Annotated in this window: 88 protein-coding genes and 1 tRNA gene (1 of these 89 running past the window's edge); 62 read left to right on the forward strand and 27 right to left on the reverse strand. The window is 33.2% G+C overall.

The annotated features are described in order from the left end of the window. On the forward strand, nt 1–381 hold the 3' portion of the coding sequence (pdxT, locus tag ETU10_RS07120) for a pyridoxal 5'-phosphate synthase glutaminase subunit PdxT (protein WP_146310992.1). 189 nt of this gene lie to the left of the window's left edge; 381 of the gene's 570 nt are visible here — the last part of the coding sequence; its start codon lies beyond the left edge, outside the window; it ends in the stop codon at nt 379–381. Nucleotides 382–450: 69 nt separating this feature from the next. Here the strand turns inward: pdxT and ETU10_RS07125 are convergent, their stop codons facing one another. Together ETU10_RS07125 and msrA are read right to left on the reverse strand one after the other, a co-directional pair. Then, on the reverse strand, nt 451–1,845 hold the full coding sequence (locus ETU10_RS07125) for an NADH-quinone oxidoreductase subunit N (RefSeq protein WP_146310994.1): 1,395 nt from the start codon (nt 1,843–1,845) through the stop codon (nt 451–453). A 102-nt stretch (nt 1,846–1,947) separates the two neighbouring features. Next, a complete protein-coding gene (gene msrA, locus ETU10_RS07130) occupies nt 1,948–2,592 on the reverse strand; it encodes a peptide-methionine (S)-S-oxide reductase MsrA (protein ID WP_185145076.1) in 645 nt (214 codons plus the stop codon). A gap of 300 nt (nt 2,593–2,892) precedes the next feature. Here msrA and ETU10_RS07135 point away from each other — a divergent pair, with 300 nt between their 5' ends. From ETU10_RS07135 to pgi, 6 genes are all read left to right on the forward strand, one after another. Further along, entirely contained in the window at nt 2,893–3,342 is a 450-nt protein-coding gene (locus ETU10_RS07135) for a Fur family transcriptional regulator (protein ID WP_146262595.1), read from the forward strand. Continuing rightward, nucleotides 3,323–4,993, forward strand: a complete 1,671-nt coding sequence (locus tag ETU10_RS07140; protein WP_146310996.1) for an OstA-like protein — start codon at nt 3,323–3,325, stop codon at nt 4,991–4,993. Before ETU10_RS07135 ends, ETU10_RS07140 begins: the two co-directional genes overlap by 20 nt. A gap of 21 nt (nt 4,994–5,014) precedes the next feature. Then, nucleotides 5,015–5,590: a DNA-3-methyladenine glycosylase I gene (locus ETU10_RS07145; protein ID WP_146310998.1), complete on the forward strand. Its 576-nt coding sequence runs from the start codon at nt 5,015–5,017 to the stop codon at nt 5,588–5,590. Nucleotides 5,591–5,906: 316 nt separating this feature from the next. Beyond that, nucleotides 5,907–7,127, forward strand: a complete 1,221-nt coding sequence (hflX, locus tag ETU10_RS07150; RefSeq protein WP_146262598.1) for a GTPase HflX — start codon at nt 5,907–5,909, stop codon at nt 7,125–7,127. A 28-nt stretch (nt 7,128–7,155) separates the two neighbouring features. After that, nucleotides 7,156–7,884, forward strand: coding sequence for a glycoside hydrolase family 25 protein (locus ETU10_RS07155; RefSeq protein WP_221410373.1), 729 nt, complete (start codon nt 7,156–7,158; stop codon nt 7,882–7,884). A gap of 130 nt (nt 7,885–8,014) precedes the next feature. Further along, on the forward strand, nt 8,015–9,667 hold the full coding sequence (pgi, locus tag ETU10_RS07160) for a glucose-6-phosphate isomerase (protein WP_146292843.1): 1,653 nt from the start codon (nt 8,015–8,017) through the stop codon (nt 9,665–9,667). Nucleotides 9,668–10,423: 756 nt separating this feature from the next. On the opposite strand, the gene ETU10_RS11245 is transcribed toward pgi, so the two are convergent. Beyond that, nucleotides 10,424–11,353, reverse strand: a complete 930-nt coding sequence (locus tag ETU10_RS11245) for a S24 family peptidase (RefSeq protein WP_246118438.1) — start codon at nt 11,351–11,353, stop codon at nt 10,424–10,426. A 76-nt stretch (nt 11,354–11,429) separates the two neighbouring features. Here ETU10_RS11245 and ETU10_RS07170 point away from each other — a divergent pair, with 76 nt between their 5' ends. The 18 genes from ETU10_RS07170 (at nt 11,430) to ETU10_RS07255 (ending at nt 20,613) form a co-directional block, all read left to right on the forward strand. After that, complete coding sequence (locus ETU10_RS07170) at nt 11,430–11,633, forward strand: hypothetical protein (RefSeq protein WP_185145077.1); 204 nt, start codon at nt 11,430–11,432, stop codon at nt 11,631–11,633. 93 nt (nt 11,634–11,726) lie between these two features. Further along, a complete protein-coding gene (locus tag ETU10_RS07175) occupies nt 11,727–13,748 on the forward strand; it encodes a hypothetical protein (RefSeq protein WP_146311002.1) in 2,022 nt (673 codons plus the stop codon). 11 nt (nt 13,749–13,759) lie between these two features. Next, the gene (locus tag ETU10_RS07180; protein ID WP_146311004.1) at nt 13,760–14,638 is read left to right on the forward strand and encodes an ATP-binding protein; all 879 of its coding nucleotides are present in this window, start codon (nt 13,760–13,762) and stop codon (nt 14,636–14,638) included. Continuing rightward, on the forward strand, nt 14,638–15,336 hold the full coding sequence (locus ETU10_RS07185) for a hypothetical protein (RefSeq protein ID WP_146311006.1): 699 nt from the start codon (nt 14,638–14,640) through the stop codon (nt 15,334–15,336). The genes ETU10_RS07180 and ETU10_RS07185 overlap by 1 nt, the downstream gene beginning before the upstream one ends. A 4-nt stretch (nt 15,337–15,340) precedes the next feature. Next, the gene (locus tag ETU10_RS07190) at nt 15,341–15,568 is read left to right on the forward strand and encodes a hypothetical protein (RefSeq protein ID WP_146311008.1); all 228 of its coding nucleotides are present in this window, start codon (nt 15,341–15,343) and stop codon (nt 15,566–15,568) included. Next, entirely contained in the window at nt 15,543–16,016 is a 474-nt protein-coding gene (locus ETU10_RS07195; RefSeq protein WP_146311010.1) for a hypothetical protein, read from the forward strand. Before ETU10_RS07190 ends, ETU10_RS07195 begins: the two co-directional genes overlap by 26 nt. Before the next feature lie 68 nt (nt 16,017–16,084). After that, the gene (locus ETU10_RS07200) at nt 16,085–16,333 is read left to right on the forward strand and encodes a hypothetical protein (RefSeq protein WP_146311012.1); all 249 of its coding nucleotides are present in this window, start codon (nt 16,085–16,087) and stop codon (nt 16,331–16,333) included. 19 nt (nt 16,334–16,352) lie between these two features. Beyond that, a complete protein-coding gene (locus tag ETU10_RS07205; protein WP_146311014.1) occupies nt 16,353–17,048 on the forward strand; it encodes a DUF3164 family protein in 696 nt (231 codons plus the stop codon). Then, complete coding sequence (locus tag ETU10_RS07210) at nt 17,038–17,226, forward strand: hypothetical protein (RefSeq protein ID WP_146311016.1); 189 nt, start codon at nt 17,038–17,040, stop codon at nt 17,224–17,226. The genes ETU10_RS07205 and ETU10_RS07210 overlap by 11 nt, the downstream gene beginning before the upstream one ends. 5 nt (nt 17,227–17,231) lie before the next feature. Then, a complete protein-coding gene (locus tag ETU10_RS07215) occupies nt 17,232–17,657 on the forward strand; it encodes a hypothetical protein (protein WP_146311018.1) in 426 nt (141 codons plus the stop codon). Further along, nucleotides 17,654–17,959 carry a DUF4406 domain-containing protein gene (locus tag ETU10_RS07220; protein ID WP_146311020.1) on the forward strand — a complete coding sequence of 102 codons (306 nt, stop codon included), beginning with the start codon at nt 17,654–17,656 and terminating at the stop codon, nt 17,957–17,959. Before ETU10_RS07215 ends, ETU10_RS07220 begins: the two co-directional genes overlap by 4 nt. Next, on the forward strand, nt 17,956–18,318 hold the full coding sequence (locus tag ETU10_RS07225) for a hypothetical protein (RefSeq protein WP_146311022.1): 363 nt from the start codon (nt 17,956–17,958) through the stop codon (nt 18,316–18,318). The genes ETU10_RS07220 and ETU10_RS07225 overlap by 4 nt, the downstream gene beginning before the upstream one ends. A 10-nt stretch (nt 18,319–18,328) precedes the next feature. Continuing rightward, entirely contained in the window at nt 18,329–18,595 is a 267-nt protein-coding gene (locus tag ETU10_RS07230; protein WP_146311024.1) for a nucleoside triphosphate pyrophosphohydrolase family protein, read from the forward strand. A 4-nt stretch (nt 18,596–18,599) separates the two neighbouring features. Further along, entirely contained in the window at nt 18,600–19,028 is a 429-nt protein-coding gene (locus ETU10_RS07235) for a 6TM ABC transporter family protein (RefSeq protein WP_146311026.1), read from the forward strand. Next, entirely contained in the window at nt 18,949–19,317 is a 369-nt protein-coding gene (locus ETU10_RS07240) for a hypothetical protein (RefSeq protein WP_146311028.1), read from the forward strand. Before ETU10_RS07235 ends, ETU10_RS07240 begins: the two co-directional genes overlap by 80 nt. A 236-nt stretch (nt 19,318–19,553) precedes the next feature. Continuing rightward, a complete protein-coding gene (locus ETU10_RS07245) occupies nt 19,554–19,742 on the forward strand; it encodes a hypothetical protein (protein WP_146311030.1) in 189 nt (62 codons plus the stop codon). A 42-nt stretch (nt 19,743–19,784) separates the two neighbouring features. After that, complete coding sequence (locus ETU10_RS07250) at nt 19,785–20,354, forward strand: hypothetical protein (RefSeq protein ID WP_146311032.1); 570 nt, start codon at nt 19,785–19,787, stop codon at nt 20,352–20,354. 43 nt (nt 20,355–20,397) lie between these two features. Then, nucleotides 20,398–20,613 carry a hypothetical protein gene (locus tag ETU10_RS07255; protein ID WP_146311034.1) on the forward strand — a complete coding sequence of 72 codons (216 nt, stop codon included), beginning with the start codon at nt 20,398–20,400 and terminating at the stop codon, nt 20,611–20,613. Nucleotides 20,614–20,619: 6 nt separating this feature from the next. Here the strand turns inward: ETU10_RS07255 and ETU10_RS07260 are convergent, their stop codons facing one another. The 8 genes from ETU10_RS07260 to ETU10_RS07295 all read right to left on the reverse strand — a co-directional run bounded on the left by ETU10_RS07260 (nt 20,620) and on the right by ETU10_RS07295 (nt 26,939). Continuing rightward, complete coding sequence (locus ETU10_RS07260) at nt 20,620–21,141, reverse strand: hypothetical protein (RefSeq protein WP_146261310.1); 522 nt, start codon at nt 21,139–21,141, stop codon at nt 20,620–20,622. 1 nt (nt 21,142) lies between these two features. After that, nucleotides 21,143–21,661 (reverse strand): phage virion morphogenesis protein, encoded by a 519-nt coding sequence (locus tag ETU10_RS07265; RefSeq protein WP_146311036.1) that lies wholly within the window; start codon nt 21,659–21,661, stop codon nt 21,143–21,145. Between the two features lie 87 nt (nt 21,662–21,748). Continuing rightward, a complete protein-coding gene (locus ETU10_RS07270) occupies nt 21,749–22,972 on the reverse strand; it encodes a phage minor head protein (RefSeq protein ID WP_146311038.1) in 1,224 nt (407 codons plus the stop codon). 20 nt (nt 22,973–22,992) lie between these two features. After that, nucleotides 22,993–24,222, reverse strand: coding sequence for a phage portal protein family protein (locus ETU10_RS07275; protein ID WP_146311040.1), 1,230 nt, complete (start codon nt 24,220–24,222; stop codon nt 22,993–22,995). Nucleotide 24,223: 1 nt separating this feature from the next. Continuing rightward, nucleotides 24,224–24,649 (reverse strand): phage protein Gp36 family protein, encoded by a 426-nt coding sequence (locus ETU10_RS07280; protein ID WP_146311042.1) that lies wholly within the window; start codon nt 24,647–24,649, stop codon nt 24,224–24,226. Next, the gene (locus ETU10_RS07285; protein ID WP_146311044.1) at nt 24,646–25,860 is read right to left on the reverse strand and encodes a hypothetical protein; all 1,215 of its coding nucleotides are present in this window, start codon (nt 25,858–25,860) and stop codon (nt 24,646–24,648) included. Before ETU10_RS07285 ends, ETU10_RS07280 begins: the two co-directional genes overlap by 4 nt. Nucleotides 25,861–26,167: 307 nt before the next feature. Next, nucleotides 26,168–26,419, reverse strand: a complete 252-nt coding sequence (locus ETU10_RS07290) for a hypothetical protein (RefSeq protein WP_146311046.1) — start codon at nt 26,417–26,419, stop codon at nt 26,168–26,170. 19 nt (nt 26,420–26,438) lie between these two features. After that, nucleotides 26,439–26,939 (reverse strand): hypothetical protein, encoded by a 501-nt coding sequence (locus tag ETU10_RS07295; protein WP_146311048.1) that lies wholly within the window; start codon nt 26,937–26,939, stop codon nt 26,439–26,441. A 193-nt stretch (nt 26,940–27,132) separates the two neighbouring features. Here ETU10_RS07295 and ETU10_RS07300 point away from each other — a divergent pair, with 193 nt between their 5' ends. From ETU10_RS07300 to ETU10_RS11430, 23 genes are all read left to right on the forward strand, one after another. Beyond that, nucleotides 27,133–28,215: an ATP-dependent Clp protease proteolytic subunit gene (locus ETU10_RS07300; RefSeq protein WP_146311050.1), complete on the forward strand. Its 1,083-nt coding sequence runs from the start codon at nt 27,133–27,135 to the stop codon at nt 28,213–28,215. A gap of 42 nt (nt 28,216–28,257) precedes the next feature. Continuing rightward, a complete protein-coding gene (locus ETU10_RS07305; protein ID WP_146311052.1) occupies nt 28,258–29,253 on the forward strand; it encodes a hypothetical protein in 996 nt (331 codons plus the stop codon). Nucleotides 29,254–29,264: 11 nt separating this feature from the next. After that, nucleotides 29,265–29,675, forward strand: coding sequence for a DUF5675 family protein (locus tag ETU10_RS07310; protein WP_146311054.1), 411 nt, complete (start codon nt 29,265–29,267; stop codon nt 29,673–29,675). Next, nucleotides 29,672–30,136 (forward strand): hypothetical protein, encoded by a 465-nt coding sequence (locus ETU10_RS07315; protein WP_146311057.1) that lies wholly within the window; start codon nt 29,672–29,674, stop codon nt 30,134–30,136. The genes ETU10_RS07310 and ETU10_RS07315 overlap by 4 nt, the downstream gene beginning before the upstream one ends. Beyond that, complete coding sequence (locus ETU10_RS07320) at nt 30,133–30,486, forward strand: hypothetical protein (protein WP_146311059.1); 354 nt, start codon at nt 30,133–30,135, stop codon at nt 30,484–30,486. The genes ETU10_RS07315 and ETU10_RS07320 overlap by 4 nt, the downstream gene beginning before the upstream one ends. 1 nt (nt 30,487) lies before the next feature. After that, nucleotides 30,488–31,726 (forward strand): DUF2586 family protein, encoded by a 1,239-nt coding sequence (locus tag ETU10_RS07325; RefSeq protein WP_146311061.1) that lies wholly within the window; start codon nt 30,488–30,490, stop codon nt 31,724–31,726. Between the two features lie 88 nt (nt 31,727–31,814). After that, nucleotides 31,815–32,171, forward strand: coding sequence for a hypothetical protein (locus ETU10_RS07330; RefSeq protein WP_246118439.1), 357 nt, complete (start codon nt 31,815–31,817; stop codon nt 32,169–32,171). Nucleotides 32,172–32,182: 11 nt separating this feature from the next. Further along, nucleotides 32,183–32,485, forward strand: coding sequence for a hypothetical protein (locus ETU10_RS07335; RefSeq protein ID WP_146261295.1), 303 nt, complete (start codon nt 32,183–32,185; stop codon nt 32,483–32,485). 14 nt (nt 32,486–32,499) lie between these two features. Next, nucleotides 32,500–32,733, forward strand: a complete 234-nt coding sequence (locus tag ETU10_RS07340) for a hypothetical protein (protein ID WP_146261294.1) — start codon at nt 32,500–32,502, stop codon at nt 32,731–32,733. A gap of 9 nt (nt 32,734–32,742) precedes the next feature. Beyond that, a complete protein-coding gene (locus ETU10_RS07345; RefSeq protein ID WP_146311063.1) occupies nt 32,743–34,986 on the forward strand; it encodes a phage tail tape measure protein in 2,244 nt (747 codons plus the stop codon). A 10-nt stretch (nt 34,987–34,996) separates the two neighbouring features. Beyond that, nucleotides 34,997–35,632 carry a DUF6046 domain-containing protein gene (locus tag ETU10_RS07350; RefSeq protein WP_146311065.1) on the forward strand — a complete coding sequence of 212 codons (636 nt, stop codon included), beginning with the start codon at nt 34,997–34,999 and terminating at the stop codon, nt 35,630–35,632. Further along, nucleotides 35,629–36,630 (forward strand): hypothetical protein, encoded by a 1,002-nt coding sequence (locus ETU10_RS07355; RefSeq protein ID WP_146311067.1) that lies wholly within the window; start codon nt 35,629–35,631, stop codon nt 36,628–36,630. Before ETU10_RS07350 ends, ETU10_RS07355 begins: the two co-directional genes overlap by 4 nt. After that, nucleotides 36,627–37,160 carry a hypothetical protein gene (locus tag ETU10_RS07360; protein ID WP_146311069.1) on the forward strand — a complete coding sequence of 178 codons (534 nt, stop codon included), beginning with the start codon at nt 36,627–36,629 and terminating at the stop codon, nt 37,158–37,160. Before ETU10_RS07355 ends, ETU10_RS07360 begins: the two co-directional genes overlap by 4 nt. A 10-nt stretch (nt 37,161–37,170) precedes the next feature. Then, nucleotides 37,171–37,359, forward strand: a complete 189-nt coding sequence (locus ETU10_RS07365; protein WP_146261289.1) for a hypothetical protein — start codon at nt 37,171–37,173, stop codon at nt 37,357–37,359. A 3-nt stretch (nt 37,360–37,362) separates the two neighbouring features. After that, nucleotides 37,363–37,644 carry a hypothetical protein gene (locus ETU10_RS07370; RefSeq protein WP_146261288.1) on the forward strand — a complete coding sequence of 94 codons (282 nt, stop codon included), beginning with the start codon at nt 37,363–37,365 and terminating at the stop codon, nt 37,642–37,644. Next, entirely contained in the window at nt 37,641–37,997 is a 357-nt protein-coding gene (locus ETU10_RS07375) for a hypothetical protein (protein WP_146261287.1), read from the forward strand. The genes ETU10_RS07370 and ETU10_RS07375 overlap by 4 nt, the downstream gene beginning before the upstream one ends. After that, entirely contained in the window at nt 37,975–38,286 is a 312-nt protein-coding gene (locus ETU10_RS07380; protein ID WP_146311071.1) for a hypothetical protein, read from the forward strand. The genes ETU10_RS07375 and ETU10_RS07380 overlap by 23 nt, the downstream gene beginning before the upstream one ends. A 1-nt stretch (nt 38,287) precedes the next feature. After that, nucleotides 38,288–39,151 carry a nucleotidyltransferase gene (locus ETU10_RS07385; RefSeq protein WP_146311073.1) on the forward strand — a complete coding sequence of 288 codons (864 nt, stop codon included), beginning with the start codon at nt 38,288–38,290 and terminating at the stop codon, nt 39,149–39,151. Further along, nucleotides 39,141–39,614 carry a hypothetical protein gene (locus ETU10_RS07390; RefSeq protein ID WP_146311075.1) on the forward strand — a complete coding sequence of 158 codons (474 nt, stop codon included), beginning with the start codon at nt 39,141–39,143 and terminating at the stop codon, nt 39,612–39,614. Before ETU10_RS07385 ends, ETU10_RS07390 begins: the two co-directional genes overlap by 11 nt. Before the next feature lie 2 nt (nt 39,615–39,616). Beyond that, complete coding sequence (locus ETU10_RS07395) at nt 39,617–40,417, forward strand: hypothetical protein (protein ID WP_146311077.1); 801 nt, start codon at nt 39,617–39,619, stop codon at nt 40,415–40,417. A gap of 14 nt (nt 40,418–40,431) precedes the next feature. Then, on the forward strand, nt 40,432–42,246 hold the full coding sequence (locus tag ETU10_RS07400; RefSeq protein WP_146311079.1) for a hypothetical protein: 1,815 nt from the start codon (nt 40,432–40,434) through the stop codon (nt 42,244–42,246). A 141-nt stretch (nt 42,247–42,387) separates the two neighbouring features. Next, entirely contained in the window at nt 42,388–43,239 is an 852-nt protein-coding gene (locus tag ETU10_RS07405) for a DNA adenine methylase (RefSeq protein ID WP_146311081.1), read from the forward strand. 223 nt (nt 43,240–43,462) lie between these two features. Further along, nucleotides 43,463–43,708 (forward strand): DUF2568 domain-containing protein, encoded by a 246-nt coding sequence (locus tag ETU10_RS11430; protein WP_185145078.1) that lies wholly within the window; start codon nt 43,463–43,465, stop codon nt 43,706–43,708. A gap of 6 nt (nt 43,709–43,714) precedes the next feature. Here the strand turns inward: ETU10_RS11430 and ETU10_RS07415 are convergent, their stop codons facing one another. After that, a complete protein-coding gene (locus ETU10_RS07415) occupies nt 43,715–44,413 on the reverse strand; it encodes a hypothetical protein (RefSeq protein ID WP_146311083.1) in 699 nt (232 codons plus the stop codon). 192 nt (nt 44,414–44,605) lie between these two features. Between ETU10_RS07415 and pncB the strand changes: the two genes are divergently transcribed. The 4 genes from pncB (at nt 44,606) to ETU10_RS07435 (ending at nt 50,208) form a co-directional block, all read left to right on the forward strand. After that, entirely contained in the window at nt 44,606–45,766 is a 1,161-nt protein-coding gene (gene pncB / locus ETU10_RS07420; RefSeq protein ID WP_146262602.1) for a nicotinate phosphoribosyltransferase, read from the forward strand. A gap of 290 nt (nt 45,767–46,056) precedes the next feature. Continuing rightward, nucleotides 46,057–47,349, forward strand: a complete 1,293-nt coding sequence (eno, locus tag ETU10_RS07425; protein ID WP_146311085.1) for a phosphopyruvate hydratase — start codon at nt 46,057–46,059, stop codon at nt 47,347–47,349. A gap of 208 nt (nt 47,350–47,557) precedes the next feature. Then, a complete protein-coding gene (locus ETU10_RS07430; protein WP_146262604.1) occupies nt 47,558–48,844 on the forward strand; it encodes a citrate synthase in 1,287 nt (428 codons plus the stop codon). 92 nt (nt 48,845–48,936) lie between these two features. Next, nucleotides 48,937–50,208 (forward strand): DUF2851 family protein, encoded by a 1,272-nt coding sequence (locus ETU10_RS07435; protein ID WP_185145079.1) that lies wholly within the window; start codon nt 48,937–48,939, stop codon nt 50,206–50,208. Nucleotides 50,209–50,225: 17 nt separating this feature from the next. Here ETU10_RS07435 and ETU10_RS07440 read toward each other — a convergent pair whose 3' ends face one another. From ETU10_RS07440 to topA, 8 genes are all read right to left on the reverse strand, one after another. Further along, a complete protein-coding gene (locus ETU10_RS07440) occupies nt 50,226–50,888 on the reverse strand; it encodes a rhomboid family intramembrane serine protease (protein ID WP_146311089.1) in 663 nt (220 codons plus the stop codon). 3 nt (nt 50,889–50,891) lie between these two features. Further along, nucleotides 50,892–51,938 carry an NAD(P)/FAD-dependent oxidoreductase gene (locus ETU10_RS07445; RefSeq protein ID WP_146311091.1) on the reverse strand — a complete coding sequence of 349 codons (1,047 nt, stop codon included), beginning with the start codon at nt 51,936–51,938 and terminating at the stop codon, nt 50,892–50,894. 89 nt (nt 51,939–52,027) lie between these two features. Continuing rightward, complete coding sequence (gene porN / locus ETU10_RS07450) at nt 52,028–52,966, reverse strand: type IX secretion system ring subunit PorN/GldN (protein WP_146262608.1); 939 nt, start codon at nt 52,964–52,966, stop codon at nt 52,028–52,030. Nucleotides 52,967–52,995: 29 nt separating this feature from the next. Continuing rightward, a complete protein-coding gene (porM, locus tag ETU10_RS07455) occupies nt 52,996–54,522 on the reverse strand; it encodes a type IX secretion system motor protein PorM/GldM (protein ID WP_146292862.1) in 1,527 nt (508 codons plus the stop codon). 48 nt (nt 54,523–54,570) lie between these two features. Continuing rightward, entirely contained in the window at nt 54,571–55,233 is a 663-nt protein-coding gene (gene porL, locus ETU10_RS07460) for a type IX secretion system motor protein PorL/GldL (protein ID WP_146262610.1), read from the reverse strand. Nucleotides 55,234–55,267: 34 nt separating this feature from the next. Further along, the gene (gene porK / locus ETU10_RS07465) at nt 55,268–56,671 is read right to left on the reverse strand and encodes a T9SS ring complex lipoprotein PorK/GldK (RefSeq protein ID WP_146262611.1); all 1,404 of its coding nucleotides are present in this window, start codon (nt 56,669–56,671) and stop codon (nt 55,268–55,270) included. 112 nt (nt 56,672–56,783) lie between these two features. Continuing rightward, nucleotides 56,784–57,905: an arginase family protein gene (locus tag ETU10_RS07470; RefSeq protein ID WP_185145081.1), complete on the reverse strand. Its 1,122-nt coding sequence runs from the start codon at nt 57,903–57,905 to the stop codon at nt 56,784–56,786. Then, nucleotides 57,902–60,244: a type I DNA topoisomerase gene (gene topA / locus ETU10_RS07475; RefSeq protein ID WP_146311095.1), complete on the reverse strand. Its 2,343-nt coding sequence runs from the start codon at nt 60,242–60,244 to the stop codon at nt 57,902–57,904. The genes ETU10_RS07470 and topA overlap by 4 nt, the downstream gene beginning before the upstream one ends. A 304-nt stretch (nt 60,245–60,548) precedes the next feature. Here topA and ETU10_RS07480 point away from each other — a divergent pair, with 304 nt between their 5' ends. Continuing rightward, on the forward strand, nt 60,549–61,046 hold the full coding sequence (locus ETU10_RS07480; protein ID WP_146311097.1) for a Dps family protein: 498 nt from the start codon (nt 60,549–60,551) through the stop codon (nt 61,044–61,046). Nucleotides 61,047–61,077: 31 nt separating this feature from the next. Here ETU10_RS07480 and ETU10_RS07485 read toward each other — a convergent pair whose 3' ends face one another. Beyond that, entirely contained in the window at nt 61,078–61,896 is an 819-nt protein-coding gene (locus tag ETU10_RS07485; RefSeq protein WP_146311099.1) for an SDR family oxidoreductase, read from the reverse strand. A gap of 72 nt (nt 61,897–61,968) precedes the next feature. Beyond that, nucleotides 61,969–62,832: an N-acetylglucosamine kinase gene (locus ETU10_RS07490; protein ID WP_146311101.1), complete on the reverse strand. Its 864-nt coding sequence runs from the start codon at nt 62,830–62,832 to the stop codon at nt 61,969–61,971. 455 nt (nt 62,833–63,287) lie between these two features. Here ETU10_RS07490 and rpsA point away from each other — a divergent pair, with 455 nt between their 5' ends. Continuing rightward, on the forward strand, nt 63,288–65,081 hold the full coding sequence (gene rpsA / locus ETU10_RS07495; RefSeq protein ID WP_146311103.1) for a 30S ribosomal protein S1: 1,794 nt from the start codon (nt 63,288–63,290) through the stop codon (nt 65,079–65,081). A gap of 301 nt (nt 65,082–65,382) precedes the next feature. Beyond that, nucleotides 65,383–66,690, forward strand: a complete 1,308-nt coding sequence (locus ETU10_RS07500) for an MFS family transporter (RefSeq protein ID WP_146311105.1) — start codon at nt 65,383–65,385, stop codon at nt 66,688–66,690. A 237-nt stretch (nt 66,691–66,927) separates the two neighbouring features. Here the strand turns inward: ETU10_RS07500 and ETU10_RS07505 are convergent, their stop codons facing one another. Genes ETU10_RS07505 through ETU10_RS07515 form a run of 3 tightly spaced genes read right to left on the reverse strand, consistent with a single transcriptional unit; the run spans nt 66,928 to nt 71,760 of the window. Beyond that, nucleotides 66,928–68,955 carry a transketolase family protein gene (locus tag ETU10_RS07505; protein ID WP_146311107.1) on the reverse strand — a complete coding sequence of 676 codons (2,028 nt, stop codon included), beginning with the start codon at nt 68,953–68,955 and terminating at the stop codon, nt 66,928–66,930. Nucleotides 68,956–68,974: 19 nt separating this feature from the next. Continuing rightward, the gene (locus ETU10_RS07510) at nt 68,975–70,648 is read right to left on the reverse strand and encodes a ribulokinase (protein ID WP_146311109.1); all 1,674 of its coding nucleotides are present in this window, start codon (nt 70,646–70,648) and stop codon (nt 68,975–68,977) included. Nucleotides 70,649–70,662: 14 nt separating this feature from the next. Further along, nucleotides 70,663–71,760, reverse strand: a complete 1,098-nt coding sequence (locus ETU10_RS07515) for an NAD(P)H-dependent glycerol-3-phosphate dehydrogenase (RefSeq protein WP_221410374.1) — start codon at nt 71,758–71,760, stop codon at nt 70,663–70,665. Nucleotides 71,761–72,352: 592 nt separating this feature from the next. Between ETU10_RS07515 and ETU10_RS07520 the strand changes: the two genes are divergently transcribed. From ETU10_RS07520 to ETU10_RS07550, 7 genes are all read left to right on the forward strand, one after another. Further along, nucleotides 72,353–73,927 carry a xylulokinase gene (locus ETU10_RS07520; RefSeq protein WP_146311111.1) on the forward strand — a complete coding sequence of 525 codons (1,575 nt, stop codon included), beginning with the start codon at nt 72,353–72,355 and terminating at the stop codon, nt 73,925–73,927. Nucleotides 73,928–73,949: 22 nt separating this feature from the next. Continuing rightward, a complete protein-coding gene (locus tag ETU10_RS07525; RefSeq protein WP_146311113.1) occupies nt 73,950–75,509 on the forward strand; it encodes a xylulokinase in 1,560 nt (519 codons plus the stop codon). Between the two features lie 26 nt (nt 75,510–75,535). Beyond that, complete coding sequence (locus ETU10_RS07530; RefSeq protein ID WP_146311115.1) at nt 75,536–76,582, forward strand: NAD(P)H-dependent glycerol-3-phosphate dehydrogenase; 1,047 nt, start codon at nt 75,536–75,538, stop codon at nt 76,580–76,582. Between the two features lie 145 nt (nt 76,583–76,727). Beyond that, nucleotides 76,728–76,804 (forward strand) — tRNA-Asn (locus tag ETU10_RS07535). A 132-nt stretch (nt 76,805–76,936) separates the two neighbouring features. Continuing rightward, on the forward strand, nt 76,937–77,827 hold the full coding sequence (locus ETU10_RS07540) for a hypothetical protein (protein WP_146311117.1): 891 nt from the start codon (nt 76,937–76,939) through the stop codon (nt 77,825–77,827). Between the two features lie 139 nt (nt 77,828–77,966). Next, nucleotides 77,967–78,269, forward strand: a complete 303-nt coding sequence (locus tag ETU10_RS07545) for a helix-turn-helix domain-containing protein (RefSeq protein WP_146311119.1) — start codon at nt 77,967–77,969, stop codon at nt 78,267–78,269. Then, a complete protein-coding gene (locus ETU10_RS07550) occupies nt 78,259–79,692 on the forward strand; it encodes a primase-helicase family protein (RefSeq protein WP_146311121.1) in 1,434 nt (477 codons plus the stop codon). The genes ETU10_RS07545 and ETU10_RS07550 overlap by 11 nt, the downstream gene beginning before the upstream one ends. A gap of 117 nt (nt 79,693–79,809) precedes the next feature. On the opposite strand, the gene ETU10_RS07555 is transcribed toward ETU10_RS07550, so the two are convergent. Together ETU10_RS07555 and ETU10_RS07560 are read right to left on the reverse strand one after the other, a co-directional pair. Then, nucleotides 79,810–80,175, reverse strand: a complete 366-nt coding sequence (locus ETU10_RS07555) for a hypothetical protein (protein ID WP_146311123.1) — start codon at nt 80,173–80,175, stop codon at nt 79,810–79,812. Between the two features lie 75 nt (nt 80,176–80,250). After that, nucleotides 80,251–81,105, reverse strand: coding sequence for a tetratricopeptide repeat protein (locus tag ETU10_RS07560; RefSeq protein WP_146311125.1), 855 nt, complete (start codon nt 81,103–81,105; stop codon nt 80,251–80,253). Nucleotides 81,106–81,217 lie beyond the last annotated feature (112 nt).

Below are 81,217 nucleotides of genomic sequence, written 5' to 3' on the forward strand. Positions count from 1 at the left end.
GATTTAAAAGGATTAATTTCCGATGGATTGCCTGCATTTGGCACTTGCGCTGGACTAATTTTACTTGCAAAAAAAATTGAAGAAAATGACAATTCTCATCTTGGTTTAATGGATATTACTGCAAAAAGAAATGCTTATGGAAGACAGCTTGGAAGTTTTTATACAGAATCTGAATTTGAGGGTATCGGTAAAATTCCAATGACTTTTATTAGAGCACCATATATTTCTAAAGTGGGTCCTAAAACAAATATATTATCTGTCGTTAACAATAAAATAGTTGCAGCCAAAGAAGATAATATGCTTGTTACATCTTTTCATCCAGAAATTACTACATCCAATAGTGTTCATAATTATTTCATCCAGAATTTCTGCAAGTCATAAAGATAAACTTTTATAAAGCTAAAAAAGGGAGATTAATAATCTCCCTTTTTTGTATAATAAAATAATTTTTTATTTAATAAAAGCCAAACAAGTAAATACAGGCTGAGGATAAATCCCTAAAACTATTATTAGTATAAAAATTAATATCGCTAATATATTATAGATTAATGGTGGATTTTTAGCATTTATAATTTCATCATGGCTAGGTTTAAAGTACATAGCAATAATTAATTTTAAATAATAGGCTATACTAATTGCAGATCCTAATATCGCGATGATAACTAATAGAGGTTGAGTTTTTATAACCTGATTAAACAACATAAACTTAGCAATAAATCCAGAAGTTAAAGGTATTCCAGCCATTGACAATAAAGAAACAGTTGTAGAGATAGCTAATATAGGCTGTGTTTTTGCCAAGCCATTAAAAGCTTTAATATCTGTGATTCCATTGGTGATTCTTTCAATATAAATTATACTTGCAAATGCTCCTACAGTTGCTAAAGAATATGCCAGTAAATAAAAAGCCAAAGTATAAACTGATTCAATTCCGGTATTAAAATAAATCAATAATAAATAACCCGCATGTGAAATGCTAGAATAAGCCAACATTCTTTTAACATTATTTTGTAATATTCCAACAATATTAGCTGTAAGAAGGGTAATAATTGCTACATAAAAAACAATGTATTGCCATTCATTCAATTGCCCCACAAACACATACTCCATTAATTTAAATAAAGCTACAAAGCCTGAAATTTTAACAACTGATGACATAAAAGCCGTAATCACAGAAGGTGATCCTTCGTAAACATCAGGAGCCCAAAAGTGAAAAGGTGCTACAGAAATTTTAAATAAAAGACCAATTAAAAGTAAAATAATCCCGGTCATGTATATGGATGGATAATCCGTAGTATTGATGCTATATTGCCTAATCACATCTATACTAAATGAATTTGTAACTCCATAAATAAGTGCTATTCCAAATAATAAGAACCCTGTAGCAAACGCCCCTAAAAGGAAGTATTTAACCGAAGCTTCGTTTGAACGAAGATCATGCTTATTACTACCTGCTAATACATATAATGGTATCGATAATATTTCAACTCCTAAAAATAAGGTTATTAAGTTTTGATAAGAGAACAATACGATGCCTCCGCATAAAACAAACATTAGCAAACAATAGATCTCAGATTGATGATGATCAATTAATTTTAAAGCGTAATTTCCAAGCAAAAAGATTAAGATAGTGATAAAAATAGCTATTTGAGTAAAAACTTTGGCAGTTTGATCAAAATTCAACATATGAGAATAGCGTGAAAAAAAAGGATATTCCCCTAAGAAGGTTGCAGCCAAAGCTAATAATAACCCTAAAATAGCAATATGCTGAGAATACTTTCCTGCTTTAAATATGCCTAGATATAAACTTACAATTGCTGACAGGAAAATAATTACAATAACACTCATTATACTTATTTTTAATTTTTCTAAGTCGCCAAAGTTACTATTTTTAAGTCAATTTTGAAAAAAAGTAACTATTATTAATTAAATAATTATTTTAAAAAATTTTCATTTAAATTCAGATTTTATTTTATAATAAAATCTATCTCTAAATTTTTTAACCTTTGGCGATATTACCATAGAGCAATAAGGTTGAGTTGGGTTTTGTTTAAAATAATCTTGATGATAAAGTTCAGCAGGATAAAATTTAGTTAAAGGTTTAATTTCAGTAACATATTTATCTTTCCATAAATCTGTATTTTGAGATTTTAACATAGATTCCTCTGCTAAAATTTTTTGTCCTTGCGAATTGTAGAGTATAATGGATCTGTATTGGGTACCTACATCATTGCCTTGTCTGTTTAATTGAGTTGGATCATGCAAATACCAAAAAGCATCCAACAATTCCGATAGAGAAATTTCTTCCGGATTGTATTCAATTTGGATGACCTCTGCATGCCCTGTTTCACCTGTACAAACTTCTTCGTAACTGGGATTTTCAGTGCTACCACCGGAATATCCACTAGTAACTTTATACACCCCTTTTAACATTTCAAAACAAGGACTTAAGCACCAAAAACATCCTCCACCAATTGTTATATTTTCCATTTTTCCTGATGTATAATCTGAATAGCTTTCTTTTTTTCTCGTAGTTTGACAACTTACTATAAAGAACAAAAAAACACTTACAAAAAAAATAATATACTGTTTCATTTATTCAAATCAATTTCTTATAATCATTGAGAATATTATAATAATTCAGATTTTCTTTAATAACAACATCAAAATAATCAAAAAGTATACTAAAAATTTATATTTATAAAAGAATTAAATTTAAGTTTATACAAAATATTGATTATCAATATTTTAATAGAAATAAAATTGTAGAATTTTTATTAATTATAAATACATGTACTGATTATTTATTATTATAGTTCTATATCTAAATAATATGAGACTAAATAAATATACTAGCTTTATTTTTAATTATATTTGCAATATATAGATCGTAATATGAGTGCAGAAACACTAAATAAGAATATTGAAACTGTAAAAGACGTTTTAAAAAAATATTTAGAAGAACGAGGACATAGAAAAACTCCTGAAAGATTTGCTATTATTGAAGAAATTTATTCTACAGACGAGCATTTTAATATTGACTGGCTTTATATGAAAATGAAGGAGAAGAACTACAGAGTAAGCCGAGCAACTATCTATAATACCATTGAAATTTTGTTGGATGCCAATTTAGTAAGAAAACATCAGTTTGGTGAAGGTCAACAATCTTTATACGAAAAATCTTATTATGCAAAACAACACGATCATATATTATTACTTGATACCGGTGAAGTTATTGAATTTTGTGACCCTAGAATACAGACCATAAAAGATTCATTACAAGAAATATTTAATATAGATATTGAAAGCCATTCCTTATATTTCTATGCAAGAAAAAAAAAATAATATAAAGGTATATTTAACCATCTTTTTCCTATTATTTATATTAGGTTTATATCATACGCAAGTTAATCCACCAGTTCCAATAAAAAATAAAAAACCTACTCCTATCAAATTAATCAATGCTGATTTGGAGGAAGTTAATGAAAAGGTCTTTGACGGAAATATGGTATACTCAGGCAATGTAATTGCTGAACACGAAACTTCTAGTCTAAAAGCTGACTCTATTATATACTTCCAAGATAGAAACTTTATTGAAGCAAGAGGAAATATAAATTTCAAGGATAAAGACACCTATTTGGTATGTAAGCGATTAACCTATGATGCAAATACTAAGACTGCCGTTGCTTATGATGATGTAAAACTAACTTCTCCTGATCAAATTATTGAAACTCAGGAGCTCATCTACGATGCAAACTCAGACGTTGCATATTTTGATAACTGGGGAACCATATATAAAGGAGAAAATATAACTAAAACAAAAATTGGTAAATATTTTGTTAAAGATAAAAGAATTGAACTTGGAGCAAACTCTACATTAGAATCACCAGACTACACCATCTTAGGCACAGATATTAAATATAATACACAAAGTGGTCTTGCTATTTTTAAGAATTTCACAGAAATTATTAATAAAAAAGATCCTACCATTTATATTATTGGCACCCAAGGAACTTACAATACTAAGACAAAAGAATCTTTCCTAAAAAAGGATGGTGTAGTTCATTATCAAGGGAAAATTTTATCTGCCGATGATTTATATTTTAATGAAATCACAGGATATGGAAAAGGAATCAAAAATGTTAAATTAGAAGAACCCAAAGAAAAACGTTATTTAATGGGTGAGTATGGAGAAGTATTCCAATTCAAAGACTCGGCGATAGTTACAGGTAGACCTTATATGGTAAAAGCCTTCACCAAAGACTCTTTGTATATGCACTCAGATACCATAATTGCTATACAGGATAAAAATAAAAAATCTACAATTAGAGGGTACCATAACGGGAGACTATTTAAATCCAATATGTCTGGTAAAAGTGATTCATTGGTCTATCATGAAGGTGCAAGCCGATTGGACTTTTATAAAAAACCTATTTTCTGGGCGACCGGTGGAAGACAATTAATTTCAGATACGCTTTCCGTATACCTAAATCCTCAAACACAAGCCATAGATTCTGTTTATGGAAGAGAAAATGCTTTTGTTATAAGCAAGGTTGATTCATTATCACCGAAATTAGAATTTAACCAAGCTAAAGGAAGGAAATTATATGCATATTTTGAAAATGACAAAATCCACTTCATTGATTTAAAAGGTAATGCTGAATCCATAGCTTACGTAGAGGAAGAATCCAAAAAAACAGGAAAAAAGGAAAGAACTGGAATAGCAATATCTATCTGTGGAATTCTTCAAGGAGAGTTTGTGAATGAAGAACTAGATATTGTTTCTTGTCAACTGGATGCTCAGTCAAAAATTTATCCTGAAAGTAAACTACCTGAAAACCAAAGGTTTCTTCCTCAGTTCAACTGGAGAGGAAAGGAAAGACTTAGGAAATGGAATGATATTTTCCCTGACATTTTTCCTGATCAAGGAATAGATTCAGCTGATAACATAGACGTTTCCATCCAGAAATCAGAGGTAGAGCCTATTTCTAATTAAAATATTTTAACCAATAAAAATATGGCTATTCAGCGTTGTGATTGGGTGGGAAAAGAGGAAATCTATATAAATTATCATGATCTTGAGTGGGGAAAGCCCGTTTATGAGGATTCAACTCTTTTTGAATTCCTAGTATTAGAAGGATTCCAAGCAGGTTTAAGTTGGATTACTATTTTAAAAAAAAGAGAAAATTTCAGAAAAGCCTTTGATAATTTTGACTATACGCTAATATCTAAATACGATCAAAAAAAACTAGATGAATTATTAGTTTGTGATGGTATAATTAGAAATAAGTTAAAAATAAATTCAATAGTTACCAATTCTATTCATTTCATGAATATACAAAAGGAATTTGACAGCTTTTCAAACTACATTTGGTCTTATGTAAATTACCAACCCATAGTAAATGGTTGGGAAAATATAAATGATGTACCTACTTCAATTCCTTTATCTGATCTTATTTCCAAAGATTTAAAACAAAGAGGATTTAAATTTGTAGGAACAACCATCGTTTATTCTTTCTTACAAGCTATTGGCATTGTTAACGATCATCTAAAAAAATGTATTTGTTATAAAAATTTGGCACTTACTAAATAAATTTTTACCTTTGTTTTTTTTAAATAAAAAAATCATTAAACAAAGTAACATTACTTTTTACTACATTTTAGAATCAAATGATTATTTAAACAAATTCCAAATATTAAGTCCTACTAAGATCGTTTTAATTAACTATTCATGATTAGTAAAGCCTTTTACTAATCAATTTTCAAACTTTATATAACTATAAACTAAAATAATATTGGTATTTTAGCTTAGACTAAATTTTAAAAATTTAAATTTAGATCTATAGAATCTATTCATGGTTCTAAATTCAAACTAAATTAATTGAAGCTAAAAAATTATAAGCAAATATATGCTAGAAAAAAAAGAAACCCATTATGAAAAAGCCATCTTGGTTGGATTAATTACCCCTTTGCAAGATGAAGAAAAACTTAAGGAATACATGGATGAGTTGGAATTCTTAGCCAACACAGCCGGTGCTGAAGTATATAAAAGATTTACCCAAAAATTGGAACAACCCAATCCTCGCACCTTTGTAGGTAGTGGGAAAATGGAAGAAATATTAGAATATGCAAATGAGAATGAAATTGATACCATAATTTTTGATGATGAACTCAGCCCATCTCAACTTAAAAATTTGGAAAAAGAATTAGAAAAGAAAATCATAGATCGTACAAATTTAATATTAGATATTTTTGCACAACGTGCCCAAACTTCGTATGCACGGACACAGGTTGAGCTTGCACAATATGAATATTTACTTCCACGCTTAACCCGTATGTGGACACACTTGGAAAGGCAGAAAGGTGGTATTGGTTTAAGAGGTCCGGGAGAAACGGAAATTGAGACCGACCGAAGAATTATTCGAGATCGAATTTCTTTACTAAAAGATAAACTTAAAGTAATTGATAAACAAATGGCAACCCAGAGAAACAATCGGGGCAAACTTGTTCGAGTTGCCTTGGTCGGGTATACCAATGTAGGAAAATCTACTTTGATGAATGTATTAAGTAAATCAGAAGTTTTCGCAGAAAATAAATTATTTGCAACACTTGATACAACTGTTAGAAAAGTAGTTATCGGTAATCTTCCATTTCTTCTTACTGATACGGTAGGATTTATTCGAAAACTACCTACTCAATTGGTGGAATCATTTAAATCTACCTTAGATGAAGTTCGGGAAGCAGATCTCTTGGTTCATGTGGTTGATATTTCACATCCTAGTTTTGAAGACCATATACAATCGGTAAATTCAATTCTTGCAGATATAAATTGTTCCGATAAGCCTATGATTATGCTTTTTAATAAAATAGATAATTTTACTTTTGAAAAAAAGGATGAAGATGATCTTACGCCAATTACACAAAAAAATTATTCCTTGGATGATTGGAAAAAAACCTGGATGGCTAAATCACAACATCCTACCATCTTTATTTCTGCACTAACCAAAGAAAATTATAGTGATATGAAAAAATTAATTTATGAACAAGTAAAAGATATACATACCCAACGTTTCCCTTACAATGACTTTTTATTTGAATACTTCGATGAGGAAGGAAACCATTTAAACTAGATTCTTTTATTATATAAAATTTAAGAATATGAAATTTAAGAACAAGAAAATACTTCTCATCATGGGAAGTATTTTACTTTTATTATTAATAATTTTACTAGCATTATATACCGGTTGCCTTCGGTTTAATTATCCTTCGAAGACTGAATATCCAATTAGAGGTATTGATATTTCTAGACACCAGAATAATATTCAATGGTATCTTATAGATACTACTGAAGTACATTTTGTATATATAAAAGCTACGGAAGGAAGCGATTTTATTGATAGAAAATTTAGTTACAATTGGAAAAAAGCTTGGGAAAGAAATATTCCCGTAGGAGCTTATCACTTTTTTACATTTTGTAAAAGTGGGAATGATCAAGCCAATAATTTTATTAATACAGTCCCTAAGTTAAGCGAGATACTACCTCCTGTAATTGATCTTGAATATGGGGGAAATTGTAAAACCAGTCGCCTTTCTAAGAATGAAATCTTAAAGGAAATTAAAATTTTTGAAGAAAAAATACATAATTATTACGGGAAAAAACCAATTTTATATGTAACTCAAGAATTTTATGAAGATTTTTTAATGGATAAATTTCACGATAATCCATTATGGTATAGAAATATTTATCGCTCACCAAAAATCAAAGGGGACAGAAATTGGTTATTTTGGCAATATAGTAATCGTGGCCACATGAATGGTATTAACACTTACGTAGATTTAAATGTTTTCCATGGGAATAAAAAAGATTTTAAAAGATTATTAAATTAATAATACAACATAAGTATTTGATATTTAATTGTCATATTTAAACAAGTAAATTTATTAATGTATTTATTAATTTTATTAACTTTGATTAAACTTAAAAACAACTTATAAATAATCTAGTTAAAATATTAAAATGGCGCTATCAAAAATTAATCCAAAGGAAACAAAGTCTTGGAAGTTACTTGAAGAACATTATAATAATGTAAAAGATAAACATCTTAGAGATTGGTTTAAAGAAGATCCCAATCGATTTAACAAATTTTCAATACAGCTCGACGATCTATTGTTTGATTATTCAAAAAATAGGATTGAAGAAAAAACCATAGAATTGTTATTGCAATTGGCTGAAGAAACCAATCTTAAAGAAGCTATTGAAAAACAATTTACCGGTGATAAAATTAACGGTACTGAAAATAGAGCTGTTCTGCATACTGCATTAAGAAATAGAGATAACACCCCTATTTTTGTAGATGGTGAAGATGTAATGCCTAAAGTAAATAAGGTATTATCACAAATGGAAAAATTCTCCAATGATATAATTTCTGGAAATTGGAAAGGATACACAGGCAAAGAAATTACAGATGTTGTTAATATCGGTATTGGAGGATCTGATTTAGGGCCTTTAATGGCTGTTGAAGCTTTGAAACATTATAAAACCCGATTAAATATACACTTTGTCTCCAATATTGACGGAACACATATAGCTGAAACATTAAAACCTTTAAATCCTGAAACTACCTTATTCATTGTAGCTTCCAAAACATTCACTACGCAAGAAACCATGATTAATGCACACACCGCACGTGAATGGTTCCTAAAACAAGCAAAATCTGAAGCAGAAATAGCTAAACATTTTGTAGCTCTTTCAACCAATGAAAAAGAAGTTACCAAATTTGGAATAGACAAGAGTAATATGTTCGAATTCTGGGACTGGGTAGGTGGTCGCTATTCTCTATGGTCTGCCATAGGACTTAGTATATGTTTAGGAATAGGTTTTAAACATTATACTGAATTATTAGAGGGCGGACATGAGATTGACTTACATTTCCGTAAAACTGAGTTTAATAAAAATATTCCTGTTATTTTAGCTTTATTAGGTATTTGGTATAATAACTTCTTTAATGCTGAAAGCGTGGCTTTATTGCCTTACGAACAATATTTACACCGTTTTGCTGCCTATTTTCAACAAGGAGATATGGAATCAAACGGTAAATATGTAGACAGAAATGGTAAAAAAGTATCTATACAAACAGGACCTATTATTTGGGGAGAACCTGGTACTAACGGACAGCATGCCTTCTATCAATTAATCCATCAAGGAACTAAGTTAATTCCTTGCGATTTGTTAGTAGGTGCCAATAGCCTAAATAAAGTTTCTAACCAGCATGAAATTTTAGTCTCTAACTTCTTAGCACAAACAGAAGCTTTGGCTTTTGGTAAAACGGAGGAACAAGTGGTTGAAGAGCTTACAAAACAAGGGAAAACTTCAGAAGAAATTGAAGCTTTAAAACCTTACAAAATATTTGAAGGCAATCGTCCTACCAATTCTATTATGTACAATGTATTATCTCCGAAATTGCTTGGAAAATTAATTGCCATGTATGAGCAAAAAATATTTGTACAAGGTGTTATTTGGAATATTTATAGCTTCGATCAATGGGGAGTAGAACTAGGCAAACAGCTGGCAGTAAAAGTTCAACCAGAATTGGCTAATGATGAAGAAATAACTTCTCACGATTCTTCCACCAACGGATTAATCAATGCTTATAAAAAAATGAGAGAATAACTTTCTATTTAATTAGCAAATAAAATGATAATGAAATAAACCGATTTATTAAAATCGGTTTATTTATTTTTAACAATTCTTAAAATATTTATATTTTAATCTATGCAAACCCTATATACGGTTAATTCCATATTAAGATTTATTTTGGAAATATTTTCTTTATACATTTTAATAAAAATCGGATTTATATAGGGGGTAATTCCAAATGTTAAGTAATACTATAAATAAAAAAAGCCTAAAAAAGCCGATAAACAAAAGGATATAGCCAAAAAAGCCGTTTTTTTAATAACAAACGGAATGTTAGTTTTCTATCATTATATTACCATTTTTAGTTCATTTAAACAGGCTATATTTGAGTTATATTAAACATTATTATCATCTGCACACATAGTTACCTTACCATTCTACCATTATATAGTATTTAAACGGCATTCTAGCCGTTTTTTTATATCTAAAACACTCTTAAAAAATCTAAATTTATTAATATAGTTATACCATTAGAAAAACAAACAAAAAACACCTCTTTTTAAGTTGGGTTTGCAGTTGGGTTTGCAGTTGGGTTTGCAAAACAAGGTTTTTTATAACCTATTCACCCCCCCTTAGGGTATTAAAAACGCTTAAAAAGAGGTGTTTTTTACACATTCGACCCCCCATAGGGACAAATAGAATCTAACTACAAATACACTTAATTAATTGATTATTAATAATTTAAATTAAATATAATTAGATTGAAAAAATAAAAACGTGTGTGCGCATTTAATGTAACCGAATACTTGCACGAATAAGTGCTAATGCTCGTATATCTTTAATTAAAATATCCTTGGGTTGATGGTGCTGATTTTGACTTACTAATTTTATGTAATCCTCTCCAAATTCTGATTTTTGAACAAATTTTACTGTAATGTAATCATTCCACTCATCTATTTGTACAGAAAGTAAATACATCTCCCCCCAAAATAACTTATCTAACTCTATTTGTTTATACATGACGATGTCTCCGCTTTTTAATAATGGGTACATGGAATCTCCGGTTACATAGATTGCGCCATCACAGCTGGCTATACCAGGTATTTTAAGAGTATCTACCATAACATGACGCTGGGTTCCTTTAAAAACTTCTACCAGCCCAGCTGTTGCGCTTAAATCATATAAGGGTACTTCCTGTATAACTTTAATAGGGTCTTGTGTCTTTCTATTAAGGTTAATGGGGTTTATTTCTATTCCATTGGTTGGTGTAGTGTTTTCTTTTTTTAGCATCTCCCCCTGACCGGTTAGTAGCCAATCCAGATTAAATTCGGGATAGTTCTCTGCTATTTTAGTTAAGGTTTTATTAGCTAGTTTATATTTTCCTGCTAATACATCATCGAATAAAAGTTGTGGGGAATCTATAGTTTTCCTGAACCTTTCTACACTCAGCCCTGTATGGTCTATAATTTTTTGCAAACGAATAGGGTATGAATCTTTTAACATCTCACCTTTTCCTGTTAAAAGCCATTCTGGATTCATTTCTGGATAAGTTCGTAATATTTTCTCTATTCTATCAGAGCCTATACTATTGTTATCCTTAAGTATTTTATTGAAATAGCTATTAGAAGCCCCTACAGAAAGAGAAAATTTATTTATACTAATACATTTATAATCAATAAAATACTTTATCCTATCAGATAATTTCGTAATATTTTCCATGCATAATTTGCTTTGTTCGTAATATTCTCTATATATTTGTAGTATAAAAAATACACTTAAGGTAATGAGCAAAGATATGAGAAAAAACAAAATTTACAACCAAGAAGCTTTGCAAGAACTGCAAAAAAAATATGGATTTACAAGAGATTACATCATTAAGTCTATCAAAGGAGAAAGAATAGGCACCTATCCATTGCGAATACAGGAAGAGTATAAACAACTGGATGATGCTGCAAAATTAGCTATCAGAAAACAATCAGAAAAACAGCTTAATAATTAATTGATTACGAATGATCTTATCTCAAAATACACTACATAAGATGGGTATATATTGAGAATAAAGGGGTGAAAAAATAAAACAAAATAAAATAAAATGCCTCATTTGTGGAATGACATATTAGTAGTAACTAAAGAGGAACTTGTACCTCAGTTCTGGAATTGTATTCAAAGTTTACAAAGTGAAATTTGGCGTTACAAAGCCAAACCCTATGGTATCAAACAAGTACAGAAAGGAGGGAATGGACGAATGATGTTAATTTCCTTTGAAAGTCTCTCCAATGAAATACAAGAAGCCTTAGGCGATCCTAGAAAAATAACCAATCCCTTAGAATTATACTACCAAACGGATGTGGATGCTGTGACTTATTACAAAGAATTTAAAAGGTTAGGAAAATATTTAGAGCTAAAAGAGCAGGAAAGATATATTACCAATGCCAGTGTATTACAAGCAGTTATACAACTGGAAGCAGAGCGTGCACGTATGCGTAAAAGTTCAAGAGGAGTATTACAAACCCTTTGCACTGATGTCATTAATTTTAATGAAGTATTAAAGAAAAAACATAACTGTGAACACAATTTACCTAGTCACCCGGCACGTTTTAACCAAACTTATAGGCTTTTTAAATCCGATTTAAATTACTTTTCACTAATTAAAGACCCTTACGGAAAAGGAAAACAAAACGCCCGTATTGTTACAGACGAAACTCTTACCATATTAAATGGATTATTTGCCAATGTTAAACATAAACCTACTCCCACAGAGATATATCGTTATTACGATGCTTTTTTAAATGGATATGCAGAAGTATATAATGAGCAAACCGGAGAGTTATATAACCCAAAAGAATTTAAAAAACTATCAGAAAGTACCGTACGACATTATATAACCAAATGGGAGAATAAAATAGGAACCTATCGTAAACGTGCTGGAGATAGGGTGCGACACATGGAGCAAACCAAACCCCATCATCAACTGCAGCAACCCAAATATTCTGGTTCTTTGGTTTCTATTGATGACCGTCAGCCTCCCTTTGCTTATAATGGTAAAAAAAGGGTTTGGTTCTACAATGCGGTGGATTTAGCCAGTGGATGCCTGATTGCGTGGGTATATGGAAAGTCTAAAGAAGGAATTATAATCGAATTTTATCGCCAGTTGGTTCGTAATTGCGCAGAATGGGGTGTTTCTATTCCGGATGGACTGGAGTGCGAATCGAACTTAAATAGTTCTTTTAAAGATACTTTTCTTAAAAAGGGCTATATGTTTCAAAATGTCCGAATAGAACCCAATAATCCTAGAGGAAAAGCAATTGAACGGTATAATGGAGCTTTTCGTTATGAATTAGAAAAACAGCGAGAGGGTTGGATTGCCCGACCTAAAGCAAAATCAGAATCCAACCAGTCAGGAACAGGAAAAGTACTGGAACTCCCTTATGAAAGAATTATTGATGAGTGTCTTGGGGACATTGAAACATGGAATAACATGCCAAGCAAACAGGACTCTACCCTTACTCGTTGGGAGTATTTCCTACAAAATCAAAACCCTGACCTTAAACCCATTAACTGGGCAGGTTTTATGCCTTTCTTGGGATATAAAGAAAAAAGCAGCTGCAGTGCTGGATATATCCGATTACAGGGAAGAAAACGGGCAATCGCTGAGAACGGAGAAATCCTAACCGGAGCAGGACTTATTGAAAAACTAAAACAAATTGAAGGGAAAGAACTAGATATCTATTGGTTAGATGATAATGAAGGCAAGGTATTAAAAGCTTTAGTTTATTATCAAGGAAGATTTATATGCGAAGTCATGCAAATGCCTACCTACAATAAGGCAGTGATTGAACAAACAGATGCCGATTTAGAAGCTAAGAAACTACAAGATAGCTATGTTATGACTGTAGAAAATTTTGGAAAACATCAAGCCAGAGCACTAGCCCCTATCAATATTATAGATAATACACCTAAAACCTTAAATAATAAATTTCAAATCAGAAATAAAACAAGGATTAGACCTTCTACACAAGAAATAAAAATTTTGGAGGATGAAGCAGATGAAGTGGTATATACCCCATCTACCCATTCAACAGTACGAGGCTGGAGGTCTAATTTTCAATCTTAAAAAACAAGGATATGCAGTTAAGTACAGAATTTAAGCAAAAAGTAAGAACCACCCTATTAGCACAACGTGAGAATTATGGGGGGAGTGATAGTGATTATTCTAAAAAACTGGGAATAAATAAATCTATATATAATAGAATAAAAAAAGGAGAAATTGAGCGGGTTTTGTCCGATACATTGTGGATTGCTATTGGTAGAGAACTTAATGTAAAAGTTTATGAGGACAACTGGAAAACGGTAAAAACCTCTGTTTATTCTGAAATAGAAGATAACCTTATTACTTGTAAGGAAACCCAAACCTCTATGATATTAGTGGATTTATGTGGGATTGGAAAAACCTATTGCGCCCGGCATATTGTAAAAAACATGAAAAATGCTTTTTATTTAGATTGCTCCCAAGCTAAAACCAAATCGCAATTTATCCGCTTGTTAGCAAAAACCATCGGTCTGGATAATCAGGGCAAATATGTAGATGTAAAGGCTAACCTTAAATATTACCTGACCACCTTAGAAAAACCCTTAATTGTACTGGATGAAGCCGGGGATTTAGAGTATAAAGCTTTTTTAGAATTAAAAGAATTATGGAATGCTACAATTAAGGCTTGTGCGTGGTACATGATGGGGGCTGATGGTTTAAGGGCTAAAATTAATAGAGGGATTAGTAATAAAAAGGTTGGATTTGCGGAGATATTTAGCCGGTTCTCGGACGAATATGTACAACTTATTCCTAATGGAGTAGATGATAAAAGAGAATATCTGTCTCAATTAATAGGAGATATAGCCTATGCTAATGTACAAGATAAATCTAAAGTAAATAAAATGATTAAGACTTGTTTATCTAAGGAAGCAACCCTTCGACACCTTGAAACATTGATTAAAACAGGGATATAATGGCACGAACAAAAACCCTTCAAAACGTACTATCTACCAAACATCAATACTTCAAATTTGATGGTATTTGGGAAGAAACATTAGGAAAACCTTCCACCAATGGAATTTGGTTAATCTACGGAAAGGAAAAACAGGGAAAAACCAGCTTTGCCCTAAAATTAGCAGAATATCTAAGCAGTTTTAAAAAGGTGTTATATGTGTCAGCAGAAGAAGGTACAGAACTGGAATTTAAAGAAAATATAGCCAGAATGAACCTAGATGTCACTAATAAAAATCTTCATTTTTTAGACTACCTGCCTATAGGGGAGATAGCAAAAGAGGAGAAGACACTCCCAAAAGAAGAAATAGAAGAGGAAGAGATTACCCTAGTAAAAAAGTTAGATAATCGAAAATCGGAAGACATTATTTTTTTAGATAACATGACTATCTATGATGATGAATTAAGCAAAAGTAAACTAAAGGAGCTAATGCGAACTTATCCAAAAAAGCTGTTTATAATTATGAGCCATGAGGAACGTAATATACCTGTTCCTGCGATAGCAAGAACAGCCAGCAAACTAGCCAAAAGAATTATGAGAGTGCAAGGGCTTACTGTAGAAATATCCGGGCGTGGTTCTGCGGGAGGCACTTTAATAATAGATGAAGAAAAAGCCATGATTTACCATGGTTCAGAAATACTAGAATCCAACCAAAAATAAAGATATGACAGTAAAAGAACTAAAAGAATACATAGCCGATTTACCGGATAATATGGATGTCATGATAATGCAAGTTAATGATGATTTTCGATATAATCTATTGCAAAATAGCGAAGTTAAAGAGGTAAATTTTATTGACCCCTCAAATAAAGAGGTTTATGCTTTTGAAGCCTGCTTAATATTATCTGATGAAATAATAGACTCAAATGATTATGACAGCGACCCAAATTAACTTTTGTCGTCTTACTAGGACGACAGAAGAGGAGTACCAAACAATTTTATTTAATAGCGGTTGCTTATTTGCTGAATGGTATTGGACCAATGGGTTGCCCATAAGCTGGAAAGAAAAAGCACAAAGGATGATGCAAACCAAAGAGTATTGGCGATGGTGGGAAACTATGTGGAATATAAAAACACAAGAAGCTTTTGGGTTAGTAGCAATACAAGAAAACGAAAATATCATAAGCCAATTAGAAAAAAAAGCCTTACTGGAGGCTTTTGTAGAAACTCATCAATTAGAAAGATTCAAACATTTATACCCGGATAAATTAACCTTTATGGCAATGGATAAAAAATTAAACCATGGAAAAGTACCTACAAGAACAACCCGAAGAAAATATTGTAAAGAAAGTACAACAACTTTCCAACGAAATAGAAAAGTCAAAGCTAATAATATATAAAGATACTTTAATAGTTGAAAGGGATAAATTATTAAAGGAATTAACCCGAAGAGACGAAAATAAAAATTATGCAGATAGATATACACAACTTAAGAGATTTACTGTCCTATGACAGTGAGGAAGTTCGTTTTTTAACCTTTGATCAAAGGTGCGAAATCCAAAGGAATATATCCAATCTTATTAATAAGAGACCTCTAGAATTCAGTAAAGAATTAGAACAAAAAATTATTGAGAAGCTTGGAGAAATTAGAATTAATGAATGGATACGTCCTTCTTTTCGATACATAGAAGAAAATGGAGAAATCAAAAAAATATAATTAAAAACCTTACCAACCCATGAAACCAGTAGTAGACCTAACCCAACTATCCGAAAAAGAACTAGCAGAGGCTTTAAAAGCTAAAAGAGCGACAAAAGAAGCGGATAGAAAAGCATACAAATCTTTAGTACATGAAACAATACCTTCCATCATTACTAACCTTATTCGTACTTCCTCAGAATTACAAAATTCTAAAACTAAAACTTTTGAAGCTCTAAGAAACCTTATAGAGTTAAAATATAATATATATGGAGTAAAAGATGAACAACAAAGCCACACCTTTACCACAGAAAAAGGCGAAAGTGTTACCATTGGATATAATGTAAATGATAACTGGGATGACACCGTAAATAGTGGCATAGCCAAAATAAATGAATACATAAAATCCTTAGCAGAGAAAGAAGCTGAAGCTGATACCATAACCATTATAAATCAGCTTCTAAAAAGAGATAACAAGGGGAATTTAAAAAGTTCTCGGGTTTTAGAGTTAATCTCTTTAGCTGATAAGCTGAATAATGAAACTTTTGCCGATGGAGTAAAAATCATACAACAGGCTTACAAACCAGAAAGAAGTAGTTTTTTCATAAAAGCAAGTTATATAAATAACCTAGGTAAAAAGATGGACATAGCCTTATCTATTTCTACTGTAGATTTTCCTAAAGAGTTCGATTTAAGTTTTTTATTACCATCAAAAGATATTAACCATGAAAAATAATAACACTTCAACAGGAATAGGATTTCCCGGAACACTAACCATTGTGTTTATAACCTTAAAGTTAACCAAGGTCATTGACTGGTCTTGGTGGTGGGTTTTAGCCCCACTTTGGGGTGGTGTAGCTATAGTGCTAATAATAATTTTGATTGCTATAATAGTTAATAGTTTAACAAAATAACATCCATGAAAACCATAACCACCCAACAAACAAAACAAATATTTGGGCTATTTCCCAAACATTTAAGCCAAAACAAAGAAGAAAGAGCAGACTTTATTTACCATTTTACCGATAAAAGAGTGAGTAGCACCAAAGAATTAACCTATCAGGAAGCAGACAATTTAATCTGCTTCCTAAAAGGTGATTATTCTTACTATGCCAAGTTTGACAATAAAAACCACCAACACGCTAAAATACTATCGCTGTGCTATCAATTAGGCTGGGTTTCTTTTAACAAAAAATCAAACAAAGTATTGGTAAGCTTAAAAACTCTAGGTAAGTGGTTGCATTCCGAAAAAAGCCCGGTAAGAAAACCCTTACAAGAAATGAGTACACAAGAATGCCGTAAAATTATTCATGCACTAGAAAATATCAGAAACAAAACAACATGAAAAAACAAGACACCAAAGTATACATAGCAGGCAAAGTAAGCGGAGAACCTTATGAAGTCTGCAAAGCAAAATTTAACCATAGAGCCGAATTATTACGCGCCCAAGGTTATGAAGTAGTTAACCCTATGGAAATAGTACCCAAAGAAAGCAATTGGCGTGAAGCCATGAATATTTGTATTCGTGCCATTACAGAATGTCAAGCCTACTTTATGTTGGAGGACTGGCGATTAAGTAGGGGCGCAAAAATAGAGCTTAACCTGATGTTAGGCTTAGGATTACAAAGTTTAAACGGTAAGTTATGACAGCCCTAACCACCCTAGCCCCCAAAGAAGTAGTTTTAAAAGTAACCATTTACGATTTAAATCTGTTAGTTTATTTTATAAATAATTTAAATGCTACTATTTGGTCTACTGCAAAAATGGGAGATAAAGCCGCTTTATCCTTAGCCTTTATTCTATCTAAAAAATTAAGAAAAAAACAAATAGACAAAGAACAGGCGATAAATAAAATGTTCAATATAAAACTACTTTACCACGAAGCTTACGCCTTGTATGTTATTCTTCTTAACCAAAAAGATAAAATAGAAATAGAAGCAGACGACTATTTAAGTGAAGTGAAAATACAGCAAATAATAAACGAATTAGATCAAGCATTAAAATAAATAAAGAATCATGAAAAATATTTTTGATGAAATAAGCCAAGAAAGGAATCAACAAAACAAAAAGTGGGGAGAGCAAAATCATAACCCAATAGAATGGATAAGTATACTTACTGAGGAAGTAGGGGAAGTTGCAAAAGAAGCTGTAGATGCTCATTTTTCTCAGGATTTCCACATAAAAACATCCTGTTTAGATAAATACCGTAAAGAATTAATTCAAGTAGCTGCAGTTGTAGTCGCTATGGCTGAGTGCCTAGACAGAAATAAAGATAAATGCTAATGTTATGAAAACAAGAAAAAAATACATGCTTAGCTCTTTAAAATTTCAAGGCTTTGCTTTTTTTGAATATGAAGAAGGCGTTTTATTAAGTACCTCTTTTTCCGAAGATTTTTCCCTAACCGCTCAAGAACGCGCCCTTTTCATCAAAGAAAACTATTGCGTGTTAGAAAAAAACCTATCCAAAATAATACAAAAAATAGGCTTAACCCTAACCGAGGTTCCACCGGCTATAGACTTTAACAGCTTTTGGAACACCTATAACTACAAAGTAGGCTCCAAAATAAAAGCACAGGAAGCATGGGCAAAACTAAAAGAAGAAGAAAAAATCAAAGCCATTCAATACATCCCCGCCAATGAAGAATTTAAAAAAGCTTCCGGGCAAGCGAAACTTTATCCCGAAAGATACATTAAATACAAAGTGTGGGAAAAATAAAAATCAATCAAAAAAAAATACAATCATAAAAAAACAATTTAGCATCCAATCAGAAATAACCAAAGAAGGAATAAAAGTAGATGTTGTTTTAAAAGCATCCGTTTTTGAAATAGCAGATACTATTTTAATGGTTATCCATAAAGAGCCAAAATTTATCAAAGTAATAGAATTAGTACAAATGATTTATAAGACACTGGAAAGCACCAATGGTCTGGATTTAATAGCTCCGGGAGCAAGCGAAGCGACTTTAGAGTCGATGGAGGATGTTATCAAAGAAAGGTTAAATTAAAAAATCCTTTACCTCTTTCAAAAGCAAATCCTGTGTAAAAAATACACAGGATTTTTTATATTTACGGAAATCCTTAATTATGAAATACTCAATAATTGTACATTTAAATTACAAATAACACATTTATTTGGCTCAGATATTAAAAAAACTACAAGATAAAGCTAAATATATTTGCCAATAATGTGAAATAAAAAAATATAATTATTCGATTAATAGATAAAAAGTAAATAATTATTATGGAAATAAGAGTAATGCCTAGGGAAAATATATCATTTATTTATATAGAAATAAGAGATAAAGAAAAGATAATCAATGCTTTAATAGTTTTATTACAACAAAGAGAGGCGGAATACTTGGAAGATACCGAAACCTTACGCCTTATTTTAGAGCTTATAAAGTTGTTGAATCAAGCAAAAACATATTGAATTACTATTTATCTTATTTATATATTTGCAAAAAAAGTAAGAATGAGAACTATTTATATTATTTTATTGACCCTTACCACTATTTTAAGTTGTAATAAAAAGACAGATAAATCTGTAAATGATTCTATGGTTATAGATAGCTTACCAACAGAATTTCAACATTCACAAGAAGCAAAAAAACAAATAGATTCACTAAATAGTTGGCTATATGAAGACGAAGTAGATAAGATGGGAGATAGTATATATTATGCTCAATTAAAATCAGCGGAAAATTTAAACCTAGATTTTCCTTATGAAAATTCTTATGCATCTTTAAGTATCAGAAATAAACAAGGTAAAAATGATGTTATTTTTAGTGTAACTGAAGGACAAATAAAAGGATATGTATATGACGGAGGTACTGCAAGAATTCGTTTTGATAATGAAAAACCTTTCAATATAGGATATGTAGGTTCTTCAGATGGAAGTTCAGAAGTAATATTTTTACAAACACCCAATAAAATAATAGATAAATTAAAGAAATCTAAACGAATGGTTATAGAAGTAGAATTTTATAATAATGGAAATAAACAAATAGAATTTAATACAGAGGGGCTTGTTTGGAAGCATTAACAAACTCCTTGTAAAATAGCTAAAAAACACTTATTTTTGTGTGATGCAGAACCTTATAGAAACCAGACAAAGGCAAGCTACCCGTCGCATGTATGAAGATGTTCAAAAAGAACATGCCCGGTTAATGGCAATTACCGAGCATGGCGTGCAAAAATACCACGATAAATGGATTATCGGAGAATTAGCACATAAATTCTATAAATCCCCGGCTACCATTGAAAAAATTATTTACAACCGAAATAACCTAAATCTATTTTAACTATTTTTAAGGGATAAAGAAATCATTTTCCTTATCCCTTAATTTTTCCACCTCAAAACCTTCAATAATACCTTCTTCCATCACTTTTTGCGCGGAAAAATCCATTAAAGTACACTCATAAACCAGTTGATATAAATTACCACTTCCTCCCGAATCTACGGGGGCTAACCCAATGCGCCGCATAGAGCTATAATTTTTGCCACCCGAACCATGCAGCAAAGCATTCAAACCATCCAATAAATCTAAAAACTCTAAAGCGGTCTCTTGGTTTACTCCCTTAAGGTAGGTGTCTTTAAAAGTCTCATAAAACAAAAAAACATCCATTTGCAAGCTAACATCCTGCACTTTGTCTCCCAGGTCTTTAAATTGTCGCCCCCGAAAAGCTAAAAACACCGCAGGAGTAGGAAAAGGATGTTCCTCTTCCAAAAAATATACCTGGTTATGCCATAAATCTACCCAACGAATAGCTTCCAGTCCGTTGTCTATTTTTTCTGCTATTTCTATATATAAATCTTTCCAATTTTGCATCTTATATCTCTTTAAAACGGGTTATTATTCGGTTTAAAATCCAATCGTCCAATTGAATCATTAAAGTGTCTGAATACCCTATAAATTGCCGTTTCGGCATTTGCACCCTCACGATTTTTTTTTTAGTTAAAGCTAAACCCCTGTACAACTCCTTTTTCGTGCGGTAATACATATACCAAAAGTATTTTCTTGACTTTTTAGTTATGGGTATCATCATAACCCCGCCGTGGTTGTGTATGCTGGCATAGGGCGAAAAAGTGCCATATTTTATTTTTAAATTCCCTCTTTCCAAAATTTGCAGAGAATCTCTTAACTGTCCACTATCCGTTAATATAGCCCCACCCGGTCGCAGGTCGTTGGTTCGGGCTTGCCAGGGTTCAAAAGCAGTACCCGTCCAGCCTTGTTTTTCGAAAGACTCTTTAAAAAAATTCAGCCCGCTAACCGATGCATAGCTTTCCGCTTCTTTCAATAAGCGGGTAACCATGCTTTCTAAGTCCGGTAATTTATTTGTTTCGCTCATATATAATTAAAAATTTGTATCTTTGTGTGGTGATTACGTTCGCGGCGAAATATCCAAGAATTTCTCTCACAAAAGCAGTCTATTTACTTAGGTTGCTTTTTTTCTTTTAATTGCCTTTATTTTTTTGTCTTTCCCTATTAATATTACTTCTTGAATAGTAGGATATAAGTCAGGTTGTCTCAACTTTTCAATTACTGCATTCTCCATTTCTTCTAAGGTATAAGGATGGTCTACCATATCAACAACCACCATCTCGCACCCCTGTTTATTAGCCTTTCTAAAAATATTTTTAAGATTAAACCCTTTAGGGGCTTTCCTTTCTGCTATTTTACCATTAATTTCATATTCAGGATTAGAGATATTTTTTAAATTCACATGTGGGCGAAGCTTCACCTCATAACCTGCTTTTTTTAATACCAGAGCAGCATCTAAATTTTCTTTATAATCTTCCAAATCTGCCCAAATATTAACCTTCACCCCTTTTAGGTTCAAATAAGGTGCATCTAACTTGGCAGTTTCAAAATGCTTATTAAATTCGCCTTCTCCCAGTTCTTTTACTACCTTAAAATAGGTTTGGTTTTTAGAAAATACCACTTCTTCCTTGCCCACATGCCCGTAAAACTCCTTTGGTACGCTGTCATCTTCCCTGCCTTCGTTTACTGTTTCCGCAGTTTGTACTACATAGCAACGACAATTCCAACCATTAGGGGGGTAATACTTGTTCCAAAAAGGATCATTTAACGGACGTATGGTACCATTTAACTTTTGGTGTTCCGGTCGTACCCGGCTATCCCCGGCAGTTTTGTATTTCAAATTCGGAAACAATTCCGCATCCTGTTGAAAATCTTCCCATTGCCGAGCCATAGTAGCTGCTTTTATAGCGGTGTTGTATTCCGTTTCTAGATAATGGCGGTTATATCTTTCGTTAAGTTTTAAAACCAAGTCCATAAATTCCTTTTTAGGGCGTATTTTCCCATCTTCCGTATACAATAGTTGACTGATTTCATAAGCTTGGGCAGCGGTTTTAGCTCCCGAAAAACGATAGATGTTTTGGTGTAAGTGCTGTACGGTTTTATCTCCGGGTAGGTTGTCGCCGGTAAGCTCGTTAAAATCATTTCCCCAGCCTTTGGATGCTCCTTTGCTTAAATCTCCATAGGTTTGTTTTAGCATTTTTACGGACAACTGATTTTTATCTATTTTTCCACTCTCTATATCCTCAGCTAGCTGGCGGATTAATTCTTCATAATCCGATAAATCTACAGCTACTAACTCCAAAGGGCAACAATACTCTTCAGGTAAATAATTAGCCAACAAAGCAGTTAACTTAGTAGCTACTTTTTTTTTTCGGCTTCCGGTTGGGGTTTTACGATCGCGTTTTCTTTCAATCCCAGTAATTTTATTCCCGTTTCTTGCTCTACAAATTCAGGATCCGGCACATAACCTGCCTGGCTTAATTTTACCACTAGGTCAGCAACTCCGTCAGCGGTGCGAACTTCCGAGTTATCCCACTCAAAATAATGATTTTGCAAAGGAGCATAAATCGGCGAAAGATTGATTAAACGCGGACGAATAAAGGAGTTGAAAATATTCTTAAAAAAGATTTTATCCGCATTGTATCGGTCTTCGGCTAAGCGGTATTGGATTTGCGCCGACCCCACAAAGGTTTTTTGGTCAGTAAGCGAGGAACCACCTAAAATACGCTTGGATATCTCGTCATTGGCGCGCTCAATAAAAACATCAAAAGTATCTTTAGAATTTCCCGTGTGGGTACTTCCTACTTCAAACTTTTCATTCCCCCTTCCAATTAAAAATGAATTGCTTTTAAAAGCCATAGCCGAGGAATAGAGTTGTTGCAAACGGCTATTGTCTTCCCTATCGGTAATAATAAATAAAGGAGGCACCCCGTATTTATCAATAAAATCCATCCAAGCACCCCAACCTATTTTTTTTGCTAGTATCATAGGTGCCAATCGCTCTAATATACCTAAGTCTCGGTCTTTACCTATCTGTACATAATAGTTTTTAAAAATCCCTTCCTTATATTGCCAACCATTGGTGGCTCCCGGTTCTTTTAAGATTAACCCCTTGGTAGCATTAAAATGTGATTGGGGTATTTCGGTGGTGGTTGCTAATTCCCCTTCTGCATTGGTTTCGTACAATTCCAGTAAGGTAGTTCCCTGAAATTTTGAAAATAACACCAAACGAATTAATTCTTCGAACCAACTACGTTCCAACAACCAACTCAACTCTTCATTTTCATTTCCCTTATCATCTATGATTTTAAAGGGGCTTCGTTGGCTGTATAAAATACGGCTGTCTATTACCGAAGCTACATGGTTATCCAACAACAAATTATCATACAAAGCAGCCAAAGGAGAGCGGTCCGGGTTTGAATTATCCAAAGCCAGGGCAACCGCTATTTTATAATCGTTAATACTTTTAGCGTGGATGCTTATCTCTTGTGGCACCAAAAGAGAAGACAAATAATTGCTTTTCTTCTCTGCTTGGGCTTGGGGTTGTTGAATGGCTGGGCGTCGGTTATGTCTTCGTTTTTTGCTCATGTTAAATATAAAAATTAGAATTAGACAAATTGCCTATCAGGGTGGTAGACTCTAGGGTATTTCCGTTTTCATCCGTTAGTGGAGGTAAGCCTCCCGGATTAAGTTTGCCTGAATTGATATTTTCCAATTGCTTAATTGCCCATTCGTATTCTTCTTTATAATCCGTGGGTACTTTTCGGGCAGCATTGCGACGAACGATACCATAAAGCACCAATTTAGCCAAAATACTTTTCAGTAGTTCGTTTTGTATAGGTGCTTCCGGGTCAAAAATTTTATCAATATCAAAAACACCGCTTAAATAGGTTTTAATTAACTCGATGCTGGAAGCTTCTATATTGTCTAAAATTGGTTCATAATCGTTTATACTTTCATCAATTAATTTTTCAAAAGCAAAGGTATTCAGGTAATCTCTAGTTAGGTATATCATATTCTTTCGTGCTTGGGTTGGTAACTTCCTTGTAAATAAGCGTTATCGTCACTATCAGAGTTATTGGTTATATATTTAGATAAATATTCAACGGCTTCACTATCTGCGTCGGGGGCATCATCATGTGAAGAATAGCCGGGGCTTATTCCATACAATTGTTGTAAGCCTATTTGGGTGTCATTATGGCTTTGTTTTTTGTCGTTATAATAAATCCGTCCATTTTGGTAACGGGCTTCTAAACGAGCAATGATCTTGGTGTACTTGTGGTTTTTATCATAAACCAAGGTAATAGACAGTTGGTAATTTCCTTCTTCTTTGCAAGCTTCTTTAATGGTTCTTTCTACTTCATCATTCCAAAATTGTGCCTCTGCCCGCCAAATAATTTCAATGCCTTTTGCCTTCATTTCCCTATCAATGGCAATCATATATTTAACCGCTGGCTTCATTTTGGTTTGTTTTACAAAGCTGTCGATGTAGTAAAAATCATTTTTATACAAGCCCCAAATCCGCACCGCATTATAATCGGAAGTTTCATTGCCTGCATAGGCAATATCCCAGTGGGCGCAAATGGCTTTAAAATGGTCGATACGGGGTAGTTTTGCCCATTGTATATATTCAGCTTTAAAAACCTTTCCTCCTCGCAAAACAGCTTTATGGTTGTATTCAGAATCCGCTGAAGTAATACCCATTTTTTTAGCCTTGGCACGGTAATAATCGGCGGTATATTTACCTGCCCAAGTAGGTTTAAAAGTAGTGGAGTCATACGCTTTTACCTCGTGTACCTTCCAGTCGGGGTGTTTTTTGGCTAACTTTTTTAAAAACATTACCGGAGCAAACCAGTTATTGGAAAACAAAAGTCGTTCAGTATCTTCGGGCGAATCCATAGAGGGTAACAATTCTTCCTCTACCCATTCGACCATTTCATCTTGTCGTTTTTCGCTTTTTATCGTTTGGCGGGTTTCTAAGTCGTCCAGATTATAATAGGTAGGACGTTGTGCTCCTACCCGAAGCCCTCGACAACTTTGTCCGAATCCCATAGCTTGCCCAATAAACCCACCTTTGGTTATCCAAAGTTCTTCCTCCCAGCTTCCCAATTTTACCTGCTCGCCAAAATCAGCAATAATTTGAGGGTTGATTTCAAATTCAGCCCGTAAATCTTCTAACAATTGACGGGCTTTTTTTTCATTCACAGCAACCAGCACGAAATACATATTTTCCCCATTCAGCCAAAGCCAAAAAGGAATAAAAATATTATTCCATACCGATTTAGCCAGTCCACGCCCCCATTTACAAAAGCCTACAAAGTTCTTATCTTTTTTAACCAGCTTTGCCCATTGTAAATGAAAATCCGCACAAGGATATTTGGCATAGTGAGGAAAATAACGTTCTACACAATAAAGGATATCTTTCTTCGAACGTTCGATTGCCTCTTTTCTTTCCTTATCGGTTTCAAAAGGATTAATATGTACCGACTGCTTGGAAAGCTCTAGTTTTTTACGGTAACGTTCTAAGGCTTTTTTATCCTCTTTTCTCACTTTCTTTTCTGAATGGTTTTTTAGAAGTTAAAGAATGTTGAATGTGGTTTTTCTGAAAATCATAAAAAAGGTTGTTAATCCACATGGTGCATACCTTGTTTCGCCCATTAGGTACTTGCACCGGATCGCCAATTTTCCATTGCACACCCTGGCGTAGTAAATAGGTTCCTAATTCCATTTGCCAACGTCTTTTGTTTGCACGATTACATAGTAGATTTAAAATAAGTTTAAACATGGTTTAAAAGGTTTTTATATTAGTATTTAATTGAAATAGTGTTTAAGTGTTCCTCTTGAAAGTCTACCGTAGAAGCGAAAATCTTCGGATCGTATTTTTTAAGATTATCAAAAATGTCATTCATTACCTCAATGTATACCGATAAAGAAATCTTATTTTCCTTATCAAAATTGGTGAGGGTTTTATTCCATTTAGATATTTCGTCTGATATGGAAACTGCCTGTCGGCGTAAATCATTAATGTAAGTTTTATTCGGCTCTTCTTTTTCTAATTCACTGGATATATCTCTCTGTACCTGTATGCGGTCTTCTGCCAGAGAGTCTATTATCTGTTGAATATTGGTAAGTCTCTCTGCCTTAGAATTAGCCTTAGTATGTCGTAATCCCTTCCAGTTTCCTTTTTTTATCCACTCGCCAATGGTTTTTTCTGTTACTCCGGAAAGTCCTGCCGTTTCCTTGGCGGTTTTACCTTGGTTTACATAATAATCATAGGCTCGTTTTTTTTCTGCTTCCTTTGCCATACTTGAATTTTACTATTGCAAAGGTCTTTCAATGGTAGTTCATTACCATTTTTCTATTCCAAAACGTCGAAGATTTACGGATAAAACGTCGGAGATTTTCAGACGTTTTGGAATGGCTTTTTTCTATTGCGCTAGCTCTGTCGGAATTTTGCAAAACAAATTTTAATAATCCAAAGCCAGAACTATAATGTAAATGAAAAGTACACTACAGATAACCGCCTCAGTAGAAAAAAGTATCGGACAAATAAGAATAACTGATAGAATTTCAGAATATTCTGACACCAGTTCTTCTTCGGTGGTAAGAAAAATAGTAGAAGACCTAATAAAACAAGGAGTTAAAAAGGCAGAAGTATATATAAACTCACAAGGGGGAAGTACATTCGAAGAGACGGAAATTGAAAACGCCCTAGATCAATTGGAAGAAGTAAACCTTACCGTCGGAGCATTAGCAGCCTCAGCCGCCACTAAATTAGTGGCTAAGTACCCCACTTCTGCCTTTTCAAACTCTCAATTCATGATCCATAAGCCAATGTTAGGCACTTATGGAAATGTAACCCAAATACAAGCGGACTTAAAGCTTCTAATCAATACTACTGCTGACTATAAAAAAGCCTATGCTTCCAAAATGAAAAAAACAGAAGAAGAAATCGAAGCCTTATGGAAAGATGGGGATTATTGGATGACGGCACAGGAGGCTTTAGCTTTAGGATTAATTGACCGTATTATAGAGGAACCCGAAAAAGTCACTGCCGAAAGCCTGGCAATACTTGAAGCATGTGGAGCTCCACACATTCCACATTTAATAAAAGAAAAACCCAATAAAACAACCATGGATAGAAAACAACTCATAGCCTCCTTAGGCTTAGCCACCGATGCTACTGATGCAGAAATTGCAGAAAAAATTGCAGACAACCGTCAAAAAGCAGAGCAGGCAGAGCAGACCAAAGCTCAAGCCGAAGCTCTTAAAAAAACAAATGCAGAAGCCTTAGTAAATCAGGCAATCTTAGACAAGAAAATTACTGCTGAACAAAAAGCAACCTACCAAATCTTAGCAGAAGCCGATTTTAATGCTACCCAGGCAGTTATTAGCAGCTTGCCTACTCCTCAGGCTCTTAGTTCTCAGCTAAACCCACAGCAACAACAAAAAATAAATGCTGCCCGCGCTTCCTGGACGTTGGATGACTATATAGAAAAAGACCCCAAAGCCTTAGCAGAAATGGAAGTAAAAGACCCTCAAAATTTCCTACGACTAAACCAGGAGTATTACGGCTCTTAAAAAAGAAAAACCTTAAAAACCTTAAAAACCTAATAAAAACCCATGAAAAACAAAACCCTAATTTTTAGCCTGGCATTTTTGCTGGTGGCTGTCCTTTTATTCGCTTTACCTTCCCATAAGGAAACAGCTATAACAGCCATGAGTTTACCCTTAGCAGGCAAACAACTAAAAAACGAAGTGGCAGAAAAAGAGCTGATCAAAAAATTCAGACATGAAAACACCTGGTTACAGGAAATAAAATCCAAACAAAATTGGGTTAATAACGATGTTATTAAAGTCCCTAAACAAGGTGCCGCCCCCAATGTTTTAATTAATAATCAGGTGTACCCCATTGTTTCCAACAAAAGAGAAGACGACTATGTGACCCTATCTTTAAATAAATATGAAACCGAAAATACAGAGGTTACCGCAGATGAACTTTATGCTTTGGCTTATGAAAAATTAAGCGATGTACAGGTGCAGCACCGGGAAGAATTGGAAGACAAAACCGCTTCCCATGCCTTGTATTCCATTTCGCCGGATAAAAAAACCTCCCAAACGCCTATTTTAGAAACTACCGGAGATGCAGACGAAAACGGACGCAAAAAACTAACCTCCAAAGATGTCATTAATCTTAAAAAAGCCCTGGATAAACTAGCAGTACCTAAAAAAGGAAGAGTTTTAGTTTTATGTTCCGACCATGTGGCTGATTTACTAGAGGAAGATAGAAATTTTAAAACCCAGTACCAAAATGCCATAGATGGGGTGATCTCTAAATCCTACTATGGTTTTACCACCTACGAATCTTTAGATACTCCCGAATACAATGATAGTTTAGAAAAATTACCTTTCGAGAGCTTGAATACCGGGCGCACCGCTTCGGTTGCTTTTTTCAAAAATAATACAGCCAAAGCAACAGGAAGTGTAAAAAGATTTATGAGAGCCGAAGAAGATGACCCCGAGTATCGTAAAAATACCTTAGGGTTCAGACTATATTTTATTTGTGTAGCAATTAAGGACGAAGGACAAGCCGCTTTAGTGTCCGGTAAAGATGCTTAAAAATAATAATTATGAAAGCAGTTATAACCCGTAAAAAGTTTGAAAAGGTACAAACCTTAGGCGAGCTGGAGTTGTATAACAACCAAAACCAGCTAATTTATAAGTGCAAAACCTTAGAACTTCCCTGGAAAAACAACCAACTAAGAGTAAGTTGTATTCCGGAGGGAATTTACCAGGTAAACCCTCGTACTTCGGCTAAGTTTAAAAAGCATTTTCATGTCGTGCCTACCGAACCAAGAAGTTACATTCTCATTCATGCAGGCAATTATTACACCGACATACAAGGCTGTATACTGGTAGGTACTGCGTATTCAGATATCAATAAAGATGGCTATTTAGATGTGGTACACTCTAAAGTAGCCTTAAATAGACTATTGGGTTTAGCCCCCAAAGGCTTTGAATTAATAATAAAAAAAGGATGAAAGTTCTAATTCCCTTAGTAACTCTATTCAGTTTTATTTTTCTCGGTTGTGGTTCACGTAAACCCCAACCGAGCCATAAAACTGAAATCAATACCCTAATCGTAGAAAAAGTAAGCACTTACCGAGATACCATTCTGGTAACAGACAAAGCAACCGCATCGGTAACTAGCTCGGTAGAAAATATAAGCGAAAAACCCCGGGTATCTAAAAACAAAAATGCAACCCAAAGTTTATACAAAGACAAAGATGGAAATATCGTAGCCGATTGTGAATGCGATTCTTTACAAATAGCCGCTAAAATAAAACAGGAGTTGCAAAAAGAAACCCTGGAAACAGTAATAACAGAAACCCAGATACAAGAAGTACGTTATGTGCCTTTCTTAGCTAAATGCTTAGCATGGTTCGGAGGCTTATCTGTAGTATTTATAGTAGGTGCCTTAATAATAAAAATAAAAAAATGAAAAGCAAAGAAGAATTAAACTGGGAAGCCCAAAGCTTCCTGGAGCAATACAAACAAAAAGAAGTCTACGGAACTTCCGACGGGCAGTTTTTTTTAGATAAAAACCGAGCAGAATTACACGCCCGATCTAAAAAAGAACTTAGTGTTTATGTTTTCCTTAAAGATGGCTCTACTACAACAGAAGCCAGCGAAGACTGGGCGGAAAAATTAAAGACAACGGAAGATGTAAATACACTTCTTTACCCTGAGCTTAAAAATATGGTAAAAGGCTTAGGCTTGGAAGTAGAAAATCAAAAACAAGCCACTCTTATAGAAGCCTTAGAAAAACACAAAGAAACCCTAAATAACTAATATGGCACAACTAACTGGTGTAAATGTAAATAAATTACAAGGAGGCTTAGGGCGTGGTAACGGCACTACCGATTCTTATGTAGGATTGGTGGGTTATATTTCCGCCGATACCTTAGCCTTACTACCTGAGATAAAAGAAAACAAAGCCCTGCAATTATTGCAGATAGAAGACTTGGAAGCCCAAGGGTTTAACGAGTCTTTTGATGCGAATCATAAGCTGTTGGTGCATTATCATATTTCTGAAATCTTTCGCTTAGCTCCCGAGGCAGTGGTTTATTTTATTCCCACTACCTCCGAAAGTATCGAAAAAGCCATAGAGGTTATCATTCCTGCCATTCGGGCAAATTCGGATATTAAAGGTCTAGGCTTTTGTGGATTTTCAGAAACCTTGGAAACTCTAAATATAGATGCAATACAAAAAAACTTGGTAGATGAATTTACCAAAGAAAATCGCGACCTTGATTTTGTTTTACTCGAAGGTAAACCCACATTAGGCGAAGCATTTAAAGTAAACGATTTACCTAACCTAAGAGAAAAAGCCGCTCCCAATATTACGGTAATTATAGGACAAGACCCCGCGGTTGCTTCTTTAGAGGAAGCTTATGCTAATTATTCGGCGATAGGCTCTGCTTTAGGTATGTTGGCAATCCGAAAAATCTCTGAAAATATGGGATCGGTAAACATCGAAAATAAACCCGCCAACTCCAGGGCTACTACCTCTTATCCTTTAACCGATAGTGCTTCTTCTCGTTGGTTGTCCTCTGCCTTAAGTGATGGTACTCTCTTAAGTGAACTAAGCAAAACCGATTTAAAAACCCTAATGCAAAAAGGCTATGTATTTATAGCCGGTTACGAAGGCTTTGCCGGTTTATTTTTTTCCGCTTCTACCACTTGTATAGAAAAAGCCTCGGATTTTTCTACCATTGAAAATAATCGGGTATGGAATGCCGCCAAAAGAGCGATAAGACAAAGCTTATTACCCTATGTAAAAGGAAAGGTAAAAAAAGACCCTTCCACTGGTTATATAAAATCTACCACCATTGCCACATGGCATGGAGCCGCCTCCAAAGCTCTGGAGCAAATGCAAATTAACAATGATATTTCCGGCTATCAGGTACGCATAGATAACAACCAAGTAGTGAACGAAGACAATCCCGTAAAAATAAGAGCGGTAGTAGTAACCGACGACATTGCTCATGAGTTTGATGTGGATTTAGGATTAACCAATAATATAGAATAAGATGGCAAATGCAGATCACTTAGTAAACAATTTCGGCGTTATGACCGGATGGAATAACGTAACCGTCAATCTTTTAGGTCGCGACGTAGTGGGGATAACCTCTCTAACTTATAAAGACAACCACGAAAAAGTAAATGCATACGGTGCTGGGCGTATGCCGGTAGGACGCGGATATAAAAAATATTCCGCCGAAGCAAGCCTTACCCTATACAAAGAGGAAGTAGACGCCCTTAAAGCGGCTTTGGTACCGGGGGCAAGAATACAAGATATCGCTATGTTCGATATAACGGTAGAATATGCTCGCCCAAGTGGTTACATTCAAAGAGACCGCGTATACAACGCTGAATTTACCAACGATGGGGTAGAAATAACCAACGAGGATGGAACGATTTCCATTCAGTATACGTTGATCATAACCCACATTGGTTGGGATATAGTAATTTAAAAAATAAATATATGATAACCGAAGCAGAAATCCAAGATTTAAAAGCCCGACATGGCGACTTTCTAACCCAAGTAAATATTGAGGTAGAAGGAAATAAAAAAACGTATATAATTAAGCCTCCCACCCGCACAGTTATAGATATTATTTCAGACGAAAAAACTAACACCGCAGAAGTATCAAAAGTGTTAATTAATAACTGTGTAGTATACGGAGACTTGGAACTCATCGAAAAAAATGGCAAAGTATACACCACTCTTTTAGCCCATATTAAAGACGAAGTAGGCAATTACAAGTCCGAAGCAAAAAAGCTTTAAGCCTTTATCGGTTATTGCCCGAAGATAAGGGCTTTGAGTTTCGGAAATGGAATGCCATCCTGCGCCTGAAATATGGAATAAAAGACCCCGATAATCTCCCTTTAAAAGACTGGGCAAAATTAGTAGAAGAATACAGATATATATACGAATTGGAAGCCGAAGACCGAAAAGCGGAATTAGAAACCTTAGAAATCAACATTAAAAATACCTTATATCACATCGTAAACACCCTATACGGGAAAAACTAAAACCAATCCATGTCAGACAAAGAAACCTCTTGGATATTATCCATTATCGACAGAGCCTCGAAGCCAGTAAAAGAAATTATGGCGTCCGTGAAAGAGTGTGCACAGGTAGTGGATAAAAGCAACGAGCGTATAGTAATGTCCGAAAAACAAACCCAACAGGCACTAACCAATACCAAAAAACATCATAAGGAATTAGAAAAACAAATTAAGGAAAACGAGAAGCAGGTAAAAGAGTTAGAAAAAGCCTACGAAAAAGCCGCACCCGGCACTCAAAAACTAAACGCTTCCAAGCCTTTGTCTGAATCCAAAAGAGCCTTACAGAGCTTGCAAGAACAGTTAAAAGAAACTTTAGAAGACGCCCAAACACTGGAAAAAGATTTAGAGGACATAGCCAATGCGAAAAAAAGCCCAACATCTTTAACTGGGATGATGACAGGTGTTAACCAAACCATGGAGATAATAGACAAGGTTTCTTCCATGCTAGATTTTACCCAACCCATTGTAGCTACACGTACCGAAATAGAAAGAATGACAGGTATTTCCGGCAAGGGCTTGGACGATCTAACCAGTAAGGTTCATAAGCTAGGGGTGGTATTCAATGAAAACGACGAAGATATAGCCCGAGCAGCACATTCCATGCAAGCTACTTGGGGAGGTTCTTATGAGGAAATGCTTGCCTTAATGCAAAAAGGCTACGAAAAAGGGGGTAACATCAACAAAGAAATGTTGGATTCCCTAAAAGAATATCCCAAACAGCTTAAAGAGGCGGGATTATCCGCCAGTGAATCCATTGCCTTAATAGCTCAGGCAAACAAACAAGGGGTGTATTCCGATAAGGCGATAGATAGCATTAAGGAAATGAATTTAGCCCTGCGAGAAATGGATAAACCACAGGTAGAAGCCTTACAGGGTATTGGTATTTCCGGAAAAGACTTAAAGGGCAAAACTACCATGGATGTAGCTAAGCTTATTTCGGAAAAGATGAAAGGAGCTTCTTCCCAGGCACAACAAAAAGTACTTGCCGATATTTTTAAAGCCGCCGGAGAAGATGCGGGCAAAGAGTTTATTTTAGGTTTATCTACCATGGACTTAAACCTGGAAAATCTTCCTTCGGTAAAACAGGCAGGGGCGGGAATAAAGGGAATTATAGCCGATATACAAAGCAAGGTAGCCACCTCGGTTGGTACTTTTGCTCCTTACCTACAAACTTTAGGTACTTTTTCTACTCAGGCAATGGGGGTTATTTCTTTGGTGCAAACCTTAGGGCGGGTAACCCTAATCCAAACCGGAGCTACCAAGGCGGCAGCCATTGCCCAACGGGCATGGAATCTGGTAATGGTGGCTAATCCTATTGGAGCGTTTATCGCCTCACTTGCTGCCTTAGGCGCGATGATTTATAAAATACGAAAAGATACCATAGAAAGCACCGAAGCCTTTAAGCAACAGGCATCTGTAATGCGAATCAATGAGGAATTGAATAAATATGCCATTCAAAGTACAACCGAAAGAATAACGAAACTAAAAAGGCTGACCGAAATAGCCACCAATGAAAAAAACTCATTGGTAGATCGTAAAAAAGCTTTGGGTGAATTAATCAAAGAAGATTCTCGTTATCAGTCTTCGTTACAAAATGGGATTATTCTTACAGATCAATTGCGAAGAACCACCGAACAACTAACCCAGGAAATTTATAATAATGCCTTAACAGAAGGCAGAAAAAAATTAATCGCAAAAACAGCAGAAGAGGTTGAACTCGCAAAATTAGAGGAGAAGAAATGGAGTGATGAAATTGATAGAAAAAGTAAAATAGCACAAGCAGGACATGTGGTTTTAGATATTGTTAACCTAGGAGTATTTCCTAAATATGACGCGGCTAAGGAAACCAAAGAAAACAAGGAAAGAGATTTACAAAACCTTATACGTCAAGACATACAAGCAGATCGGTTAAAAAATGGTTTACGACCACAAAAAGGAATAGTAGAAAAAATCACCGCGGATCCACTAACCCCAACCCTGGATGATTATAGTTCTTCTTTTTCCGGAGGAGGAAACAAAAAAGGGAACAAAAAGGGCAGTAATTCAAAAAATGGATTAAGCATTAGCGGAGGCTCCGGAGGAGGCAAAACCATTACACAAAATCTAACCATCAACAACTATTTTACTCGCGGAAATTCTTCGGACGACAGAAGCTTTGCCGACAAAGTCATTACTCAGATTAACGACGGCTTACGCGATGGATTAGCAACTATTTAAAAGAAAAAAGATGGACGCACGTTATTATGTATCAAAAGCCTTACAAAAATTATTCGGGTACAATCTGCCGATCTATTTTCCCTATCGGTTAAATAAACAACTGCCTGCGGAAATAATATTCCCCGATGTAACGCTAAAAGAGGAAGAGGAAATCTTAAAACTGAGCTATTTAGGTACTCCCATTGTAGCCCCTACCACTTTTAAAGCAGGTGAATACAGAAAATACAAAGCAAATGGAGAGTTAACCAGTATAAGCCTACCCGATTTTCAGCTTCCGCTGGTTACATTGATAGAATTCAGAAGAGCAAAAAACATCATCAAAACCGATATGTTGGGGGCTAATGGAACCGTAAAAGAAATTTACGGCATGGATGATTGGGTTATCAGTTTTCGGGGATATGCTATGGACGAACCCAATAACAAAGCCCAAGATCAAATAGAAAACTTATTAAAATTTGAGGAGCTGGCAGATTCCATCGAGGTAGACGGAATACTTTTTACCTCCAAAAACATTCACCGCTTAGCCATAGAAAGCATAGAACTAGGGCAGTTGGAAGCAGAGCCGGGAACGATACCTTTTACTATTACAGCCTCCTCAGACGAAGCCTTGGAATTAGTATTAACCGAAAAAACACTATCCGAATGACGCTAGGAATGAATTGTAAATTAATATTTTTTCCTAATGATAGTCGTAAAGAAAAGCTAACCCTTTACACGGTGTCCGAAGTACAAATCGAAACCTCTTACACCAACTTAACGCAAAATTCGGAAATAATCATCGCCCGAAAGGTTAAATATTTTGATCGTAATAAAATAAAGGAGGTTTTTAGAAAAGGCGATAAAGTAGAAATATACTTAGGCTACAATGGGGCTTTAACCTTAGAGTTTATAGGCTACATTACTCAGGTAAGTGCCGATTTTCCGATTAGCATTAAACTGGAAGACGAAATGTATAACCTAAAGAAAAAGGAGGTAAACTTTTCCAGTCCGGGGATTACTCTAAAAAATTTAATAGAAAAATTACTACCCAACCCCGAATACACCGTAAATATTACCTACGATGCTCAATTAGGACAGGTTATGTTTTCCAAAACCAATTTAGGGGCAGTCTTAGACAAACTAAAAACCGATTGGAATATCCACAGCTATTTTCGTTTGGTTGATGGTAAACCGGTACTGGAAGTAGGTTCTATTTACCAAACCCAAACGGATAAAGAACCTATCCTTTTTCACTTAGAGCGCAATTGCGTAGACCAGCAGTTGAATTACCGTCGTAAAGAAGACATCCGAATCAAAATTAAAGGAATTTGCAATCTGGGAAAAGGTAAAAAGATAGAAGTTGAATTTGGCGATTCTGACGGCACCGTAAACACCCTAACCTACCACAACCCCGGCATTACCAAAAAAGACTTGGAAATTCTGGTAAAAAAAGACTACGACCGCTTTAAACAGGATGGTATGGAGGGAAGCTTTACCGCCTTGGGAATCCCTTCCGTACAATTCGGACAAAAAGTAAAATTAGTAAGCAATCTCTATGAAGAGAGAAATGGCACTTTCGGCATTGAAGGAGTAAACAAAAGTTTCTCCAAATCCGGCTACAGACAGGATATCAAATTAGGATTTCAAATAGGCGAAAAGAAATGAATATAGAGAACAGACAAAACCCCAAAGCCGAACTAAGGAGCCTTTTAAAAATACAGGCAGGAGCTTTAGTACCTATTCAAACCTATTGGGCTATTACTCAAGAGGTAGATTGGGAAAATAAAACGATGACAGCGATTGGAGTATCAAACGAACTGCCATTTTATAAGGTTCTGTTAGGCTTAGGAAGTTTACAGATAAAACCCAAAGTAGGTAGCCCGGTTTTATTGGGGGTAATAGAAAACCAAACTCCTCTTACTTTTTTGCTGGATAGTGAACAAGTGGAAGAAGTGGTTTATACCTCAGGCAGCAGTCAATGGGTGATAAATCCCGAAGGTTTTCAGCTTTCCAGCCAGGGCGAAAATTTATACCAAATCCTAGGCGATTACATCGAACAATTTGGAAAATTAGCCGATGAAATCAATAAAATAAAAGTAGCCATAGGTACCAGCCCCAACACTCCGGTAATTTCAAAAATCAAACAAGAGGTAACCGGAACCATTAAACAACGTTTAAACACCCTTTTAAAATAATTTAAAAACCATGTTAGATAAAGCAGGATTAATAGAAGATTTAAAAGCCCTGATGAACTTAAATAATGAGGGCAAAAGCAATACAGAAGAAGCCGTTCAAAAACTGGCGGATGCGATAGAAAAATATGTGAAAAGCGGAAAAGTGCAAGGAATATGTCCTCCCAACGGAGGAGCCTTGCAAAATGGAAAAGTAGTTTAAAAAATGAAAGATATTTTATTAGATGAAACCCGCCGAATACAAGTGCTCAATGGTGATTTTAGAATCGGAGAAAGTGAAATGCAGGAAATTGCCTTACTATTGGAAAGCAACCAGGGCGAATGGAAAGAACACCCAATAATAGGAGCGAATTTATACCAGCTGGTAAACAGTAAAGCCTCTAAGTTAGATATAGAAAAGCGGGTAAAATTGCAACTTTCCCTAGATAATAAAGAATATGCAGAACTAAAAAATAAAATACAAACCACCATAAAAACCACCATATGAAAGAATTTTTAACCTCTTACCTGGGCGAATTTTTAAGTGTTGTTATCGCTGGAATTGGCGGTTGGTTATTTGGAAGAAGAAAGCAGAATGTAGAGTTAAAATCGGCTGAAATAGATAACGAAATAAAATTTGCTGACTACTACAAAAGCTTACTGGATGACCTTTCCGCTCGCTATGAAAAAAAATACCTGGATATTGAACAGTTATATACCGGAAAAGAAAAACTTTTACAAGATGAAATAGCCATGCTAAAAAGCAAAATAACGATGTTGGAGCGTGAAAACAGCGAACTAAAAAAAAGAATTAAAGAACTGGAAAACCAATTAAAAGATGACAGTAACCGTACTAAATAACCAGTCTTTTTTAGACTTGGCAGTGCAGTATTTAGGTACCACCGAAGCAGCCTTTGCAATAGCCTTTACCAACCAAAGAAGCCTAACCGATGAGTTAACCGCCGGAGAAAAGTTAATACTACCTGAGAAAAGTAAATACAAAAACTCGGATATCGCCTCCTATTACCAACAAAAAGGCTTATTTCCTGCCACTTCGGTAACCGATGATTTTATGCTGCCTTTTGATCAGGATGGAATAGGCGAAATGATTATTAATGTAAACTTCATGGCAAAAGCAAAAGTAGAATAATATGGCACGAACAATAACCGAAATACAAAATTCCATACTGGAAGAAAAAGAAAAGCACGAAGCATTAAAAGTGTTAAATAGCACCTCCAAGGCGTCTATTTGGCGATTATTTACCTATGTGGTTGCCTATGTTATTTTTAACCTGGAGTTGCTTTTTGATGCCCATACAGAAGAAATAAACACCACCATTGCCGAGCAAAAAAAAGGCTCCTTAAAATGGTATAGAAACAAAGCTCTTGCTTTTCAATATGGTTTTGATTTGTTGCCTGATTTGGAAGATTTCAACAATGAGAATTATACAGAAGAGGAAATCGAAAATTCCAAAATCATTAAATATTCTGCGGTTACCGAAGCCACTACTCAAAGCAGGCTTATTATAAAAATAGCCACCGAAACCGGGGATAAACTAACCCCTATTAACGAAGCAGAATTGGAAGCCTTTACCTATTATTTAGAAGAAATTAAATATGCTGGGGTGGCAGTTACAGTTATTAATTACTTACCCGACGAGCTAAGCTTATCCATAACCATCCGAAGAGACCCCTTGGTTTTGGATGCCCAGGGCAATGCCATAGCTCCGGTTAATGGAATTATTCGCCCGGTAGAAGCAACCATTCGTCAGTTTTTAAAAGAATTGCCCTTTAATGGAGAGCTGCAACTTTCCAAGCTAACCGACCAATTGCAACTAACTACCGGAGTGACCGATATAAAAATAACCTATGCCGCTTCGGCTTGGCTAGACCCAACCACTGGGAAATACAACACTCCTCAAATCATCGAAATGTCGGTAATTCCCGAGAGCGGTTATTTCACTACGGAAGATACGGAAGGCAAAAACCTAATAAATATAAATTATGTGGTATAACCCAAACCTTAAAAAATTGGCAGTTTTAACTATGCCCCCGGGCTTACGAAATAATTTTTCTATAAGTTATCTGATTAGTTTGCTAAAGCCCTTAGAAACTACCCTGTATAATTGGCAGAAACTAAGGAACAACAGCCTTTATAAACTCCAACATACCGGGCAGGTATGCTATTTACGAAAAGTTTTAAATGATCGCTTTGACCCTATAGAACGACGAATTATTATAACGGGATCGCAACGCTATAAACCCCAGTATATCTACACCGAAGCAGAAAAAAAAGAAAAGTACTTAGGTACGATGTATCTACGGCGCGATGTAGATTTTGAAGATAATGGAGCTGATTTTTTAGTTCTCGTACCCTTAGAGTTATTAGACGAAAACAATTACGAAATGATCGCCCTCATAGACTACTATAAACTGGCTAGTAAAAGATATAGAATTGAACCCTTAGAAGACCTTTAAAAATGAATAAATTAGAATATAACAATGCAGGCGGTTATCCCCTAACCACTAACCGCCTGGACGACATACAACAAGCCTTTGCCCATTTACTAAATGGCTTAGGAGCCATGACGGGAAATCTTTCCATTATCTCCGGATGTCAGGAAAACGGCAACCAAATAACCGATGGCGTGGTACAAATAGACAACGAAATTTTTGAATTTAAAGCAGGAATAAAACAGGAAAATGTTACCCTCTTTGAAGAGAAAATAGCCAAAGAATTTGAAAATGGAGAAGCTAAAGTAGTACTAAACAAAAGATATATAAGTTTTGGCACCGGAGCAACCTCCTATAAATGGGCGGATTTTAAAAGAGTTCCTGTTTTAAATAATCTGGAGGATACCTTTAAAACCCTTTTAGAACAATTAGCCCTTCGGGTGGCTACTTTAGAGAAAAAAAACGCCGTATTCCAAACCGGGGGTGCTATGGTTTTTTGGAATAAACCAGCCAATGAAATACCTATGGGATGGCGAGAAGTAACCGACTGGCGCGGGCGCATACCCATTGGTTTAAACCCGAATGATGCCGACTTTTATCCTCTAGGCAAAACAGGTGGTTTAAAAAAGAAGACCCTAAGCATCGCAGAAATGCCCGCACATACACACGAAGGCGCTTCCGGCGCTCCTATATATTCCGATGGTAAAGCTAAATTTATATCCGGATACGATAAATCGGGAGGAACCACCGGCTATACCGGAGGTTCCCAAGCCTTCAGCATAATGAACCCCTATCGCGTGGTTTACTTTATTGAATTTGTAGGATAACTAAAAAAAATAAAATGGCAGAAATAACAGATAAAAGCACTTTAAAATATTGGTTTAAAAATAACGAAAAACCCACCCAAGAACAATTTTGGGCATGGATGGATAGCTATTGGCATAAAGATGAAAAAATACCTTTAGAGGTAATAGAAAACATCAACAGCATTTTAGCCGATAAAGCCGATAAAGCCACCGTAGATAGATTGCTCAAAGAGCTAGAAGCCAAAGCAGACAAAACGGTGGTAGAAAATCTACAAACCTATTTAGAAGGCTTAATTGATGATAGCGAAGCAAGCGATGCAACTACTTATTCCTCTGAAAAAATAGCCGAATTGATCGATCAAGTACAACCTTCTGAATTAATTGATGACGAGTTAGAAGAAGGAAGCGTTAATACCTATTCCATTGATAAAATCAAAGAATTGGTAGGTAAAAACTCAGGGGGTGGTGATCAGACCTTGCAACAAGTAACCACTAATGGAAATACAACCGACCAAGAGTTAATTATAAAAGGAGCTACTTTAGGGGCGGATAATAGCGGGAACCTCAAATTAGGAAAATCTGCTTTAGGTAAATTAGCAGAAATCGGGAATAACCTTACTGCCATCGGTGAAAATTCCCTAGCTCTTTTTGACGGTAGCCAAGGCACTTACAAAGAAAGAATTGTTGCCATAGGAAATACCGCAGGCGCTAATTTAAAAGGTGGTGGTTATGCGGTAATTATTGGAACTCAAGCCGCCGCATCTTTTACAACTACCTTTGTTGATGTAGTTATAGGAAGTGATGCTGCTAAAAGAGCTACTACTTCCAACGGTTATAATGTTGCAGTAGGGCATGGAGTTGCCCAAAAAGCAAGTATTTTATCCGATGAAACCATTATAGGCTCAACAGCGATGAATAAATACTTAGGCACTCCTTATAAAACTACCAACGATCCTACAGGATTAACCGAGCTAACCAGTGGAGGTAATGTAACCCTTGGGAAGTGGTCTTTGTACAGTATGTTGTACGGTCGAGAAAACATAGCCATTGGCTATAAATCAGGCTATTATTTTTTGAATCATGGCGAATACAATACCTTTTTGGGCGCAGGCATAACCACGGAATACAGACAAGTATTTGGCAATGCTTCAGTTGTTATTGGAGCTTACGCACCAATCCCAGAAAATTTTAACTTATCTAATAAACTAATCATTCATGCCAGACGCCCGGAAGATCCTTGGATATTTCCTTTGATTTATGGGGATTTTAAAGAAAGATGGCTGAAAGTTTCAGGAAATTTAATTCTTCATCCGCAATATACCCCCGATGCTGATAAAGAATTGTCCGAAAGTGAAGCAGCCTTTGAGCCTAATAAAATGTTGGTAGTAGATGCAGAGGGCAAAGTTGGCGTAAAAAGCCTCCAAAACTCAACCGAAAATAACGACATCATTTATTATTCCTTTGCAGAATTTCTTTGCGAAATGCCTTCCGATAATTCCCTTAACGAAGATAATTTCCAATTGTTTCCTGAATTATTTTTAAATGGAAAAACCGCAACCCTAATACTTAAAGGCTGTTACAAATTTGCCAATAAAACCCCACTTTCCAAAACTATAAAATTAGAATTGCCTAGAGGATTAAAATTTTCAAAAGTGATTGAATATATGGATATAGCTTGTTATGGAGATAAAAATGGAAAATTAGACATGGCTTGGCTTTCCTTTAAAAATACGGCAGATAGTGGCTTATTTGAGCTTACAACACCACCCGATGGAGCTTCCGCAGGCATGAGTACTCCTGTAGGTGCTTTGTACAATTTTCATCAGACCATAATTTTTGAGATAGGGTAAAAAAACCCCAGTTTCCTTTTTAAGTTCCTACGCAAAAAAAGTAAAGCAAAATACTCCACAAACTGGGGGCAGTAAGCCTTTCGTTGGTAGTATTCTGCTTTTGCGTAGGAATACAAAATTACATATTAAAATTAAAAAAAAATGGAAACTAAAAAAAACTTATTAAAATTAGCCTTTTCCGGCTCCAAAGTAGGAAGAATAAAAGAAATTGAAGAATTAATAAAAGATAGGAATTATAAGAGAGTAATAGAACCCTTTGGAGGTAGTTGTTGTATCTCCAATAATCTTAAATACCACGACCTTATAAAAGAGGCAGTAGCTAACGATTATGACCAATATTTTAAAGATTTTGATAAGCATTTAACCTACAAAGAACAGTTAGTAAAGAAATTAATAGACTTAGGTTTTGTTAAATCTAAAAACTACCTACCTAAAGATAAACAAGAAACCCTGCAAAGGCTAATTGTGGATATACAAGATAATAAAAGCATGCTTAAATATCTGGCTAAAAATTTTGTATTTAGTGCTAAAAGAAGCTCTGGAGTTTTAAATATAAAAGATTTTAAGTACTTCACTAATGAACTATCTACCGAACAGGATAGGTTTTTTTATGAAAACCTAAATAACATACAGTTAGATAGTTTGGATTACAAAGACTTTATAAAGAAATACACACACCCCGAGGATAGAAATACCTTAATAATTCTAGACCCTCCTTATTTAAATAGTGCACAAAAACAATACAATAATGAGACTTTCTTTGGCTTATGTGAAACTATTCAATTACTTAACCTAATGAAGCAGTTACAAAATGATTTTATTTTCTTCAATATGGTAGAAAAAGACAGTATAGAGCTGTTAAATTTATTCGGGTTTAGCTATGTGTACCAAACTAAAAGAGTCTCTGTTTCAGGTAAAAACCATCGGGAGGACTTTATGGCTTATGTTACTTTTGATGACCAGAACAAAATATTTAATCCATGTTTAAACTAGGCTTAAATGTACTTTAAAAGTATAGTACTTACACTTTCATAATACTCTATAAAGATACGGTTTATTTTCTTTTTTACCAAATAATTAGCACTAAAAAAGCCTCAAAAATTGAGGCTTTTTGTATTGTTATATAAATGTGTGTGAAGTTTTTTTAGCTTACATTTCATTTTGAAAATCTTTACATTTCATTTTGCTGATTATATTTAGTAAATACAATTTTCCTGTGAATTTTGTTGTTGGAATAGTATTACCTTTATTCGTAATTTCTATTTGGATGCTTTTTATAGCACCCAAATCTTTGTTTGAAATTAATAAAATACTCTGTTTAACTATTGAGGTTATATTATTTTCTATAGTATCTTATTTTATTTACAATAAAATATCATCAAATTTTGGAGTCATTTATTTTATTTTTATCTTACTCAACTCTGGGTTAAATTGGTTAAATAATTTAAATCAAAATCATTAGCACTTACTATAAATCTGTATAAGGAATTTCCAGTTCATCAAAATCTTTAATTTCGCTTAATCTAAGAAGTTTATCTATAGAAATATTTTTCCAAACTTTCTTAAATACTTCGTCACCCCCTACAGCCTCTTCATTGGTATTTATTTTTTCAAATTTCTTTTTAGTAGAAAAATTTATACTTGAAATGTAATTTTTTACTACTCCTCCTGAGGTGATATCATAGCCTATTAATTCAAAATCAGAATTTTGATATCTAAAAGTATAAGTCCAATATCCATATCTTCCATAATAATAATAATAATAATAATAATAATAATAATAATAATCTATATAGAGATTTCCTTTATTTACATTTACATATAACTCCGGAGGAAAATATATTCCTCCATCCTCATTTTCAGAAGAAAAACAATTATAGTTTGTTAGAACTGGTTCGTAATGATCTTCTTTATTAAACAAAACAATAACCCCTCTCCTATTTCTATCTAACTCTCCACGAAATTCATCTTGTATGATTTGATTTTTATCTGTACCTTTTATAATGAGTACACAATCTTCAAGTCCATCTTTATTTAAGTCTCCAAAAACAGTTTCGTAGATATTGTATCCTGCGGGTATAAAATCTTTTGCACTTTTTTCTATACTCGTTTGAGTAAAAACTTCTATAGGAATAAATAGTATTAAAAATTTACAAATTTTTATCATAGTTATTATTTTTTACAAAAATAAATATTACTAAATTAATATTTATCTTGTTTAACATTTTTCATAATCTAGTGTAAATAAATCTTAACGAAACTATACATTCATTTTTAATATTGTATTTTTGATTATAAAATTCCTTTACTATAAAATAAAAAAAATAATTATAAATATTTAAACCTAAATCAGTCATCTATGATAATAAAATATTTTACAGATAACGATCTCTACAAATTTTCAGTCATGCATGCTATTCAAAGGCTATACCCTTGGGCTTATGTACGATATGATTTTATTAACCGAGGAAATAATGAGTTCCCCATTGGGTTTGCAGAACGTTTGAGGGATGAGATTAACCAAATGAGTTCCATTAAAATGACAAAGGAAGAAAAAAAATTCATTCTAAAAAGATGCTATTTTTTAGATCCTTTTTTCGTTGACTTTTTGGAAGGGTACCAATACAATCCTGACGAAGTTCATATCTCACAAGAGGGTGGAAAATTAAACTTATATGTAGAAGGTTTCTGGTATAGAACAGTATTATGGGAAGTACCTCTTATGGCATTAATTTCTGAACTGTACTTTAAAATGATTGGAACTGAGCCTAAAGATGTTGAAGAAAAAGCGATCAATAAAGCTTTATCTTTAAAAAATTTACAAGCGGATTATTCAGAATTTGGAACTAGACGTCGATACTCATTAGATGTACAAGATGCAGTTGTAAAATTGTTAAAAGAAAATTCTGGTGAATTTTTCAAAGGAACTAGTAATATGTACTTAGCTATGAAACATGACTGTATCCCTATTGGTACTATGCCTCATGAATGGTTTATGTATCATGGTGCTCTTTTTGGCTATAGAGCAGCCAATAATAAAGCTTTAGAAGCTTGGGTAGAGGTATTCCAAGGAAGTTTAGGAATTACATTAACCGATACTTATACTACAGATTCATTCTTTAAATCCTTTAATCTTAAATTAGCAAAGCTATTTGATGGTGTTCGTTGTGATAGTGGAGATCCTTTAGAGTTTACCGAAAAAACTATAAATTTCTACAAAGATCATAGAATTGATCCTACTTCCAAGACAATTGTTTATAGCGATTCTTTAAATTTAAACGAAATTGAAAAAATAAAACATCATATTAATGGTAGAATTCATGATACTTATGGAATTGGTACCTATCTATCCAACGATGTAGGAGTTAAACCTCTTAATATGGTTATAAAGCTTACAAAGGTTAAAGAAAACCCTAAATACGATTACATTGGAGCTGTAAAACTTTCCGATGTTCTAGGAAAAAATACTGGAGATGAAAAAGAAATAAATTTAAGTAAACTTACTTTAGGCTTAGATTGATAATATTAAGAAAAAAGGATATTTAATATCCTTTTTTTTAATAGTTCTACAAATATTATATAATAATAAATTAAATACTTTGTGAACTAACGTTTACTTATAAATATTATTTCAACTATCATTTTCAATTATTTAAAAATAACACTTTATCAATTTCATATTCGTTTTTTTTAATTAAAATTTCTTTAATAGATTGATTTAAGCTATAAAAAATGATCCATAAATATTCCATTTTCCTTAATAATTCAGTACTTTTGTAAGAAAGGTTTTAACAATCAAATAATAAAAATATGAGCTTAATAGCACAAATTCACGCAAGGCAGATTTTAGATTCCAGAGGTAATCCAACAGTAGAAGTAGATGTAATCACTGAATACGGAACATTAGGTAGAGCTGCAGTTCCATCTGGAGCTTCTACCGGTGAATATGAAGCCGTTGAGTTAAGAGACGGTGGGAATAAATATCAAGGTAAAGGTGTTTTAAAAGCGGTTGAAAATGTTAATGAAATTATCGCTCCTGAATTGATTGGTAGTGATGTATTTGAACAGGCTTTAATAGATAAAACCATGATAGATTTAGACGGTACCCCTAACAAAGGTAAATTAGGTGCTAATGCTATCTTAGGTGTTTCTTTAGCTGTTGCACAAGCAGCTGCCAAAGAATTAGGTCTACCTTTATACAGATATGTAGGAGGTGTAAATGGAAAGGTTCTTCCTGTACCAATGATGAATATTGTGAACGCTGGTGCGCATTCAGATGCTCCTATTGCTTTCCAAGAGTTTATGGTAATGCCTGTTGTTGCAGATAGTTATACAACAGCTATAAGAATGGGTACTGAAATATTCCACTCTCTAAAAAAAGTTTTACACGGTAGAGGTTTAAGCACGGCTGTAGGAGATGAAGGAGGTTTTGCTCCTAATTTTTCTGGAATTGAAGATGCCTTAGATACTATTTTGGATGCTATTCAAAAAGCAGGGTATACTCCTGGTAAAGATGTAATGCTTGCCTTGGATTGTGCTTCATCTGAATTCTGTAAAGATGGCAAATATGATTATTCAATTTTTGAAGGTGAAGGTGGAAAAGTTAGATCTAGTGAAGAACAAGCAGAATATCTTGCTGAGCTAGCGGCTAAATACCCTATTATCTCTATTGAAGATGGAATGGATGAAAATGATTGGGCTGGGTGGAAAATCCTTACAGATAAAATCGGGGATAAAGTTCAGCTTGTTGGAGATGATTTATTTGTAACTAATGTTAAAAAATTAAGTGATGGTATTCAGCAAGGAGTAGGAAATTCAATCCTTATAAAAGTAAATCAAATTGGAACATTAACAGAAACCATTGATGCAGTTCAAATGGCTCAAAATGCAGGTTATACGGCAGTGATGTCTCACCGTTCAGGAGAAACTGAAGACAATACTATTGCTGATCTTGCAGTAGCTCTTAACTGTGGACAAATCAAAACAGGATCTGCTTCAAGATCAGATCGTATGGCTAAATACAATCAATTATTAAGAATTGAAGAAAGTCTTGGTGAAGTAGCGGTATACCCACAATTCAACGCTTTTAAAATTTCTAAATAAATAATTAATTTTTAATAATAAAAAAGAGAGAATAATATTCTCTCTTTTTTTTATAATATTAATGAATATAATTTCTTATACTTACTTCTGTCAATTTCTTTTATAACCATTAATTATTCTTAAATTTATGTAGACTTTATTTATTATTGATTTTTTTATGCTAATATTATTTCATATCTTTCTATTAGCATTATAAATATTTAAAGAAATGAATGATAAAGTTAAACTATTATATAACGGGAAAGAATATGAGTATCCAATAGTTGAAAGTGTTTTAGGTGATAAAGGAATTAATATATCTAAACTTAGAGATGAAACAGGTTTAATTACTCTTGATGTTGGGTTCAAAAATACTGGGTCTACCCAAAGTAAAATTACCTATTTGGATGGTGACTTAGGTAAATTGTATTACAGAGGATATCCAATTGAACAAATTGCAGAAAAATCCACATTCACAGAAGTCATGTATCTTTTACTTGAGGGAGAGTTACCAACCCAAGAGCAATTAAATAAATTTGAAGCAGATATAAAAAAGAATAGTTTAGTAAGTGTGGAAATGGAGCAAATCCTTAAAGCATTTCCACGATCTGCTCACCCTATGGGTGTTTTATCAACTTTAACAAGCTCTCTTACGGCATTTAATCCTAAGGCTGTTAATATAAAATTTGAAAAAGATTTATACAATGCTTATACTCTACTTTTAGGTAAGTTTCCGGTTTTATGCGCTTGGACTTATCGTTTAAAACTAGGATTGCCATTAAATTACTCAGATAATCGATTGGATTATCCGCATAATTTTTATCAGATGATGTTTAAAATGCCAACGGAAGACTTAGAAGTTCAAGAAGTGGTGGTTGATGCTATTAATAAATTATTAATACTTCATGCAGAACATGAACAAAATTGTTCTGCCTCTACGGTACGTATGGTTGGTTCAGCCCATACAGGATTATTTGCTTCTATATCCGCCGGTGTATCTGCCCTTTGGGGACCTTTACACGGTGGCGCCAACCAAGCAGTTATTGAAATGCTTGAAATGATTCAAAAAGATGGGGGAGATCTACAAAAATGGGTTGATAAAGCAAAATCAAAAAATGACGATTTTCGACTTATGGGATTTGGACATAGAGTTTATAAAAATTTTGATCCTAGAGCAAGAGTTATAAAAAAAGTTGCTGATAATATTTTTAATAAGTTAGGAATTCAAGATGAAACATTGGAAATTGCAAAAAAATTAGAAGAAGTTGCCTTAAACGATCCTTATTTTATTGAAAAAAAATTATATCCTAATGTTGACTTTTACTCAGGAATTATATATAGAGCCTTAGGTTTTCCTACTGAAATGTTTACGGTTATGTTTGCTTTAGGACGACTTCCTGGCTGGATTGCTCAATGGAAGGAAATGAGAATTAACAATGACCCCATAAATAGACCTAGACAGATTTATATAGGAAATCCTAAAAGAGACTATATAGATATTAATTTGAGAAATTAATTATGTTTACATATTATAAAATTAAAACTTCTATAAACCATATAGAAGTTTTTAATTTTTTATATAATTTTAATCATACAGAAATTATACCTATGATAAACGAAAAATTTCTACACTATGTATGGCAATTCAAAAGATTTAATTTTCTAAATTTAAAAACAACGGATGGGGAAAGCCTTGAAATTATTAATACTGGAATATATAATAACAATCAAGGACCTGATTTTAAAAATGCACAGATAAAAATCAATGACTTATTATGGAATGGTAATGTTGAAATACATTTAAAATCCTCCGATTGGAACAGGCATAAGCACGAAGGCAATGATTTTTATAAATCTATTGTTTTACATGTTGTTTATGAACATGATCAACAAATTAGTTCATTGAAAAATCAATCTGTTTCAACTTTAGAACTAAAATCTTATATAGATAAAGTTCTTATAGATAATTATGTAAAACTCATTCAACAGAATTATACCTTCATACCTTGTGAAAAATTTTGCAATTCCGATTTATTATCAAAATTATCATTTTCATATGAGAGCTTATATTTAGATAAGTTACAAAGCAAATGTGAACAGATTTATAATCTATATAAATCCAAAAAAAATAATTGGGAAGCTGTACTTGCCTCAATATTAGCCTATACTATGGGTTTAAAAATTAATGCTGAATCTTTTGAAGAAATTTTTAATTCCATAGATTTTAAAATTATTCAAAAAATTTCATACAATTCATTGCTACTAGAATCCTTATTTTTTGGACTTACACATCAGCTATCAGATTATAGTGACGAATATCCTAGAAATTTAAAAAAGGAATTTGATTTTCTTAGAGTAAAATTTAATATTACCGATATTAAAATTTTACTCAATTTTTTTAGACTTAGACCAGCAAATTTCCCAACTATACGACTTTCACAATTGGCTAGCCTTTTAACTCAATATCAAAATTTATTTTCTTATGTAGTTGGAGCTAAAAATATTCAACAATATTATGTTTTACTTGATGAGGTGCAAGCGTCCAGTTACTGGAATAATCATTTTACTTTTGATAAAATATCCACGTTACATTCTGTAAAAAAATTAACTTCTTCTCAAAAAGAATTAATTATAATGAATTGTTTTTTACCCGTAAAATTTGCTTATTCAAAGAGTATTGGACAAAGCATGGATGAAGAGATTATTTCTCTAATTAGTGAATTAAAGTCTGAAAAAAATTCTATTATAGATAATTTCGAAAAACTAGGTTTAAATTTAAAAAATGCTTTGGAAACTCAAGCTATACTTTATTTATATAAAGAAAAATGTTCTAAAGTTAAATGCTTAGAATGTTCCATTGGTTATCATCTTTTACAATAATATGTATTGTTACAAGATTATTTTTTTTCTTTTATTACCAAATAAACTAGATAAATTAAAGGTACTAGCATTAATAATAAATATTTTAACTCGAAATTTATATTATAGTTACTATCCTTATACATAATTACATAAACCAAGCCCATTAACAACCCCATAAAGGCTCCTCCTAAATGTGCATCATGCCCTATGTTTCCTAGCTGAGTTTTCATCCCATAGATAGAATAGGCTAAATAAATAATTCCAAAAATCCATCCAGGTATAGAAATGGGAATAAACATCATTTGAAGAGACATCGTAGAATCCAAAATTACTGCTGCAAATATAAGTCCTGATACTCCACCGGAAGCTCCTATGGCGCTATAGTAAGAATTATTTCTATGAATAAACAAGGCTAAAAAATTACCCGCTAAAATTGAGCTTATATACACTACAAAAAAGAATATTCCTCCATAGTCATTGATAAGTTTTGTTGAGAAGAAAAAAAAGGAATACATATTAAAAAAAAGATGAATAACATCTCCATGTAAAAAAGCAGAAGCTAACATTCGATCCCATTGATTTCCTTTTAATATAGCTGCTGTGTTAAATTTGTAACGATCAAAAAAATTAACATCTTTAAAACCTTTAATACTGAATAAAATTGTCATTATTATGATTCCTATACTTACAATATCCATTTCTTACGAATTAAATCTATTAATATCTATTTCTTTTTGTAATTCTACTTTATATTCCATATAATTGTATAATTCCTCTGCCATTTTAGGTGCTAACATTACTCCTCTACTACCTAAACCGTTAAATAAAAACATATTTCTATATTTAGGGTGATTGCCTAGCAATGGTCTGCGATCTATAACTGTAGGTCTTATACCTGCAAATTGCCTAACAATTTTATATTCAGTTTCAATAAATTTATTTAAGTTATTAATCAACTCATCCCTGCCTTCTGTTGTAACTAAGTCATTTATTGTTCTATAATGATAAGTAGCTCCTATATAATAATAGTTCTCATGATCGGTAGGCATTATAAAAACTTTAGATTTAACTATCGAAGTGAGATCTAATTTTTCAGCATGGATAAGCATGGTCTCTCCTTTTAATCCTTCCATTGGAAGATAACTAAAATATGGATTCTTTTTCAAAGAATATCCATCACAGAATACAATCTTTTTAGCCTCTATTTGTTTATATGAAATACAATTTTCCTTAGGTTCTAAAAGTGCAAAATCTAAGGTTTCGTCTATTAATTGATTCTTTGCAATAAGAAATTTTCTAAACTGGCTCAATAGATCATTTACCCGTATTCTGCCCGTTTGTTTTACTCTTCCTAAACCAAAGGATGCTTTAACCTGAGGATTAGAATTTGAAATGATTTCTGAATCCAAGAAAGGAATTAAATTTTCGTTTCTTAATGACTTTTTTGACCAAGTTTTAACTTCATCTTCGTTGGCTAATACTCGGAATAAATCACATCTTTTTATTAATGGAATTTGAAGTAAATTCTCGAATTGAGTAAATTCATTGATTAATTTATCTATTTCAATTTGGGCATTCCATACGGGTGTAAATCTTTTAAGTACCACTGGATTATAAATTCCAGATGATATTACAGAGGCTGAGTTCGTAATTTTATCAATAATTTTGAAAGATTTATTGTCTTTGATTAATTGATGAGCTAAACAAGTTCCTGCCAATCCTTGACCGATAATGAGGTAATCTAACATTAATTTCAATATGTTTACAAATTTAAATAAAAAAAGCCCTGAAATGGTATATTTCAGGGCTTTTTATGTTTACTTGAATTTCATTAATTCTAATAATTCCACATGTTGTTCTCTTTTTGTAGAATTTCATTTTTAATCCTATTGCTTTCCTCTAATTGAGACTTAGCATCTCCTGGAATGTAATGTGAGATTTCTCCATCTCCATACTCTGATTGAGATTTATAGATAATAGAACTGAATCTCCTAGCATTAAGAACATCATCATAGGTAATAGACGAAGACCCATTTCTTGGATTAAAAACTGTATATCTTGATAAAACATCTCTCGCTCCCGGATAGAAAACCCAAAATAGATCAATCATTTCATCCTCTCCTTCATAACCCAATGCAGCGGCATCGTTTAAACCTAACACTTGAGGATCAGGTCCCATAGGAGCAATACCTAACAAACGATATTTCATTTGTCCTAATCTTTTATCGATATACCACATGCCTTTAATCTTAATTAACTTAACACTTTTGGTATCCACTTTAAAATGATCAGTACCTTCCATTATATCTTGCTCAGTAATGGTTTCTCCTGAAGCTCTTTTATCCTGAAGCCAATCCGATTCTCTAACGGCTTGAATCTTACTTTTAAGATTTTCCGGATCTACTTTGGATGTAAAATTGTCATCGTCATAAACTTCAGTTATTTCACCGGCATTAATTCCATTGAAAAGAGCATCATATAAAGATACATAATTTGCTGTGACTTCATCGTGGGAATAATAATAAGGCTGATTTAACTTTTCATTTAAATCTATGATTTCCCAGACTACTCTAGACCATAAAATATCTTTATCTTGAATGTTTCCATAAGGTAAAGGTATTGGGGCTGTTGATATTGTATCTTGTCCTCCATTTACAATATCATACATTTCTGATCTCATTTCCCTAAGTTCTTGAGGAGATTTAGCATTTAAAATATTTTGTGCATAAACCCCTACACTCATTAAGGTTGTTAAGCAAACTACTAGATATTTCATATGAAATGAATTAATACTTATTTTTTTATTTATTGTACATTAATAAGAACTGGTGAAATATTTTGTTGGGATACACCAGAAGCTTGAGCTGATATATCAAAGACAAGTACCTGATCTCCAGATTTCAACCCTTCTAAATAACCTGCGGCTGCTCTTAAAGAATTACCACTAAAAGCTCTGGCTGAAGTACCTGGCTTTTTAACCTTAAATCCTGTTACCGTAAAGGATACTGGGAATTCAAAATCAGGAATTGCCGCTGAAATAGTTTGATTTGAAACGGAGCTCGATGGCATACTTACCACATTCGATCCACGTATAGTACCTTGCGCTTTTGGTACATTTTTAATTCTGTAAGTGAATTTTTGAGAAATTTGTTTACCAGAAGAAGTTTTACCAGAAACAGTAAACACTACCTGTCCACCAGCTCCAGGAGAATAATTCCATTTATTCGCTCCTCTTGAAGATACACTACCTGAGCTAGCAGATAAACTTACAGATCCAGATATTCCAGAAATTGCTGCACTTAAAGGATTAACTACGCCTCTATACACTACATTCATATTGTCAGCCATCAAAGTAGCATTTCCATCTACCTTAGAAACGACATCTGCAACTACTTCGTACGTTTCATCAAATTTCTCCGTTTTCGGTCCTTGAGGTGTTTCATAAGTGATACTACCAGATACATGTTTTAATCCTGTACCTTCTCCTACCATACTTACTACAGCTTTACCTGATGAAAGCGGTATACTTCTACCTCCTAGGTTAATTGAACCTTTTAAAGTATTGTCGTAAGCACCAAATCCGATAGTTACATCAAATTTTTCGCCAGCTCTTACAAATTTAGGTGATGATACTATAGGCATAAATGCTTTTATCTCTATTTCATCCTCTAGTTTATTCGCCAATAAATCTCTTACTATATTACCTTCTTCAGTTCTTATATTTGATTCCAATTTGGTAAGATTGGTTAAAGCTGCAATCATTGGTTGATCGTAAAATTGATTGGTTAACCATGATTTATTGTTCTTATCTGAAAAGTCAAACAATTGGTTTATTCTATCCTGCGTACTTTTGTTAGCCCCTTTTAAGATATATTGAGTAAAGTTTGTTACTTTAGCAATCATATCTTGCACTTCTGGAGTAGGTTTAGTATCTTCTAAAAAGAACACTTTATTTACTACGTCTGTATTTTGTAAGGAATTATAATTGGTTTCTTCCCCGGGTTGAGGTGTAGTATAATCTGCTTGTTCTTTTAGTAAAGACTTTACTTTTTCAATCGCAGCAAAAGCCTGCTGTGCTTGATTCTTAATTTCTGTTGCTTTTTGCGATATAACTACGTAACCTTGATCTCCATCATTCTTTTTGCTTTCAATAGATTCGTAAAAAGTAACATTGTTTTTTTCTGTTAATGTTGTTGATAATTGTAAAGATTCATTTACACCTTCAAAAGAACGTAATACTTCTCTATCAACATTCATTGCCAACATCGCGATAAACACTAAATACATTAGGTTTATCATTTTCTGACGTGCTGATTGTTTTCCTGCTGCCATGTTTATTTCTTAATTTTTAATTTAATTTTAACTTTTATAAATTAACTCTTAAGATTTCATAGCATTAAGCATTCCACCGTATACTTTATTTAAGTTATTAAGGTTTGTAGTTAAAGTATTTAATTGATCTTTAAATTCTGTAGAATGTTCTCCTGCTTTTACTAAATCTTCTGTAAACTTTTTACCACTGTCTAGCTGCACTTGGTACAAAGCATTTAAATTTTCTAAATGTGAAGATGCTTTTGATAGCTGATCGTTGTACTTTTGAACAGACAAATTCGCATCTACTGTTTTATTTATTCCTTCTACTGCTTGTCCGAAGTTTTCAATACCGCTTCTAAGTTTTTCTAACATATTAACATCCAATTTAGCTTGCGAAAACATTTGATCTAATTTAGAGGAAAGAGAAACTTCAACTTCTTTAATTTGTTGTGGAGTTTCTACTAATTTTTGTTTTCTTTCCACTGGTTTTCCATCTAATAATTCAGGAAATGCTTTTTCCCATTCATAATCACCGGCAGGTGGATCGAATGCAAACACTACAAAGATAAATGCTTCTACAATTAATCCTATTGCTAAAATAGAACTCCCGTCTACAGGACCTAAACTCCAATGGTTAATTTTGAAAAGAGCCCCTAAAATAACTACTGCTGCTCCTAGGGAGTAAACCATGTTTAAAACCCTATCTTTTGATTTTGTTTTTACTGCCATTTTTGTAAATTTAAACTTTTAACTAACTAAATTTTTATTGTAACTTTTTAATTTTTGGAAATTTAACGTTGGATCCTTCTGGAATGGTTTGAACTCTTCTAAAGCCAATATAACTTCTCGCTGAATCTTTATGTTCCCAATCTCTTTCACTTACCATAAGCATATAACCAATGTCTTTCCACGATCCTCCTTTAATAACTTTTCTAGGATCTTCAATCCGGTTTCCTAAATAAGGATTTAATGTGGAAGATATTATGTATGAACTATTATTAAATGCAGACACTGTCCATTCAGAAACATTCCCAGCCATATCATACAAACCAAATCCATTTTTCTGGAAGGACTTTACAGGTGCTGTATACAAAAATCCTTTCTCTCCTTCCATATAATCTCCTCTTTTTGGTTTGAAATTTGCTAAATAGCAACCTCTATCGTCAATTAAATAAGGACCTCCCCATGGATAAGATGCATTTTCTAAACCTCCTCTTGCGGCATATTCCCATTCCACTTCCGAAGGCAACCTGTAAGGAAACACTTTTTCAATTTTCTTTTTTCTGCTTTGGTTATAATCATTTTTAGATTTTGTACTATAGGCACAAAATGCTCTTGCTTGATCCCAAGTAACTCCAACTACTGGATATTTAGAATACGCTTTATGCCAAAAATATTGTTCAAATAAAGGTTCGTTAAAGGAATAATTAAAATCTCGTAGCCAAACGGTTGTATCTGGATAAATTGCTATTTCTTCTCTCTTTAGGAAACTTTCACCTCTACCCTTTTTCTTTACTGCTTCTAGCTGGTCAATCCATGTGAATTGATAAATTAATTTTCTTGGATCAATAACTCTTTCGTTATTAAATCTTTCTTCCGGTGGATAATACATAGATTCCATCACTTCCGCATAGGCAACATCAGGATAGTTTGCAGTTCTCCATTCCAAAGGTACAGACCAATCAAGTTTTTTAGATTCGTCATAACCTTCTCTACCTCCACGCTCTTCTAGCATTTGCTGATAAGCATTCTGCTCAGACTCTGATTTTTTATTTAGAAAAGCATATCTTCCAATTCCTTCCTCGCCTTCTTGATCAGCCCTTTCTGCTAAACGTGTTCGAGCAATAGAATCTTTCACATACTTTATAAATTCTCTATATTCTGCGTTAGTTACTTCAGTATCATCCATATAAAAAGCAGAAACCGTAACTGTTGTTAAAGGTGCTTTTCCTACTGAACCAGAAAAATCCATGTCAGCTTGTCCCAATACAAAAGCCCCTCCTGGAATAGGAACCATACCGTAAGGCTTTTTATTATTCCATTTCTGACTTTGTTGGGTTGCAACAATTTCGCCTTGCACGCCTGGCTTACCCGCCTTTCCCTTTTTTGAAGATTTGCAAGAAGCTAATGTTGCCGTTGCTAGTAAGAGTAATAATACTTTTCTCATTATAACCGAAATGTTTCTTTTAAAAAGTGTAAATCTACTATTTTTAGTTTATATTAACTATATTTCTTATAGAACGAATATTACCTTTGTTATATTATATATAATTTAAGTTTTACAAAAATTTTTTAATAGTTTTCCAATATTTATCTGGTATCTTTCCCATCAATGCATCTTGATAATCTCTAGATGTACAGGGGATTAAAAAATTTTCATCTTCTGTAATAAAATCAATTGACAACCACCATTTATCAATTTTTTTATCTTTTAAAAATATTAATTCTTTGTCCTCATAAACTACTGTATATTTTATATAATCTGTATTCTCATAAAATTGCTGATTATTTTTACCTTCTATGATATACCAAAGTATTTGAGAAACCAATTTGGCATCTATTTTATTGTTTGAATAACCTAAAAAATTATACAATCCAACAACTTTAATTTGTTTTGATAGTCCTATATATTTAGCTAAACTGCAAATTTCTCTATTTGTAAAGCCATTTACTGAACTTTCCGTGGATAAGGATCCTGTTAAGGATTCTATTGAATTTAAGTTTACTCCAACAAAATCTGAGCTTCTAAAAACTGGTTCGGAATCTTCTATGTGATTGATTAAGCTTCCTAAGCGTATCGCTTCAAAATCTAGAGTATTTAATAAAGTTTTAAGTGTTGTAGGAGATACTAAATAGGTTTGATAGCCTAGATTTGAAAAATTAAACAAAAGATTAGGTTCTTCCATTATGATTTTTGAAAGATAATTTTCTTCTGTTGTTTCATTCTCAATATTTATTTTAGCATGTATATGAGAATCTACAGCTGTATAATTTAATGGTTTTTTTAGTCTTTCTAGGGCTCTATATACGGAATAATTGAATGACATACTCCCACCCAAAATTATAGGTATCAACTTTTTTTCGAGCAACTCTTCTATCACTTGTTTTAATGCATCTTCTTGTGAGATTTCATTATTTTCTATTACAATATTCCCTAAATCATAAATATCAAATTCCCAACCATTCCAAATAAGTTTATAAAATTCTTCTCTTACAACTCTTAGATTTGAAAACTCTATATTTTGAGAGGCCCCTTTTAAATAAGGACAACCTACAATAACTAAACTATTTTCATTTATCTTTTCATTAAAATAGAATTTAATCTTACTTCCTATTGAATTAGGAATGGAATGTAACAAGGATTCATCAACCGGATGTAAAAATTTATGAATAGAACTCACGATTTCTTTTTAGTAGTTGTAGTTTTTTTAGTTTTTGTTTTTGCCTTGGTTTTAGACTTTGTATCTGTACCTTTAATTAATTTTTTTACTTCCTCTAAGGTTAACTTTTGTGCATCTGTATCCTTAGGTATTTTATAATTTTCTTTTCCTTGTTTGATGTAAGGTCCCCAACGTCCATTGAGTATCTCTATGATAGGATCTTCTTCTTCAAAAGATTTAATAAATTTATTTCTATCAGATTCTCTCTTAGCTTCAATTAATTCAATCGCTCTATCTAAAGTTATAGAGAAAACCTCATCTCCTTCTTTGGGTTTTAAGGATATAAATTTACCATCATGACGTACATATGGACCAAATCTACCTGTATTTACCTCTACTTTATTATCTTCGTAATCCCCCAGATTTCTGGGTAGATCAAATAGTTTTAAAGCTTCATCTAGAGTAATAGAATTTATTTTCTGACCTTTCATTAATCCTGCAAACCTTGGTTTTTCTTCATCCTCGGGCTCGCCAATCTGAACCATAGGACCGAAACGCCCAATTCTTGCATAAATATTTTTTCCTGAAACGGGATCTTGCCCCAACAATCTCTCGCCAGTAGCCCGTTCAGCATTTTCTTTAACCTCTTCAACATGTGGATGAAAATCTTTATAAAAATTAGTAAGCATTTCTTTCCAATTTTCACTTCCTCCCGCAATACTATCAAAGTCTTCTTCAACTTTTGCTGTAAAACCATAATCAAGAATATTAGGAAAATGATCTGTAAGAAATTTATTAACTACCAATCCAATATCTGTGGGAATTAATTTTCTTCTGTCGGCTCCGTAATTTTCCACCTCAATGGTTTCAATAATTTCTTCCCCTTTAAGCTCTATTTTTCTTACATTTCTTTGCTTAGGTTCTAAATCTGAAACTTCAACATATTGTCTTTTTTGAATGGTAGAAATGGTTGGGGCATAGGTGGAAGGTCGACCAATACCTAATTCTTCTAATTTTCTAACTAAGGAAGCTTCGTTGTATCTTGCTGACGGTCTGCTGAATTTTTCTTCGGCTATAGCAAATTCCAGAGTTACACTTTCGCCTTGTGTTAATTTAGGTAATAACCCCTCAACTTCTTCATTCAAGGTATCTTCGTCTTGTTCAATATGATACAACTTTAAAAAACCGTCAAATCTTAAAACTTCTCCTCTAGCAACAAACTTTTCATCCATTCCAGAAGTTTGTATATCAACAACCGTTCTTTCAAGCTTTGCATCTGACATTTGAGAAGCTAACGTTCTTCTCCATATTAAATGATACAATTTCTTTTGGGCATCGTCTTCTCCTGCTTGTTGTAGATTAAAATTGGTAGGGCGAATAGCTTCGTGCGCTTCCTGCGCTGATTTATTTTTGGTTACATACTGCCGTGTTTGAAGATATTCTTTACCAAATTTATCAGAAATAATTTCTTTAGCAGAATTTATGGCTTCTTCGGACAAATTTACACTATCCGTTCTCATATATGTGATATGCCCCGCTTCATAGAGTTGCTGGGCAAGCATCATGGATCTTGAAACAGAAAAGCCTAATTTAGATGCTTCTTGCTGCAATGTGGAAGTGGTAAATGGTGCTGATGGTGATCTTTTTCCTGGTTTTATTTCTATTGAAGAAACTGAAAATTCTTTTCCTTTAATTTTTTGTATAAAATTTAAGGCTTTAGGATATTCTTCAAAATCAATATTTAGTTTACTTTTAACTAGTTGCTGTGACTGATTTATAAAATTGGCTTGAATTTTATAGGCTGGAACAGGAATAAAGGATTTTATTTCATTTTCTCTTTCACAAATCAATCGAACAGCTACCGATTGTACCCTTCCGGCAGATAGTCCTGCTTTTACCTTTGACCATAAAATGGGTGACATTTCAAAACCTACTAGCCTGTCTAACACTCTTCTTGCTTGCTGTGCATTTACTAAGTTGATGTCAATATCTCTAGGATTTTGTATTGCATTTTGAATCGCTTTTTGGGTTATTTCATGAAATACAATCCTTTTTGTATTTTCAGGTTTTAATTTTAATTCATTATATAAATGCCAAGCAATGGCTTCTCCTTCACGGTCTTCATCGGAAGCTAACCATATAGTATCCGCTTTTTGTGCTAAAGATTTTAATTTTTTTACAACATCTTTTTTATCTGATGAAACTTGGTAAATGGGTTCTAAAGTTGTTTTATCAATTCCCATGTCCTTTTTAGCAAGATCAGTAATATGCCCATAACTGGATTCTACTTCAAAACCATCTCCTAAAAATTTTTTTATAGTTTTTGCTTTTGCTGGTGACTCAACAATTACCAAATTCATCTTTGTATTTTTTGCGAAATTATAATTTTTTATTGAAACCTAGGTTCTTGCCTAAAATTTATTTGTTAACATTAAAGAAAGATTTTTTAAATAAATTTTTAAAAAATTAGCGTCTTTTATAGAAGTTATTCTCTATTTTAAAAATTATTTATATCATTATAGTTTCAAGAATTTGAACAAATCTAATTCTTACATGGAGTTACTAGTTAAAATTTAAATACATATTTTTTTCATGTTTTGGCTTAAATTTTGTTATAAATACTATAGAATTTTAACTTAAAATTATTTTAAAATAGTAAATATCATGGCAAATAAAATTAAAATTGGTGAAGCTAATATTGGTATTAGTGAAGAAAATAAACAAATAGTATCTGATCATTTGAATCGATTATTAGCTAACGAATTCTTTCTTTATACAAAAACTAGAAAATTTCATTGGAATGTAGAAGGAAGTCATTTTAAATCCCTTCATTTGTTATTTGAAGATCAGTACAATGAAATTGCTGAAACAATTGATGCTGTAGCTGAAAGAATTAGAAAATTGGGTCATTATGCATTGGGTTCTTTTAAACAATTTAGTGCTGTTACCGACTTAATTGAACATGATGGCGAAGAACCTACGGACGCTAAAACAATGTTATTGGAACTTTGTGATGACCATGAAACCATCATCCGTATTTTAAGAAATGAATTAATTCCTATAGCTGAAAAATATAAAGATTTAGGAACCAATGATTTTCTTACAGGAGTTATGGAAATGCATGAAACTATGGCTTGGATGCTTCGTGCTTCTGCTAAATAGAGGAAATTATATCTAATAAAAAAAGAGGAAATTATTTTCCTCTTTTTTTATTAGTATGCCTCATCCCTGAATATGAAGCTATTATCTTTTCAAAAGTCATTTGTGGGAGAATAGCTTTGAGTAAAACAGATAATTTTTGAGTAAATGTTCCATAATAGTAGTGAGGCTTTATCTTAGATTTTTGATTGATTAATTTTTCTAAATATGGGGCAAATTTCTTTGGTTCAAACCCTTTATTTACATCAGAATCCATACCTTCATAAACTTTATCAAAATCATTTTGATAATCAATCGAAACAGTACTTTTTATTCTTCCTTCAGCTATATTGGTACGAACGTCTCCTAAATTTACAGTACAAACTTGGATATTAAATCTTGCTAACTCATATCTTAAGGATTCTGTAACCATATCCAAGGCAGATTTAGAGGCAGAATAATATCCTCTAAATGGAAGTCCCATAAGACTACCGATAGAAGATATATTAAAAATTTTCCCATATTTATTACTCATTAGAGGTATCACCCTTTTAACAACTCTAATCACAGAAACTAAATTCAAATTAAATAAACTCAAAATTTCTTCTTCTGTCGCATCTGTCGCTGGACCTACCATACCTCTGCCCGCATTATTGATTAATATATCAATTCGATTAGTAACTTTAACAATTTGTTGAAAAGCCAACTCAACCTCAGCCTCTTTGGTTATATCTGTAGGTATTGTAATAAAGCTTGAATTTTCAGGAATTGATCTGCTCAATCCAATAACCAAATATCCTCGACTATGAAAATAATTTCCCAATGCCAATCCTACTCCTGAGGATGTACCTGTAATTACTATTGTTTTTGACATGTTTACTTTTATTATAAAAACAAATTTATAATAATTTAAAACTTTACATTGAAGATAAAATCTAAGATCTTTTTAATCTTTTAGTTTATGTTTGCATACATAATTAATAAGACCATCAATCGGACGTCTAATTACAGTGCCTAATTTTAAGCTGTTTTCAGCCAATTTTTTTTCAAGCTCATCTTTTAAATAAAAACAGATTGAACCGTTAAAATTAATAGGTACTTCATAACAGTTGGGATATTGCTTTATATAATAATCAATAAAAAATTGCATTTGTCTGTTAATTATCTCCTTAATAAACTGGTGATCTTTATTTTGAATAATGAATTTAGCAAAAGTGGCTAGATAAGCGTTTGGATTGGATTTCTTATATAAATTTTCCTTGATGAAATCAATATCCATTTTATATTCTTTCACTAATTTTTCCGATAATTCTGAAGGTAATTTTTTAAAGTTATAAGCTCTTACTAATTCTGCCCCTAATTTATTACCACTACAGTCATCCATTAATAAATATCCTAATGAAATAATTTTTTGATGTAATTTTTCCCCATCATAGTAACTACAATTTGATCCTGTTCCTAATATACAAACAATGGCTTCCGTTCCAATAGGCGTAGTTGAATATACAACTCCATAAATATCTTCTTCAACCACTACTGTTTGTACCTTAGGAAAAAATTCTTTTAAAGCTGAAATTACAATAGATTTTAAATTATCTGTTGCACAACCAGCTCCATAGAAAAAAATTTTCTCTACATTATTTCTGTTTTGTGAAATGTCAAAACGCTCATTAAGCCTTACTAACATTTCATCCTTATCTACAGACTCCGGGCTTAAACCTTTGGTTTGAGAAGAAAATAAACGTGTTCCATCTTTATCTATTGCTACCCAATCAGCTTTGGTAGCTCCTGAATCAACCAATAAAATCATATTGTAATGTTTTTTAATATTAATTAACTAATATAGTAAATTTCTAGATAATTGAAATTATTAAATAGTATAGTGATCTGTATTTTATACTGTAATTTATTGAAAATAAATTAAGTTACTCAATTTTAAAATCTTCATTAAGTAGGTTTAAATGGAGACTTTAACCTTTTTAACAAACCAATTGTAAATTTCATTCATCTATAATTATTACGTTTGATCATCAGAATCTTAAATATCGTTAAAATCTTCTATTATTTTATGTAAGTTATACAAATATAAGTCATTCGATTATATTTTTTTATCTTAACTTTTTATAATAGATTTTTATTATCTTTGCCCATCAATTTTGGCGTAGTATGGAAAAATTGATTTAATAACCATTAAACCGCTTCCGGACAAATAATCTCGCCTTTTATCCAAATTATTATGAATGGAATACAAATTATTAATTGATTATGTCTGAAGAGACTAAAAATTTTAATGAAGAACAAGAAGTTCTGAAAAATGCAAATGTTGCTCCTGAGCAATTTGACTGGGATTCTTTTGAATCTGGATTGGATGCAGAAGATAGAAAAGAAAAATCTGAATTAGAAAAAATGTACGACACCTCTTTGCAAGAGCTTGATGAAAATCAAGTTTTTAAAGGACGTGTAGTTCGATTAACTGATAAAGAAGCCATTGTTGACATCAACTTTAAATCAGAAGGTGTTATTTCATTAAACGAATTTCGCTACAACCCATCTTTAAAAAAAGGTGACGAAGTTGAAGTAATGGTTGCTCAAAGAGAGGATAAAACAGGACAATTACAACTTTCTCATAGAAAAGCAAGAATGCTTAAAGCTTGGGATCGTGTAAATGAACTTCATGAAACAGGCGAAATCGTTGAAGGTTTTGTAAAATCTAGAACTAAAGGTGGGATGATTGTGGATGTTTTTGGAATTGAAGCTTTCTTACCAGGTTCTCAAATTGATGTAAAACCTATTCGGGATTACGATCAGTTTGTTGGAAAAACAATGGAATTTAAAATTGTTAAAATCAATCATGAATTTAAAAACGTTGTAGTTTCTCACAAAGCCTTAATTGAAGCTGATATTGAAGATCAGAAAAAAGAAATTATCGGTCAACTTGAAAAAGGACAAGTTCTTGAAGGGGTTGTTAAAAATATTACTTCTTATGGAGTATTTATCGATCTTGGAGGTGTTGATGGGTTAATTCACATCACTGATCTTTCTTGGAGCCGAATCAATCATCCATCAGAAGTGGTTCAATTAGACCAAAAAGTGAATGTTGTAATCCTTGATTTTGATGATCAAAAATCAAGAATTCAATTAGGTATGAAACAATTAGAGCCACATCCTTGGGAAGCTTTAGATGCTAACTTACAAGTGGGAGATAAAATTAAAGGAAAAGTTGTTGTTCTTGCTGACTATGGTGCATTTGTAGAAGTTGCTCCTGGTGTTGAAGGATTAATCCATGTTTCTGAAATGTCATGGTCTACACATTTAAGATCTGCTCAAGACTTTGTTAAAATTGGTGATGAAGTAGAATGTGTAGTTCTTACTTTAGACAAAGAAGAAAGAAAAATGTCTTTAGGAATGAAACAGTTAACCCCAGATCCTTGGACTGACATAACTGCAAAATATCCTGTAGGTTCTCAGCACAAAGGTACTGTTAGAAACTTTACCAACTTTGGTGTATTCCTTGAATTAGAAGCAGGAGTTGATGGACTAATTTATATTTCTGATTTGTCTTGGACTAAGAAAATAAAACATCCTTCTGAATTCTGTTCCGTAGGAGATGTTTTAGATGTGGTTGTTTTAGAATTAGATACTGAAGCTAGAAGACTTAGTTTAGGACATAAACAATTGAGTGAAAATCCTTGGGATCAGTATGAAGCTAAATACGCTGAAGGAACTATTCATAACGGTAAAATTGTACAGTCATTTGATAAAGGTGCTACTGTTAAATTTGAAGATGAAGAAGTTGAAGGTTTCTGCCCTGCTAGACTTCTAGAAAAAGAAGACGGTTCTAAACTTAAAAAAGGTGATGATGCAAACTTCAAAGTTATCGAATTCAATAAAGAATTTAAACGTGTAGTTGTTTCACATACTGGAACTTTCCGCGAAGAAGAAAATAGAGAGGAAACAGAGAAACAAGTTAAATCTCAAAATCAAAACGTAGAAAAATCCACTTTAGGAGATTTAGATCAGCTTCAAGAGCTAAAAAGAAAAATGGAGGAAGGTAACTAATCCCTTTTTTTAAATAAATAAAAAGAACGATAAAATATTTTATCGTTCTTTTTTTATTTATATATAATTAAATATTTTAACCTTTTATAAAAACCTGCTTAACAAAGAACTAAAAATGAAAACTCGTTTTAATCATTAAAATCATATTAAATAACATATTTATTTATAGTTTGTGCTATTATATTTTATAAAAACCAATTATTTATTAAAAAATAGTATTACTTTTTTCAATGGTCCTGATCATTAATTTAAATAATTATTTTAAATTTATAAAAATCAAAATTTTAATAAATCATAAAAAATGGGAAATGATCTAACAAAAAAAAATTCTTATACCAAAGATCAAAAAAGAAAAAGTATAGTGGCTATTTTAAGTGCCTCATCTGGAAACTTAGTTGAGTGGTTTGATTTTTATGTATATGCTTTTACTTCTATTTATTTTGCTCACTTATTTTTTCCTGAGGGTGATACTACGAGCAAATTATTAAAAACTGCTGGAGTTTTTGCCGCTGGATTTTTAATGCGTCCCATTGGTGGATGGATTTTTGGTAGAATTGCAGATAAACACGGGAGAAAAAAATCAATGGTCACCTCTATTTTAATGATGGCATTTGGTTCGTTGCTTATTGCTTGTCTTCCTACATATTCATCCATTGGAGTATTTGCGCCACTATTACTTCTTATTGCTAGGCTTATACAAGGGCTATCCGTTGGTGGAGAGTATGGAGCTACCGCTACCTATATGAGTGAAGTAGCCCTTCCTAACAAAAGAGGTTTCTATTCTTCGTTTCAATATGTTACCTTAATTGGGGGACAATTATTAGCTGCATTGGCGATACTTATTTTAGAATCCACAGTTAGTGAAAATGATATGAATACCTGGGCTTGGAGGATTCCTTTCTTCTTAGGAGCTATTGCTGCATTAGTTTCTTTATACTTAAGAAAACATCTTAAAGAAACTGCTCCTAAAAAAGTTGGAGAAAACAAAAAGGCCGGTAGTTTAGTAGAATTATTTAAAAATCATACTCCTGCTTTTTTAACTGTCTTAGGTTATACTTCTGGAGGCTCACTAATCTTTTATACATTTTCTACCTACATGCAAAAATACTTAGTCAATACAGCTGGATTTGAAACTAAAACTGCTACTCAGATAATGACGGCATGCTTATTTATATTTATGATCGTACAGCCCATTTTTGGATCCATCTCTGATAAAATAGGTAGGAGAACCTGTATGATGCTTTTCGGAGGACTTGGAGCTTTAATTACTTGCCCTGTTATTTTTGGTTTAACTCAGATAAATTTAAATCCATTTTTCGCTTTTTTATTAATTTCATTGGCTCTCTGCGTCACAAGCTTCTATACTTCAATAGGAGGAATTGTAAAAGCAGAAATGTTTCCTCCAGAAGTACGCGCTTTAGGAGTTGGTCTTTCTTATGCCATTGCTAATGCTATTTTTGGTGGTTCCGCTGAATTTGTAGCCCTAAGTTTTAAAGATATAAATATGGAAAGTGGTTTTTATATTTATGTAACGGTGATGTTGATTATAACCTTTTTAGTAAGTACAAGACTTCCTAAAAAAGCTACTTATTTAAATGATAACCATTAATTAAAATTATTTCAAAATATATTTAACTCCGAATATATAATATTCGGAGTTTTTAATTAAATAGAGATGATTAAATGCTTTTAAATTATATATTTAATCTATAAATTTTTATAATGAATTTTACATGAACTTATATATAAATATGAGTAAATACCTTTATTAATATACAAAAAAAAGAAGAGAAATTAAAATATTTAATTTCTCTTCTTTATATAATAAACTTATTTATAAATTTTACTATCCTAAATACTCTTTGACTTGCTTATAAACATTATCTGCTGTAAAGCCTAATTTTTCATCTAACACTGAAGCCGGTGCAGAAAAACCAAAAGATTCCAATCCCCAAATTTTGCCTTTATCTCCTACCAAACCTAATAGATTTACAGGTAAACCGGCGGTTAAACCAAATTTCTTTTTATCATTTGGTAAAATTGATTCTTGATATTCTTTGGATTGACTTCTAAATAATCCTTCTGAAGGTACGGAAACTATTCTCGTTCTTATACCATCTTTTTTCAAAAGTTCTGCCCCTTCTACTAGCGTAGATACTTCAGAACCTGAGGCTAATAATATTACATCATAATTAGCATCGTCCTGAACTATATAAGCTCCTTTTGAAGATTTTAAAGCCTCCTCATATCGATTAGATTGTGCTGGAAGATCTTTAATATTCTGACGAGAAAGTATTAGTCCGGTTGGAGTTTTTGTATTTTCCATGGCTAGTTTCCATGCAACCGTTGTTTCCTGAGCATCCGCAGGTCTTAAAACTAACATGGAATTATGACCTTTATGATTCTGTAATTTTTCTAATAAACGTATTTGTGCTTCTTGTTCTACCGGTTCATGGGTTGGTCCATCTTCTCCTACTCTAAAAGCATCATGAGTCCAAATAAATTTTACGGGCTGTTCCATTAACGCAGCTACTCTAACTACAGGTTTCATATAGTCTGAGAAAACAAAGAAGGTTGCACAAGCAGGAATAACACCGCCATGAAGACTCATTCCCACACATAAACAAGCCATAGTAAATTCAGCCACTCCTGCTTGCAAGAATGCTCCTGAAAAATCACCTTTTTTCATAGCTTTAGTATGCTTTAAGAATCCATCCGTCTTATCTGAATTAGATAAATCTGCCGATGAAACTACCATATTCTCTACTTGTTGTGCTAAAGCTTCTAACACAATAGCCGAAGCATTTCGCGTTGCATTGTTAGACTTTTGTTCAATTTTACTCCAATCTATGGAAGGGGTTTGACCTGAAAACCAAAATTCTAATTTTTTGGCTAATTCTGGATTGGAAGCAACCCATTGATCTTTTTTAGCTTTTTTATCAGCTACTATTTTTGATAATTCTTCTGCTCTTTTAGCATATAATTCTTTTACTTCTGGAAAGATCGTAAATGGATGGTTAGGATCTCCTCCTAAGTTTTCAATGGTCTTTTCTATACTTGCTCCTGCTGCTGTTAAGGGTTGGCCGTGTGTGGAAACTTGATCTTCAAAAGATTTTCCATCTGCAGTTACTGCACCTTTACCCATTATGGTATGACCAATGATAAGCGTTGGTTTTTGTTTTTCTGCTTTTGCTTCTGTTAATGCTTTACGTAATTCATCAATATCATTCCCTTTTACTGAAATTACCTTCCAGCCCCAGGCTAGATATTTTGCTACTACATCTTCTTCATCTACTTCTTTTACTTTAGTTGAAAGTTGTATTCCATTGGAATCATAGAACATGATTAGATTATCTAATCCTAAATGTCCTGCTATACGACCTGCTCCTTGAGATACTTCTTCTTGAATCCCCCCGTCAGATATGAAAGCATAGATAGTTTGATCCATAATATCTCCTACTTTAGCTTTCAAAAATTTAGCAGCTATGGCTGCTCCTACTGCATATGCATGTCCTTGACCTAATGGACCAGAGGTATTTTCTACCCCTCTTTCAACGTCCAATTCTGGGTGTCCGGGTGTTACACTCCCCCACTGGCGAAACTGTTCTAAATCGCCCATACTATACTTACCCGCTAAAGCTAAGGTTGAATATAACATGGGAGACATATGTCCTGGATCCATAAAAAATCTATCTCTAGACTCCCATCTTGGATTCTGTGGATCGTATTCTAAAAATTCTGCATATAATAGATTGATAAAGTCAGCTCCTCCCATGGCTCCTCCTGGGTGCCCTGATTTCGCTTTTTCTACCATTGAAGCAGCTAAAATTCTAATATTATTGGCTGCTTTGATTTGTATTTCATTACTGTTCATTTCTTTATTTTATTTTTAATTAAAATTTATCTTTTACAGCTTCTTCTTTTATTTTTTTTAATCGGCTCATAACTTGATTTTCTCCTGTTCCAAAATAGTCATGAAGAATAAGATATTCTTTATACAATTGATCGTATTTAAGGGATCTACTTTCATGAGGTTTGTATACATTCGGTACTTTACTTCCCATTGCTTCAGATGCTTCTTCAATGGTTTCATAACAACCGGCTGCTACTGCCCCGTATATCGCAGAACCTAAAGCACCCACCATGGTAGCTTCTGTAATAGATAAAGGAATCCTAGTTACATCACTTAATAACTGCATTAACCATTTGTTTTTTAATAATCCACCGGCAGCCACAATTTCCTTAATTTCCACCCCATGTACTTTCATAGTCTCTATGATTTTCCTAGCTCCAAAAGCACAACTTTCCATTAAAGCTCTATAAATATCTTCCGGTCGTGTGGTTAAGGTTTGTCCCAAAATCATTCCTGATAAATTGTGATCACATAATATTGATCTATTCCCGTTATGCCAATCTAAGGCAATTAATCCATGTTGACCGATTTCCTGAACTGCTGCTTTTTTGGTTAAATAATTATGTAAGCTTAAGCCTTGTTCTTCTGCTTCTTTTTTATATTCTTCGGTGACTCCATTTTTAATAAACCAAGCCAAAATATCTCCAAAGGCTGATTGTCCTGCCTCAAAACACCAAAGTCCGTCAGCAATTCCACCATAAGTGATACCTAACATCCCAGGAACTTCTTTAAATTCTGGCCCTGAAACTATATAGCAAGCGGATGTACCTAAAATAGCGGTCATTATTCCAGGTTTCACGGCTTGTATAGCTGCTGCGGTAACATGCGCATCAATATTACCTACGGAAACTGAAATTCCCGGATTAATTCCTAACCACTCGGCCATTTTTGGCGTTAATTCTCCGGCTTTAGAACCTAAGGGTTGTATAGGTCCAGACATTTTATCTTTATAAACATTCCCAAACCCTGGGGAAACCGCTTCTAAATATTCTGCATCTGGATATTTATCGTCTTGATAATGTCTTTTAAATCCTGAGTCTGCACCTGCATAAACTAACTTACCGGTTAATAACCAATTGATCCAATCTAATGCGTTAACAAAAAAGGAGGCTTTATCGTAAACTTCTCTATCTTTCTCAAATGTTTCTAATACTTTAGGCAATAACAATTCTGAGGATAACAATCCTCCATATCGTGGAAGCCATGATTCATTTCTCTCTTGGGCTACCTTTAGTAATCGATGCGCTTGTTCATTCCCTCCGTGATGTTTCCATAATTTTGCATAGGCATGCGGACGATGGGTAAATTCTGGGTATTCACATAAAGGTATTCCTTTATCATCCGTTGCTAAGACGGTGGAAGATGTAAAGTCTATTCCTATGCCTATAATATGCCTAACAACAACACCGGAATTTGCCACCGCTTCTCTTACTGATTTTTGAAATGCCTCTAAATAATCTGCGGGAACTTGAAGTGCAAAATCTGGAGGCAATACTTCACCTTTACTTGCGGTAAGGTGTGTATCCATTACTCCGTGCTTATATACTTCTGAGGCAGTTCCTTTTTCAAATCCATCACTCACTCTTACTACTGTACTTCGTACAGATAAGGTTCCAAAATCAACTCCAATTATATACTTGTCTGGTTGTACCATCTTTGTGTATTAACTTATTTTTCTCCGTCAAAAAATTTTTCCCAAGGCATATTTAATGGTTGATCATTCACTATAATATCATACAAATGTCTTAGTAATGGAAAATCTGATTCTTTTATAATTCCTCTTTTTGTTAATGGTTCCATGGCACCCCCAATAACTCTAATGGCAGCCACACCTTCCATTGTAACTCCTTTCATATAATTATCTCTTACTTCTGAAAATGGTATGCCAGCACCTACGTAACGTCCAGCCTTTACATTTCTTCCTCCCATAGAAGTTACAAACATATCTCCTGAACCTACTAGTAAATGACGTGGGCTTAAAGTTTTATTGTCAGATAATAACTGCATAAACTGAGTTAATTCAACTTGCCCTTGTGCAAATACTGCTGATCCGTAGTTGAATCTTACGTATCTATCGTTTTCTTCTTTATTTTTATCTCTTATACCCTCATTAAAACCTGCGGCAAAAGCATAAATATTTTTTGTTGCTGCGGCAACCTCCATCCCAACAAAATCAGTAGATGTCCAAACATGATAATAATCGGTTCTGAACATATGTGCTAATTTATCTAAGGAATCTTGATCTTCTCCACAAAAAACAACACAAGTATCTCTCTTAACAGCAACTTCACCTGCAATTGATGGACCTACCACAGCTGACCATGTCACTGAATCCACCAATTCTTTGGTAAAATATTTTTTTATAATATCGGGTAATATGTAAAGATTTCCATCTTCGTCTGCTTGCATACCTTTGGTGATGGATAGAACCATCATTCCTGGCTTAACTACTTTTGCCAATTGTTCACCAACCCAATCTACTCCAAAAGAGTTTACTCCAGACATTGCAACATCTGCACCTTCAAAAGCTTCTTCTATTTCTTCCAATTGATAAGCTTTTACTGTCGATGGAATTTTTAGTCCTAAATTGGGGTGTATTCCTGTCTTTTTAATTGAGTCTATAATGTCTCTATCTAAATGTGTACCTACTAAATGCACTTCATGTCCATTTTCTGCTAGAGGAAATGTTAACGCTGTTGCCATTATTCCTGAACCTAGTACTGCAATTTTTGATTTATTCATATTTATAGTTTCTTTTTCTTTCATTTCAACACGGATTTATTACACAAAAATAATCAATTAAAAATATTTTCATTGCATTTTTTTATTTAAATGTTTGATTTTTATTCATATTTTTTTATAAATAGTGTTTAACCAATAATTCGAAACTACATGTTTGTAATTTATATATTTATTTCGTTTTCAAAAGACAACCAAAGAATGATAAATTATATTATTAAATTTTATAAAGAAGATACACAATTCACAACAAAGCTTATCTAGATCTTTACCTACTTTTATTAGGAACTATAAATTTATTTCCTTCTTACTATTCTTTAATATTTTCCACAAACTGCAATAACATTATTCCCAACAATTTAACTTTGCAAAGACATCCAAGGACTTATGAAACCAAAATGAGTAGATATTCTAGCTATTAAATTCAATAATTTTTTGTTATATCGACTATTTAAATAAATTCTAAGATAGAATTAAAAATCATAGACAAGCCAGCCTTTCGAAATTAAATAAATTAAAAAACATAATTTTTAAATAAATAAATTTCGTTTTATAATTGTTTAATTTCGATTAAGTAAATATATTTGTTAGAACTAAAACCCAAAAAAATATTTAAGTTATGAGTACAAAAAAAAGTACGGAAGGACCTTTGGTTATTTCCATTGATTCTTCTACAACTTCAACGAAGGCTATTGTAGTGGATGTAACCGGGCATGTATGGGAGACTTCGAAGAGAAATATTCAGCTTCACACTCCAGCCATGGATTTTTATGAACATAACCCAATTCGTTGGTGGGAAACTACTAAAGCCTGTGTAGGAGAAGTGTTATCGAAGCTATCAACGAAGGATAGAGATAGAGTTTCCGCTATTGGAATTACCCATCAAAGAGAAAGTTTTGCTCCCTTTGATAAAGATGGAAAACCATTAAGAAATGGAATTCTTTGGTTAGACGGAAGAGCGACTAAACAAATCCGCGCCTATGGCTCTGCTCATATTCATGATCTTTCTGGAAAGCCTCCAGGTGTAACTCCTGGTATTTATAAAATGGCTTGGGTAAAAGAGAATGAAACTGAAATTTTTAAAGAAGCTTATAAAGTTGTAGATGTATTATCTTATATAACCTGGAATCTTACAGGTAGGTGGGCATCTTCAGCAGCAGCAGCAGATTCACTAGGTCTTTTAGATATCAGAAAATTTGATTATAGTGATGAATTATTAACTATAGCAGGAGTTAGACGAGATCAAATGGCTGAATTAGTTCCTCCAGCAGAAGTTATTGAAATGCTAAAACCAGAATTGGTTGCTGAGTGGAATTTATCCAAATCTATTCCAATCATTGCAGGTCTGGGTGATGGGCAGGCGGCAGGAATAGGAGCAGCAGCCGTATCTCCAGATGTAGCTTTCTTAAATATGGGAACAGCAGTAAATGCTGGGGTGGAAAGCCCTGTATACAAATGCGACCCTGTATTCAGAACTCATGTTTCTGGAATTAAAGGAAATTTTGTATTTGAGGTATTACAATCTTCCGGTTCTTACTTGGCGGGTTGGTTCCGTCAATCGTTAGGAGACCCTAAATTATTGGGGGAACCTGATCTAAAATTAGATCAAGAAGCTTCAAAAATTCCTCCAGGTTGTGAAGGTCTAGTAACGCTTCCCTATTGGAACGCAGTACAAAGCCCTTATTGGGATCCGGTAGCTAGAGGGGCAGTAGTTGGATGGAGAGGAACCCATTCCAGGGCTCATATGTATCGCTCTATTTTAGAATCCATAGGCTTTGAAATGAAACTAAATTTAGAGTCTATTCAGAAAGGTACAGGAGTAAAACTTCAATCTGTACGAGCCATGGGTGGAGGAACTCGTTCAAAATTATGGAGACAAATTATGGCTGATGTTATAGGAATCCCAATCACTGTTTGCTTAGAAGATGAGATATCCGCCCTAGGTGCCGCTGTATTAGCGATGGCAGGTATAAAGGCTCATGGTTCTCATGATGTGGCCAATGCAGCTAAACATATGGCAAATTTTGGTGAAACTATAGAACCCAACCTTGAACAATCTCAGATTTACAATGAAGTTGCAGGTATCCAACGTCAATTATATCCACAGCTAAAAGATGTTTTTGAACAGCTTCATGTATTATCAGAAAAATACCCATCAGCAACTAAACCAGAATCACCCAAAGCAGAACTTTAATTAACACCTAAAAAATAATATTATGAACTCAGAAGGACCTTTAGTTATAGCCATAGATTCGTCTACCACAGCAACTAAAGCAATTATAGTAGATGCCTCAGGACAAGTCCTACAAACAGCTAAAAATAATATACAACTGCATACACCAGCCATGGATTTTTACGAACATAATCCTATTCGTTGGTGGGAAACTACAAGGGATAGTATTGCAGAAGCTGTTTCAAAATTATCTCCTAAAGATAGAGAACGTATACAAGCTATAGGAATTACTCACCAAAGAGAAAGTTTTGCTTGTTTTGATAAAGAGGGAAAACCTATTAGAAATGGAATTCTTTGGTTGGATGCCCGTGCTACTAAGCAAATACAAAAATATGGTTCCGATCATATTCACAATCTTTCGGGAAAACCACCGGGAGAACCACCTGCCATTTATAAATTGGCATGGTTGAAAGAAAATGAACCTGAAACTTTAGAAAAGGCATATAAAATCGTTGATGTACATGGATATATTACTTGGAATATGACTGGAGAATGGATCTCTTCTGAAGCCTGTGCAGATACCTTAGGATTATTTGATATTCGTAAACGAACCTTTAGTGATGAGTTAATGAATATCGCAGGAGTAAATCGTGAGCAAATGTCTGATTTAAAAGCTCCCGGGGAGGTTATGGGTATGTTGAAACAGGAATTAGTTTCTGCTTGGGGTTTATCCAAGTCTATTCCCGTTATAGCAGGAGCCGGTGATGGTATGGCAGCAGGAATAGGAGCAGCAGCTGTAACTCCTAATATCGCATATCTTAACTTGGGCACTGCAGTAGTAGCAGGAGTTCAAAGCGCTGAATATAAATACAGTCCTGTATTTCGTAACTACGTGGCCGGGATTCCGAATAACTATATATTTGAAGTCGTACAACATTCTGGAGCCTATTTAGCAGGCTGGTTTCGTCAGGCTTTGGGAGACCCAAAATTGCTAGGAGAACCTGATATTCGTTTAGATGAAGAGGCTGAAAAAATTCCTCCGGGTTGTGAAGGTTTAGTAACACTTCCTTATTGGAATGCGGTTCAAAGCCCTTATTGGGATACTCTAGCTAGAGGAGCAGTCGTGGGTTGGAGAGGAACCCATTCAAGAGCTCATATGTATCGTTCTATTTTAGAAGCGATAACTTATGAAATACAAATGAATCTTTCTTATCTTCAAAAAGAAACAGGAGTATCCCTTACTTCTTTACGAATCATGGGAGGAGGAACAAGATCTAAATTGTGGAGGCAAATGGTGGCTGATATTACCGGTATTCCTATTACTATTTGTTTAGAAGATGAGATATCTGCTTTGGGTGCAGCGATTCAAGCTATGGCACATACCGGAGTATTTGGAACCCAAGATATAGCAGTAGCTTCCAAAAAAATGGCACGATTTGGAGATACTTTAGAGCCTAATTTAGAAAAGAATAAAATTTATTTAGAAGTTGCTGAAGTTCAACGTCAGTTATACCCGCAATTAAAAGATATTTTTAAACAATTGAATGTTTTGTCAGAAAAATATCCGGGTGTAAAACCTGAATCACCAAAATCTGAGTTATAAAAAATTATTGATAAAAAATTAATCATATGGCAAAAATCACAATTTTAGGAGCCGGAGCCATGGGCTCAGGGATTTGTACTCCGCTTATTAATGCGGGTTGGGAAGTTCGTTTATGGGGCACTTGGCTGGATGATCATCTATTAGATGCTTGTGAAGCAGGAAAACCGCACCCAAGAACCAATGTTCCCTTAGCTAAAGGAGTTAAATTATATCGTTCGGCAGATCTTAATAAAGCTCTGGATGGTTCGGATGTAGTGGTTATGTCTGTTGCATCCGGTGGAGTACCGAAGGTAACGGAAATGGCTTTGGAAGGAATATCTAAGGTTAAGGCTTTATGGCTAACTTCAAAAGGATTTTGCCCGGATGAAAATGGAAAAATTCAACTTCTACCGGAGGCCATCCGCACCATAGCAAAACTAAAAGGGGTAACTATACCTCCTATTGTAGCCATTGCTGGCCCTGTCAAAGCCAATGAATGTGCAGAAGGTAAACCAACAGCCACTATTTTTGGATGTAAAGATTTAGATGTTTCTCGTAAATATGCTAGAGAAGCCCGTACTGAGGTTTATTGCATAGAAGCCACAGATGACGAAACCGGGGTAGAAATTTGTGCTCCTATGAAAAATGTTTACGCTATTGCCTTGGGTATTGCTGACGGTCTGGAAGAAGGAACAGGCTTTCCTCATCACAATCTTAAAGCCGCAACGTTTAATCAGGCGGTAAAAGAAATGTCTTTGCTAGGGCAGGCACTGGGAGCAAAACCAGAAACAGCCTATGGACTCGCGGGTGTGGGAGATTTAGAAGTAACCGGTTTATCTGGACGGAATAAGGTGTATGGGGTAAGAATCGGTAGAGGGGAAACAGCCAAAGATGCCTTAGCAGAAATGGAACGTTTAGAACAAACCGTAGAGGGTGTCCCGGCGGCTGGGTTAGCTACGACCTTTGTAGAGCAGTCTGCTCCGCAAATTAAAGATCAATTGCCTCTTTTAAGGGCTGTTCATGAAATTTTAGCTGGTAGCTCTCTATCCGTAGTAAAAATACTATCCGAGGCAGTACTTCCAAAAATGCCTTAATTTTTTTGATTAAAATTTTTTTAAAAGCAAGATGTTTATTCTGAACATCTTGCTTATTCTTATTAGGAAAAATGGAATATTTTTAAAGTAATTTTTTTGGAATATTTGTTTATTTATTATACATTTGCAACCGCAAAGGCAAAATTCCTCCTTAGCTCAGTTGGTTAGAGCATCTGACTGTTAATCAGAGGGTCGCTGGTTCGAGCCCAGCAGGAGGAGCCACTAAATATCAAGCACTTACATTTATATTGTAAGTGCTTTTTTATATTAAGTACAACATAGGTACAACAATTTTGTAAAAACTATTTTTCTTTTCTGTACTTTCCTATTTTATCTTTTTCTTATTTTTGGTATATGGAAAGTACCCAAGAACAACCAGTAGCCTTTTTTGAATATTTTATTGTAAATGGAGGATTAAAAAATTCTAAGCAAAAATATATTCAAGATTTTATAGAAAACTCTGGGTTTCATGTTACAAACATAGATAAAGAAAAAGGCATTGTTAGTTTTTTTTATATAGATGAAGAAGGATGTTATATAGAGGAATCTTACAATTATGCCTTAGAATTAAATAAAATATTGCGTAAAGAGTTTTATAAATCAAAAAAACTAATTGATCAGGCGGTTTTAGATTCCAATCTTTTACTTGATAAAACCAAAGCAGATAATTATTTTTTACTTATACAAAAAACACTTCAATATATTATAGATAAAGGAGGAGATGAAATAAATCAATTCCCAATTTTATTAAAACCTATTAAAGGTATCTATAATTATATTAATGAGAAATATAGGAATGATACTAATATAACCTTACAATTTCCTGAAGTAATAATTTCTGAAATGGAAGATGAGGCTCTTGTATATAAAATTCTAGGTTATTTAAAAGGACTCAATAATAATCGAGAAAAAATTATGTCAGATGAACAATTTGCACTCATGATTTCTTATGTTATGTATTTTATTGAAAATGAAGAAAATTCTACCAATTTTCAAAAACTACAGTCTATAAAAATATCTAAAAATCTTCTTCGCTTCACCTTTTGGGTGTTACACAAACATCTATATACTACTTCTAAAATAAAAGATAATTTTCTACATTTTATTAAAGATATGTTTATTGATTTTGATACTTGGGAGTTTTCTACCTTTAAAACTAAATTTGGAAATAAGGATAAAGTCACTATTCATGGACTAAAATTTATCCCTGAAATTATCAAATCTGAATTCAAAAAAAGCTCATAACGATATTTTTCTTACCCATAACTACTATAACCACCTCATAACCACTTTTAGGTTTATTTAACCTTTTCATATCCTCTGAATTTTGCACTATAACAGAGAACAAGAGAAGTCTTGTTTTCATAAAAAGATTAATAAAGATATGGAACAAAAAGTATTCCAACATTCAAAAGGTATAAAAGAAGTACCTAATCAACATTCCAAAGAAGTATTAAGCTTCAAAGAGGCATTAATCCTACTAGACATATCTTCCAGTATGTTGTATAAGTTAACTCATCAAAAGCTAATCAGTTACTACAAACCTAACGGTAAACTAATTTATTTTAAGAGAGAGGATTTAATAAATTGGATGTTAAGTAATAAACAACCCTCCAATGAAGAAGTAAAATTGGAAGTATTTAACAATTTAAAAATGACAAAAAATGCAAGTGAATATGGAAAATAGATTAGAAAATAATGAAGAACCAATCCAATTTTGGACAAATGAAGGGAAAATTAAGATAAAAAATGTTTTATTTATTAATTTTCTTCAATCTTTAGGTTATAGGAAACTAAGAAATAAAAATGAATATGAGCTAGTTAGAATCATATCGGGCTCAATTGTTCAATCTATACCTATAGATAAGGTAAGAGAAGAAGTTAAAGATCATCTTCTAAGCTTGGATAGACAAGAGGTGTTAGAGGTGTTTTTAAACAAGGATCATCTGTCTAAAACAACCATTGAAAGTTTAGAAGGTATCTCCATAGATTTTATCTACGGAGACAAAAATACAGCTATTCTCTTTTATAAAAATGGGGTATTAAAAATAAATGCTAATGAATTAACTCTAATTTCCTACATGGAATATAAGGGTTATGTTTGGGAAGACCAAATTATACCCAGAGATTTTATACTACCAGAGACTAAAGATATAGATAAGGATTGTGAATTTGGTAAATTCTGCAAGAATATATCAGGGAATAAGCAAGAAAGGTTATTCTCTCTAAAAACTATTCTAGGGTATTTGCTTCACAGTTATAAAGATCCTTCCTTTACTAAAGCTATTATTCTAATAGATGAAATTATAGATCTAGAGTCTAATGCTTCAGAAGGAGGAACAGGAAAGAGTTTATTAGCTAAATCTATAAATCAACTTATACCTGTATTGGAAAAAAATGGAAAACTATTAAAAAGCAATGATAAGTTCTTTTTTGCTGATGTAGAACCCCATCATAAGGTTATTGTTTTTGATGATGTAAAACAGGATTTCTCTTTTGAATCTTTATACTCAATGATTACAGGAGACATGCCTATTGAGAAAAAATATAAAAATCCAGTAGTGATGAATTTCAAAGAGGTTCCTAAAGTATTAATTACTTCCAATTATCTGGTAAGAGGGACTGGAGGTAATTCAGAAGCTAGAAGAAAAATTGTATTTGAAGTAAACTCTCATTATAGAGAGAATCCCAACATTAGAGAAGAATCTGGTCATAGGTTTTTTGATGATTGGAATGAAGAGCAATGGATGAAATTTGATTATTTTATGATAGACTGTGTACAATTATTTCTAAATAATGGAATTATAGAGCCTGAATCCATCAATGAAATCACTAATAGGTTAATACTAGAGACTAGTAAGGAATTTGTCTGTTTTATAGGAAAAGTATTAGTGAATCCATCTAATTATGAGGCTGAAATTAAAGAAAAATCTATAAGGTTTAATAAAGCTGTATTAATGGAAAAATTTCTACAAGAATTTCCTGAGCAAAGAAGCAAAATATCTCCTCATCTATTTACAAAATGGTTAGAACATTATAGTAAAGTATCTAAAATTAATTTTAAAAATCAAAAAAGCAATGGACAAAATTTTATTATTTTCATGATATAAATAAAACAATGTAAATATCTTCTAGTGGGTATAAGGTATAGGGCTTCTAAAAAGTGCTAAAGTGATCTTTTTCACATAAACTAAAAATAGGTTGGTAAATAATACCAGCCTATTTTTTTATATAAAAGAATAGACTAGAATAATTTTCTTTTCCTCTGGTAGATGAATAAGCTGTATTTCCATTTTTCTACACTTAAATCCTTTTGCAAGGATAATGCGTGAATCAATGGTATTTAAATCAAACTTTAATTCTTCAAGTTTATTCATATCTCTATTAAAAAAAGTTAAGATTACGATTTCTAATCTATCCAAAGAAAAAATAAGTTCAGTTTTATCTGTAGAATAATTCATAAAATAATTAAACTCTTTTCCTCTATATAAATAACTATCATATCCTTTAACTCTATCTTGAATAGGTTCTAAATCAAATTCCCAATTCTCATACTGCATTCCTAATTGAAAAGGTATATTTTTTTGTTTCATTGTTCTGACTTTTAGACATAAAAAAACCACCTACTTGGAAGTGGGTGGCTTGTTAATTTTACATATAAATAATCCCTAATTTAAAATAATAGGGTATGGATTGTTTATATGAGTTTTATCTTTTATTGATTGAATATATTGTAAGGCAGGTTTATAATTCTTAACTTTTTTAAAGGTTCTTTTTGCTTTTTTATACTTATATTGATAATAATAAGATAAGCCTAAATAATAATTAGATAAATTATTTTTATACCATACTTTTTTACAAAAATATTCTACTTGAATATAATTGGAATTTCCTATTTGTTCTTTAAGATAATTTTCAGTTATGCTGTAAATTTTATTGTACCAATCTTTATTTTGTACAGAATTATATATATGATATTGCTTGCTTGCAGAGTTATATGAGTTCAAAATTTCTCCTTTTTGATAGTATGCAATACTTTTAAAAAAATAAGCTATTGCAAGATTTGGATAAATTTTAATTAGATTATTTGCATCTTTAATTACTTGATCAAAATCTCCATTTTTATAATTATTTTCAGCTCTATTAATAATAGATAAAGCCTTCTCATATCCTTGTTGCTTTAAAGCCATAGCTCTATCAGCCATTTCCCAAGGAGGTTTATATATAAAATCATCTATAAATTCTGGTTTAGCTGTTTTATACCTATTTCTCTCATAATTATTATTTTGATTTTTTGATTTCAGTAAAGCATCTGAAAATCCTCTATTATAGCCATCAGTATAGCTATTGGTATTTTCATTTACTCTTGGAATTGGAGGAATTGGAGGGATTGGTTTTATACAACCTATACCTTTTTCATAGCAATATCCTTCTTCATAACCATCTTTATAACCTGTATTGAATTGAGCATTTAGAACTATCACATTTAGGATTGTGATTAATATTAATAATTTTTTTTTCATAAAATTAATTTAAAGGTTACTTTTATATTTATTGCCATATATGGCATTTAATTTAACAAATATAAGAAGCAACTTTGACTTGTCAAATAAGTCAAGTTGGAAAAAGATAAAA

The organism is Apibacter muscae, assembly GCF_007845595.1.
Taxonomy (GTDB): Bacteria; Bacteroidota; Bacteroidia; order Flavobacteriales; family Weeksellaceae; genus Apibacter; species Apibacter muscae.

What these genes read in the sequence shown, in the direction of transcription:
- ETU10_RS07125 (WP_146310994.1), bottom strand. Translation starts at nt 1,845, where the DNA reads ATGAGTGTTATTGTAATTATTTTCCTGTCAGCAATTGTAAGTTTATAT.
- msrA (WP_185145076.1), bottom strand. Translation starts at nt 2,592, where the DNA reads ATGAAACAGTATATTATTTTTTTTGTAAGTGTTTTTTTGTTCTTTATA.
- ETU10_RS07135 (WP_146262595.1), top strand. Translation starts at nt 2,893, where the DNA reads ATGAGTGCAGAAACACTAAATAAGAATATTGAAACTGTAAAAGACGTT.
- ETU10_RS07140 (WP_146310996.1), top strand. Translation starts at nt 3,323, where the DNA reads ATGCAAGAAAAAAAAAATAATATAAAGGTATATTTAACCATCTTTTTC.
- ETU10_RS07145 (WP_146310998.1), top strand. Translation starts at nt 5,015, where the DNA reads ATGGCTATTCAGCGTTGTGATTGGGTGGGAAAAGAGGAAATCTATATA.
- hflX (WP_146262598.1), top strand. Translation starts at nt 5,907, where the DNA reads ATGCTAGAAAAAAAAGAAACCCATTATGAAAAAGCCATCTTGGTTGGA.
- ETU10_RS07155 (WP_221410373.1), top strand. Translation starts at nt 7,156, where the DNA reads ATGAAATTTAAGAACAAGAAAATACTTCTCATCATGGGAAGTATTTTA.
- pgi (WP_146292843.1), top strand. Translation starts at nt 8,015, where the DNA reads ATGGCGCTATCAAAAATTAATCCAAAGGAAACAAAGTCTTGGAAGTTA.
- ETU10_RS11245 (WP_246118438.1), bottom strand. Translation starts at nt 11,353, where the DNA reads ATGGAAAATATTACGAAATTATCTGATAGGATAAAGTATTTTATTGAT.
- ETU10_RS07170 (WP_185145077.1), top strand. Translation starts at nt 11,430, where the DNA reads ATGAGAAAAAACAAAATTTACAACCAAGAAGCTTTGCAAGAACTGCAA.
- ETU10_RS07175 (WP_146311002.1), top strand. Translation starts at nt 11,727, where the DNA reads ATGCCTCATTTGTGGAATGACATATTAGTAGTAACTAAAGAGGAACTT.
- ETU10_RS07180 (WP_146311004.1), top strand. Translation starts at nt 13,760, where the DNA reads ATGCAGTTAAGTACAGAATTTAAGCAAAAAGTAAGAACCACCCTATTA.
- ETU10_RS07185 (WP_146311006.1), top strand. Translation starts at nt 14,638, where the DNA reads ATGGCACGAACAAAAACCCTTCAAAACGTACTATCTACCAAACATCAA.
- ETU10_RS07190 (WP_146311008.1), top strand. Translation starts at nt 15,341, where the DNA reads ATGACAGTAAAAGAACTAAAAGAATACATAGCCGATTTACCGGATAAT.
- ETU10_RS07195 (WP_146311010.1), top strand. Translation starts at nt 15,543, where the DNA reads ATGATTATGACAGCGACCCAAATTAACTTTTGTCGTCTTACTAGGACG.
- ETU10_RS07200 (WP_146311012.1), top strand. Translation starts at nt 16,085, where the DNA reads ATGCAGATAGATATACACAACTTAAGAGATTTACTGTCCTATGACAGT.
- ETU10_RS07205 (WP_146311014.1), top strand. Translation starts at nt 16,353, where the DNA reads ATGAAACCAGTAGTAGACCTAACCCAACTATCCGAAAAAGAACTAGCA.
- ETU10_RS07210 (WP_146311016.1), top strand. Translation starts at nt 17,038, where the DNA reads ATGAAAAATAATAACACTTCAACAGGAATAGGATTTCCCGGAACACTA.
- ETU10_RS07215 (WP_146311018.1), top strand. Translation starts at nt 17,232, where the DNA reads ATGAAAACCATAACCACCCAACAAACAAAACAAATATTTGGGCTATTT.
- ETU10_RS07220 (WP_146311020.1), top strand. Translation starts at nt 17,654, where the DNA reads ATGAAAAAACAAGACACCAAAGTATACATAGCAGGCAAAGTAAGCGGA.
- ETU10_RS07225 (WP_146311022.1), top strand. Translation starts at nt 17,956, where the DNA reads ATGACAGCCCTAACCACCCTAGCCCCCAAAGAAGTAGTTTTAAAAGTA.
- ETU10_RS07230 (WP_146311024.1), top strand. Translation starts at nt 18,329, where the DNA reads ATGAAAAATATTTTTGATGAAATAAGCCAAGAAAGGAATCAACAAAAC.
- ETU10_RS07235 (WP_146311026.1), top strand. Translation starts at nt 18,600, where the DNA reads ATGAAAACAAGAAAAAAATACATGCTTAGCTCTTTAAAATTTCAAGGC.
- ETU10_RS07240 (WP_146311028.1), top strand. Translation starts at nt 18,949, where the DNA reads ATGAAGAATTTAAAAAAGCTTCCGGGCAAGCGAAACTTTATCCCGAAA.
- ETU10_RS07245 (WP_146311030.1), top strand. Translation starts at nt 19,554, where the DNA reads ATGGAAATAAGAGTAATGCCTAGGGAAAATATATCATTTATTTATATA.
- ETU10_RS07250 (WP_146311032.1), top strand. Translation starts at nt 19,785, where the DNA reads ATGAGAACTATTTATATTATTTTATTGACCCTTACCACTATTTTAAGT.
- ETU10_RS07255 (WP_146311034.1), top strand. Translation starts at nt 20,398, where the DNA reads ATGCAGAACCTTATAGAAACCAGACAAAGGCAAGCTACCCGTCGCATG.
- ETU10_RS07260 (WP_146261310.1), bottom strand. Translation starts at nt 21,141, where the DNA reads ATGCAAAATTGGAAAGATTTATATATAGAAATAGCAGAAAAAATAGAC.
- ETU10_RS07265 (WP_146311036.1), bottom strand. Translation starts at nt 21,661, where the DNA reads ATGAGCGAAACAAATAAATTACCGGACTTAGAAAGCATGGTTACCCGC.
- ETU10_RS07275 (WP_146311040.1), bottom strand. Translation starts at nt 24,222, where the DNA reads ATGAGCAAAAAACGAAGACATAACCGACGCCCAGCCATTCAACAACCC.
- ETU10_RS07280 (WP_146311042.1), bottom strand. Translation starts at nt 24,649, where the DNA reads ATGATATACCTAACTAGAGATTACCTGAATACCTTTGCTTTTGAAAAA.
- ETU10_RS07285 (WP_146311044.1), bottom strand. Translation starts at nt 25,860, where the DNA reads ATGTATTTCGTGCTGGTTGCTGTGAATGAAAAAAAAGCCCGTCAATTG.
- ETU10_RS07290 (WP_146311046.1), bottom strand. Translation starts at nt 26,419, where the DNA reads ATGTTTAAACTTATTTTAAATCTACTATGTAATCGTGCAAACAAAAGA.
- ETU10_RS07295 (WP_146311048.1), bottom strand. Translation starts at nt 26,939, where the DNA reads ATGGCAAAGGAAGCAGAAAAAAAACGAGCCTATGATTATTATGTAAAC.
- ETU10_RS07300 (WP_146311050.1), top strand. Translation starts at nt 27,133, where the DNA reads ATGAAAAGTACACTACAGATAACCGCCTCAGTAGAAAAAAGTATCGGA.
- ETU10_RS07305 (WP_146311052.1), top strand. Translation starts at nt 28,258, where the DNA reads ATGAAAAACAAAACCCTAATTTTTAGCCTGGCATTTTTGCTGGTGGCT.
- ETU10_RS07310 (WP_146311054.1), top strand. Translation starts at nt 29,265, where the DNA reads ATGAAAGCAGTTATAACCCGTAAAAAGTTTGAAAAGGTACAAACCTTA.
- ETU10_RS07315 (WP_146311057.1), top strand. Translation starts at nt 29,672, where the DNA reads ATGAAAGTTCTAATTCCCTTAGTAACTCTATTCAGTTTTATTTTTCTC.
- ETU10_RS07320 (WP_146311059.1), top strand. Translation starts at nt 30,133, where the DNA reads ATGAAAAGCAAAGAAGAATTAAACTGGGAAGCCCAAAGCTTCCTGGAG.
- ETU10_RS07325 (WP_146311061.1), top strand. Translation starts at nt 30,488, where the DNA reads ATGGCACAACTAACTGGTGTAAATGTAAATAAATTACAAGGAGGCTTA.
- ETU10_RS07335 (WP_146261295.1), top strand. Translation starts at nt 32,183, where the DNA reads ATGATAACCGAAGCAGAAATCCAAGATTTAAAAGCCCGACATGGCGAC.
- ETU10_RS07345 (WP_146311063.1), top strand. Translation starts at nt 32,743, where the DNA reads ATGTCAGACAAAGAAACCTCTTGGATATTATCCATTATCGACAGAGCC.
- ETU10_RS07350 (WP_146311065.1), top strand. Translation starts at nt 34,997, where the DNA reads ATGGACGCACGTTATTATGTATCAAAAGCCTTACAAAAATTATTCGGG.
- ETU10_RS07355 (WP_146311067.1), top strand. Translation starts at nt 35,629, where the DNA reads ATGACGCTAGGAATGAATTGTAAATTAATATTTTTTCCTAATGATAGT.
- ETU10_RS07360 (WP_146311069.1), top strand. Translation starts at nt 36,627, where the DNA reads ATGAATATAGAGAACAGACAAAACCCCAAAGCCGAACTAAGGAGCCTT.
- ETU10_RS07365 (WP_146261289.1), top strand. Translation starts at nt 37,171, where the DNA reads ATGTTAGATAAAGCAGGATTAATAGAAGATTTAAAAGCCCTGATGAAC.
- ETU10_RS07370 (WP_146261288.1), top strand. Translation starts at nt 37,363, where the DNA reads ATGAAAGATATTTTATTAGATGAAACCCGCCGAATACAAGTGCTCAAT.
- ETU10_RS07375 (WP_146261287.1), top strand. Translation starts at nt 37,641, where the DNA reads ATGAAAGAATTTTTAACCTCTTACCTGGGCGAATTTTTAAGTGTTGTT.
- ETU10_RS07380 (WP_146311071.1), top strand. Translation starts at nt 37,975, where the DNA reads ATGACAGTAACCGTACTAAATAACCAGTCTTTTTTAGACTTGGCAGTG.
- ETU10_RS07385 (WP_146311073.1), top strand. Translation starts at nt 38,288, where the DNA reads ATGGCACGAACAATAACCGAAATACAAAATTCCATACTGGAAGAAAAA.
- ETU10_RS07390 (WP_146311075.1), top strand. Translation starts at nt 39,141, where the DNA reads ATGTGGTATAACCCAAACCTTAAAAAATTGGCAGTTTTAACTATGCCC.
- ETU10_RS07395 (WP_146311077.1), top strand. Translation starts at nt 39,617, where the DNA reads ATGAATAAATTAGAATATAACAATGCAGGCGGTTATCCCCTAACCACT.
- ETU10_RS07400 (WP_146311079.1), top strand. Translation starts at nt 40,432, where the DNA reads ATGGCAGAAATAACAGATAAAAGCACTTTAAAATATTGGTTTAAAAAT.
- ETU10_RS07405 (WP_146311081.1), top strand. Translation starts at nt 42,388, where the DNA reads ATGGAAACTAAAAAAAACTTATTAAAATTAGCCTTTTCCGGCTCCAAA.
- ETU10_RS07415 (WP_146311083.1), bottom strand. Translation starts at nt 44,413, where the DNA reads ATGATAAAAATTTGTAAATTTTTAATACTATTTATTCCTATAGAAGTT.
- pncB (WP_146262602.1), top strand. Translation starts at nt 44,606, where the DNA reads ATGATAATAAAATATTTTACAGATAACGATCTCTACAAATTTTCAGTC.
- eno (WP_146311085.1), top strand. Translation starts at nt 46,057, where the DNA reads ATGAGCTTAATAGCACAAATTCACGCAAGGCAGATTTTAGATTCCAGA.
- ETU10_RS07430 (WP_146262604.1), top strand. Translation starts at nt 47,558, where the DNA reads ATGAATGATAAAGTTAAACTATTATATAACGGGAAAGAATATGAGTAT.
- ETU10_RS07435 (WP_185145079.1), top strand. Translation starts at nt 48,937, where the DNA reads ATGATAAACGAAAAATTTCTACACTATGTATGGCAATTCAAAAGATTT.
- ETU10_RS07440 (WP_146311089.1), bottom strand. Translation starts at nt 50,888, where the DNA reads ATGGATATTGTAAGTATAGGAATCATAATAATGACAATTTTATTCAGT.
- ETU10_RS07445 (WP_146311091.1), bottom strand. Translation starts at nt 51,938, where the DNA reads ATGTTAGATTACCTCATTATCGGTCAAGGATTGGCAGGAACTTGTTTA.
- porN (WP_146262608.1), bottom strand. Translation starts at nt 52,966, where the DNA reads ATGAAATATCTAGTAGTTTGCTTAACAACCTTAATGAGTGTAGGGGTT.
- porM (WP_146292862.1), bottom strand. Translation starts at nt 54,522, where the DNA reads ATGGCAGCAGGAAAACAATCAGCACGTCAGAAAATGATAAACCTAATG.
- porL (WP_146262610.1), bottom strand. Translation starts at nt 55,233, where the DNA reads ATGGCAGTAAAAACAAAATCAAAAGATAGGGTTTTAAACATGGTTTAC.
- porK (WP_146262611.1), bottom strand. Translation starts at nt 56,671, where the DNA reads ATGAGAAAAGTATTATTACTCTTACTAGCAACGGCAACATTAGCTTCT.
- topA (WP_146311095.1), bottom strand. Translation starts at nt 60,244, where the DNA reads ATGAATTTGGTAATTGTTGAGTCACCAGCAAAAGCAAAAACTATAAAA.
- ETU10_RS07480 (WP_146311097.1), top strand. Translation starts at nt 60,549, where the DNA reads ATGGCAAATAAAATTAAAATTGGTGAAGCTAATATTGGTATTAGTGAA.
- ETU10_RS07485 (WP_146311099.1), bottom strand. Translation starts at nt 61,896, where the DNA reads ATGTCAAAAACAATAGTAATTACAGGTACATCCTCAGGAGTAGGATTG.
- ETU10_RS07490 (WP_146311101.1), bottom strand. Translation starts at nt 62,832, where the DNA reads ATGATTTTATTGGTTGATTCAGGAGCTACCAAAGCTGATTGGGTAGCA.
- rpsA (WP_146311103.1), top strand. Translation starts at nt 63,288, where the DNA reads ATGTCTGAAGAGACTAAAAATTTTAATGAAGAACAAGAAGTTCTGAAA.
- ETU10_RS07500 (WP_146311105.1), top strand. Translation starts at nt 65,383, where the DNA reads ATGGGAAATGATCTAACAAAAAAAAATTCTTATACCAAAGATCAAAAA.
- ETU10_RS07505 (WP_146311107.1), bottom strand. Translation starts at nt 68,955, where the DNA reads ATGAACAGTAATGAAATACAAATCAAAGCAGCCAATAATATTAGAATT.
- ETU10_RS07510 (WP_146311109.1), bottom strand. Translation starts at nt 70,648, where the DNA reads ATGGTACAACCAGACAAGTATATAATTGGAGTTGATTTTGGAACCTTA.
- ETU10_RS07515 (WP_221410374.1), bottom strand. Translation starts at nt 71,760, where the DNA reads ATGAAAGAAAAAGAAACTATAAATATGAATAAATCAAAAATTGCAGTA.
- ETU10_RS07520 (WP_146311111.1), top strand. Translation starts at nt 72,353, where the DNA reads ATGAGTACAAAAAAAAGTACGGAAGGACCTTTGGTTATTTCCATTGAT.
- ETU10_RS07525 (WP_146311113.1), top strand. Translation starts at nt 73,950, where the DNA reads ATGAACTCAGAAGGACCTTTAGTTATAGCCATAGATTCGTCTACCACA.
- ETU10_RS07530 (WP_146311115.1), top strand. Translation starts at nt 75,536, where the DNA reads ATGGCAAAAATCACAATTTTAGGAGCCGGAGCCATGGGCTCAGGGATT.
- ETU10_RS07540 (WP_146311117.1), top strand. Translation starts at nt 76,937, where the DNA reads ATGGAAAGTACCCAAGAACAACCAGTAGCCTTTTTTGAATATTTTATT.
- ETU10_RS07545 (WP_146311119.1), top strand. Translation starts at nt 77,967, where the DNA reads ATGGAACAAAAAGTATTCCAACATTCAAAAGGTATAAAAGAAGTACCT.
- ETU10_RS07550 (WP_146311121.1), top strand. Translation starts at nt 78,259, where the DNA reads ATGGAAAATAGATTAGAAAATAATGAAGAACCAATCCAATTTTGGACA.
- ETU10_RS07555 (WP_146311123.1), bottom strand. Translation starts at nt 80,175, where the DNA reads ATGAAACAAAAAAATATACCTTTTCAATTAGGAATGCAGTATGAGAAT.
- ETU10_RS07560 (WP_146311125.1), bottom strand. Translation starts at nt 81,105, where the DNA reads ATGAAAAAAAAATTATTAATATTAATCACAATCCTAAATGTGATAGTT.